General features: G+C 34.5%; 105 protein-coding genes, 1 other RNA gene, 1 pseudogene and 1 riboswitch (1 of these 108 running past the window's edge). Of the genes and pseudogenes, 49 read left to right on the forward strand and 58 right to left on the reverse strand.

All coding sequences use genetic code 11. From position 1 onward, the window contains the following. The 9 genes and pseudogenes from G8Y85_RS04360 to G8Y85_RS04405 all read left to right on the forward strand — a co-directional run. Positions 1 to 300, forward strand: a 300-nt coding sequence (locus G8Y85_RS04360; protein ID WP_198649302.1) for an IMP dehydrogenase, incomplete at its 5' end; no start/stop codon positions are given. Positions 301 to 314: 14 nt separating this feature from the next. Then, positions 315 to 1,328 carry a CAP domain-containing protein gene (locus G8Y85_RS04365; RefSeq protein WP_169925252.1) on the forward strand — a complete coding sequence of 338 codons (1,014 nt, stop codon included), beginning with the start codon at positions 315 to 317 and terminating at the stop codon, positions 1,326 to 1,328. Positions 1,329 to 1,746: 418 nt separating this feature from the next. Then, entirely contained in the window at positions 1,747 to 1,944 is a 198-nt protein-coding gene (locus G8Y85_RS04370) for a hypothetical protein (RefSeq protein WP_165805484.1), read from the forward strand. Between the two features lie 686 nt (positions 1,945 to 2,630). Continuing rightward, positions 2,631 to 3,281: a DUF443 family protein gene (locus G8Y85_RS04375; protein WP_165805485.1), complete on the forward strand. Its 651-nt coding sequence runs from the start codon at positions 2,631 to 2,633 to the stop codon at positions 3,279 to 3,281. Positions 3,282 to 3,435: 154 nt separating this feature from the next. Further along, a complete protein-coding gene (locus tag G8Y85_RS04380; RefSeq protein ID WP_165805486.1) occupies positions 3,436 to 4,101 on the forward strand; it encodes a DUF443 family protein in 666 nt (221 codons plus the stop codon). Positions 4,102 to 4,237: 136 nt separating this feature from the next. Continuing rightward, positions 4,238 to 4,885 carry a DUF443 family protein gene (locus G8Y85_RS04385; protein WP_103346497.1) on the forward strand — a complete coding sequence of 216 codons (648 nt, stop codon included), beginning with the start codon at positions 4,238 to 4,240 and terminating at the stop codon, positions 4,883 to 4,885. A gap of 71 nt (positions 4,886 to 4,956) precedes the next feature. After that, on the forward strand, positions 4,957 to 5,592 hold the full coding sequence (locus G8Y85_RS04390) for a DUF443 family protein (protein ID WP_165805487.1): 636 nt from the start codon (positions 4,957 to 4,959) through the stop codon (positions 5,590 to 5,592). A gap of 124 nt (positions 5,593 to 5,716) precedes the next feature. Then, a pseudogene (locus G8Y85_RS04400) lies at positions 5,717 to 6,364 on the forward strand (DUF443 family protein). A gap of 63 nt (positions 6,365 to 6,427) precedes the next feature. Further along, a complete protein-coding gene (locus G8Y85_RS04405; protein WP_103345770.1) occupies positions 6,428 to 6,739 on the forward strand; it encodes a DUF4176 domain-containing protein in 312 nt (103 codons plus the stop codon). A gap of 74 nt (positions 6,740 to 6,813) precedes the next feature. Here the strand turns inward: G8Y85_RS04405 and lexA are convergent, their stop codons facing one another. After that, positions 6,814 to 7,437 (reverse strand): transcriptional repressor LexA, encoded by a 624-nt coding sequence (gene lexA / locus G8Y85_RS04410; protein WP_037564495.1) that lies wholly within the window; start codon positions 7,435 to 7,437, stop codon positions 6,814 to 6,816. Positions 7,438 to 7,580: 143 nt separating this feature from the next. Here lexA and sosA point away from each other — a divergent pair, with 143 nt between their 5' ends. The 7 genes from sosA to sbcC all read left to right on the forward strand — a co-directional run bounded on the left by sosA (position 7,581) and on the right by sbcC (position 15,678). Further along, the gene (sosA, locus tag G8Y85_RS04415) at positions 7,581 to 7,805 is read left to right on the forward strand and encodes a DNA damage-induced cell division inhibitor SosA (RefSeq protein WP_165805488.1); all 225 of its coding nucleotides are present in this window, start codon (positions 7,581 to 7,583) and stop codon (positions 7,803 to 7,805) included. Between the two features lie 213 nt (positions 7,806 to 8,018). Continuing rightward, on the forward strand, positions 8,019 to 8,255 hold the full coding sequence (locus G8Y85_RS04420; protein ID WP_105996103.1) for a DUF896 domain-containing protein: 237 nt from the start codon (positions 8,019 to 8,021) through the stop codon (positions 8,253 to 8,255). A gap of 88 nt (positions 8,256 to 8,343) precedes the next feature. Beyond that, complete coding sequence (tkt, locus tag G8Y85_RS04425; protein WP_165805489.1) at positions 8,344 to 10,332, forward strand: transketolase; 1,989 nt, start codon at positions 8,344 to 8,346, stop codon at positions 10,330 to 10,332. Between the two features lie 186 nt (positions 10,333 to 10,518). Then, positions 10,519 to 10,758 (forward strand): YneF family protein, encoded by a 240-nt coding sequence (locus G8Y85_RS04430; RefSeq protein WP_037564485.1) that lies wholly within the window; start codon positions 10,519 to 10,521, stop codon positions 10,756 to 10,758. 162 nt (positions 10,759 to 10,920) lie between these two features. Beyond that, complete coding sequence (locus G8Y85_RS04435; RefSeq protein ID WP_037564483.1) at positions 10,921 to 11,394, forward strand: CcdC family protein; 474 nt, start codon at positions 10,921 to 10,923, stop codon at positions 11,392 to 11,394. A gap of 130 nt (positions 11,395 to 11,524) precedes the next feature. Next, the gene (gene sbcD / locus G8Y85_RS04440) at positions 11,525 to 12,643 is read left to right on the forward strand and encodes an exonuclease subunit SbcD (protein ID WP_165805490.1); all 1,119 of its coding nucleotides are present in this window, start codon (positions 11,525 to 11,527) and stop codon (positions 12,641 to 12,643) included. A gap of 2 nt (positions 12,644 to 12,645) precedes the next feature. Then, positions 12,646 to 15,678, forward strand: coding sequence for an exonuclease subunit SbcC (sbcC, locus tag G8Y85_RS04445; protein WP_165805491.1), 3,033 nt, complete (start codon positions 12,646 to 12,648; stop codon positions 15,676 to 15,678). Positions 15,679 to 15,752: 74 nt separating this feature from the next. On the opposite strand, the gene mscL is transcribed toward sbcC, so the two are convergent. Further along, entirely contained in the window at positions 15,753 to 16,118 is a 366-nt protein-coding gene (mscL, locus tag G8Y85_RS04450) for a large conductance mechanosensitive channel protein MscL (RefSeq protein ID WP_037564479.1), read from the reverse strand. A gap of 235 nt (positions 16,119 to 16,353) precedes the next feature. Here mscL and G8Y85_RS04455 point away from each other — a divergent pair, with 235 nt between their 5' ends. The 3 genes from G8Y85_RS04455 to menI all read left to right on the forward strand — a co-directional run bounded on the left by G8Y85_RS04455 (position 16,354) and on the right by menI (position 21,628). Next, the gene (locus tag G8Y85_RS04455; RefSeq protein ID WP_165805492.1) at positions 16,354 to 17,988 is read left to right on the forward strand and encodes a BCCT family transporter; all 1,635 of its coding nucleotides are present in this window, start codon (positions 16,354 to 16,356) and stop codon (positions 17,986 to 17,988) included. A 343-nt stretch (positions 17,989 to 18,331) separates the two neighbouring features. After that, positions 18,332 to 21,031, forward strand: coding sequence for an aconitate hydratase AcnA (acnA, locus tag G8Y85_RS04460; RefSeq protein ID WP_103345765.1), 2,700 nt, complete (start codon positions 18,332 to 18,334; stop codon positions 21,029 to 21,031). Positions 21,032 to 21,172: 141 nt separating this feature from the next. After that, complete coding sequence (gene menI, locus G8Y85_RS04465; protein ID WP_060550985.1) at positions 21,173 to 21,628, forward strand: 1,4-dihydroxy-2-naphthoyl-CoA hydrolase MenI; 456 nt, start codon at positions 21,173 to 21,175, stop codon at positions 21,626 to 21,628. Positions 21,629 to 21,960: 332 nt separating this feature from the next. On the opposite strand, the gene G8Y85_RS04470 is transcribed toward menI, so the two are convergent. Then, the gene (locus tag G8Y85_RS04470; protein WP_060550987.1) at positions 21,961 to 22,260 is read right to left on the reverse strand and encodes a HesB/YadR/YfhF family protein; all 300 of its coding nucleotides are present in this window, start codon (positions 22,258 to 22,260) and stop codon (positions 21,961 to 21,963) included. Positions 22,261 to 22,339: 79 nt separating this feature from the next. Next, entirely contained in the window at positions 22,340 to 22,921 is a 582-nt protein-coding gene (gene plsY, locus G8Y85_RS04475; RefSeq protein ID WP_037564464.1) for a glycerol-3-phosphate 1-O-acyltransferase PlsY, read from the reverse strand. A 212-nt stretch (positions 22,922 to 23,133) separates the two neighbouring features. Here plsY and parE point away from each other — a divergent pair, with 212 nt between their 5' ends. The 7 genes from parE to mprF all read left to right on the forward strand — a co-directional run bounded on the left by parE (position 23,134) and on the right by mprF (position 36,659). Beyond that, complete coding sequence (parE, locus tag G8Y85_RS04480; protein ID WP_037564461.1) at positions 23,134 to 25,128, forward strand: DNA topoisomerase IV subunit B; 1,995 nt, start codon at positions 23,134 to 23,136, stop codon at positions 25,126 to 25,128. After that, positions 25,128 to 27,539: a DNA topoisomerase IV subunit A gene (gene parC / locus G8Y85_RS04485; RefSeq protein ID WP_165805493.1), complete on the forward strand. Its 2,412-nt coding sequence runs from the start codon at positions 25,128 to 25,130 to the stop codon at positions 27,537 to 27,539. The genes parE and parC overlap by 1 nt, the downstream gene beginning before the upstream one ends. Positions 27,540 to 27,644: 105 nt before the next feature. Next, positions 27,645 to 29,114, forward strand: coding sequence for a glutamine transporter AlsT (gene alsT, locus G8Y85_RS04490; RefSeq protein ID WP_085622333.1), 1,470 nt, complete (start codon positions 27,645 to 27,647; stop codon positions 29,112 to 29,114). A 175-nt stretch (positions 29,115 to 29,289) separates the two neighbouring features. Further along, positions 29,290 to 30,141: a glucose PTS transporter transcription antiterminator GlcT gene (glcT, locus tag G8Y85_RS04495; RefSeq protein ID WP_037564454.1), complete on the forward strand. Its 852-nt coding sequence runs from the start codon at positions 29,290 to 29,292 to the stop codon at positions 30,139 to 30,141. Positions 30,142 to 30,249: 108 nt separating this feature from the next. Further along, positions 30,250 to 32,280 (forward strand): glucose-specific PTS transporter subunit IIBC, encoded by a 2,031-nt coding sequence (gene ptsG / locus G8Y85_RS04500; RefSeq protein WP_107371344.1) that lies wholly within the window; start codon positions 30,250 to 30,252, stop codon positions 32,278 to 32,280. A gap of 484 nt (positions 32,281 to 32,764) precedes the next feature. Continuing rightward, on the forward strand, positions 32,765 to 33,991 hold the full coding sequence (locus G8Y85_RS04505; protein WP_085622335.1) for an AI-2E family transporter: 1,227 nt from the start codon (positions 32,765 to 32,767) through the stop codon (positions 33,989 to 33,991). 148 nt (positions 33,992 to 34,139) lie between these two features. Further along, a complete protein-coding gene (gene mprF / locus G8Y85_RS04510; RefSeq protein ID WP_165805494.1) occupies positions 34,140 to 36,659 on the forward strand; it encodes a bifunctional lysylphosphatidylglycerol flippase/synthetase MprF in 2,520 nt (839 codons plus the stop codon). A 41-nt stretch (positions 36,660 to 36,700) separates the two neighbouring features. On the opposite strand, the gene msrA (G8Y85_RS04515) is transcribed toward mprF, so the two are convergent. Next, positions 36,701 to 37,213: a peptide-methionine (S)-S-oxide reductase MsrA gene (gene msrA / locus G8Y85_RS04515; protein ID WP_107371408.1), complete on the reverse strand. Its 513-nt coding sequence runs from the start codon at positions 37,211 to 37,213 to the stop codon at positions 36,701 to 36,703. A 143-nt stretch (positions 37,214 to 37,356) separates the two neighbouring features. On the opposite strand from msrA (G8Y85_RS04515), the gene G8Y85_RS04520 reads away from it, so the two are divergent. Further along, the gene (locus tag G8Y85_RS04520; RefSeq protein WP_037564445.1) at positions 37,357 to 38,328 is read left to right on the forward strand and encodes an LCP family protein; all 972 of its coding nucleotides are present in this window, start codon (positions 37,357 to 37,359) and stop codon (positions 38,326 to 38,328) included. A gap of 159 nt (positions 38,329 to 38,487) precedes the next feature. On the opposite strand, the gene G8Y85_RS04525 is transcribed toward G8Y85_RS04520, so the two are convergent. Then, positions 38,488 to 38,673 (reverse strand): 2-hydroxymuconate tautomerase, encoded by a 186-nt coding sequence (locus tag G8Y85_RS04525; RefSeq protein WP_037564442.1) that lies wholly within the window; start codon positions 38,671 to 38,673, stop codon positions 38,488 to 38,490. A gap of 148 nt (positions 38,674 to 38,821) precedes the next feature. Here G8Y85_RS04525 and G8Y85_RS04530 point away from each other — a divergent pair, with 148 nt between their 5' ends. Beyond that, positions 38,822 to 39,232, forward strand: a complete 411-nt coding sequence (locus G8Y85_RS04530) for a sporulation protein (protein WP_107401164.1) — start codon at positions 38,822 to 38,824, stop codon at positions 39,230 to 39,232. 153 nt (positions 39,233 to 39,385) lie between these two features. Next, complete coding sequence (locus G8Y85_RS04535; RefSeq protein ID WP_165805495.1) at positions 39,386 to 40,648, forward strand: Y-family DNA polymerase; 1,263 nt, start codon at positions 39,386 to 39,388, stop codon at positions 40,646 to 40,648. A gap of 130 nt (positions 40,649 to 40,778) precedes the next feature. On the opposite strand, the gene G8Y85_RS04540 is transcribed toward G8Y85_RS04535, so the two are convergent. Next, positions 40,779 to 41,873, reverse strand: a complete 1,095-nt coding sequence (locus G8Y85_RS04540; RefSeq protein WP_103346024.1) for a prephenate dehydrogenase — start codon at positions 41,871 to 41,873, stop codon at positions 40,779 to 40,781. Between the two features lie 139 nt (positions 41,874 to 42,012). Between G8Y85_RS04540 and G8Y85_RS04545 the strand changes: the two genes are divergently transcribed. The 3 genes from G8Y85_RS04545 to G8Y85_RS04555 all read left to right on the forward strand — a co-directional run bounded on the left by G8Y85_RS04545 (position 42,013) and on the right by G8Y85_RS04555 (position 45,951). Continuing rightward, positions 42,013 to 43,050: a M42 family metallopeptidase gene (locus G8Y85_RS04545; RefSeq protein ID WP_103346023.1), complete on the forward strand. Its 1,038-nt coding sequence runs from the start codon at positions 42,013 to 42,015 to the stop codon at positions 43,048 to 43,050. Between the two features lie 357 nt (positions 43,051 to 43,407). After that, entirely contained in the window at positions 43,408 to 44,667 is a 1,260-nt protein-coding gene (locus G8Y85_RS04550; RefSeq protein ID WP_107368666.1) for an aminoacyltransferase, read from the forward strand. A gap of 24 nt (positions 44,668 to 44,691) precedes the next feature. Next, positions 44,692 to 45,951: an aminoacyltransferase gene (locus tag G8Y85_RS04555; protein ID WP_060551012.1), complete on the forward strand. Its 1,260-nt coding sequence runs from the start codon at positions 44,692 to 44,694 to the stop codon at positions 45,949 to 45,951. 412 nt (positions 45,952 to 46,363) lie between these two features. Here G8Y85_RS04555 and G8Y85_RS04560 read toward each other — a convergent pair whose 3' ends face one another. Continuing rightward, entirely contained in the window at positions 46,364 to 46,687 is a 324-nt protein-coding gene (locus G8Y85_RS04560; protein ID WP_037564429.1) for a hypothetical protein, read from the reverse strand. A 130-nt stretch (positions 46,688 to 46,817) separates the two neighbouring features. Between G8Y85_RS04560 and pepF the strand changes: the two genes are divergently transcribed. Together pepF and G8Y85_RS04570 are read left to right on the forward strand one after the other, a co-directional pair. Then, positions 46,818 to 48,620: an oligoendopeptidase F gene (gene pepF / locus G8Y85_RS04565; protein ID WP_085622347.1), complete on the forward strand. Its 1,803-nt coding sequence runs from the start codon at positions 46,818 to 46,820 to the stop codon at positions 48,618 to 48,620. Positions 48,621 to 48,761: 141 nt separating this feature from the next. Then, positions 48,762 to 49,706, forward strand: a complete 945-nt coding sequence (locus G8Y85_RS04570; protein ID WP_165805496.1) for a hexose kinase — start codon at positions 48,762 to 48,764, stop codon at positions 49,704 to 49,706. A 95-nt stretch (positions 49,707 to 49,801) separates the two neighbouring features. On the opposite strand, the gene G8Y85_RS04575 is transcribed toward G8Y85_RS04570, so the two are convergent. Continuing rightward, positions 49,802 to 50,710 (reverse strand): CvfB family protein, encoded by a 909-nt coding sequence (locus G8Y85_RS04575; protein ID WP_107401167.1) that lies wholly within the window; start codon positions 50,708 to 50,710, stop codon positions 49,802 to 49,804. 156 nt (positions 50,711 to 50,866) lie between these two features. Here G8Y85_RS04575 and G8Y85_RS04580 point away from each other — a divergent pair, with 156 nt between their 5' ends. The 8 genes from G8Y85_RS04580 to lysA all read left to right on the forward strand — a co-directional run bounded on the left by G8Y85_RS04580 (position 50,867) and on the right by lysA (position 59,882). Then, entirely contained in the window at positions 50,867 to 52,474 is a 1,608-nt protein-coding gene (locus G8Y85_RS04580) for an ABC-F family ATP-binding cassette domain-containing protein (protein ID WP_060551017.1), read from the forward strand. 149 nt (positions 52,475 to 52,623) lie between these two features. After that, positions 52,624 to 52,801: riboswitch (Lysine riboswitch) on the forward strand. Between the two features lie 115 nt (positions 52,802 to 52,916). Then, complete coding sequence (locus tag G8Y85_RS04585; RefSeq protein ID WP_060551019.1) at positions 52,917 to 53,900, forward strand: aspartate-semialdehyde dehydrogenase; 984 nt, start codon at positions 52,917 to 52,919, stop codon at positions 53,898 to 53,900. A 23-nt stretch (positions 53,901 to 53,923) separates the two neighbouring features. Continuing rightward, a complete protein-coding gene (dapA, locus tag G8Y85_RS04590) occupies positions 53,924 to 54,802 on the forward strand; it encodes a 4-hydroxy-tetrahydrodipicolinate synthase (RefSeq protein WP_060551021.1) in 879 nt (292 codons plus the stop codon). Further along, positions 54,799 to 55,521, forward strand: coding sequence for a 4-hydroxy-tetrahydrodipicolinate reductase (gene dapB, locus G8Y85_RS04595; RefSeq protein WP_103346017.1), 723 nt, complete (start codon positions 54,799 to 54,801; stop codon positions 55,519 to 55,521). The genes dapA and dapB overlap by 4 nt, the downstream gene beginning before the upstream one ends. Before the next feature lie 16 nt (positions 55,522 to 55,537). Further along, the gene (gene dapD, locus G8Y85_RS04600; RefSeq protein WP_060551025.1) at positions 55,538 to 56,257 is read left to right on the forward strand and encodes a 2,3,4,5-tetrahydropyridine-2,6-dicarboxylate N-acetyltransferase; all 720 of its coding nucleotides are present in this window, start codon (positions 55,538 to 55,540) and stop codon (positions 56,255 to 56,257) included. Between the two features lie 138 nt (positions 56,258 to 56,395). Further along, positions 56,396 to 57,544 carry a M20 metallopeptidase family protein gene (locus G8Y85_RS04605; protein ID WP_060551028.1) on the forward strand — a complete coding sequence of 383 codons (1,149 nt, stop codon included), beginning with the start codon at positions 56,396 to 56,398 and terminating at the stop codon, positions 57,542 to 57,544. Between the two features lie 2 nt (positions 57,545 to 57,546). Continuing rightward, positions 57,547 to 58,620 (forward strand): alanine racemase, encoded by a 1,074-nt coding sequence (alr, locus tag G8Y85_RS04610; RefSeq protein WP_105988939.1) that lies wholly within the window; start codon positions 57,547 to 57,549, stop codon positions 58,618 to 58,620. Beyond that, positions 58,617 to 59,882: a diaminopimelate decarboxylase gene (gene lysA, locus G8Y85_RS04615; protein WP_103346014.1), complete on the forward strand. Its 1,266-nt coding sequence runs from the start codon at positions 58,617 to 58,619 to the stop codon at positions 59,880 to 59,882. The genes alr and lysA overlap by 4 nt, the downstream gene beginning before the upstream one ends. Before the next feature lie 224 nt (positions 59,883 to 60,106). Here lysA and cspA read toward each other — a convergent pair whose 3' ends face one another. Further along, positions 60,107 to 60,307: a cold shock protein CspA gene (cspA, locus tag G8Y85_RS04620; RefSeq protein WP_001831260.1), complete on the reverse strand. Its 201-nt coding sequence runs from the start codon at positions 60,305 to 60,307 to the stop codon at positions 60,107 to 60,109. A 178-nt stretch (positions 60,308 to 60,485) separates the two neighbouring features. After that, complete coding sequence (locus tag G8Y85_RS04625; RefSeq protein WP_037564408.1) at positions 60,486 to 60,794, reverse strand: DUF1033 family protein; 309 nt, start codon at positions 60,792 to 60,794, stop codon at positions 60,486 to 60,488. Between the two features lie 390 nt (positions 60,795 to 61,184). On the opposite strand from G8Y85_RS04625, the gene G8Y85_RS04630 reads away from it, so the two are divergent. From G8Y85_RS04630 to G8Y85_RS04640, 3 genes are read left to right on the forward strand one after another with little or no spacing between them, the layout of a single operon-like run. Then, entirely contained in the window at positions 61,185 to 61,454 is a 270-nt protein-coding gene (locus tag G8Y85_RS04630; RefSeq protein ID WP_103346013.1) for an acylphosphatase, read from the forward strand. 22 nt (positions 61,455 to 61,476) lie between these two features. Then, on the forward strand, positions 61,477 to 62,112 hold the full coding sequence (locus G8Y85_RS04635) for a 5-bromo-4-chloroindolyl phosphate hydrolysis family protein (RefSeq protein WP_037564403.1): 636 nt from the start codon (positions 61,477 to 61,479) through the stop codon (positions 62,110 to 62,112). An 11-nt stretch (positions 62,113 to 62,123) separates the two neighbouring features. Continuing rightward, on the forward strand, positions 62,124 to 63,302 hold the full coding sequence (locus G8Y85_RS04640) for a toxic anion resistance protein (protein ID WP_425338452.1): 1,179 nt from the start codon (positions 62,124 to 62,126) through the stop codon (positions 63,300 to 63,302). Positions 63,303 to 63,359: 57 nt separating this feature from the next. Here G8Y85_RS04640 and brnQ3 read toward each other — a convergent pair whose 3' ends face one another. The 23 genes from brnQ3 to G8Y85_RS04755 all read right to left on the reverse strand — a co-directional run bounded on the left by brnQ3 (position 63,360) and on the right by G8Y85_RS04755 (position 85,498). Next, on the reverse strand, positions 63,360 to 64,706 hold the full coding sequence (gene brnQ3, locus G8Y85_RS04645) for a branched-chain amino acid-like transporter carrier protein BrnQ3 (protein WP_037564398.1): 1,347 nt from the start codon (positions 64,704 to 64,706) through the stop codon (positions 63,360 to 63,362). A gap of 119 nt (positions 64,707 to 64,825) precedes the next feature. Further along, positions 64,826 to 66,715, reverse strand: a complete 1,890-nt coding sequence (locus G8Y85_RS04650; RefSeq protein WP_165805498.1) for a vWA domain-containing protein — start codon at positions 66,713 to 66,715, stop codon at positions 64,826 to 64,828. An 11-nt stretch (positions 66,716 to 66,726) separates the two neighbouring features. Continuing rightward, positions 66,727 to 67,521: an ATP-binding protein gene (locus tag G8Y85_RS04655; protein ID WP_103346010.1), complete on the reverse strand. Its 795-nt coding sequence runs from the start codon at positions 67,519 to 67,521 to the stop codon at positions 66,727 to 66,729. A gap of 74 nt (positions 67,522 to 67,595) precedes the next feature. Beyond that, entirely contained in the window at positions 67,596 to 67,799 is a 204-nt protein-coding gene (locus G8Y85_RS04660; RefSeq protein ID WP_037564389.1) for a DUF6501 family protein, read from the reverse strand. Between the two features lie 11 nt (positions 67,800 to 67,810). Continuing rightward, positions 67,811 to 68,626 (reverse strand): VOC family protein, encoded by an 816-nt coding sequence (locus tag G8Y85_RS04665; protein WP_107401171.1) that lies wholly within the window; start codon positions 68,624 to 68,626, stop codon positions 67,811 to 67,813. 310 nt (positions 68,627 to 68,936) lie between these two features. Further along, positions 68,937 to 70,178, reverse strand: coding sequence for a dihydrolipoyllysine-residue succinyltransferase (sucB, locus tag G8Y85_RS04670; protein WP_107368656.1), 1,242 nt, complete (start codon positions 70,176 to 70,178; stop codon positions 68,937 to 68,939). A 13-nt stretch (positions 70,179 to 70,191) separates the two neighbouring features. After that, positions 70,192 to 72,981, reverse strand: a complete 2,790-nt coding sequence (locus G8Y85_RS04675; protein ID WP_107370929.1) for a 2-oxoglutarate dehydrogenase E1 component — start codon at positions 72,979 to 72,981, stop codon at positions 70,192 to 70,194. Between the two features lie 91 nt (positions 72,982 to 73,072). After that, a complete protein-coding gene (locus G8Y85_RS04680; RefSeq protein ID WP_107401174.1) occupies positions 73,073 to 74,443 on the reverse strand; it encodes a HAMP domain-containing sensor histidine kinase in 1,371 nt (456 codons plus the stop codon). Continuing rightward, positions 74,440 to 75,117 (reverse strand): response regulator transcription factor, encoded by a 678-nt coding sequence (locus G8Y85_RS04685; protein WP_037564380.1) that lies wholly within the window; start codon positions 75,115 to 75,117, stop codon positions 74,440 to 74,442. The genes G8Y85_RS04680 and G8Y85_RS04685 overlap by 4 nt, the downstream gene beginning before the upstream one ends. A gap of 577 nt (positions 75,118 to 75,694) precedes the next feature. After that, positions 75,695 to 76,309: a phosphatase PAP2 family protein gene (locus G8Y85_RS04690; RefSeq protein WP_037564378.1), complete on the reverse strand. Its 615-nt coding sequence runs from the start codon at positions 76,307 to 76,309 to the stop codon at positions 75,695 to 75,697. Between the two features lie 11 nt (positions 76,310 to 76,320). Beyond that, entirely contained in the window at positions 76,321 to 77,394 is a 1,074-nt protein-coding gene (locus tag G8Y85_RS04695; RefSeq protein ID WP_103346005.1) for an undecaprenyldiphospho-muramoylpentapeptide beta-N-acetylglucosaminyltransferase, read from the reverse strand. Positions 77,395 to 77,403: 9 nt separating this feature from the next. Then, complete coding sequence (locus G8Y85_RS04700) at positions 77,404 to 77,913, reverse strand: GNAT family N-acetyltransferase (protein WP_103346004.1); 510 nt, start codon at positions 77,911 to 77,913, stop codon at positions 77,404 to 77,406. Continuing rightward, on the reverse strand, positions 77,910 to 79,352 hold the full coding sequence (locus G8Y85_RS04705) for a S41 family peptidase (RefSeq protein ID WP_241954770.1): 1,443 nt from the start codon (positions 79,350 to 79,352) through the stop codon (positions 77,910 to 77,912). The genes G8Y85_RS04700 and G8Y85_RS04705 overlap by 4 nt, the downstream gene beginning before the upstream one ends. A gap of 168 nt (positions 79,353 to 79,520) precedes the next feature. Then, positions 79,521 to 79,742, reverse strand: coding sequence for a YozE family protein (locus G8Y85_RS04710; protein ID WP_103346002.1), 222 nt, complete (start codon positions 79,740 to 79,742; stop codon positions 79,521 to 79,523). Beyond that, positions 79,742 to 80,242, reverse strand: a complete 501-nt coding sequence (locus tag G8Y85_RS04715; protein ID WP_103346001.1) for a PTS sugar transporter subunit IIA — start codon at positions 80,240 to 80,242, stop codon at positions 79,742 to 79,744. Before G8Y85_RS04715 ends, G8Y85_RS04710 begins: the two co-directional genes overlap by 1 nt. Before the next feature lie 13 nt (positions 80,243 to 80,255). Further along, the gene (msrB, locus tag G8Y85_RS04720) at positions 80,256 to 80,684 is read right to left on the reverse strand and encodes a peptide-methionine (R)-S-oxide reductase MsrB (RefSeq protein ID WP_037564364.1); all 429 of its coding nucleotides are present in this window, start codon (positions 80,682 to 80,684) and stop codon (positions 80,256 to 80,258) included. After that, a complete protein-coding gene (gene msrA / locus G8Y85_RS04725; RefSeq protein WP_165805499.1) occupies positions 80,677 to 81,204 on the reverse strand; it encodes a peptide-methionine (S)-S-oxide reductase MsrA in 528 nt (175 codons plus the stop codon). Before msrA (G8Y85_RS04725) ends, msrB begins: the two co-directional genes overlap by 8 nt. A gap of 14 nt (positions 81,205 to 81,218) precedes the next feature. Next, positions 81,219 to 82,067, reverse strand: a complete 849-nt coding sequence (locus G8Y85_RS04730; RefSeq protein ID WP_037564360.1) for a DegV family protein — start codon at positions 82,065 to 82,067, stop codon at positions 81,219 to 81,221. A gap of 17 nt (positions 82,068 to 82,084) precedes the next feature. After that, positions 82,085 to 82,561: a dihydrofolate reductase gene (locus tag G8Y85_RS04735; RefSeq protein WP_037564358.1), complete on the reverse strand. Its 477-nt coding sequence runs from the start codon at positions 82,559 to 82,561 to the stop codon at positions 82,085 to 82,087. 70 nt (positions 82,562 to 82,631) lie between these two features. Continuing rightward, positions 82,632 to 83,585, reverse strand: a complete 954-nt coding sequence (locus G8Y85_RS04740; RefSeq protein ID WP_107401632.1) for a thymidylate synthase — start codon at positions 83,583 to 83,585, stop codon at positions 82,632 to 82,634. A 141-nt stretch (positions 83,586 to 83,726) separates the two neighbouring features. Continuing rightward, positions 83,727 to 84,167 carry a bacilliredoxin BrxA gene (gene brxA, locus G8Y85_RS04745; protein ID WP_037564354.1) on the reverse strand — a complete coding sequence of 147 codons (441 nt, stop codon included), beginning with the start codon at positions 84,165 to 84,167 and terminating at the stop codon, positions 83,727 to 83,729. A gap of 12 nt (positions 84,168 to 84,179) precedes the next feature. Next, positions 84,180 to 85,295, reverse strand: a complete 1,116-nt coding sequence (locus G8Y85_RS04750; RefSeq protein ID WP_165805500.1) for a conserved virulence factor C family protein — start codon at positions 85,293 to 85,295, stop codon at positions 84,180 to 84,182. Between the two features lie 11 nt (positions 85,296 to 85,306). Then, complete coding sequence (locus G8Y85_RS04755; RefSeq protein ID WP_168429135.1) at positions 85,307 to 85,498, reverse strand: zinc-finger domain-containing protein; 192 nt, start codon at positions 85,496 to 85,498, stop codon at positions 85,307 to 85,309. 287 nt (positions 85,499 to 85,785) lie between these two features. Between G8Y85_RS04755 and G8Y85_RS04760 the strand changes: the two genes are divergently transcribed. Together G8Y85_RS04760 and G8Y85_RS04765 are read left to right on the forward strand one after the other, a co-directional pair. Continuing rightward, positions 85,786 to 86,490, forward strand: a complete 705-nt coding sequence (locus G8Y85_RS04760) for a queuosine precursor transporter (protein WP_107371406.1) — start codon at positions 85,786 to 85,788, stop codon at positions 86,488 to 86,490. An 87-nt stretch (positions 86,491 to 86,577) separates the two neighbouring features. Continuing rightward, positions 86,578 to 86,979 (forward strand): ribonuclease HI family protein, encoded by a 402-nt coding sequence (locus tag G8Y85_RS04765; protein WP_060551054.1) that lies wholly within the window; start codon positions 86,578 to 86,580, stop codon positions 86,977 to 86,979. Between the two features lie 186 nt (positions 86,980 to 87,165). Here G8Y85_RS04765 and G8Y85_RS04770 read toward each other — a convergent pair whose 3' ends face one another. From G8Y85_RS04770 to G8Y85_RS04805, 8 genes are all read right to left on the reverse strand, one after another. Continuing rightward, positions 87,166 to 88,050, reverse strand: coding sequence for a 5'-3' exonuclease (locus G8Y85_RS04770; protein WP_107401360.1), 885 nt, complete (start codon positions 88,048 to 88,050; stop codon positions 87,166 to 87,168). Further along, on the reverse strand, positions 88,043 to 91,504 hold the full coding sequence (locus G8Y85_RS04775) for a dynamin family protein (RefSeq protein WP_165805501.1): 3,462 nt from the start codon (positions 91,502 to 91,504) through the stop codon (positions 88,043 to 88,045). Before G8Y85_RS04775 ends, G8Y85_RS04770 begins: the two co-directional genes overlap by 8 nt. A gap of 364 nt (positions 91,505 to 91,868) precedes the next feature. Beyond that, positions 91,869 to 92,783, reverse strand: coding sequence for an EamA family transporter RarD (gene rarD / locus G8Y85_RS04780; protein WP_103345995.1), 915 nt, complete (start codon positions 92,781 to 92,783; stop codon positions 91,869 to 91,871). 143 nt (positions 92,784 to 92,926) lie between these two features. After that, positions 92,927 to 94,060: a THUMP domain-containing class I SAM-dependent RNA methyltransferase gene (locus G8Y85_RS04785; protein WP_060551058.1), complete on the reverse strand. Its 1,134-nt coding sequence runs from the start codon at positions 94,058 to 94,060 to the stop codon at positions 92,927 to 92,929. Between the two features lie 231 nt (positions 94,061 to 94,291). Beyond that, an RNA gene (gene rnpB, locus G8Y85_RS04790) (RNase P RNA component class B) lies at positions 94,292 to 94,671 on the reverse strand. 41 nt (positions 94,672 to 94,712) lie between these two features. After that, the gene (gpsB, locus tag G8Y85_RS04795) at positions 94,713 to 95,048 is read right to left on the reverse strand and encodes a cell division regulator GpsB (protein WP_037564338.1); all 336 of its coding nucleotides are present in this window, start codon (positions 95,046 to 95,048) and stop codon (positions 94,713 to 94,715) included. A gap of 21 nt (positions 95,049 to 95,069) precedes the next feature. Then, entirely contained in the window at positions 95,070 to 95,627 is a 558-nt protein-coding gene (locus G8Y85_RS04800; protein WP_107401363.1) for an SLOG family protein, read from the reverse strand. After that, entirely contained in the window at positions 95,620 to 95,955 is a 336-nt protein-coding gene (locus tag G8Y85_RS04805; protein WP_060551061.1) for a DUF1798 family protein, read from the reverse strand. The genes G8Y85_RS04800 and G8Y85_RS04805 overlap by 8 nt, the downstream gene beginning before the upstream one ends. Before the next feature lie 312 nt (positions 95,956 to 96,267). Here G8Y85_RS04805 and recU point away from each other — a divergent pair, with 312 nt between their 5' ends. Continuing rightward, positions 96,268 to 96,894, forward strand: a complete 627-nt coding sequence (gene recU, locus G8Y85_RS04810) for a Holliday junction resolvase RecU (RefSeq protein ID WP_165805502.1) — start codon at positions 96,268 to 96,270, stop codon at positions 96,892 to 96,894. After that, positions 96,891 to 99,110, forward strand: a complete 2,220-nt coding sequence (locus G8Y85_RS04815; RefSeq protein ID WP_165805503.1) for a transglycosylase domain-containing protein — start codon at positions 96,891 to 96,893, stop codon at positions 99,108 to 99,110. Before recU ends, G8Y85_RS04815 begins: the two co-directional genes overlap by 4 nt. A gap of 88 nt (positions 99,111 to 99,198) precedes the next feature. Here G8Y85_RS04815 and G8Y85_RS04820 read toward each other — a convergent pair whose 3' ends face one another. From G8Y85_RS04820 to aroC, 16 genes are all read right to left on the reverse strand, one after another. Continuing rightward, on the reverse strand, positions 99,199 to 99,531 hold the full coding sequence (locus G8Y85_RS04820; RefSeq protein WP_103345990.1) for a YpoC family protein: 333 nt from the start codon (positions 99,529 to 99,531) through the stop codon (positions 99,199 to 99,201). Further along, positions 99,528 to 100,199 (reverse strand): endonuclease III, encoded by a 672-nt coding sequence (gene nth, locus G8Y85_RS04825; RefSeq protein WP_165805504.1) that lies wholly within the window; start codon positions 100,197 to 100,199, stop codon positions 99,528 to 99,530. The genes G8Y85_RS04820 and nth overlap by 4 nt, the downstream gene beginning before the upstream one ends. Further along, positions 100,189 to 100,881, reverse strand: coding sequence for a DnaD domain-containing protein (locus G8Y85_RS04830; RefSeq protein ID WP_060551064.1), 693 nt, complete (start codon positions 100,879 to 100,881; stop codon positions 100,189 to 100,191). The genes nth and G8Y85_RS04830 overlap by 11 nt, the downstream gene beginning before the upstream one ends. An 80-nt stretch (positions 100,882 to 100,961) precedes the next feature. Beyond that, entirely contained in the window at positions 100,962 to 102,254 is a 1,293-nt protein-coding gene (gene asnS / locus G8Y85_RS04835; RefSeq protein WP_107401364.1) for an asparagine--tRNA ligase, read from the reverse strand. Between the two features lie 98 nt (positions 102,255 to 102,352). Next, complete coding sequence (locus G8Y85_RS04840) at positions 102,353 to 105,040, reverse strand: helicase C-terminal domain-containing protein (RefSeq protein ID WP_165805505.1); 2,688 nt, start codon at positions 105,038 to 105,040, stop codon at positions 102,353 to 102,355. A 22-nt stretch (positions 105,041 to 105,062) separates the two neighbouring features. Then, the gene (locus tag G8Y85_RS04845) at positions 105,063 to 106,034 is read right to left on the reverse strand and encodes a biotin--[acetyl-CoA-carboxylase] ligase (protein WP_107401366.1); all 972 of its coding nucleotides are present in this window, start codon (positions 106,032 to 106,034) and stop codon (positions 105,063 to 105,065) included. Then, a complete protein-coding gene (locus G8Y85_RS04850) occupies positions 106,021 to 107,223 on the reverse strand; it encodes a CCA tRNA nucleotidyltransferase (RefSeq protein ID WP_107401367.1) in 1,203 nt (400 codons plus the stop codon). The genes G8Y85_RS04845 and G8Y85_RS04850 overlap by 14 nt, the downstream gene beginning before the upstream one ends. Beyond that, the gene (gene bshA, locus G8Y85_RS04855; RefSeq protein WP_103345986.1) at positions 107,216 to 108,352 is read right to left on the reverse strand and encodes an N-acetyl-alpha-D-glucosaminyl L-malate synthase BshA; all 1,137 of its coding nucleotides are present in this window, start codon (positions 108,350 to 108,352) and stop codon (positions 107,216 to 107,218) included. Before bshA ends, G8Y85_RS04850 begins: the two co-directional genes overlap by 8 nt. A 14-nt stretch (positions 108,353 to 108,366) precedes the next feature. Next, on the reverse strand, positions 108,367 to 108,687 hold the full coding sequence (locus G8Y85_RS04860) for a nucleotide pyrophosphohydrolase (protein ID WP_165805506.1): 321 nt from the start codon (positions 108,685 to 108,687) through the stop codon (positions 108,367 to 108,369). 140 nt (positions 108,688 to 108,827) lie between these two features. Then, entirely contained in the window at positions 108,828 to 109,523 is a 696-nt protein-coding gene (locus tag G8Y85_RS04865; protein WP_060551071.1) for a zinc metallopeptidase, read from the reverse strand. A 36-nt stretch (positions 109,524 to 109,559) separates the two neighbouring features. Continuing rightward, the gene (locus G8Y85_RS04870; protein ID WP_103345985.1) at positions 109,560 to 110,162 is read right to left on the reverse strand and encodes a DUF1405 domain-containing protein; all 603 of its coding nucleotides are present in this window, start codon (positions 110,160 to 110,162) and stop codon (positions 109,560 to 109,562) included. Positions 110,163 to 110,192: 30 nt separating this feature from the next. Then, positions 110,193 to 110,726 carry a YpiB family protein gene (locus G8Y85_RS04875; RefSeq protein WP_103345984.1) on the reverse strand — a complete coding sequence of 178 codons (534 nt, stop codon included), beginning with the start codon at positions 110,724 to 110,726 and terminating at the stop codon, positions 110,193 to 110,195. Positions 110,727 to 110,735: 9 nt separating this feature from the next. After that, positions 110,736 to 111,977: a tetratricopeptide repeat protein gene (locus G8Y85_RS04880; protein ID WP_165805507.1), complete on the reverse strand. Its 1,242-nt coding sequence runs from the start codon at positions 111,975 to 111,977 to the stop codon at positions 110,736 to 110,738. A 1-nt stretch (position 111,978) separates the two neighbouring features. After that, complete coding sequence (gene aroA, locus G8Y85_RS04885) at positions 111,979 to 113,268, reverse strand: 3-phosphoshikimate 1-carboxyvinyltransferase (protein ID WP_165805508.1); 1,290 nt, start codon at positions 113,266 to 113,268, stop codon at positions 111,979 to 111,981. Further along, the gene (gene aroB, locus G8Y85_RS04890; protein WP_165805509.1) at positions 113,268 to 114,332 is read right to left on the reverse strand and encodes a 3-dehydroquinate synthase; all 1,065 of its coding nucleotides are present in this window, start codon (positions 114,330 to 114,332) and stop codon (positions 113,268 to 113,270) included. The genes aroA and aroB overlap by 1 nt, the downstream gene beginning before the upstream one ends. A gap of 11 nt (positions 114,333 to 114,343) precedes the next feature. Beyond that, on the reverse strand, positions 114,344 to 115,343 hold the 3' portion of the coding sequence (gene aroC / locus G8Y85_RS04895; protein ID WP_165805510.1) for a chorismate synthase. 167 nt of this gene lie beyond the right edge of the window; 1,000 of the gene's 1,167 nt are visible here — the last part of the coding sequence; its start codon lies beyond the right edge, outside the window; it ends in the stop codon at positions 114,344 to 114,346.

Consider the following 115,343-nt stretch of genomic DNA (forward strand, 5'->3'; position numbering starts at 1 on the left):
ATGATTGGCTCTTTATTTGCAGCTCATGATGAGTCTCCAGGTGAAACAGTAGAAGTTGATGGTAAAAAGTATAAAGAATATTTTGGAAGTGCATCAGAATATCAAAAAGGTGAACGTAAAAATGTGGAAGGCAAAAAGATGTTTGTAGAACATAAAGGTTCACTCAAAGATACCCTTACTGAGATGCAAGAGGACTTACAAAGTTCTATTTCTTATGCGGGTGGTAAAGATATCGGTGCACTACGAAAAGTAGATTATGTGATTGTAAGAAATTCGATTTTCAACGGTGATAGAGACTAAAAAAACAGGAGTGGATTTCTATTAAATCATTCATATCGTTTCTCATACTAGGTTTTGGCATTGTATTAACGATTCCGGTTCAACCTACAGATGCGACACAAAAATTGTCGCAACCTGTTACTACCAAAGTAGATCAACTTGTTGACAGTAATAAATCACATACAGCATTAAAGACCCCAGATCAACAAGCGTTTGCGATACGCAACATTCAGATTAACATGTCACAAAAAGATGTAGAGGCGAAATTCGGTAAAGCATCAGCTGTACTTGATAATGAATATGGTACAAAATGGCATGTATATCATAACAAGTTTAATGACTTTATCTTAGTAAGTTATATTAATGGTAAAGTTCATGGTTTATTTACGAATCAAAATATCATTACTTCTAAATCAGGTATTAAATACAACACACCACAAAATGTGGTACGTGAAAAATTAGGTAAACCTTTAGAAGGAATCAAAAAAGGGAATACACTATATCGTCAAAATAATGATGAATATGATGTATTTGAAAAAGATGGTATCTATACAACAGCATTTTATGATAAACATCGTAGTAATCAGTTAACTGCGCTTTTACAAGTAAGTAAAGAGATGGAAAACAGATTAAATGGTCAGTATGGTGCCCCTTCAAAAGGTTTAGCTCAAAGTTATGAAAAACTAGACTATTATTTAGTCAATGCAACACGTGTTCAAAACAATTTAAAAACATTAAATTACTCTGAAGCGTTAGCTGACACTGCACGTAAACATAGTCATGATATGGCAGTGAATCAGTACTTTGACCATACGAATTTAAAAGGTGAATCACCTTTTGATCGTATGAAAAAAGATGGACATCAGTATAGAACAGCAGCAGAAAATCTCGCTTATGGTCAACAAAGCGCAATTTTTGCGCACCAAGGGTTGATGAATTCTGCTGGTCATCGAAAAAACATCTTACATCCTAATGTATCTACACTTGGTGTAGGTGTTGACTTCAATAAAAACAAACAACCTTATTGGACTGAAAATTATACTGGATAATGTTTAACACAGTTTAATATTGGGAAAAAATCAATCAAATGAGGTTGATAGTATGAATACTTATAATATGAAAGTTCAAGATATGCCCAATATTGAACAACAAACTAAGGATATTCTAGAACGTGTTAAAGAAATATTAAATAAGAAATAATCTTATTGCACCCTTAAAGTATAGCTTTAAGGGTGTTTTTTAATTACGAAGTCATTTTGACTTATTGCGTAGTTGGATATGAATTATTATCTCAACCATATACTACTTTAGACGGATATATTTAATAGCCGACATTATGATGATATAATATTTAAATTATGAATCATTTTTGAAAAGTTATTATGTGTTTATAAATCAAAATAATGTTTATAAGTCAGATTGGTGTAACTTTCAATAATCTAATGGTTTGATAAAGGAGGATTTAACATGGGTAATTTAATGTTGCGTGAAGTTGCAATTTTATTAGATGGTATTATTGTTGCGATGCTAGCCATCATAGCTAATACACTATTTAATCGCAATAGTTTCCTTGCTAAAGTGATAAATAGTAGTATCTCTACATTTGTAATAACAGCAATTTCAGTTATTTTTTTCTATGTGAGAAGTAAATCTAAAGCGTCATAAATGTGGTAACTATAGAATGGTATTATAAATACCATTGACGATTTTCATATGCTGCGATGATTTAAGAACCCATGATTCAAAGAGTTCAGTTTGAATCGTGGGTTTTTGTATGTCACTAATACAACGATACACAAATGATCTAAATAAAAGTGAAATATTTACAGCGAATTTAAAACTAACACAAAATAAAATGGAATTAACGTATTGACAATGTAAGTATAATATATGATGATTTGATTATTAATGAAATTATTGAAGAGACGACAACATAATATTTATTAATGTAGAGTGTCCCTTAATCAGTTTTAATAAATGTACTTATATACCTAATCCTAAATTTTCTTTTAAAGATGAGCTACCTATCAACGCATTTATCACATAAGAAGAACCGTAAGCTGATATATAAAGTGTGTATAATGCATTTGGCTACTGTATATCATCTTTAACTTAGGAAGTGTGTTTTCAAAGGCTTTGATAATTGATTTGATCTTGTGAATGATTATGGCGTTTCGGTGTTCAAGTTAGGGTGTTCATACACCATATATAAGGATAAATGATATAACTACATAAAGGTGTTATAAATAAACACCTTGCTCAAATAACGTTTTGATTACAGTTAACTTTTTATAAAATGATTGGTTTGTCAAAAAAGAGGTAGCTAGAATGGAAATAGATTGGAGTAACAAATGAATAAGCAAAAAGTGAATGGCACGATAGAACACGTACATAAAAATTTTAGATATAAAATCTTTAATTCAGACCAAGGCATATTTCTAATTGATCTACACCAAAACATATGGTCGTACCTTTTTCCATTCTTAAATTGGTTACCGTTAAAAGCAGTTAAATTAACTGAAGAAGAATATCAACATTTTAAAGCTAGTAATGATTATAGAAAAGTTAATAAAAGAGATATTTTTAAAGTAGGAGGTTATACGGTTTTATTTTCATCGTTATTAAGGTACTTTAAGCAAACTGATACCGAGTCTATAAGTATTCTCGTATCTATCTTATCAGTAATAGTAATGTTAAGTGTCATTACATTATTTTATTGCATTATACGAAAAAAGCTTTATATTGATAACATGAATTTTTCAACACGTTGTTATCGATTAAGAATTAACCTACGACTTAAAATTAAAGTTTGTTATGTGTTAGCATATGTGTTCTTTTGGATAATTCTATCTTTATTGTTATATATCATTATAGGTGCTAAAGAGTTTAATATCTTTATGTATATATCATTAATCTTATATGCACTAGTAGTTAGTATGTTTAATTCGATAGCTTTATATATAGGTAAGGTTAAAGCAGTGGTTTATAAAAAAGTCGAATGAAATTGATAAAGATTGAGACTGTAATTTAAAAGTATTAAATCCATCATATTGTTGTAGTAATTAATACTATTAAAGACCAAACTATGAGTGGAAAATCTGTGGTGATTGGTAGATTTTATTGAAAATTGAATTACATAATAAAGTGGGTTGTTTTATGAGGAAACAAAAAATCGATGGTACTATAGAACTCATCTATAAAAATTTTAGATACAAAATATTTAAGTCAGATCAAGGCATATTTCTTATTGATTTACATCAAAATTTAGTGTCGTATGCAATTCCATTCTTAAATTGGTTACCGTTAAAAGCGGTTAAATTAACTGATGATGACTATTATAGTTTGAAAACAAGTATTCATCATAATAAGGTAAATAAAAATTTTATATATTCAATAGGAGGAATAAGTGTTTTACTCTCAACACTTTTAAGACCACTCAGTAATGAACCTGGATATCCTATCAGTTTTTTTACATCGATTTTATTCGTGTCTGTAATTATGCTTTTTCTCATAATTGTTCACTACTATTTTCGAAAAAGATTAGAAATTCAAGATATGAATTTTGAAATGACTCATTTTAAAATAAGAGTAATCCCATTATGGAAGTTTAAGGCGATTTATATTTTAGGGTATTTATTTTTCTGGCTTCTTTTTATAATGCCTTTAATATTAATAGTTTATGAAAATTTATTTAACTTAGTTCTTGCAATGATGTTTATCGTACTTTCTTTTTGTATAAGCTTAGCTAATTCAGCAGCATGCTCGATTAGTAAGGTCAAAGCAATACTTTATGCGAGAGGTTCTGATTTATTTGATGAGTAAAGTTGAAGAATAACATATAAATTTTCGGTAGAACATGTGTGATTTTAACAAATAAGATCATCAGTAGCATTTTAAAATTGATTAGTGGATATAAAGGGTTTTAATAACAGAATAAATCATTAAAGTGGGTTGTTTTATGAGGAAACAAAAAGTAAATGGTACGATAGAACACGTTCATAAAAATTATAGATATAAAATCTATAAAACAGATCAAGATACATATCTCATAGATTTCCAACAACATGTGCTTTCATCCATTTTACCGTTTTTAAATTGGTTTCCATTGAAAGTTTGTAAATTAAATGAAGATGAATATAAAGGTTTAAAAGTAATTACTAAGCATAGAAAACATAATAAAAATGATGTCTTGATGATGGGAGGGATTTCAGTATTATTATCATCGTTAATCCGTCCATTAATACATATTTCAACCCATTCATTTAATTTTAAAATGGCTATAGGTATAGTGAGTGTAGTGTTTTTGGCCGTCATTTTATTTTATGCGTATCTTCATTTTAAATTAAAGCTTGAAAACTATAATTTTAAGAGGAGTCAGCTCTATTTAAGACTCAGGCCCTCTTTTAAGTTTAAATTTACCTTTGTATTAGTCTCTTTATTTATATGTGCATTTATATATTCTTTTATAGTAGATATACTCACCACGAACCAATTTAATATGATTATATTTATAGTTTTTGTATCATTTCTGTTTATCATCGGTCTTTTGAATTCAGTTCCTTGTAATATCGGTAAGGTCATAGCAGTACTTTATGTGAAAGATTAAAATAGATGAGTGTACAGAAAAATGTTAATACAAGTGATTTGTTAATGAGTAAGACAGGATGGGATTAAAGTATGACAAAGTGTAAATTGACAGGACGAATTGATGATGTAAAGCATAATGTAAGATATAAATTACTACATGTTAATAATGAATTTTATTTGATAGATTTACAAAAAAACATACTCTCTTACATTTTTCCAATGATTAATTGGTTTCCAAAATCTTGTTATAAAATTGATTCTGAAGCATACGAAAAGTTATTAAATAAAGGCGTACATAAAAAAAGTAACACTAGTATGATCATGGGTTGCATCGTATTGTTTTCAGTGCTACTAAGGCCATTACTAAAATATGTCTATGCTCCCATTAGTGTGTTTGTAGGTATTTCTATGGTATTAGTTGCTTTAACATTAACAGTAATCTTGCAACTTTTTTTCAGAAAGAAAACTGAAATATTTAAATCAAACCTCCCTACAACATGTAAATTAACAATCATTCCAAAGCTCAAACACCTTATCTATTTCATTATTTTTTATGTCTATAGTATTTTATTTTTATCAATAGGGTATACTATGCTGTTTGTTTACAAAGAAATCAACTATATCATGTATTTGGCATGGTTTTTACAAATGATTATTTTTACGTTTATTAATATTGTTTCTTATAATAAAGAAATTGTAACGGTTAAATTATTAAAAAATGAATAATGAGAGATGTTTTGTTCATAGATACATTTAATAAAAATTACGAGTTAATATTAAATTAAAATATTTAAAGGGAATTTTGATAATCTATTGCAAACCATAATTCAATCATTGGAGTTGGAAAATTTTGAACAAGCATAGGCCTATTGGTCATTTTGAAAATTTAAATAAAAATTTGAGGTATAAATTATGGAAGTCTGATGAAGGTATATTTTTAGTTGATTTACAAAAAAATATTCTTCCTTATTTGTTCCCAATGATTAATTGGTTGCCGTTAAATGCGTATAAATTAAGTGAGGAAGAATATCATTAATATGTAATTAAGAAAATGAATACAGACAATCGCTCAGCACTCGCTTCTATCGGAGCAGGTCTGGCAGTATTTCTTTCATCAGTATTAAGGCCTATTGTTAATAAAACAATGGATACGATTCAACTTTCAACAGCGAAATTAATAGTCATACTGTCATTCATTTTAGTTGCCATAGTGCAAATGATAATTTGGAAAAGGTCCGAAATTTCATGGTTTAAATCAAGTGAAAAACAATACAAACTAAGAATTCTTAATACGTTAAAAACTAAACTGCTCATTATTAGTGGTTATTTAATGGGTCTATTCGCATTATCTATGACATTAACCATTATCTTACTATATAATGATTTTAATTTTATTATTGGTATTATACATCTAATTTTCCTTATATTTTTTAGCTTTTTAAGCTATGCTACTGTAAAAGTTGGAGTATCTGAAGCTATAATCTATAAAAAAAAATAACGTTCTATTTTAAATACATAATAAGCTAATGCTTTGATGTAACTAAAGGGATTGGAGATATTTATGAAAACAATTGGAAGTATTATATATTTAAAAGAAGGTTCACAAAAATTAATGATTATTAATCGTGGTCCTATTGTAGAAATAGATGATAAAAAATATATGTTTGATTATTCCGCGTGTAAATATCCTTTAGGGGTTGTTGAAGATCAAATTTATTATTTCAATGAAGAAAATATTGATAAGGTTGTCTTTGAAGGCTATGTAGATGAAGAAGAGACGAGATTTCAAGAATTATTTGTAGAAATGAAAAGTCAGTTGCCTTCTGAAATTAAACAAGGCGTTGTACCACAAGAACAATTCGGTTTAAATTAAAAAATATGATAAGAAAAACACCATCCGCAAATTAGGGATGGTGTTTTTATATAAGCAAAGGAGATCACATTGAATTACAGTTCTCTAAATAGGCCTACAACTTTACCTAGCACAGTGACGTGTTCTAAGTAGATAGGATCTAAACTACTATTTTCAGGTTGTAAACGATAACGATTTTTTTCTTTATAAAAACGTTTCACTGTGGCTTCATCATCTTCCGTCATCGCTACGATGATATCGCCATTTTCTGCGATTGATTGACTTCTTACGATTACTTTATCGCCATCTAAAATACCAGCTTCAATCATACTGTCTCCTACAACATTTAAAATAAAGATTTGGCCATTATGTGTAGAAGTAAAGTGTTCAGGCAGTGGGTAATATTCTTCAACATTTTCTACAGCAGTAATCGGCGTACCAGCGGTAACTTTACCGATAACGGGTACATAAATTGTTTCTTCCATATTTACTGGTTCACCCATGAGCTCACTTACGATTTCGATTGCTCGAGGTTTTGTAGGGTCACGACGGATGTAGCCTTTCTCTTCAAGGCGTGATAAGTGACCGTGAACAGTTGAACTTGAAGCTAATCCAACTGCTTCTCCTATTTCTCGAACACTTGGCGGGTATCCTTTTGTTTGAACAATATGCTTAATAAATTCAAATATTTCTTCTTGTCTTTTTGTCAGTTCTCTCATCTGATTGCACTCCTTTGCTTGATTTATGTACATTATAGCATAGTTATCCGAACAGAACAAACATTTGTTCGTTTTGGTATTGACATAGAACATTCGTTCTGTTAAATTAGTAACACAAACAAATGTTCTAGGAGATGTTGATAATGATTAAAGTTAAATTAAATGAAATATATCTGTATTTATCAGTATTTGTTGTTTCTATGATTATCTTTTTCGTGTTTTTTATTATGACTAGCCAAACTGCGCATACAGAACAAACGTACGAAATGACTGATCATCAAATTAATTCTAACCAAACAGAACACGTACAAAAATACGAACAAAAGTCTAAAGATCAACAAAGTGTGCTCGCTGTGACAGTTCGATAAATTTAAAACCGAACATTTGACATAAAGACATAGAAATGAGGCGCACGGTAATGAGACTATACACAATTCAATATAAAGGTTTTATAAGGACGATGTGAAATGATGAATGACGTTTCACATTGTCTTTTTTATTCAGCTTATAAGTCAGAGTGGTTGGTTTTATGCATCTTTTCTGTTATATTTTGTAGAGAATATTGACGGAGGTTTTCAATTATGCTTAGTCAAGAAAAATTACAACGTATTAATGCACTCGCTAAGAAAAAGAAAAGTGAAGGTTTGACTGAAGCTGAAGCAAAAGAACAATCACGCTTAAGAAGTGAATATCTTGCTTCATTTCGTAATAGTTTTAAAAATCAAATCGAACATACGAAGGTGATTGATCCTGAGGGTAACGACGTGACACCTAGCAAATTAAAAGAAATTCAAAAGCAAAATCATACACGTCATTAGTTCTCTATAAATACAAATGAAATTATAGGTTTTATCCGCGTATATAAGGTATAATAACCCTAGTAGCGAATAGAAAGGAAGTCATAATATGTTTGGACAAAAAGACACACATGCAGTAAATACCATCCGTGCGCTTAGCATTGATGCAATTGAGAAAGCAAATTCTGGTCACCCTGGTTTACCAATGGGTGCCGCGCCAATGGCTTACACACTTTGGACGCAACATTTAAATTTTAATCCTAATTCTAATACGTATTTCAACCGCGATCGTTTTGTTTTATCTGCGGGTCATGGTTCTGCACTTTTATATAGCTTGCTTCACGTTTCTGGTGGCTTAGAATTAGAAGAGTTAAAGCAATTTAGACAATGGGACTCTAAAACACCAGGACATCCTGAATACAACCATACAAAAGGTGTAGAAATTACAACAGGGCCATTAGGTCAAGGTTTTGCGATGTCAGTGGGTATGGCAATGGCTGAAAAACACTTAGCTGCCAAATTCAATCAAGACGATATTTCTGTTGTAGATCATTATACTTACGTATTAGCCTCTGATGGCGATTTAATGGAAGGGATTTCTCACGAAGCTGCATCTTTGGCGGGTCATTTAAAATTAGATAAACTTATCACGTTATATGACTCAAATGATATTTCCTTAGACGGTAAAACGAACAAATCATTCTCTGAAGATATTAAGAAGCGTTTTGAAGCGTATGGATGGAATCATATCATGGTTACTGATGGTAATGATATGGAAGCCATCAATAACGCTATTGTAGAAGCAAAATCTCAAGAAGGACCTACAATCATTGAAGTGAAAACAATTATTGGTTATGGTTCTCCTAATAAATCTAACAGTCACAGTTCTCATGGTGCACCACTAGGTGAAGAAGAACGTGAATTAACTTTCAAAAATTATGAATTAGACGCGACTCAAACATTCCAAGTGGATGATAGTGTGTATGAAATCTTTAATGAAACGATGATCAAACGTGCAGACGAACATGAAGCTGCATGGAAAAAAGATTTGGAAGCATATGCTGAAAAATATCCTGAACTTGCGAAAGAGTTTAAATTAGCCATTGCAGGAGAATTACCTGAAAACTATGACGAAGCGTTACCACGTTTTGAGTTAGGTCACAAAGCGGCTTCTCGTGCAGATTCTGGAGAAATCATTCAAGCCATCGGTAAATCCGTACCTTCATTCTTCGGTGGTTCAGCTGACTTAGCGTCATCAAATAAATCGAACGTTAAAGCTGAAGGCGACTTCTCTGCAGAAGATGGCACTGGTAAAAATGTCTGGTTTGGTGTGCGTGAGTTTGCGATGGCAGCTGCAGTGAATGGTATGGCAGCACACGGTGGTTTACATCCTTATGGCGCTACTTTCTTTGTATTTAGCGATTACCTAAAACCAGCACTACGTTTATCTTCAATTATGGGAGTACGTTCAACGTTCATTTTCACACATGATTCGATTGCAGTTGGTGAAGATGGTCCAACACACGAACCAATTGAACAATTAGCTGGTTTACGTGCAATTCCTAACTTAAACGTTATTCGTCCAGCTGATGGCAACGAAACACGTGTTGCATGGAAAGTTGCATTAGAATCTAATAACACGCCTACAGCGCTTGTATTAACACGTCAAGGCTTACCAGTGTTAGATGTTGAAGAATCAAAACTTGAAGAAGGTGTACGTAAAGGGGCTTATGTTGTGTATGAAACAGAAAAAGCACCAGAATACGTATTGTTAGCTTCAGGTTCTGAAGTGAGCTTAGTGGTTGAGGTTGCGAAAGATCTTGAACAACGTGGAAAAGGTGTACGTGTGGTATCAATGCCAAACTGGCACGCATTTGAACAACAACCAAAAGCTTATCAAGAAGAGGTATTACTTCCAGAAGTGTCTAAACGTGTTGCAGTAGAAATGGGCGCAACGCTTGGTTGGCACAAATATGTTGGTATGAAAGGCATTGTTGTTGGTATTGATCGTTATGGTGCAAGTGCGCCTGGTGACTTAGTAGTTGAAAAATATGGTTTCACTAAAGAAAATATTCTTTCACAAATCGAAGCACTTTAATCATTTTTAATTTTGTAAATGATGTCATTCATCACGTATGTTTAATCGGGACTTCCACCCACATTATAGATTATTTCGAAAGGATAGAGGGCGAGACGTTAATGTCCGCTCTCTATTTTCATGAAAGTATTGGAATGACCTTGAAAACTTGAATCAATTTTAGTAAAATGCAAAAGGATAGAGAAAGTGGGTGAAATAATGGCTACATGGTTGGCAATCGTATTAATTGTACTTGCACTTATCATTGGACTTGTAGGTGGCTTTTTCCTCGCACGTAAATATATGATGGATTATTTAAAGAAAAATCCTCCAATTAACGAAGAAATGTTACGTATGATGATGATGCAAATGGGTCAAAAACCATCACAGAAAAAAATTAATCAAATGATGACAATGATGAATAAAAACATGGACAAAAAGTTTTAATGTCCAACTTTTAAATGATGAAAAAGAGATTCGGATCTGAGATGATTTCCGAATCTCTTATTTTATTTATATGTGGTATGATATAGGGCAATTCAATAACGTATCGGTATTCAATATGATATAATACGCTTATTACTGGTGAGCTATAAAGGAGATTTACATATGACGTTTTTAGTATTTTCTATCCTCGTCGCATTTTTTATGAGCGCTGTCGTCATTTTTATTCGTGTAAAAGCGCAAAAATATCCTGTCAACACTAAAAAAATCATGTTACCACCATTATTTATGGCAACAGGCGCATTGATGTATGTGGTACCATATTTTAGACTAACGGGTTTAGAAATTTTAGAGTCGGTTATCGTAGGATTTATTTTTTCATCAATTTTAATCTTTACGTCACACTTTGAAGTAAAAGACCAACAAATATATTTAAAAAAATCTAAAGCATTCCCTATTATATTAGTATCATTACTAATTATGCGTACAATTTTAAAAGTTTATATCGGTAATTCAGTCCATCCTGGGGAGTTAGCAGGTATGTTTTTCTTATTAGCATTTAGTATGTTATTACCATGGCGCGTTGCCATGTTATTACGTTATAGAAGTATTAAACGTCAACTAGGAAATGCCTCTTAAATTTTATAAGTGATAAACCGGGCTTTTTAACACCTCATGAAGATGGTTGTGAAATAAAGCTCGGTTTTTACTTGCATGCAAGTCATGTATTCATTAAAATAAAATAGAACAAATGTTCTGGAGTGATATGATGAAAGTGATACATACAGCAGATTGGCACTTGGGAAAAGTGTTGAATGGACACACGTTTCTAGAGGATCAAGCCGATATCTTAGATAAACTAGTGGATAAAGTTGAACGTGAGCAACCCGATGTTTTGGTTATTGCAGGTGATATATTTGATACTGCCATGCCAAGTAAACGGGCCATCGAGTTTATGGAGCGTACGATAGCACGCTTAAACATCGATTTAAAGATACCAATGATTATTATAAGTGGGAACCATGATGGTAAAGAGCGCCTACGCTACGGTGCCCATTGGTTCAAACAGAATCAGCTCTATATTCGAACAGCATTAACAGACTTTGAGGAACCCATTATATTTGGAAATGTGTGTTTTTATACGTTACCATTTTTCACGTTAGCAGAAGCAAGAGCATTTTTAGGTACAGAAATAACTACATATGAAGAAGCTGTCACACAACTTGTTGAACGTATTAAACCGCAGATAGAAACTTCAAAGCAAAATGTATTGATTGGCCATTTTACTATATTCGGTGCACCAAAGAGTGATTCTGAAAGAGAACTCACCGTTGGGACGATTGAAAGTGTGCGTCCACATTGTGTGGCGTTATTTGATGCCGTGATGTTAGGACATATTCATCATCCTTTTGCTTTAAATCAGAGTCATATTTATTACAGTGGGTCTTTATTACAATATTCATTTTCTGAAGTCAATCAGCCAAAAGGTATCCGCTGTTTCACTTTTAATAAAGAGGATTACACTCAAAATTTTATACCGTTGTCACCACGTAGAAAGCTGCAATATGTTGAAACCACATATGATGATGCTGTGAATGGACGTTTTGCACATGACAATAAAGAAGATTATTTCCATTTCAGTTTATCTGAGCTTGAAATGGTCAAAGATCCCATGCAACAGCTTAAAAAAATGTTTCCGAATACCTTGGCACTGACACAACAAGTATATGTATCGACAACGCATGTCAATGCATCTCACAATATTAAAAAGATGAAACCTCTTGAAATTATAGACACATTTTATAAAGAACTGATGGATGAAACTCTAGATGACATTCAAACTAAAGAAGTTGAAACATTTTTAAATCAATATGGAGAGGAGGAATAAAGATGAAGCCCATTCGGTTAACTATAGAAAATTTTGGGCCGTTTTTGAAGGAAAATATTGATTTTACACAAATAGAAACCAATCAGCTTTTTTTAATTAGTGGTAAAACGGGCTCAGGTAAAACAATGATTTTTGATGCAATAGTCTATGCATTATATGGTAGAGCATCGACAACGGCACGTGAAGTAGCACAATTGCGCAGTCATTTTGCCCCTCCAGAAGAACCACTCAAAGTCATCTATGAATTTGACATGCATCATCAACGCTATAAAGTGATTCGTTCCGCATCATTTACAAAACCTAATAAAAAAAGCGAAACGCCCGGGATTTTAGAAGTTTATAAACTTGAGGATGACCATTTTGTCCTTCAAGAAAGTAAAATTAATGCAGGCAATGCATACTTGCAATCGTTAATGAACTTAAAGGTTGATCAATTTCGCCAATTATTTATACTACCTCAAGGTGAGTTTAAATCATTTCTTGTGTCTAAAAGTCAGGATAAGCAAACCATTTTGCGAACATTATTTAATACAGTCATGTATGAAGATTTAAAAAATACTTTGAAAGAAAAAACAAAATCTATTCAAGACGACATGGATAAAACGTATGATCGATTGCGGACCTGCTGGCAAGATATGTATGCACTTGATAATGAAACTTTAAAACATTATCTTGAGACGGATGTCTCTCAATATGCACAAATTGAAACATATTTATCTGAGTTTAACATGATTGGTCTCCAAGAAGTGTCACAGTTATCATCTGAAAAAGAAAAGATTGAACAACAAATGAAGCATGTTCAAACGCAAATCGATCAAGAAACTATGAGACAACAACTTTGTAGCGAATTAAAAGAAGTTGAGCATCAAAGATTGTCTTTAAAAGAACAAAGTGATGAAATCATGCAACTCGAACAGAAATTACATATATTAAAAGAAAGCCAATTGGCTATACATGCATTAACTGAACTAGAGCAGTTGCAACAAGATATGAATGATAATAAAGAGAAGCTTGCTGTCTTAGATAATCAAATGAAAGCGTACCAACAAGAGTTGAACACTTTTCATCAAAAAAGTGATCAACTTGCAACCAAACAAACAGATATGGATACTAAACTAGAAATACTAAAGACAACACATCATTATATTCAACATGAAAAAGACATTATTCAAGCATTTGAAGATGAAACGGCATTATTACAACAAAATGAAAACTTAAATCATACATTAGAAAAAGTGCGAGCACAACTCGAACAGATTAAAGCAGAATTAGACACTTTAGCTACAGATTTTTCAAAACTCGATGAATATAAAGAAACTCAGTTTTCGTTAAGAAGACAGTTAGATAAGATTGACGGTATTGAACAGCAATATAAACGTAAGTGTGAGCTTGATAAACAACGCCATGAATTAACAGCATCTTTGACAGCATCAGAGCAACATATTGAACAGTTAGCTTCACAAAAGCATGAGATTACTGAAAGCGCTCAATCAATGGCATCACATGATGACATGATTCAAACATTACGCGCTACGTTATCTATATCGGAGCCGTGCCCTGTATGTGGCCAAATTGTCCATGATACAAATGCCGGTGAAGACATGGAGCTAGTAAAAAAACAGTTAGAAGAAAACGAACAAATAGAGGCAAAGGTTCGTCAAATTGCAACATCTATGATTGAACAACAAACAACGCTAAAACATATTGATATTCAATTGAAGGAATTAGAGTCTATTGAGGATCCGGAACATCAAAAGCAAGCGTGTCTCAAACAAAAAGTGCACAATGCGTCACTTATCAAAGAGTTAACGGCAAAACAAAAACAAGTTGAAAACTTAAACGACAAGAAACAACGTTTAGAAGAAAATGCTCAACAATTAAAAAGTGATATCACTAAGAATAATTACGCGCATGACCATGCTAAACAAAAAGTAATGCAATTTAAGCAAACGACACAATTCGATGATTTTTATACCTTTAAAACAGCTTATGAAAAACTTGAAAAAGAAGTAAATGCGTTTCAAAAGGAACGTGATGAACTTAAAACGAACATTCAAACAGTAAATGAACAATTAATGATTATTAAAAATGATATAAAACATCAAGATGCACAACATCAATCTAATCAAAAACGGTATGCTAAGGTGGATGCTACTGTGCAAGAAGAAATGCGTAAATTAAACGTAGACTCGTTAGCACAATTACGTCAATTAACAACTGAAGCTGAGCATATAGAAGCATATCAAACACGTATTGAGACATTTCACAAAGATATGCAAAAATGGACGACACAAAGAGATACGCTGTCACAAAAATTAAAAGGCTTGCCTGAAAATAATCTTCAAGCACTTCAACTCGAAAGCGAGCATATACAAAATGCCTTGAATACTGTCACTAAGCAATACAATGAAACTGCATTTCAAGTTCAAGAAAATAAGAAGAAAATTCAAAAAATAGAAGAAATCATTCAATATATTCAGCAATCCTTAACACAACATCGCGCAATTTTTAATTTATCTGAAGTGATTTCTGGAAAAAACAATCTCAAGTTAACGTTAGAAAATTATGTTTTAATCTATTATTTGGAACATATTTTAGATGCTGCAAATAAACGACTTCGCCATATGACGGGACAACGTTATGAATTGGTACGTAAAATTGATAAGGGTCGTGGATACAGTGGTTTAGAAATTGAAGTGTTTGACTATTATTCTAATCAAGCGCGTCATATAACCTCGCTTTCAGGTGGTGAGACGTTTCAAGCATCTCTTGCTTTAGCATTAGGTTTAAGTGAAATTGTTCAAAATGAACAAGGGGGCATTTCGCTAGATGCGATGTTTATCGATGAAGGGTTTGGAACGTTAGACCAAGAAACGCTAGAGACGGCGCTAGACACTTTAATCCAATTACAGGCGACAGGGCGTCTCGTTGGCATTATTTCCCATGTCACAGAACTCAAAAATAGAATTCCAACTATATTAGAAGTCAATGCGAAAAATTATCAAAGTTCTACATCTTTAACTTTCAATGAATAACGGTACTATTAATTAAATAGAAAAAGCGGCGTTAAATTTTTGATTTAAGCGCCGCTTTTTCATGTTTCATATGATTAAGCTTTTTTATTTTGTTCGCGTAATAAATCGCGGATTTCAGTAAGTAATACTGTACTTTCTTCAATTTCTTCTTCGACTTCTTTAGGTTTAACAAGTGTATTTGCGATTTTGATAAAGATAAATAACGCAAAAGCAATGATAATAAAGTCAATAATTGATTGAATGAAGATACCATATTTTATACCGTAAATTGTCCAATTTTTAGCAAAATCAATTTCACCAAATAAAAGACCAATGAGCGGCATAATGACATTCTCAACAAGAGATGTCACGATCTTATTGAATGCAGCACCCATCACTACGGCTACGGCTAATTCAAGTACGTTACCTTTTAATGCAAATTCTTTAAATTCCTTTAACATGATGTTCTCCCCCTGAATGTGATTTCAAACACTTTAAGAATTATACATCATAGACATAATATTGCAAGACGCAATTTTGCTATATAAACTTATTTTTATATGCCACGTTGAATATGTTATTCTGTTTTGTTATTGTATATATGACGATTGCATTTTAAAGCTTATTTAAAACGTTTAATCAAAAAATGCACATATCTTTGAAAATTTAATATGGAGAAAGGGAGTAGGTATTGATATGAATACTTCAAATCCAAATGAAAATGGTAAGAAGTTTTCACCAGTATTTATCTTTAGTTCAATTATCATCTTTGCGATTGTTTTAATTGGGGTATTTATACCGAAACAATTCGGTGGATTTACATCTATGATTACAGCTTGGATTACGAATACATTAGGTTGGTATTATCTGATCTTAACAACAGTGATTGTGTTCTTTTGTATCTTTTTAATTTTTAGTCCGATTGGTAAATTGAAGCTTGGTAGACCAAATGATAAACCTGAATTTAATACAGTGTCATGGTTTGCGATGCTATTTAGTGCAGGTATGGGGATTGGTCTTGTGTTTTATGGTGCTGCAGAACCTTTAGCGCATTTTGCTTTACCACCGAATGCAGATCCGAAATCTACTCAAGCTTTTACTGAGTCATTACGTTCTACATTCTTCCACTGGGGCTTCCATGCATGGGCAGTCTATGGTGTTGTTGCACTTGCGCTTGCTTATGCACAATTTAGAAAAGGCGAGCCTGGTTTATTATCGAAAACATTACGACCGATCTTAGGCGACCGAGTGGATGGTCCAATAGGAACGTTCATTGATGTTTTAGCAGTTTTTGCCACAGTGGTCGGTGTCGCTGTATCCCTAGGTATGGGTGCGCTTCAAATCGCTGGTGGTTTACATTACTTGTTTGGTGTTCCAAATAATATTGTGACACAATCGATTATTATTGTAGTTGTTACAATCTTATTCATTATGAGCGCTTGGTCAGGACTCAGTAAGGGGATTCAATATTTAAGTAATTTAAATATCGGCTTAGGTACAGTTTTATTATTAGCTGCGTTATTTATTGGGCCGACAATTTTAATCTTAAATATGTTGACAAGTTCTACAGGTAGTTTATTAAATTCATTTTTATTTAACAGCTTTGATGCAGCTGCCACAAATCCTCAAAAACGTGAATGGATGGCAAGTTGGACGCTTTACTATTGGGGCTGGTGGTTAAGCTGGAGTCCATTCGTTGGTGTATTTATTGCACGTGTATCTAAAGGACGTTCGATTCGAGAATTTATTTCAGGGGTTTTACTTGTCCCAGTAATCGTAAGTTTTATTTGGTTCAGTGTATTTGGTGTTCTTGGTATCGAAACAGCTAAAAAACATAAAGAAATTTATGATATGTCTGTTGAAACACAATTATTTGGTGTTTTCCATCATTTACCAATGGGTATGGTGTTATCAATTATTGCACTTTTACTCATCGCATCATTCTTTATTACATCAGCGGATTCAGCAACATTCGTCCTTGGTATGCAAACAACATTTGGTTCACAAAACCCAAGTTCATTTGTCAAAGTAACATGGGGTGTTGCACAATCTCTTATCGCTTTCGTGCTTTTATTATCTGGTGGTGGAGATGGCGAAGCCGGGTTAACCGCACTTCAGAATGCAGCGATTATTAGTGCCTTGCCGTTCTCATTTGTTGTCATACTGATGATGGTCAGTTTCTATAAAGATGCCAATAAAGAACGTAAATTCCTCGGTTTAACATTAACGCCGAACAAACATCGTTTAAAAGAATATGTTGAAAATTCTAGAAACGATTATGAAGAAGAATTAATTTCTAAGCGTAAAGCGATACGTGATTCGGAAAGATAATAGAAAACGGTCTTATTGCTTAATGATGAGGTGATACCTTGTCATTAAGCTTTTTTATTTATACAGACTCAGGAAGTTGAAATCATTCAACTATCGTAGGAGTCAAAAATTCATTTTATCAAGGATTCTAATCAACGCGCTTAATACTTATAGAGCGCGCATTTGAAAAATAGCATAATATATACTTATTACACTATCTTAGATTGATAACTTTTATTTATAGTTACTGATTAGAAAGTCAAAACACTGAAATAAAGCTTTTCACGCGTATAGAGTTGTTTTCATAGAAGGATAATTATACAATTATATTAACGGCATATAAAAATATCAGGGGGGATATTCTATGGCTTCAAATTTAAAAGAGCAAGCTAAAAAGTCGTTTCAAGTGAATGGTAAAACACTAACTTACTACGACCTTAAATCACTCGAAGCACAAGGTTTAACAGAAATTAGTCGTTTACCATACTCAATTCGTGTACTTTTAGAATCTGTTTTACGTCAAGAAGATGGTTTTGTGATCACAGATGATCACATTAAGGCGTTATCAACATTTGGTAAAGAAAACGTAAAAGGTGAAGTACCTTTTAAACCATCACGTGTTATTTTACAAGACTTTACAGGTGTACCTGCAGTAGTAGATTTAGCATCATTACGTAAGGCAATGGATGATGTCGGCGGTGATTTATCTAAAATCAATCCTGAAGTACCTGTGGACTTAGTTATTGACCACTCGGTTCAAGTTGACAGCTACGCATCTCCAGACGCTCTTGAACGCAACATGAAATTAGAATTTGAACGCAACTATGAACGTTATCAATTTTTAAACTGGGCTACAAAAGCTTTTGAAAATTATAATGCAGTACCACCTGCAACGGGTATTGTTCACCAAGTGAACCTTGAATACTTAGCGAATGTTGTTCATGTTCGTGAAAACGATGGTGAACAAGTTGCTTTCCCAGATACATTAGTAGGTACCGATTCACATACTACGATGATCAATGGTCTAGGTGTATTAGGTTGGGGTGTTGGTGGTATTGAAGCTGAAGCAGGTATGCTGGGTCAACCATCCTACTTCCCAATTCCAGAAGTAATTGGTGTACGTTTAACTAAAGAACTTCCTCAAGGTGCAACTGCCACAGACCTCGCTTTACGTGTTACAGAATTACTACGTAAAAAAGGCGTAGTTGGAAAATTTGTTGAGTTCTTCGGTCCTGGTGTTGAAAAATTACCATTAGCTGACCGTGCAACAATTGCCAACATGGCACCTGAATATGGTGCAACATGTGGTTTCTTCCCAGTAGATGATGAAACACTCAAATATCTACGTTTAACAGGTCGTTCTGATGAGCAAATTGAAACAGTGGATAAATATTTAAAAGAAAACCATATGTTCTTTGATGCCTCTGCAGAACCGAACTACACAGATGTTGTTGATTTAGATTTATCTACTGTAGAAGCTTCATTATCAGGCCCTAAACGTCCTCAAGATTTAATTTTCTTAAGTGATATGAAAAAAGCATTCCAAAAATCTGTTACTGCACCTGCAGGTAACCAAGGTCACGGTTTAGATAAAAGTGAATTCGATAAAAAAGCGACGATTGAATTTAAAGATGGCCGTTCAACTGAAATGAAAACGGGAGACATTGCGATTGCGGCAATTACATCTTGTACAAACACTTCTAATCCATATGTAATGTTAGGTGCTGGGCTTTTAGCGAAAAAAGCTGTTGAAAAAGGTTTGAAAGTGCCAGATTATGTTAAAACATCACTTGCACCTGGTTCAAAAGTTGTAACAGGTTATTTGCGTGATGCCGGCTTACAAGACTATTTAGATCAATTAGGGTTTAACTTAGTTGGTTATGGTTGTACAACTTGTATCGGTAACTCTGGTCCGTTACTCGAAGAAATTGAACGTGCGGTGGCTAAAGAAGACTTATTAGTAACATCAGTCCTTTCTGGTAACCGTAACTTTGAAGGTCGTATCCATCCTTTAGTGAAAGCAAACTATTTAGCATCACCGCCACTCGTTGTCGCTTATGCTTTAGCGGGTACAGTTGATGTAGACTTACAAAATGAACCACTTGGCCAAGATGCGCAAGGTAATGACGTTTACTTAAAAGATATTTGGCCATCGATTCAAGAAGTTTCAGATACTGTAGATAGTGTCGTGACTCCAGAACTCTTTAAAGAAGAATATAAAAATGTATATGAAAATAACGAATTATGGAATGAAATCGATACTACAAATCAACCATTGTATGATTTTGATCCGTCATCAACATATATTCAAAATCCTACATTCTTCCAAGGCTTATCTAAAGAGCCTGGTCACATTCAACCATTAAGTGATTTACGTGTGATGGGTAAATTTGGTGATTCTGTTACGACAGACCATATTTCTCCAGCTGGTGCGATTGGTAAAGATACGCCAGCAGGTAAGTACTTAACTGACAATGGTGTTTCACCTCGTGACTTTAACTCATATGGTTCACGTCGTGGAAATCATGAAGTGATGGTACGTGGTACGTTTGCGAATATTCGTATTAAGAACCAATTAGCGCCAGGTACTGAGGGTGGTTATACGACATATTGGCCAACGAAAGAAGTGATGTCCATTTATGATGCAGCGATGAAATACAAAGAAGACGGTACAGGTCTTGTTGTATTAGCTGGTAATGACTATGGTATGGGTTCTTCTCGTGACTGGGCTGCGAAAGGTACGAACCTTTTAGGTGTGAAAACAGTCATTGCACAAAGTTATGAACGTATTCACCGCTCTAACTTAGTCATGATGGGTGTATTACCTTTACAATTTAAACCAGGTGAGTCAGCTGATAGCCTTGGTTTAGATGGTACAGAACACATTTCTGTAGACATTACAGAAGCCGTTCAGCCAGGACAAGATGTGACAGTTACTGCGAAAAAAGAAGACGGTCAAACGATTGAATTTAAAGCAGTGGCTCGTTTCGACTCTAAAGTTGAAATTGAATACTATCGTCACGGTGGTATTTTACAATTGGTATTACGTAAAAAATTAGCATAAAACATGCTTTTATCATCATAATAAAACGGGATGGAACGTAGTAGTTCTATCCCGTTTAATCTGTATGAAGTTTATTATCGTTATTTAAATACGATGTATGATACACTAAACAGTGACGAATGATAGAAAGAGGGACGGCGTATGTTATATGCTTTAACTGAGATAGAATCTAGATATCAAGAAACAGATCAAATGGGTGTGATTTACCATGGGAATTACGCAACATGGTTTGAAGTAGCGCGTACTGATTACATTCGTAAACTCGGTTTAGATTACAGTGAAATGGAACATGAAGGTGTCGTATCACCAGTGACTGAATTAAACATCACCTATAAAAAAAGCGTCACATATCCAGAAAAAGTGATTATCAAAACATGGGTTTCAAAATTTTCTAAATTACGCTCAAGATATCAATATGAGATATACAACGAAAAAGGTGACATTGTGACTACTGGTTACACAGATAATGTGATTATTACTAAAGATGAACGTAGACCGATACGTCTTGATAAACGTTTTCCGAATTGGTTTGAGGTTTATAGTAAAGTTGATGAACAAAATCAAGCAGGCGTTGAAAAAGAGCTTACGTTAAATTAATTCTATCAGTAATATTAAATCGCATAGAGATGCTGTTGCCATATTAAATAGCCTTCATCGCTCATATATGGGTGAAGATGAAGGCTATTTTCATAGTTTTTAAAGGCTAAGTATGTAAGCTGACAAAAGAAAAGGGAGACGCTTAGTAACGGTATTAACTTTTCCTCTTAATATTATGTCAGTTTAAACAAATTATCATGACCGTTTGTTTTAAGTGTAGACATTTTAATGGCATATAAAAAAGGTTGAGCATACTATATCTCAACCTTTTAATTTTATAAGGAACTTTATCTCGTCATCTTACGTTCCATGTATGTTATTGTAATCTCTTTTTATTTTGATTCAGCTTCATATGTGATTTCGTCATTTTTGACGTCGATTTTGAGGTGATCGTCTTCAAAATACCATACGTCTCTTTCAGCAACAACGACATATAAGCCATCTAGTGTTTGTTCGTATCCAATTTCGTCAATATCTTTTACATTTTCAATATTAAACGCAGGACTAAATCCTTGTTTTAATTGAAATTCGCCACCATAGCGAACAAAAAAGTGAAGTGCTTTGCCTTCTTGAGGTAATTCTAATTCTTTCTTAAACCATTCAATTGCTTCAGCTGTAAATTCTAATTGCATCTTTAAAACTCCTCTCATAAATAAGGCTAGGTATAAGCTTATTTTATCTTGAAACCTAAAAGAAATAAATAGAAAAAGGTTACATCCATTTAATTTTAGGCTCTGTGCCTTTAATGATACGTTTGATATTACTAATATGTCGTATCACGAGTAGAGAGGCTACTACGAAACTAATCAGTAGTAGTATTTTGTCATTAACTATAAACGAGCCTATGACACAGCAAATGCCGGCTATGATACTTGATAATGATACATATTTTGTTAAATAAAGAATTGCAAAAAAGATTGCGATTAAAATTAAGCATAAAATGGGGTTTACACCGAGTAACACTCCGGCACTTGTAGCAACCGCCTTACCACCACGGAATTTTAAATATACTGGAAATACATGACCTAAAATTGCAAATATACCAATTAAAATACCATGAATATCTACATGAAATAATGCAGGTAAAAACACTACAATAAATCCTTTGAAAATATCAAAAAAAGTAACAGCGAACCCAGCAGGTTTACCTAACACTCTAAAACTGTTTGTTGCACCTGTGTTTCCGCTACCATATTGACGAATATCCTTTTTAAAGAAAATTTTACCAATTATATAACCACTCGGAATTGCCCCAATAAGGTAACTCAAAACGATTACTAGGAAAATTGACATGTACATTCACATCCTTTTAGTACCTACTACCATTTTACCACAATTTTTGAACGCGTCATGTTTTTTTGTGTTACTAAAAAAGTAATTTCCCATTATTCAGGGGTGAAATTAACGAGCAATACCAATTGTGACTTGCATTTTAATGTGATTTATATAAGAATAACTATTGTATAGTTTGATGAACGAACGTATGTTTGTAGGAGGGGAATTGAGTGTCAGCAAAAACGAATCATAACTATTCTGATGATGCAATACAAGTACTCGAGGGTCTTGAGGCTGTTCGTAAAAGACCAGGTATGTACATTGGTTCGACAGATAAGCGTGGACTCCATCACTTGGTTTATGAAGTTGTGGACAATTCTGTCGACGAGATTTTAAATGGATATGGTGATGAGATTAATGTCACAATCAATCCAGACGAAAGTATTACAATTTCCGATAATGGTCGTGGTATGCCAACAGGAATGCATCAATCAGGGAAACCTACTGTTGAAGTTATTTTTACTGTACTTCACGCGGGTGGTAAATTTGGTCAAGGTGGTTATAAAACATCTGGCGGTCTCCACGGAGTAGGTGCATCTGTCGTCAATGCGTTAAGTGAATGGCTTACAGTTCAGATTCACCGTGACGGAAAAATTGTTGAACAACAGTTTAAACATGGTGGCGTTCCACAAACAAAACTGATATCTAAAGGTAAAACGAGACGTACAGGAACGACCGTAACATTTAAACCAGATCCCGAAATATTTAAAAATGCGACCTCTTTTAACTTTGATACGTTAAGTGAACGATTACAAGAATCTGCTTTTTTACTTCAAGGATTAAAAATTACTTTAGAAGATCGTCGCGCAGATAAAGCACGTACTGAAGTGTATCATTATGAAGAAGGAATTAAAGAATTTGTAAAATATGTCAATGAGGGTAAAGAAACGCTTCATGACGTTGCTTTATTCCAAGGTCAGTCCAATGAGATTGAGGTTGATGTATCGTTTCAATATAACGATCAGTATTCCGAGAGTATTATGAGTTTTGTTAATAATGTCCGTACGAAGGATGGCGGCACACATGAAGTCGGTTTTAAAACAGCGATGACACGTGTCTTTAATGATTATGCCCGCCGTATCGGCGACTTAAAAGCAAAAGATAAAAACCTTGAAGGTAATGATATACGTGAAGGACTCACTGCTATTATATCAGTACGAATTCCAGAACACTTACTCCAATTTGAAGGCCAAACAAAATCAAAACTTGGAACACCTGAAGCGAGAAGTGCTGTAGATGCTGTTGTAGCTGAAAAATTACCGTATTATTTAGAGGAAAAAGGTCAACTTTCTAAAGCGTTAGTAAAAAAAGCAATTAAAGCCCAACAAGCGAGAGAAGCAGCGAGAAAAGCGCGAGAAGATGCGCGTTCAGGTAAGAAAAATAAACGTAAAGATACGTTGCTATCTGGTAAACTGACACCAGCGCAAAGTAAAAACACGGATAAAAATGAACTCTATCTTGTCGAAGGTGATTCGGCGGGTGGATCTGCAAAACTTGGACGTGACCGCAAGTTCCAGGCCATTTTGCCATTACGTGGTAAAGTTATCAATACTGAAAAAGCAAAACTGGAAGATATATTTAAAAATGAAGAAATCAATACAATCATTCATACGATTGGTGCAGGTGTAGGAAATGACTTTAATATTGAAGATAGTAACTATAACCGTGTCATAATTATGACCGATGCGGATACAGATGGTGCACACATTCAAGTATTATTGCTTACATTTTTCTTTAAATATATGCGTCCTCTTGTAGCTGCTGGTCGCGTGTTTATCGCATTACCACCGCTTTATAAATTAGAAAAAGGTAAAAACAAAAATAAAAAAGTAGCCTATGCTTGGACAGATGAAGAGTTAGAATCATTACAAAAAGAATTTGGAAAAGGATTCATTTTACAACGGTACAAAGGTCTCGGTGAAATGAATCCTGATCAACTTTGGGAAACAACGATGAATCCCGAAACGCGAACATTGATTCGTGTTCAAATTGAAGATGAAGTACGTTCATCTAAGCGTGTGTCTACGCTCATGGGAGATAAAGTTGCACCACGAAGAGAATGGATTGAACGTCATGTACAATTTGGTATGCAAGAAGACCAAAGTATTTTAGAAAATGATGAAGTTCAAATTTTAAATGATGAATCGGAAGAGGAGAATGCATAATGGCTGAAATCATCCAAAGTTTACCATTAGAAGATGTCATTGGTGACCGTTTTGGGCGTTACAGTAAATATATCATTCAAGAACGTGCATTACCTGATGTACGCGACGGGTTAAAGCCTGTACAACGTCGTATTTTATATGCAATGTATTCAAGTGGAAATACGTACGATAAAAATTTCCGTAAAAGTGCGAAAACCGTCGGGGATGTTATTGGACAATTCCACCCACATGGCGATTCGTCGGTCTACGATGCAATGGTGCGTCTCAGTCAAGATTGGAAATTACGTCATGTGTTAGTTGAAATGCATGGTAATAACGGAAGTATTGACAATGATCCTCCAGCTGCAATGCGTTATACAGAGGCAAAATTAAGCTTACTGTCAGCGCAATTATTACGTGACATTCATAAAGAAACAGTCGACTTTGTACCGAACTATGATGATACTGAAATGGAACCTATGGTGTTGCCAGCACGTTTTCCAAATTTACTTGTAAATGGTTCTACAGGGATTTCTGCTGGTTATGCGACAGATATTCCGCCACACAACTTATCAGAAGTAATCACAGCGACGTTAAAATATATAGATAATCCTGACATCACGGTGAATCAACTTATGAAATCCATCAAAGGCCCAGATTTTCCAACGGGTGGTATTATTCAAGGTATTGATGGTATTAAAAAGGCCTACGAAACGGGTAAAGGCAAAATTATCGTTCGCTCTAAAACAGAGATTGAAACGTTGCGAAATGGCCGTTCACAAATCGTTGTGACAGAAATTCCATATGAAGTGAACAAAAGTAGTCTTGTGAAAAAAATTGATGAGTTACGTGCTGATAAAAAAGTAGATGGTATCGTTGAAGTACGTGATGAAACAGATAGAAGCGGTTTACGTGTTGCAGTGGAGTTGAAAAAAGACGTTAATGCAACAGCAATTTTAAATTATTTATTTAAAAATACCGATTTACAAGTAGCCTATAATTTCAATATGGTAGCAATCAGTGAAGGTCGACCTAAGTTAATGGGCATTAAACCGATGATTGACAGTTACTTAAATCATCAAATCGAAGTTGTCACACGTCGTACTCAATATGATTTAAGTCATGCTGAAGCGCGTATGCATATTGTTGAAGGTTTGATCAAAGCTTTATCTATTCTAGATGAAGTCATCGCAATTATTCGAAACTCTAAAAATAAAAGTGATGCAAAAAATAATCTTGTTGCTGAATTTGATTTTACACAAGAACAAGCTGAAGCGATTGTTATGTTACAGTTGTACCGCTTAACAAATACAGATATCGTTGCATTGCAAGATGAACATAAAGAACTAGAAGCTCTAATCGCTAAATTGAAACATATTCTGGATGACCACGGTGCGTTACTTGATGTGATTAAATCAGAATTGAATGAAATTAAAGCACAATTTAAATCACCACGTTTATCCGTGATTGAAGCTGAAATTGCTGAAATTAAAATTGATAAAGAAGTCATTGTACCAAGTGAGACGGTAGTGATGAGTTTAACTCAAGAAGGTTATATTAAACGCACTTCTTTACGTAGCTTTAATGCAAGTGGTAAAGACGAAATTGGTATTAAAGATAAGGACAGCGTGTTAACGATTCAAGAAGTCAATACACAAGATACAGCGCTTGTATTTACGTCAAAAGGACGCTACTTACTGATTGCTGTGCATAAATTGCCGGATATAAAATGGAAAGATTTAGGTCAACATGTATCTCAAATTGTACCTATTGATGAAGACGAAAAGATAATACAAGCGTATGTCGTTTCTAAATTTACTGATGATGAAGCGATTATTACCGCAACGCGTAACGGTATGATTAAGAAAAGTTTACTGTCAGGTTTCAAATCTTCGCGCTCAACGAAACCACTTGTTGCTGCAAAAGTAAAAGCAGGTGATGACGTTGTGGCTGTGATGAAAGTGCCATCCAAGAATGACCTACAGTTGATTACATTATTCACACACAAAGGGATGTCGCTTACTTATCCATTGTCTGAACTTCCTGATACAGGATTACGTGCTGCAGGTGTGAAAGCCATCAACCTTAAAGATGAAGATTACGTAGTACTGGCGGACACAATTGATAGTGAAGATTCCATTTTAATTGCCACTCAACGAGGCGCTTTAAAACGAATTAAAGCATCACTTTTACAATCGGCTAAACGTGCGCAACGGGGTATCACAGTATTAAAAGAATTGAAGAAAAATCCACATCGTGTTGTAGATGCCAAAGTATGTCGACCTGAGCATGAGCGCTTTACTTTGCATTCAGATCGTCATCAATTTGAAGGCAACATTAACGATATCCACTTATCTGAACAATATACGAATGGTAGTTTTGTAGTTGATGTGACACAGTTTGGTGACATCAAGCATCTTGAAATACAGTAGCTTTTAAAAAATTTATAGTCACTTGTCTTATTCAATGGTAGAATGAACCTAGTTGTTTTTAAAATTGAGTATATTTGAAAATTTGATAAGTAAAGAGGGATTAAAGTGAAAGATTTTGATAGTTTAATTCCGGGTTGGTTCAAAACATTAATAACTGAAGGTACAGACTTAATTTGGTCCCAATATTTAATTGGATTACTACTTACTGCTGGACTCTTTTTCTCAATCAGTTCAAAGTTCGTTCAAATTAGGTGGATACCTGAGATGTTCAGAGCCTTAACGGAAAAGCCAGAAACACTTGATTCTGGTGAAAAGGGGATTTCGCCATTCCAAGCGTTCGCAATAAGTGCAGGTTCTCGTGTAGGGACGGGAAATATTGCAGGGGTTGCGACAGCAATTGTATTAGGTGGTCCTGGTGCAGTATTTTGGATGTGGATTATTGCAATTATTGGTGCAGCGAGTGCCTTTGTTGAGGCGACTTTAGCTCAAGTATACAAAGTTCCAGATAAAGAAGGCGGCTTCCGAGGTGGTCCCGCATATTATATTACTAAAGGATTAAATCAAAAATGGTTAGGTATTGTATTTGCCATTTTAATTACAATTACCTTTGCCTTCGTTTTTAATACTGTACAATCGAATACTATTGCAGAGTCATTGCAAACACAATATAACATTGATCCTGTTTATACAGGGATTGTTTTAGCTCTGCTTACGGCTGTCATTATATTCGGTGGTGTAAGAAGTATTGCGACATTGTCGTCATATATCGTTCCGATTATGGCAATTGTGTATATCGTAATGGTATTGTTTATTTTAGTCACACATATTGATCAAATTGTACCGATGATTTTAACGATTATTAAAAGTGCATTTGGTATAGATCAAGCTGCAGGTGGGGCTTTAGGCTTTGCTGTTTTACAAGGTGTTAAACGTGGTCTATTCTCCAACGAAGCTGGTATGGGTTCTGCCCCTAACGCAGCAGCAACAGCAGCAGTTACACACCCTGTGAAACAAGGTTTAATTCAATCTTTAGGTGTATTTTTTGATACCTTACTTGTTTGTACTGCGACAGCAATTATGATTTTATTATATTCTGGTTTAGAATTTGGTGAAGGTGCTGCGCAAGGTGTTAAAGTGACGCAATCAGCACTTAATGAACATTTAGGAAGTGCTGGCGGTATCTTCTTATCAATCGCGATTACACTGTTTGCATTTTCATCTGTAGTAGGGAACTACTACTACGGTCAATCTAACATAGAGTTCTTATCTCAAAATAAAATTGTATTATTTATTTTCCGCTGTTTCGTTGTAGTATTAGTTTTTGTTGGTGCCGTTGTAAAAACACAAACAGTATGGAACACAGCAGATTTATTTATGGGCTTAATGGCCATTGTTAACTTGGTGGCAATTATCGGTTTATCTAATGTTGCATTTGCTGTCGCCAAGGATTACCAACGACAACGTAAAGAAGGTAAACGACCTATCTTCAGACCAGAAGAATTAGAAATTAATTTATTCGGTATTGAATGTTGGGGCGATGCACAAAAGCGTTTGAAACAATACGATAAATTTTAAGTCGACAGTTTCATCTATCATTAACATATCTTTAGCTTTCAAAGTTCATTTATTCATGAATTTTGAAAGCTTTTTTTACAAACGCACATTGGTGTCTATGATATAAAAAATGTCGCTTTATTTATTTTATCTTTCAATATATAATCATTATGAAGTGGTAGAGGAGATTAAAATTATGCCGTCATATTTAATAAAAAAAGTCCTCAACAATAACGTACTCATTTGTGAATATCATAATGAAGAAGTGATTATTATTGGAAAAGGGCTCGGCTTTAATCAAAAAGCGGGCAAACACATCCAACCAGATAAAGTTATTGAAAAGGTCTTTACATTACAAAATAAAGAAGAACAAGATCATTATAAAATGGTAATCGCGCATACTGATGAAGAAGTTCTAAAAGTAGTGATAGAGTCTGTGCAACTCATCATGTCACATTTTGATTTAAGTCAAAATGAGTCATTTATTGTATCTATTACCGATCATATTGTCTTTGCGTTAAAGCGTTATCAGCAACAACAATATATACAAAATCCATTTCTCAGTGAAACAAAATATAGCTACCCTGAAGCTTATACAATAGCTAAACGTGTTGTCGCTCGAATCAACTTGCAATTAAATGTCAATTTTCCTGAAGATGAAGTTGGTTTTATTGCGTTACACATTGCTTCTCAAACGAATCAAATTAATATAGAGGAAACAGAACAAGTACCGAAATTGATTAATACAGCGGTACGCATGATTGAACATGATTTACAAATTAAAATACCAATACAATCCATTCAATACCAACGCTTTGTGAGACATATTCATTTCTTACTTCAGCGTGTGCGCAAAGGAGAACGTGCACAAGTACAATTAGATTTTGAAACGCTATTGAAATCACAATATCCTTTATGCTACAATATAGCTGTTAAAATAGTAAAAATGATTCAAACACAAAGCAGTCTGGAAGTGTATCAAGCTGAAATTGCATATTTAACAATGCATATTCAACAACTTTCAACGACGACGCAATCGAATACGTAACGTGTTACTAAGTGAGATTAGGCATGAGTTAAAACCTATGGATATGCTATCCATGGCTTTTTACTCATGCTTTTTTGTGTGAGATTCATAAAAATTGGAGGTATTACAGTGGGAAAGAAACTATTTGGACAGTTGCAACGTATTGGTAAAGCCTTAATGTTACCTGTTGCGATTCTACCAGCTGCTGGTTTACTTTTAGCATTTGGTGTAGCTTTACAAGGGGAAGCACTACAACATTATGTGCCATTCATCCAAAACCAAGGCATTCAAAATGTCGCTGAAATGATGACAGGTGCAGGTAGTGTCATTTTTGATAACCTACCGATTATTTTTGCAATGGGGGTTGCGATCGGACTTGCCGGTGGTGACGGTGTTGCGGCAATTGCTGCTTTTGTAGGTTTTGTCATTTTAAATAAAACAATGGGTGCCTTTTTACACGTGACACCTGAAATGGCAGGCGAAGCTAACAAAGGTTTTGCAAGTGTTTTAGGGATTCCAACGCTTCAAACAGGTGTGTTTGGCGGGATTATCATTGGTGCATTAGCAGCATGGTGTTATAACAAATTTTATAACATTTCATTACCTACTTATTTAGGGTTCTTTGCAGGTAAACGATTTGTGCCAATTATGATGGCGACGTTATCATTTATTCTTGCATTCCCAATGGCGTTAATTTGGCCAACGATTCAAGACGGTTTAAATGCGTTCAGTAGCGGTTTATTAGATTCTAATACTGGACTTGCAGTATTCTTCTTTGGTTTTATTAAACGATTATTAATTCCATTTGGTTTGCACCATATTTTCCATGCGCCGTTCTGGTTTGAATTTGGTTCATATACTAATGGGGCAGGAGAAATTTTTAAAGGTGACCAACGTATTTTCTTAGAGCAAATTCGTGAAGGTGCACATTTAACAGCTGGTAAATTCATGCAAGGCGAATTCCCAGTGATGATGTTTGGTTTACCAGCGGCTGCCTTAGCAATTTATCATACCGCTAAACCAGAAAACAAAAAAGTGGTTGCTGGTTTAATGGCATCAGCAGCATTAACATCATTTTTAACAGGTATTACAGAACCATTAGAATTTTCATTCTTATTCGTAGCACCATTATTATTCTTTATCCATGCAGTACTTGATGGTTTATCATTCTTAATTTTATACTTACTCGATGTTCATTTAGGTTACACATTCTCTGGTGGATTCATCGATTATGTATTACTTGGTGTTTTACCTAACCAAACAGCTTGGTGGCTTGTATTTCCAGTTGGTATTGTGTATGCGGTGATTTACTACACAGTTTTCCGCTTCTTAATTCAGAAATTTAACTTTAAAACGCCAGGACGTGAAGATAAGCAATCTGAATCAGCATCAGTTGAAGCGAGTGAATTACCATATGCAGTACTTGAATCTATGGGTGGTAAAGAAAATATCAAACATTTAGATGCATGTATTACGCGTTTACGTGTAGAAGTTGCGGACAAGTCAAAAGTTGACGTTGGACGTTTGAAAGATTTAGGTGCATCTGGCGTACTAGAAGTGGGCAATAATATGCAAGCGATTTTCGGTCCGAAGTCAGATCAAATCAAACATGAAATGCAACATATCATGGATGGTAAAACAGTAAAACCTGTATCATTAGATGATCATGACGATGAACCTGTTGTTATTGACGAACACAAACAATCAACTTCAGATGCAACAATCATTGCCTCACCTTTAGAGGGTAAATTTGTGCCACTTTCTGACGTACCTGATCAAGTGTTTAGCGAGAAAATGATGGGTGACGGTATTGCAATTGCACCAACGAAAGGTGAAGTTCGCGCGCCATTTAATGGTAAAGTACAAATGTTCTTCCCTACTAAACATGCGATTGGTTTAGTTTCAGATGAAGGTACAGAGCTTTTAATCCACGTTGGCTTAGATACGGTTAAACTTAACGGTGAAGGCTTTACAATGCAAGTTGAAGAGGGTCAAACAATCCAAACAGGCGATGTATTACTTACATTTGATTTAGATTACATTCGAGAAAACGCGAAGAGTGATATTACGCCGATTATTTTAACGCAAGGAAATATTAATGAAATAACTGTGTCAGAAGATCAAACTGTGAACTTTGGAGATACATTATTTAAAGCATAAACACCATTGGGGTGGTCTATGATATCATAGGCCATCCTTTTTTGTGCCATATCATCTATGTGCATGATGTATCATTAGATCAACGAATATGGTGATATGTTAGATTGATCATTGCTTTCAACGTTTATTGTCTTATGCACGTTGAAAGCTTTTTGAGGAGGAATGTTTCATGATATAGATACGGTTTGTGCACGGTGCCGGAGTGGTATATTTAAGACAACATCACTATGTGTGATGAAGGGTATAGGCTGAAGTGACGTCTGCCAGTTAAGAAGTTTTAAAATAAAGGAATCATTAAATAAAAACTTTAAAAAATAGCAAGGCGTGTCGGATAAGGGTTTATTATCATGAAATAATAGTTATAAGTCATATAAGATGTCTAAATCTAAGGTAATTTTAAAGTTCTATTTATGGTTATAAGTTTTAATTTTTTTTAAAAAACGATACACTATAATTAATTTAAGTAAAGTAGGGTGAGAGTGTTATGTCTAATCAAAGAGAAAACCAAGGTGTAGAGCGCAAAAACCTTGATTTTCGAGAAAGTCGTTTTATGAAATTTTTCGGGGGTAAAGACTTACTTTTTGCTTTAATGATATTTATCCTATTAGGAATTGTCATTTTTATATTTGATAAAGTATCGTATGTCTTCCAACCATTTATTATCGTATTTAATACCATCGCTGCGCCTATCATTATCGGATTAATTCTATTCTATTTATTTAATCCTATTATCAATTTGATGGAGCGCTATAATATTAAACGTATTTGGGCGATTACGATTTTATTTGTTGCCATCGCTGGTATTATCACAATTATTGTGAATTTATTGATTCCACTTGTCTCTATTCAATTGGAACGTCTTATCTCGAATGCGCCTGCTTATATTCATAAAGTCACAGATTTTGTGAATCGTGTCATGCATTTTCCATTTTTAGAAAAATATTCTACACAAATTGAAAGTACGTTAACGACATTGCAAGAGCGTTTACCTAAGATGTCTGATAGTATTGCGCCGAGACTACGTACGTTTGCAGAAACACTTGTAAATGCGACAGTCGTGCTTATTACGGTGCCATTTGTGTTGTTTTTCATGTTGAAAGATGGACATAAATTTAAAGGGTTTATTAATCATGTAACACCGCCTAAATTCCGTAAAGATGTACATGATTTACTAGATAAGATGAGTCATCAAGTAGGGTCTTATATTCAAGGTCAAATTATTGTATCTTTTTGTATCGGTGTACTCTTGTTTATCGGCTACTCTATCATTGGTTTAGATTATGCATTAATCCTTGCGAGTATTGCTGCAGTAACGAGTGTAGTGCCTTATTTAGGACCTACAATTGCCATTTCACCGGCAATTATCATTTCAATTATTACATCACCTTTCATGCTTATTAAATTAATCATTGTGTGGACTGCTGTGCAATTTATTGAAGGGCATTTCATTTCACCAAACGTAATGGGTAAAACTTTAAAAATTCATCCATTAACGATTATATTTGTCTTATTAAGTGCAGGTAACTTACTAGGCATTGTCGGCGTTATTTTAGGTATTCCAGCATATGCGATTTTAAAAGTATTAGTATCGCATATCTTCCTACTATTTAAGCGTCGTTATAATAAATATTACGCTGAAGATGCAGGTTTATATGAAATGCCTGATGAGGAATACGCAAGAGCGCAAAGTGAGTCATCTTCCTCTAAATAAATTTAAGCGATTTTAAAATCAAGGGGCTTGCGTAATTGTGATTTCATCATGTATTATCACAGTTTCAGTCAGTTTTTATATGTATCAAGGGTGAGGTGAGCAATCCTCGCACCTTTATGCATGAATTCAGTCAGAAAGGTAGTGCCATATGTCTTTAAATAAAAATTTAGTGAAATATTTAAAAATTGTATTTGTTTTGGTATTAATTGTCATTGTGACGTCTGTGTTGTCAAAAGAACTGTCACATATTGATTTCAAAAAAACATTTATACTATTTAATCACATTAATCGTTTTGAATTAATTGGGTTATTTTTACTAGGTGCATTTGCACTCGGACTGTTGTCATTATTTGACTGGGTGCTAGCGGCACGCTTTAAATTACCGGTTTCTAAGTTCAAAGCACTCCGCGTAGGTTATATTATCAATGCCTTTAATAATATTATTGGTTTTGGTGGCTTTATCGGCGCAGGTGTCAGATTATGGTTTTATAGTAATTATTCGAATGAACGTAAGAAACTTGTGAAATTTATTTCATATATTTTAACGTCGATGCTCACAGGATTGAGTTTTTTATCGTTACTCATCGTTACACATATTCTAGATGTCAGTTTTTTAGATAATACATCAATATGGGTTAAAATATTACTTTATGTCGTTGCATTTTTGTTACCAGTATTTATCATTGTGTCATTAATTTCTCCGATTGATCAAAAAGCACGTTGGTTAGGGTCACTTTTTACAGTGATTTCAAGTGTTGAATGGATTTGTGCGAGTCTTGTACTTTACTTATCTTTACATATTGTCGGAGCGAATCCACCGTTTCCAGTTGTATTAAGTGTATTTATTGTAGCCGCAATATCTGGTTTAGCATCATTTATCCCTGGGGGATTTGGTGCATTTGATTTGATTATTTTATTAGGTTTAAAATATATCGGCATTCCTGAAGAAAAAATTGTCTTAGCGTTACTTGTGTATCGTTTTGCATACTACTTCTTTCCTTTATTCATTGCACTTGTGATGACGGTATTCGAATTCGGCCCACATGCGAAAAACTTTATATCTGATTCGAAATTCTTTGTGCCGGCGAGAGATGTCACAGGATTTATCTTTTCGTTTCAAAAAGATTTCGTAAATATTTTTCCATCTTTAATTTTAAGTGTTTTAGTAGGTATAACGAGTTTAATGTTTTTATTAATCAACGCTTTAATTATTGTTGATGCCGCCACATCTAAACATCATATCGTGTTTCTCATTTTGTATATATTTAATGTGAGTGCCTGCTTGATTTTAATTTTAAATTTACGTGGAATTATAGAACGGAGTCAGCGTGCGACGCTCTTTATCATTGTCGCAATGTGTATTTTGATTATAACTAATTTCTATGTATACGGTATCTCAATTGAAATACTAGTTGTTACTTTAATTTTAGCACCTTTAATATTTGCGTATCGTAAGTCGAATGTTTTAAAACGTGCGATTCGTTTTAAATCAATTATTTATATTGTTTTAGTGAGTGCGATATTCTTTTACCTAAACCAAGTGCTAGTAAGACAAACGTTAGCAATTGTCGATGTGAAAATGCCAAATGTAGATTATTTTGTTTTACGTTCCACTTTTTGGCTCTCAATTATTGGAATGTCATTAATTGTTGCGATTATCATCTACATTTTTGAACGTCATTACCGTATGCCACTTGAAAATGTAGATTTAGAAATTGGTCAAAAGATAATAGATCAATATGGAGGACATAATTTAAGTCACTTACTGTTCAGTGGTGATAAAAATATGTTTGTTAATGAACAACACGATGCGTTCATTATGTATCGTTTTTACCGTAATTCATTTATTGTTTTAGGAGATCCTGTAGGGAATGAAGAAAGCTTTGCGGCGCTTCTTGAAAAATTTTATGATCATGCGACCTATTTAGGTGCTGAAGTCATTTTCTATCAAGTCTCTGAAAAGCATTTATCGTTATATCATGACTTTGGTAATCAATTCTTTAAATTAGGTGAAGAAGCATTAATTGACGCTCAAGCGTTTACTACTTCAGGTAAAAAACGTCGTGGCTTCCGTGCAACGTTAAATAAAGTTGAGACAATGGGCTATACTTTTGAAATGTTATCCTCACCTATAGATGAAGCAACATTTAAGCAACTTAAAGAAGTAAGTGACGGTTGGCTTGGTCAAGATAAAGAATTTTATTTCTCAGTTGGGAATTTTTCACGTGAGTATCTTGATGCGGCACCTATCGCTGTATTGAGAAATGAAGAAGGACGTATTGATGCATTTTGTACACTGATGCCTGTTAAAGATAATGAGATTGTCTCTGTAGACTTAATCAGATGGAATAGATCGATTGATGTCCCATTTATGGATGCATTGTATTTACACATGCTACAGTGGTCTAAAGACAACGGATATGCTTACTTTAATATGGGGATGGCTACGTTATCTAATGTCGGTCAAATGCCATATGGTCACATGCGTGAGAAGTTTGCTGGACGTTTATATGAACATTTTAATGGTTTGTATAGTTTCCAAGGATTGCGTAAATATAAAAGTAAATTTAATCCGAATTGGGAATCACGCTTTTTAGTGTATCATCGACGTCAAAATGTTTGGGAAAGCTTAATTAAAGTAACCCGTGTCATTCGTAAAAATGCATAAATTAAAAAGGATGTAGCGACGTCGCTACATCCTTTTTGGTTTTATTGATGTTTGGATTGATACTTTGCACGATCTTCTTTTTCTTGTTGATAGCGCTCAGGATGCTTTTTATAAAAATCTTGATGATAGGCTTCTGCTTCGTAAAATGTGGAAGCGGGTAAAATTTTTGTGGCGATCGCTTTATCATGATCGAAGGTATTTTTTAAAGAGGCGATGTAAGCTTCTGCTACCTCTTTTTGATCTTGATTGGTATAAAATATAGCCGTCTGATATTGAGGTCCTCTATCTTGATATTGTCCTCCAGCATCTGTAGGGTCAATAACAGAAAAGAAAATCTCTAATAATTTTTGATATGAAAAGAGGGCGACATCATATTCAATGCGTACTGTTTCATAATGTCCAGTTTCCCCTGTCTTCACATCTTCATATGTTGGGTGTGCTAAATGTCCACCCATGTATCCTGAAGTCACGTTTTCAATGCCTTCATTAGTGTCAAAAGGTTGAACCATACACCAAAAACAACCTCCAGCAAAGTAAGCAACATTGATATTCATGTGGACACCCTTTCCCCTTTTATTTTAGACCTTAGTCCGATTTTTAAAGTTTTCACTTGATTTTTAAAATAATTTTATATAACGTTAATATGTATTAATTATAGTACAGACAATCCCAATTTTGAAGGTATAAGGTTGATAAGATGAGCGAAATTAAATATGAACATAGAAATCCCAAACCGCCAAAAGGGGGCATGAAACGACGCAAAAAACGTCGTATACGAAAACTCCCATTTATTATTTTGGCTATTATTATTATCTTAATTGCAACGACTGTTTTTACGATTTCGAGTTATCGTTCTGGTCTTGAAGTTGCCAAAGATCATAAACAAGCACCTAAGTTACATAAATTTAACGGTACATCTAAAAATGATGCGAAAGCAACGGTACTTATTTTAGGTTCTGACCGTGAAGATGGTGGTGTTTCACGAACGGATTCCATTATGATTGCTCAGTATGATTTTCTTCATAAAGATATGAAAATTGTATCTGTGATGCGTGATATTTACGCAGATATACCTGGATATAATCGTTATAAAATTAACACCGCTTATTCATTAGGTGGACCTGAATTATTGCGTAAAACACTTAAAGAGAATTTAGGTATTGAACCAGAATACTATGCAACGCTTGACTTTAAAGGATTTGAAGCCATGATTGATGAATTGAGTCCTGAAGGTGTTCCGATTAATGTTGAAAAAGATATGTCAGCTAAAATTGGTGTGTCATTGAAGAAAGGACAACACCGTCTAAATGGTAAAGAATTATTAGGTTATGCCCGTTTTCGACATGATGAAGAAGGCGATTTCGGTCGTGTTCGACGTCAACAACAAGTGATGAGTGCTCTAAAACAAGAACTTGTTCAACCGTCGACGGTATTTAAATTACCGAAACTTGCAGGGATTATGCGTGGCTATGTAGCAACAGATATGCCTGACTCTGCGATTTACCAAACAGGTATTGGCTTTATCGTTCGTGGTGATAAAAATATTAAAACATTGAGCGTACCAGTAAAAGGAACTTACGAAGATGTGACTACGAATGATGGCGGTAGTGCACTAGGTATTGATAAAGAAGCGAACAAAAAACAAATTCAAGAATTTTTAAATGACTAATGTTGACAGGTGGGCATTGTGCCTGCCTGTTTTTTTATGTGAACCTAACACACTTTTAAAGTGGGACACCACGTCGATGAACATTAAAATCCCTTCAGCATTCATCCTGAAATGAACGGTGAAGGGATTTAAAATAGATATACGATACAGATTTAGCTTCTACTGATCGATTTTACGTTTACCACCAACGCCATAATGTTGTGGTTTCATTTCTTCGATGACCACAGAAATGGCATCTCGGTTGGCTTTTGTTGTTTTTTCTACTGCATCTGTTACTTCTGAAACGAGGGCTTTTAATTGTTCGTCTGAACGACCTTCTAATAGTTGTACTGTTACGATTGGCATGTAAGTCGCCTCCTTTTCTTTTATTATAGCATTTTCTTTGGAAAAGACTGGCTCTTCTTAAGATTTTTTTAAATTTTAGGGTTTGATTTGCCAAATGAATTCCTTTATAGATATGATAGAGAAAACGTTTAAATCTCGGAGGTACAATATGGGTTTTGAAAACATTTTAACATCATTAGGAATTAACGGCATGCATGTGTATATTCGATTAGATCAGAATGAATATCGTGTGTCTGATGCTATCAGTGGATGTATTCATTTTAAAGCGGGAGACAGTGCTCAAACTGTGACACATACCGAAGTTAAACTCATTGAAAAATATGAAAACAATGATGAAACAAGTGAATTTTCACAGCTAGAAAATGAATTAGCTGCTTTTACACTTGAAGACAGTTTTACTGTTGATAAAGGTCATCCTTATAAAGCGACTTTCAATTTCAAACCAGAAAACCTCAATTTTCAATCTAAAGACAGTAAAGTTTATTTAAAGGCTCATGTTTATATTGATTTAGGTATAGACGAAGAAGTTGAAGAAATCATTCCATATGTAACGCATTAATATTTTTTGTTGAGACTAAAGCGCATACGTATCACGCTTTGGTCTCTTTTTTATGTTTTTTAACAAAGAAGCAACATGTTTCATCTTGAAAACAGAACGTATGTTCGTATATAATAAAACTATCCTTCAGTATGAAAAAAATGGGGTGGTTGGATGTATGATTATAATTTGTTAGAAAACCGAGATATTTTATGTATTGATCAAAAGAGTTTTTTTGCGAGTGTCTCATGTATTGAAAAAGGTTTAAATCCTTTAGACACCAAATTAGCTGTTGTTGCGGATACAAAACGTCAGGGGTCAGTTGTATTAGCAGCAACCCCAAAATTAAAAGCATTAGGGATAAAAACAGGGTCACGTTTATTTGAAATTCCGCACAGAAACGATATCTATATTATTAATCCGAGCATGCGAAAATATTTAGAAGTATCATTAAAAATTTCTCAAATTGCATTGCGGTATGTCCCAGCTGAAGATTTACACCAATATAGTATTGATGAATTTTTTATGGATGTTACTAAAAGTTATTATCGTTTTAGTACAACGCTTAAATCATTTTGCGAACGCTTAATTAAGGAAATTTTAGATGAAACACAAATTCAATGTGCGATTGGTATTGGCCCGAATATGTTGATGAGTAAAGTGGCATTGGATAATGAAGCAAAAAATAATGAGAACTACATTGCTGAATGGCGCTATGAAGATGTTCCGAGCAAACTGTGGAAAATTGAGCCTTTACGTGACTTTTGGGGGATTAGTAAACAAACAGAAAAAAAGTTAAATCAACGTGGGATTTTTAATATTGGGCAACTTGCACAATACCCATATCAATATTTAAAGCGTGATTTTGGCATTATAGGCGTAGACTTACATCTCCATGCAAATGGTATTGATCAAAGTCATATTAGTGATACGTATCAAGTGATTAATCCGTCTATATGTAAAAGTCAGATTTTAATGCGAGATTACACTTATGAAGAAACAAAAGTCGTGATGCAAGAGTTGATTGAAGATGTGGCCAGTCGTTTAAGATCGCGTAATCAATTTGCGAAGACGATTCATTTCTCATATGGCTATAGTGAAGGGGGTGGCATATCTAAGCAATACACATTACAAGATGCGACCAATTTAGATCGTGATATCATTCAAACGGTATTTCGATTAGCAGATGAGAAGTGTGACAAAACAGAATTATATCGCACACTGAGTGTGTCCTTGACACAATTTGTATCAGATACAGATCGACAGCTCAATTTATTTATAGATGAATATCTGCGACGTAGAGATGAAAAGTTAGCCAAAACCATTGATTATTTACATCAAAAATACGGACGAGGAAGTGTATCCAAGGCAGTGTCATTTACAGATGCAGGAACAAAACATAATCGACTTGGTCTAATGGCGGGTCATAAAATGTAGTTTGAAATGGTGCACAGCAAAATGATGTCAAAGGATTGCAATTATGTAGTAACCATATTTATATTATGTAAACCTTATAAGGTAAATTTAAAAAAGAAAACCGGGCAACTAGGGGGTGTTGCTCGGTTTTTTAATTTATATACGTGTCAAATTGATGGGAGAGGGCTTGTCTTCCTGCATCGCGATCAGAGGCTGATTTAAAGCTGATGCGTAAGGCACCATAAATATCTTCACGCACTTCTAAAATACGTAAGTTACTAATTGAAATACGACGCGTGCTTAAAATATCAAGTACTTGAGAAATCGTACCGGGTTTATCCGGGATGTCGACATATAAATCAAATGTACTATTCATCGCCCCTTTGTTACGCAATGGCAATTCATCGCGGTACATTTTGGCATGATTAAAAAATGCATACAATCCATTTGCATCTTGAGATTCAAGTAACGTAATGACATCATCGAATTGTGAACGTAATTGTTTCATAACAGTTAAAATATGTTGGGTATTTTCTAAAGAAATGTCACGCCACATTTCAGGATTACTACTAGCGATACGCGTAATATCACGAAATCCACCAGCTGCTAGATCTTTAACCCACTCAGAATCACGTGCATAAAGCGCATTTAAATGAACTAAACTTGATGCAACAAAGTGGGGAACATGACTCACAATACCTGTAATCTTATCATGTTCATCTGCAGTCATAGAGATGACCTTAGCGCGCGTATATTGAAGTAGAGATTGAATTTTCTCAGAGGCGTGATTATTTTCTGGCAAGTCATGAACAAGAACGTAATAGGCATTTTCAAATAAATGTTTTTTGGCGTTTAATACACCACTTTTATGACTCCCTGCCATAGGGTGTCCACCAATAAGATGTATATCATGTTTTAATAATGAACGCTCAAACGCTTGAATTGTAGATTTTGTACTACCAGTATCGGTAACTATAAGACCTGGGCGCGTTTCGTATTGAGACATTTCTTTAAGGTAAGCCGTCGTCGTTTGAACAGGTGTAGCAAAAATAACAATATCCGCTTGTGCTAATCCATGTGCATAATTTGTAGTAATTGTATCTACAATGCCCATTGACATCGCACGTTGTAACTGATGATGATTGGCATCATAAGCTGTGATGTGAATATCTTCATAAAAATATTTAAAATTACTGGCTAAACTCCCTCCAATTAAGCCTAAACCTACGAAAAAAATGTTAGTCATAGTGCACCGCCTATTGTAATAATATTCAGATATTTTAACATTTTAAAGCGTTTAATTGCAATAGAATACACGGTAATCTTGTGAAGAAATAAGAGAAGATAGGTATAATGAGGGAAAGATGAGTGAAGGGGAGAGAAACATGTATAATCAAGCATTAAATTATCTAAAAGATTTAACTGCGATACATAGCCCATCAGGTGATACAGCACTTGCAATTCAGTATGTGAAAACACAGCTCACTCAGATGGGCTATTCACCCGAAATGACACGAAAAGGTGGCTTATACGTAGAAGTAGAGGGGCAAAACAAGGCACAAAAACGTTGTATTACTGCTCATGTTGATACGTTAGGTGCAATGGTAAAAGAAATATTAGAGGACGGTCGCGTACGAATAGATTTAATTGGTGGCTTTAAATACAACGCTATTGAAGGAGAATATTGTACCATCCGGACTTCTGATGATAAGACGTATACGGGTACCATTCTCTTACATGAAACATCTCCGCACGTATATTTAAACAATCAGAAAATTGAACGTACACAAGAACATATGGAAGTACGCATTGACGCTAAAACAATGTCAAAACAAGAAACATTAGATCTTGGAATCAATGTAGGTGATTTTATCAGCTTTGACCCACGTACTGAAGTTACATCGACAGGCTTTATAAAATCACGACACTTAGATGATAAAGTCAGTGTTGCATTAATGCTAGCTTATTTAAAATCATTGCATATCGATAATATAGTATTACCGTATACAACCATTTTTTATTTTTCAAATAACGAAGAGATAGGGTATGGCGCAAACTCGAATATTGATACAGCAATTGAGGAATTTATTGCATTAGATATGGGGGCCATAGGAGATGGGCAAAATACTGATGAATATTCAGTCTCCATATGCGCAAAAGACGCCTCGGGTCCTTATCATAAGCAACTACGCCAACAACTGGTGAAATTATGTCAAAAAGAAAATATTCATTACAAAGTTGATATCTATCCATATTATGCATCTGACGCGACGGGGGCGTTACATGCAGGGGCAGATGTGAAACATGGTTTGTTTGGAGCAGGTATTGAATCATCACATGCAATGGAACGTACACATCAAACGTCTATAACAGCCACATATCAATTACTTAAAGCGTATTGTGAGTCCGACACAATGGTTTGATGGTGAAAGTGTTTTCATCCAGATGGCTGTAGATGAACGATAGAAATGCACTTTGAAGCACGACACATTTTGACAATAATGTATTAAAAAAAGTTTGTCTCTGACTATTCCAATATTGGCGTAATGTGGTTGAATACGTTAAAATAAAGTGAGACAAAAGTATCGATTATTACTAAAAGTAGTGATGAAATATCATCATGTATTCGAGCTATGAATTGGGTTTAAATGAAAAACGCGTTGCATCTTGGTCAAAACATCTTTCATCATATTGGATAAATGGAAACATCCATAGTATAAACATAAATGACCCTCTCCATTAATACTTACAAAATGTTTTAGAGAAATAGGAGTTATAAAATGAAATTTACAAATTTAACAACGGCTGAATTCGGTGCGTTTGCTGATTCAATGCCGTACAGCCATTTCACACAAATGGTAGGAAATTATGAATTGAAAGTGGCAGAAGGTGTTGAGACGCATCTTGTGGGAATAAAGGACAACCAAAATAATATCCTTGCAGCATGTTTATTAACTGCTACGCCTGTCATGAAGTTTTTTAAATATTTTTATAGTAATCGTGGTCCTATCATTGATTACGATAATAAAGAACTGGTTCATTTTTTCTTTAATGAACTCTCAAAATATGTAAAAAAATATAATGCGTTGTATTTACGTGTCGACCCTTATCTACCAATGTTGAAACGTAATCACGATGGAGAAGTCATTGAACGATTTAATAACGATTGGATTTTTGACAAAATGGCAGAATTGGGTTACGACCATGATGGCTTTACAGTTGGGTTTGACCCAATTAAACAAATACGTTTCCATTCGGTATTAGACTTAAAAGATAAAACGGCTAACGATGTCTTAAAAGATATGGATAGCTTAAGAAAACGTAACACTAAAAAAGTACAAAAAAACGGCGTGAAAGTGCGCTTTTTAAAAGAAGATGAACTTCATATTTTTAGAGGCTTTATGGAAGATACATCTGAAGCAAAAGATTTCTTAGATCGTGATGATGATTTCTACTATAATCGTTACAAACATTATAAAGAACGTGTACTTGTACCATTAGCTTATATTGATTTCAATGAATATATTGAAGAATTGAAAAATGAAGAGCGTGCACTTAATAAAGAAATAACAAAAGCTGAAAAAGACATTGAAAAGCGACCAGACAATAAAAAAGCGCTCAATAAAAAACAAAACCTTGAACAGCAACTCGAAGCGCAAAACGCTAAAATTGAAGAAGCTCAACGCCTTCAAGCTGAGCATGGCAATGAATTACCAATATCAGCAGCATATTATATTATTAATCCATTTGAAGTGGTTTATTATGCAGGAGGTACTGCGAATCAATTCCGTCATTTCGCAGGAAGTTATGCTATTCAATGGACGATGATTAATTACGCGATTGATCAAGGTATACCACGCTACAACTTCTATGGTGTGAGTGGCGATTTCTCAGAAGATGCCGAAGATGCAGGTGTAGTGAAATTTAAAAAAGGTTTTAACGCAGATGTGCTTGAATATGTTGGTGATTTTGTGAAACCAATCCACAAACCGGCGTATCAATTGTATACACAACTTAAGAAATTAAAAGATAGAAAGTAATGTAAAAGAAGGGGATTCATTGGTATGAAATTTACAGAACTCACAGTTGAAGAATATGACCAATTTGTACAAAATCCTGCTTTAGAAAGCCATTATTTCCAAGTTAAAGAAAATATTGGAACACGTGAAGCAGACGGGTTTCAAGTCGTTTTACTTGGAATTAAAGGTGAAAATAATCAAATTCTAGCAGCAAGTTTATTCTCAAAAATTCCTACAATGGGAAGTTATGTTTATTATTCTAATCGCGGTCCAGTTATGGACTATTCTGATTTAGGTTTAGTTGACTTTTACTTAAAAGAACTCGATGTTTATTTACAAAAAAACAAATGTTTATACGTCAAAATGGACCCATACTGGCTCTATCAAGTGTATGACAAAGATATCAAACCTATAACAGACAAGGATGCTAATGAAAAGCTAGTTCAACTATTTAAATCACATGGTTATGAACATCATGGATTTACGACAGCATATGATACATCAAGTCAAGTTCGTTGGATGGGTGTTTTGAATTTAAAAGGCCAATCACCTCAAACAATTAAAAAGCAATTTGATAGCCAACGGAAACGTAATGTAAATAAAGCAATCAATTACGGCATACGGGTCAAGTTTTTAAATGAAAATGAAGTGGATCAATTCCTAGAACTATATCGTGAAACTGAAGCACGTGCAGGATTCGTTTCAAAAACAGATGATTATTTCAAAAACTTTATTTCGAATTATGGTAGCAAAGCATTGATACCGCTCGCTTATATCGATTTAGATGAGTATATTACGTCGTTACAAGACAGCTTAAATGATAAAGAAACGCGTCGTGATCAAATGATGGCGAATGAAAATAAATCTGATAAACAATTGAAGAAAATTGCAGAATTAGATAAACAAATTGATCATGACAAAAATGAAATGTTAAAAGTGAGCGAATTACGTAAAACAGATGGTCAAATTTTAAATTTAGCGTCTGGTGTATATTTTGCAAACGGTTATGAAATTAACTATTTCTCAGGTGGCTCAAGTGAAAAATACAATCATTTTATGGGCCCATATGCTATGCACTGGTACATGATTAATTATTGTTTCGAGCATGGTTATGAGCGCTACAATTTCTACGGTTTATCTGGTGATTTTACTGAAAACAGTGAAGATTACGGTGTGTATCGATTTAAACGTGGGTTTAATGTTCAAATCGAAGAATTAATTGGAGACTTTTACAAACCTATTAATAAACCGAAATATTTCTTGTTTAATACGTTAAATAAAGTGCGTGCTAAAATTAAAAAATAAAAGTTAAAACACTCGTAATGATACAAGTTGCGAGTGTTTTCGTTTATAGTTTTTAGATGCCAGTGAAGTAAAAGGACATAATTTAACATATTTATGTTATGTAAACCCAAAAGGCTTTTAAGCCTATTTGAATTCCTTTGTAAGTATATGAAATTATCACAGTTAAAGTAAGAAGTTTGACATAATCAATGATGTGGATGGATAAAAAATGTGACTAATCCAAGTGACATACAAAGCTGTGCATTAGAAATTTATAAATACGAAAAAACATGTAAATGAACGTAGATATGATATAATGATTTTCGAACAGTTTTTAGTTTACATAATATATATTATAGGAAGTTAACTATAGCAAAGCATGGCACCTTCTTTCTATATACATTTAAACCCGTTAACAATATGCTAACGGGTTTTATGATCTATATTTTCGTTCTATGCGGGATAATTCTTTTTGATATTTTTTCTCTTGACGTTTCTTACGCCAATTACGTGTGAAATACCATAATATTAAACTTAATATAAGACTAAGTACAGATACGAATGCTGCAAAGCCTAATAAAGGTTCATACGTAATATGATAGAAATTTGGTAATATGAAAGCTAACACACCTAAAATAACAAAGCTTAAAATAGCAGTAAAAAACCATTTGTTTAACATTAACGTACAAAAGATTGTGAGTACAATCATTATAACTATTGAGATCCATAAATAATTAGGCATATCTAGTATTGTCATCGTGAACCCCCTTTATCATGTTGTCTTCATTATACATGACTTTAAAAGATATGTATGTACAATGAAATCGATTTCTTCTTTAAAAAATAATGTATAATAGATTTAACTATTTATAAAGGGAGGAACTTTTATGACGCAAAAACTAAAACAACGTAATGAAGTACCTGTATCAGAAACGTGGGATTTGAGAGATCTATTTGAAAATGATGCAGCATATGAAGATGCGATTATCGCTTTAGTTTCAAGGTCGGAAGCCTTTCACAAACAATATGCTACGGCTATTCGCGATGTATCTTCGATTGAGAGTGTATTGGATGCATTAAGTGAATTAACGATTGAAATTGATCGCGTTGCCAATTATTCCCATTTACAATTAAGTGTTGAGTCAACAGATCCTGAAAAACAACGGCTAAATGCGCTATTTAATCAAAACTACGGTAAAATAGCGAGTCAACTGACTTTTGTGGAATCTGAACTGCTGCAATTAGATACGAATGTGCTTCAGAATGCAATGCAAACATCAAAGTATGATTATTACTTAAAACGTTTGTTAAAACGACAACCACATCAGTTGCATCCGGAAGCAGAGAAAGTTTTAGCTGAAATGATTGCGGCATTAAATGTACCTTATGACTTATATGAAGTAACAAAAATGTTAGATATTGATTTTGGTCAATTTGAAGTTAACGGTAAACTTTATAATATGGATTACACAACGTTTGAAGGTATTTATGAAGATGATCCTGATACAGATTTAAGACGTCAAAGCTTTAAACATTTTAGTGATACACTACGTAAATATCAACATACGACTGCAGCGGTGTATCAAGCGCATGTACAAAATGAGAAATTAGAGGCAAATTTAAGAGGATATACGTCGGTAATCGATTTCTTATTAGAGGATCAAGATGTATCAGCAGATATGTATCATCGTCAAATTGATATCATTATGTCCGATTTAGCCCCTATTATGCGTAAATATGCGCGATTATTAAAAGAAGTGCATCAATTAGATACGATGAAATATGAAGATTTAAAAATTTCCATTGATCCTGATTATGAACCCAAAATTTCAATTCAAGATTCCGAGCAGTATATTTACAATGCGCTAAGTGTTTTAGGTGAAGATTATTTAAAAATGACTAAAAAAGCGTATAAAGAACGCTGGATTGATTTTCCTCAAAATAAAGGGAAAGAAACTGGTGCTTATTGCGCAAGTCCATACGCTTCTCATAGCTATATTTTCATATCATGGACTGGAAAAATGAATGAGGTTTTTGTTCTTGCCCATGAACTGGGTCATGCAGGTCATTTCAATTTAGCTCAAGCGCATCAAAACATTTTGCACTCAGAGTCTTCATTGTATTTTGTAGAAGCACCTTCTACTATGAATGAAATGTTGATGGCACAATATTTATTAGAGCAAAATAGTGATGACCCTCGCTTTAAACGATGGGTACTGAGTTCTTTAATATCTAGAACGTATTATCATAATATGGTTACGCACCTTCTTGAAGCCGCATTTCAACGAGAAGTTTATCGTTGTGTTGATAATGGTGAGCATTTAACGGCTGATAAACTTAATACGTTGAAACGTAATGTTATCGAAGCGTTTTGGGGTGATGAAGTAAACATATCATCAGGTGCAGAATTAACATGGATGCGTCAGCCGCACTATTATATGGGTTTATATCCTTATACATATTCTGCTGGCTTAACGATTGGAACATTAATGGCGCAACGTATTAAAGAGGAAGGTCAAGCCGCTGTAAAAGATTGGCTTGAAGTATTAAAGGCGGGCGGAAGTATGTCCCCTCTTGAGTTAACACAAATTGCAGGCTTGGATATGTCGACGGACAAACCTTTAAAAGATACAATACAATTTATTGGTTCTTTAGTAGATGAAATAGAAAACTTAACACATGAACTTTAGAAATAATCTAGGCGCTTATTCACTACATGGATAAGCGCTAATTTGTTTGACTTAAACATCCTTAAGTTATATATTTAACATATAAACAACATAAATAAACAAAATTGAACATATATTTCTCATATAGCAAGGATGATTTCAATGAAAAAAGTGTTAACCGTCACATTAAATGCGTCAATAGACATTAGTTATCATATGGATGAACTACGCCTCGACACAACAAATAGAGTGACACAAGTTTCAAAAACTGCTGGTGGTAAAGGGCTTAACGTTACGCGCGTAGGACATCAATTAGGATTAGACATAACAGCAAGTGGTATTGTGGGTGGCACGTCAGGCTTATTTATCAAACAACAATTGGATCGTTTACACATCCCCCATCAATTTTTGGATAGTGGTGTAGAATCGCGTTTTTGTATTGCTATGATAACACAAGATGCTCAAACCGAAGTTTTAGAAAGTGGTATTGCTTTAAATGAGACGGTTCAGGAACAATTTGTCACATTTTATGATACTTTGATAAAAGATTATGACATCATTGCTATTTCTGGCAGTATTCCTCCAGGATTATCTGTGACGATGTATCAAGATTTAATTGATATTGCGAAACGTCAAAATAAATTTGTTATTTTAGATGTGAATGGTGCAACGTTAGCAACAATTTTGAAGCAAGAGACTGTTTTTAAACCCGATTTGATTAAACCTAATGAAGAAGAAATTGCTGAACTTACGGGCAATCCGGGTCATTTGTCCATACAATCATTGCAAAATGCTTTAAATCAACCTATATTTAATCAATTGCCAAACGTCCTGGTTACACTTGGGAAAGATGGTGCATTATTGAAGCATCATTCTCAATTTTATCAAGTTAATATACCATCTATTAATGCTGTAAATGCTGTGGGTTCTGGAGATAGTTCTATTGCAGGATTTTGTTCTGGATTGGCGCAATCTGAAGATATTCACAATGCGACGAAGCGTGCTATGGCTGCGGGAATGGCAAATGCGATGCAACATGAGACTGGAAAAATTGATATGCATGATTTTGAAACACTATTGTCGCAAATAACTATACAGCCATTATAAAGTCTTTAATTTAATATTTATTTATAAAGAAAAACCTTCAAAGTTCAAATTGCTTTGAAGGTTTTAGTATATCTCAAATTTTTATGTTACAGACCTTAAGATTGACTGTCTTGAACGTGCGCCCGCCCTTTTTTTGTAAGCACGATTTTACCTGTCTCGATATTGATTAATCGTTTTTTATATAAGTGTCCGATTGCACGTTTAAATGCACCTTTACTCATTTGAAAAACTTCTTTAATGGCTTCAGGACTGGATTTATCCCAAAAAGGCAATTCACCTTCATACTCTACTAAAAGTTGAACGATTTTTTCACCATCGTCGTCTAGGCGTTCATGCGCTAATGGTAAAAATGATCCGTTTAACTCCCCTTTGTCATTAAATCCAATAATACGTACATCCATTGCTTGACCTAACCTTGGTTCTTCTTTTCTTTCAGATTCATGAACAAAAATTTTGTGTCCTTTTTCTGAAAGTAAAAAAGTACCGACTCTTAACAATCGATATGGTCGTGCAGTAATTGTTTGGTTTTGATACTGATCATCATGGATTGGGGTAAACATTTGTTGTACTGTCGTTTCTGAGGCTAAACGCGCAAACATTTGACGCTCACGATCGATACGTAATGTACAAAGTACTTCATCCCCTTTTTGTGGCCACAAAGATTTAATTTTTGGTAAATCTTCCCATGGAATAAGAACTTCACGTGGTAAACCAACGTCTACACGCGCACCGTCTCGATCCGTACTAATCACCTTTACAAAATCATAACGTCCCACTGTAATATCGGGCATATTTTGTGTAGCGAAAAGATCTCCTGATCTGTTTGGGAAAATAAAGAAACTATAGGATTCCCCTAATTCTAAGTCATCTTCATCATTGATTTCTGATGGATTTAACTTTACTTTTTCTTTGTTCGGACCTTCTAATATATATGTTGATCCTTCTAGCGCTTTTACTTCTAAAAAGTCTATAGTCCCAACGATTTCATTTTCTTTAAAAGACATAATTATCTCCTCGTAATTTTATTATTACCATTATATCATGAGTATTGCACAGAAGCATTAAGTGTTCATTTTTATAAACGATAAATCATGTCGAAACACTATTGAATATATGGTATAATGCACCCGTTAGTATTATTGTATAAAAGGAGAAAATGCATGTTACAAGTTACCGATGTTAGTTTACGTTTTGGTGATCGTAAATTATTCGAAGATGTAAATATAAAATTCACACCTGGGAACTGTTACGGTTTAATTGGTGCAAATGGTGCTGGGAAATCTACGTTTTTAAAAATTTTATCAGGAGAAATTGATTCACAAACAGGTCATGTGTCATTAGGTAAAGATGAGCGTTTAGCCGTGTTAAAACAAGATCATTTTGCATATGAAGATGAACGTGTATTAGATGTCGTCATTAAAGGTCATGAACGTTTATTTGAAGTGATGCAGGAAAAAGATGCGATTTACATGAAACCTGATTTTAGTGATGAAGATGGTATTCGTGCTGCAGAACTTGAAGGTGAATTTGCAGAAATGAATGGGTGGAATGCTGAATCAGATGCAGCTACCCTACTCTCTGGTTTAGGTATTGCCTCAGATTTACATGATAAAAAAATGGCTGAACTAGAAAATAATCAAAAAGTTAAAGTATTGCTTGCACAAAGTTTATTTGGTGAACCTGACGTACTCTTACTCGATGAGCCTACAAACGGACTTGATATTCAAGCGATTAGCTGGTTAGAAGACTTTTTAATTAATTTTGATAATACAGTTATTGTAGTATCTCACGACCGTCATTTCTTAAATAACGTTTGTACGCACATTGCTGATTTAGATTTTGGGAAAATTAAAATCTACGTAGGTAACTATGATTTCTGGTATCAATCTAGTCAATTAGCACAAAAAATGGCTCAAGAACAAAATAAGAAAAAAGAAGAAAAAATTAAAGAACTTCAAGACTTTATTGCACGCTTCTCTGCTAATGCTTCTAAATCTAAGCAAGCAACAAGTCGTAAAAAACAATTAGAAAAAATTGAATTAGATGATATCCAACCTTCATCACGTCGATATCCATTTGTAAAATTCACACCAGAGCGTGAGATTGGTAATGATTTGTTATTTGTACAGAACATTTCTAAAACTGTAGAAGGTGAAAAAGTATTAGATAACATTTCATTCACAATGAACCCTAATGATAAAGCGGTATTAATCGGACAAAGTGAAATTGCTAAAACAACACTTTTAAAAATATTAGCCGGTGAAATGGAACCAGATGAAGGTACGGTTAAATGGGGTGTAACAACATCTCAAAGTTATTTCCCTAAAGACAATTCGGAGTACTTCGATAACGTCAATATGGACTTAGTGGAATGGTTACGCCAATATGCGCCTGAAGATGAACAAACAGAAACATTTTTACGTGGTTTCTTAGGACGTATGTTATTTAGTGGTGAAGAAGTTAAGAAAAAGGCAAGCGTTTTATCGGGTGGAGAAAAAGTGCGTTGTATGTTGAGTAAAATGATGCTTTCAAGTGCGAATGTACTCTTGCTTGATGAACCAACCAACCACCTTGATTTAGAAAGTATTACATCAGTCAATGAAGGCTTAAAATCATTTAAAGGTTCTCTGATCTTCACATCACATGACTTTGAATTTATTAATACAATTGCCAATCGTGTAATTGATCTTGATGAAACGGGTAGTTTATCTAAAGAAATATCATATGAACGTTATTTAGAAGAAAAAGGACTATTAAAAAAGAAATAATGTGTGCAATGAAAAGCGTGGACGCGCATCTTTACGATGTTTCCGTCCACTCTTTTTTAACGTAAATTTTCAGTAAATTTTAAAAAATCGCCCTTTTCTGTTTACATGACAAGTAGTGCTATGTATAATGATAAACATAACAATTCAATCATTACTGATGAGGCGCATCAATCATGAGTAGATATATTAATCATTGCCTGCAAGCAAGATATATCCAAAGGGTGAGATGCCGAAATAAACAGGATTTGCAGAAACTGTTTGTTGGATTCTGTGGTTAAGAGCTAAGAGTCTGTCATTATTTACGGATAATGGAGTGCATCACTTGTATATTAATTTTAACAAGTTCGCACACCGAACTTGTTTTTTTTATTTATTGATGCCCCTTTCTTTAATTTAATGACATAAAGTAATGTCTAAATAAACATAATTGGAGTGAACAAACATGACAAAATTAGCAGTTGTAGGTGCAACAGGATTAGTAGGAACTAAAATTTTAGAAACAATTGAACGTAAGGGTATTCATTTTGATGAATTGGTATTATTTTCGTCTAAGCGTTCTGCAGGTCAAGAGGTAACGTTTAAAGGCCAAACCTACACTGTTCAAGAATTGACTGAGCCCGCAACAGACGGTCAATTTGATTATGTGTTAATGAGTGCTGGCGGTGGAACAAGTGAACAGTTCGCCCCACTTTTTGAACAACATGGTGCAATCGTCATTGATAACTCAAGTCAATGGCGTATGACAGATGACGTTGATTTAGTAGTACCTGAAGTTAATGCGCCTACGTTTCAACGTGGTATTATCGCTAATCCAAACTGTTCGACAATTCAATCTGTCGTACCTTTAAAGCCACTTCAAGATACATTTGGGCTTAAACGTGTCGCTTATACGACATATCAAGCTGTATCAGGATCTGGAATGCAAGGGAAAAAAGATTTAGAAGATGGTGCTCACGGAGCGCAGCCTAAAGCTTATCCTCACCCAATTTATAACAATGTTTTACCGCATATTGATGTCTTTTTAGACAATGACTACACAAAAGAAGAACAAAAAATGATAGATGAGACACGTAAGATTCTGAATTTACCAGATTTAAAAGTCACTGCAACATGTGTACGTGTTCCAGTTCAAGACAGCCATAGTGTGCACATTAATGTATCGCTTGAGAAACCGGCCTCAGTTGAATCCATACGTGCATTGTTTGAAAAAGATAACCGTGTAGTTTTAGTGGACGATCCAAAAAGCAATGCGTATCCTTTAGCCATTCATTCAACGGGTAAAGATGAGGTGTTTGTAGGACGTATTCGTCAAGATGACTCCTTAGAAAATACATTTCATATTTGGTGTACGTCTGACAACTTGCTTAAGGGTGCCGCATTAAATGCTGTACAGGTACTTGAACAAGTCTTAGCACTCAGAGCGTAAATTTATGAAGGGAGTCAGATATTATGACACATATTTTTGAAGGTACGGGTGTTGCACTTATCACCCCTTTTTCAAATAATCAAGTTGACTATCCAGCCATTCGTAAGCAAGTAAATTATTTAATAGACCAAGGCATTCAGTCTTTAGTGGTGAACGGAACAACAGCAGAAAATCCAACATTAACACAAGATGAAAAAGATAAAATTTTGAAAACGGTCATTGAAGAAAATGCCTCACGTGTGCCAATCATCGTAGGAACAGGAACGAATAATACAGCGTATTCAATTCAAGCCTCTTTACGAGCGAAAGCGCTCGGCGCAGATGCGATTATGTTAATTACGCCTTATTACCTTAAAACGAGTCAACGTGGCCTTATCGCTCATTTTGAAGCGATAGCCAATGCGGTTGAATTACCTGTTGTACTTTACAACGTTCCATCACGTACCAATTCTACAATTGAAGTTGACACACTCGTGCATTTAAGTAAAAACCCATATATTGTCGCATTAAAAGATGCCACAAATGATTTTGATTATTTTAAAGCAATTCAACAACACATCGATACAGACCAATTTGCACTGTATAGTGGTAATGATGATAATATCGTTGATTATTATAATCAAGGTGGGCATGGTGTGATATCAGTAGTTGCAAATGTGATTCCGAGAGCGTTTCAAGAAATTTATAGTCACTCTGAATCACGTGCACAATTATTTGAACCGATTTCACAGTTGCTAGAAGCAATGTCTATTGATGTTAACCCGGTCCCTATTAAATATTTAGCAGCGCTTGAAGGTTTTGGTCAATATGAAGTGCGTCTCCCTCTGGTCCCTTTAAATGAAGAAGAACAAGCGCAATTAAAAGCTGTTTATCAACAATTTAAGGAAGGTGTCGAAGCTTGAATATCGTATTAATAGGCTATGGTGCAATGAACCAACGTGTTGCACGATTAGCAGAAGAACAAGGTCATCACATTGTAGGTGTGATTGTAAATGATCAAAAACGCCCAATCCCCTACCCTTTATTTACAAAACTAAGTGACATTGAATCTGCAGATGTCGCTATCGATTTTTCACATCCTGACTTATTACTTCCATTATTAGAAGATTCATTTCACCTTCCATTAGTGGTTGCCACGACAGGTGAAAAGGAAAAAATAACATCAAAATTAAAAGATTTAAGCCAACACATGCCAATCTTTTTTAGCGCTAATATGAGTTATGGTGTGCATGTACTCACAAAACTATTGGAAGTGGCTGTACCACTGCTCAATGATTATGACATTGAGCTCACCGAAGCACATCATAACAAAAAAGTCGATGCGCCTAGTGGAACGCTAGTGAAGCTATATGATGTGATTAAAGATTTACGAGAACAAAGTTATCCGGTATATGATAGGCATGAAAAATCAAAGCCACGTGAGGCCGATGAAATTGGTGTTCATGCAATACGCGGTGGCACGATTGTTGGTGAACATGACGTTCTTTTTGCGGGTGTTGATGAAACCATTACATTAACACACCGAGCGCAATCTAAAGACATTTTTGCAAATGGTGCGTTAAATGCAGCGTCAAAATTAATTCATAAACAAAATGGGTATTATACATTTGATGATTTATAAGAGGAGGACGTGAACTATGGTACAAAATTTTACAGCTGAGGAAATTATTAACTACATTAGCGATGCAAAAAAATCTACACCCATAAAAGTGTATATTAATGGTGAATTTAGCGAAGTTCATTTTCCAGATACTTTTAATGTTTTTGGTGGAGAAAATTCAAAAATTATCTTTTGTGAAGCGGATGATTGGAAAACATTTTATGAAGAAAATCATATGTTGATTGAAGATCTAGAAATTGAAATGGATCGTAGAAATTCAGCAATTCCATTAAAAGATTTAACCAATACAAATGCGCGTATAGAACCAGGTGCATTTATAAGAGAACATGCGGTTATTGGCGACGGCGCTGTGGTAATGATGGGCGCTACAATCAATATAGGAGCAGTTGTCGGTGAAGGCACAATGATTGACATGAATGCGACATTGGGTGGCCGCGCAACTACTGGCAAAAATGTTCATGTAGGTGCAGGTGCAGTTTTAGCGGGTGTCATTGAACCACCAAGTGCTGCACCTGTCGTCATTGAAGATAACGTCCTTATCGGCGCCAATGCGGTAATTTTAGAAGGTGTACGTGTCGGCGAAGGTGCTATTGTTGCAGCAGGCGCCATTGTGACGCAAGATGTACCAGCAGGCGCTGTTGTAGCTGGAACGCCTGCCAAAGTGATAAAACAAACGCATGAAGTCGAAGATACGAAACGTGAAATTGTCTCTGCATTACGAAAATTAAATGATTAACGACTAAGCTATGTTGTCAGGTTTTATTAAAGTGTGACATTGATATAGTACGTTATAAAAGAACATGATATAAAGTTGAAAGGGTGAAGGGTGTTAAAATGCCACTCCCCTTTTTATACATAAGCTGAGGTGAATGAAATGGATGAACTTCAATTTGTAACGACGCATCGTCGATATTTACATCAACATCCAGAATTAAGTTTAGAGGAGTATGAAACTACAAATTATATAGAAACTTTTTTAAAGCAACTTGATATCCCCTATCAACGTCCTCTCGAAACGGGTATTATTGGTTACCTTGAAGGGAATAGTCATCATACATTGGCATTTCGTGCAGATATAGATGCGCTCCCTATTCATGAACAAAATAATGTGGATTATCGAAGCCAATTTGACAATAAAATGCATGCGTGTGGACATGACGGTCATACAACGGCGCTCATGTTGTTTGTAAAACGTTGTAAAGCACTTTATGATGCAAAAAAGTTACCACATAATGTAGTATTCATCTTTCAACCCGCTGAGGAATCAGGTGGTGGTGCCAATCTTTTGATTAAATCGAATGCCCTAGCACAATATCAAATTAATGCTATTTATGGTGTGCATATCATGCCTTTTGTTGATGAGGGTGCGGTTGCGATTCGAAATGATGAAATTACAGCAAGTGCAACAGAATATCGCTTTTACTTGGAAGGACAATCGAGTCATGTCGCTAATAAAGAACAAGGTCGATCAGCAGGAGAAGCATTACATCATGTGATAACGCAACTGGCTCAAATTCAACAATATCACCTTAATGGACTTCAACGTAATATTGTCCACATTGGTCATTTTAAAGCAGGAGAAGCAATAAATACTGTGCCTTCTCAAGGTTATTTAGAAGGTACCATTCGTACGTACAGTATGGAAGATCTAGCAATAATTAAAAATCAAATGCAAAAAATTGCTGAAAGTGCGCATCACCTATTTCAAGTGAAGTGTGACGTGACGTTTGCTGAAGGATATCCACCAACAATGAATGACCCTAGTTTAAAAAAATATGTCGTCGACAGTATCGAATATAATGGAAATACTGTTATCGAAAATGAAACACCCTACTTATTTGGGGAAGACTTCAGTTTTTATGGTCAAGTAGCACCAAGTTATTTTGTATTTGTTGGTACTAAAAATGAGTTGAAACAATTTGTTAGTGGGTTACATACCCCTCACTTAAACTTTGACGAGCATATTTTAATTCGCATTGCAGATTATTATGAACGTCTGTTATTTAATTATAATGAGGTGTAAGCATGACGGCATTATGGCAATTGAACACACAACTTTTTCGAGAAAATATTCGACGTGTGAAACAGCATTATCCCATTATGGCTGTAGTAAAAAACAATGCATATAACTATGGATTGGCATTTGCAATTAAAACGTTTATGGAAGAAGGTATTGACACATTTAGTACGACTTCTTTATCAGAAGCAATTCAAATCAGGCAGCTTGCACCTCGTGCCACAATATTTTTAATGAACCCGAGCCGAGAATTTGATGTACTACGCGAGAATGATATTCATGTTACATTGCCCTCTAAATCTTTTTATGATACGCATAAGCATGATTTGGTTGACATCCATGTACATATAGAATACGAAAATCTGTTACATCGTTCAGGCTTTCAAAACATTGATGACATTCGTGACGTTTTAGAAGATCATGCTCAAAATCAGAGTGATAAGATGATAGTCACTGGATTATGGACACACTTTGGTTATGCGGACGAGTTTGATGTAGAAGACTATCATATTGAAAAACACAAATGGCGCGCGCTTGTGGATGAACTTCATCAAGATGGCTATCAATTTGAATTAATTCATGCGCAAAACAGTGCAAGTTATTTTAGAGAAAATGGAATCTTCTCGAGGCATTCACATGTGCGTGTTGGAATCGCGTTATATGGTTCGCGTCCGTTTGCTAGTGTACCACGCCATACCATTAAACAAGCACTGACATTAAAAGCAAATGTTATTCAGGTGAGAACCGTTCATGAAGGAGAACATTGTGGCTATAGTTTTGCTTATACAGCCCAGAATGATCATACAAAATTGGCGGTCGTTGACATTGGCTATGGAGATGGGATTTTGAGAACACGGGCACAACATGATGTGTTAATCAACGACAAACGCTATCCTATTCGAGCATTAATGATGAGTCATATGTTTGTAGAAGTCGACGCAAATGTTAAAGCTGGAGATGAGGTTATCATCTATAATGACATATTACGCATCGATGATTATACATTTAAAGGTGTCGGAGCAAATTCTGAACAGTTAAGTGCTTTAAATTTAAATTCATTAATAAAGGAGTATCAATCATGACAGTCTCATACAATCAAAATGGTGTATTAACTTTAGGAAATACGAATTTAAAAACACTCGCACAAAGTTTCGGAACCCCTACCATTGTCTATGATGAAATGTACATACGGCAACAAATGAGACGTTATCATCAAGCGTTTCAAAAAATGGATGTTAATTATGTGTTGTCATATGCGTCGAAGGCATTTACGTGTATCCAAATGGTCAAGTTAGCAGATGAAGAGAACTTTGATTTAGATGTTGTGTCTATTGGTGAATTATATACAGCGATAGAAGCTGGGTTCGATCCTAAACGCATACATTTTCATGGTAACAATAAAACAAAGGACGAGATTCAATATGCTTTAAAGTGTGGGATTGGTTATTTTGTAGTAGATGCTCTTGATGAAATCGCACTCATTGACCAATACGCAACTGAGTCCATTGATGTTTTAATACGAGTCAATCCTGGTGTTGAAGCGCATACTCACGAATTTATACAAACGGGTCAAGAGAAAAGTAAATTTGGTTTATCTATCAAACATGGTTTAGCTCAGAAAGGTGTAGAGATGGTTCGTAATAGTGAACATCTTCACTTAAAGGGGATTCATTTTCACATAGGTTCACAAATTGAGGAAACAACAGGAATGAAAGAAACAGCTAAAATCGTTTTGAAGTGGCTTAAAACATCAAATATCAATATTGAAATGCTTAATATCGGTGGCGGTTTCGCTGTAAAGTATGTGGATGGAGATTCTTCATTTAACATTGAAGAAGGTATTCCGGAAATTGTGGAGAATATAAAATTCACTTGTCATGATTTGGACTATCCACTCCCTACATTGAGTATTGAACCAGGTCGCTCTATTGTCGCAGAAGCGGGTGTGACATTATATGAAGTCGGTTCAATTAAAGAGATACCCAATGTTAATAAATATGTATCAGTAGATGGTGGTATGAGTGACCATATTCGCACTGCACTTTATGATGCGAAATATGATGTTAAACTTGTGAATCGCAATGAACCAAGTGAGGATACAGTAACGATTGCGGGTAAATTGTGTGAATCTGGCGATATATTAATTCATGAGGCTAAATTACCTAGCAGTGTACAACGCGGAGATTATCTAGCAGTATTATCCACAGGAGCATATCATTACAGTATGGCATCGAATTATAACCAAATACAAAAGCCAGCAGTATTTTTCATATCAGATGGTAAAGCGAGAGAAGTTATAAAAAGGCAGTCATTACGTCAACTCATCATCAATGACGTTAAATAAATGATACGTTTGATTAATTAATGAGACTGTTATATTGGGGGACTACAAATGATAGTTCCCCTTTTGTATTATCAAAATGTTTCATCTATGTATAAGTGTAACCTACCTTCTCAAGAGAGTGTTAAGTGAAGTTTTGAGATGATTATGGAGAAGCACTTATACAAAATAAAAAAACAGTGAAGCATTCCTCACTGTTTTGTATTAGTCAATATTGCATCTATTTATTATAGTTTAACAACGTTTGCAGCTTGTGGACCGCGGTCGCCTTCAACTACTTCAAATTCAACTGATTGACCTTCTTCTAATGATTTGTAACCTTCTTGGTTAATAGCTGAGAAGTGTACGAATACGTCGTTTTCACCTTCAACTTCGATAAAACCAAAACCTTTTTCAGCGTTAAACCATTTTACTGTACCTTGTTTCATAATCTGTGAAACCTCCAAGACTAAAATTCAATATGCGTTATTCGCATATTACAAAAAATACTATTTCGACAATATAAAGCATTAAAATATTCTTTGCAATATGGAATAATGCCATTGCTTAAAAACTATTATACGTGAACACTACTGTATTTGCAATATCGAAATGAAAATTTTTAAATTAGTCAATTAAAGGTAGATTATAATAAATTTTTTCATTGTTTAATATGATAAAGCTATCAAATATTTGAAGATCTTCATCGCAATGTTCACAATAATTCATATCGCAATTATTATAAAAAGCATACATGTGGTGTTTACCTACGATACAATTATCATAAGATGCTTGTGCTTCTTTAATTAAATGTGTGTATGTATTGATAAACGATGCATAAGTTTCAAAGTAGTAAGTTTCGATAGAATAGTCTCTCCAATCGTCAAAAAGCCACCACCCTTCATAATCGGTGCGTATTTTTACAACTTCCCACATTGACTTAGCCCCCTATTCTTACAAATCGTAATATCTATCAAAATAAGTGTTTTTGCATTGAATTGCAAGTAATAATAGAGTAATGCAACTCATAGTATATATGTAAGCGTTCAAACAATCTAACATTAAAGAACGTGTCATAATAATCATAAGCTGATGATTGATACGCATTCAATGTTAATGATGATAGAACCTATATACAGATTAAACGAAGTGACGATGTTATTGCACAAAAAATGCTTCATTGCATGTACAGTACTCCCCTAGTTTAACATTCTTATAATGTTAAAAGCTCATCATTTCATGTGACGCAATTATATAGCATTTCGTTGGCAAATTATTAGTCTTTATAATCTAAAATCCGTATAATTAACATAAGAGGTGGTAGTTATGAAACATAATTTCATACGCGTTTATGGACGTGTTCAAGGTGTGGGCTTTCGTTATTTTACACAAAGGCTTGCATTGAAATATGACATTGTAGGTTATGTTAAAAATGTGCAAGATTTTGTTGAAGTAGACGCACAAGGATCTGAAGAAAACTTAAAGACATTTACTGAAGCCGTAATTAAAGGTGCCTCACCTGCTTCTGATGTGAGCGATTATACAATTGAATCAAAAGATATAGATACGACGTTAACTGATTTTAAAACAGAATGATGATATATGAAGGAAGATGACTATGAGATATCAAATTTCAAGGCTTTTTGGAGGACTTGTAGGAATTCCAGTAGCAATTGGTGCATTTATAACAAGTATTTTCACACTAGATATTATGTTAATATATGATATTTTAATTGGTTCTGCTGGATTTATATTAGGGTACATTCCTACTCAAAGATTAACATCAAGAAGTTACTTGAAGGAATTAAATCTATCGCGTAAAGACTATCGTTATATTACGCATCAAATTCATACGGCTCAAAATAAAATCAAACGTATTTTTAAAACGTTTATCAATGTGCGGTCCATAAATGATTTTAAACTAGTGAATGATATTTACCGTATTTCTAGAACGGTAAATACGACCGTTCGTCAAAGACCGGATCTATTCTATAACATTGAAAGTTTTTATTATACACATATTGATAATGCATTAAATTTAATAGAAAGCTATACACGACTTGCAAAAATGCCTGCTAAGTCAGCTGAAGAACGTCAAATGCTGCAACAAACTCGAATAACACTTGAAGAAGTCAGACGCACTTTAGTCGCTGATTTAAAAGAAGTTAATGCACAGGACTATAATCAATTAGATACTGAAATGAGACTTAATAAAATGTATCAAAAACGAAAAGAAATGGAGCATGAAAAATGAGAGATAATGATATGTCAAAAGTTGATCAAGGTCATCCATTAGATCACTATTTTAGTTCATTTGATAATAATGATCAAAAAAAGACCCCATCAGACCAAATGCATTTAGAAGAGACCAATGAAAAACAACCGCAATTTTCTAAGCAAGATCAAGAAAAAATTAAAAGTCTATCACAACAAATTAAGCCTTTAGACCATGACAGTTTGTTACACTTTGGCTCAAATGCGCAATCTCATTTATCTCAATTTTCACATCAAATGTTAAGTGAAATTCAGTCCAAAGACGTTGGTCCAATTGGTGATACTTTAGAAAGCTTAATGAAAAAATTAAAAGAAGTAAATCCTGAAGAATTATCACAAAAAAATGATGGTATGTTAAAGAAATGGTTTAAGCGTTCAAAAAATTCAATGCAACAGCTTTTTTCTCGCATGCAATCGGTGAGTGCTCAAGTTGATCGTATTTCGGTAGAACTTGATAAAAATAAATCATTACTTGTTAAAGATATCAAACTATTAGATCAACTTTATACTCAAAATAAAGATTATTATGATGTTTTAAATTTATATATTGCAGCAGCTGAAGAGAAAAAGCATGAAATTGTTACCCATGTGTTACCTGAAATGCGTACGAAGGTACAACAAAGTGATAACCAAATGGCTGTACAAGATGTTGCAGATATGGAACAGTTTGTAGATCGCTTAGAAAAGCGTATGTATGATTTACAATTGTCGCGTCAAATTACGTTACAATCTGCACCACAAATTCGAATGATTCAAAATATTAATCAAGCATTGGCTGAAAAAATACAAAGTTCTATTTTAACAAGTATCCCATTATGGAAAAATCAAATGGCCATTGCCCTTACGTTACAACGTCAAAATAAAGCAGCAGTTGCTCAAAAACAAGTGACGGATACAACGAATGAAATACTCCTTAGAAATTCTGAAATGTTAAAACAAAATGCACGTATTACAGCTGAAGAAAATGAACGTGGTATTGTTGATATTGAAACGTTAAAAACAACACAAGATAACATTATACAAACGATTGAAGAAACGCTTCAAATTCAAGCTGAAGGTAGACAAAAACGTATGCAAGCTGAAAAAGATTTACAACAATTAGAGGCTAATTTACGTCAACGATTAGGTGACGCTGAAAAGCACCGTAATCAAACAAAATTATATCAATAGTTATAAGAAAACGCCCACAATCATGCATATGCGTGATTGTGGGCGTTGTATGTTGATTTATTCTTTTTCGTATACGATAATATTAGACTTTTTGACGAATGCACCAATGACGTATGCAATAATGAGTGTCACAACCATAATTGGGAACCACTCTAAAGCGAATTGATGTAAAGGCAATTTACTTATAAAGCTAAAGTTTGCCCATCCATTTGCATGTATTACGCTAAGGATAGATTCTAAAGTGATCACAGCAACGGTAATCTGTTGCGTAATGCGACGTGTTGGTATAAAACGTGCGATTAAAATGAGTAAAACAGTTGTAATCGCGATTGGATAAATGATGGATAAAACTGGTACAGATAGTTTGATCACAGCATTTAATCCTAAATTTGATAAGAATAAACTGATAAAAGTAAAAAAGATAACAAAAATTTTGTATGATACTTTAGGAAATAATCCATGGAAGTATTCACTAACTGCTACGACTAAACCACACGCAGTTGTTAAACAAGCTAAAGCGACAATGATTCCAAGAAGGTATTTACCAAATGCACCATAGCCTGTATTTGCCATTGTGACTAGTAAATGGGCACCAATATTACGATCTTGAGCCACAAGCTGTTGCATTGTAGTTTCAGATAATACGATATGATTTCCGATAAATCCTAATGAAATATAAATAACAGCCAGTGCAAATGCTGCAATTAAACCTGCTAAAGCTGTTTGTTTAAAAATTTGATTCGCATGTTTAACCCCTGTCGCTTTAATTGCGTTGATAACAATCATGGAAAAGGCAATAGCTGCAATGGCGTCCATTGTTAAATAACCATCAGTAAAACCTTTAGAAAAACCGGCTAAATTAGAGGTATACACTTCAGGGTCTGCCTGGTTATTCGGTTTACCACCAAAATCGATGAACCCTTTAACAATCATTGCAACAATCGTAATAAGTAGTAAAGGTGTTAAAATGGCACCAATACGATCTACGATTTTTCCAGGATTCAAACATAAATATAATACAATCGCAAAATAGATGATTGTAAAAATTAATAACGCGATCGGATTACTTGTTCCGATAATTGGCGTGATTGTCATTTCGAAAGACGTCGATGCTGTACGTGGTATCGCAAATAACGGTCCAATTGTTAAATAAATCGCAACTAAAAATATAATTGAAAATCCTGGATGGATTTTATTAATAGCCCCAACATAACCTTGTTTATCAAGTGCGCCTACCACTATCCCCAATAATGGAAGACCAATACCTGTTAAAACAAAGGCTAAAATAGATGGCCAAAAATATTGGCCACTAGAAAGGCCTAAAGATGGTGGGAAAATCAAGTTACCTGCGCCGAAAAATATCGCAAATAACATAAACCCAATAACAAGTGTATTTTTGTTCATATTGCTACTCCTTCAATCAACTTTTAAAATTTATGTCTCATTCTATCACATATAGATGAAAGCGTCTATAAAATTTCAGAAAATTTGAAAATATTTTCCCCATTTTGAGCTTTAATGCGTTAAAATGATTTCAACAATAGTTTTTTCAGTAAAGGTGATAATAAACTCGGCAAGTTTTCTACCCCTTCCACAAAGATGGCATATGCACCATAAATATTGTGAATGGTTTGTTCAGTTGATTCGGTTATTGGATTTTGACTTAAAAATACATTGAAAATTTCAATACCAAGTTTGCGGCTCTGTTCGACTGCTTCATACGTATCTAAAATACCATCCTGACTATAATTAAAAGCGGATGGTTCACCATCTGAAAAAACAATTAAAAACTTTTGATTTTCAGCACGTGTGAGCAAACGCTGACTTGCAATACGTATGGCAACGCCGTCTCGATTATCATCTTGTGGCGTCAAACTCATGATTCTAGGTGCTTCGCTATGATAGATGGATTGATGATATTGAATGATTTCATCGATGATATTAGGTTGATATGTTTCATCAGCATCAAATGCATCTTCATTAAATGCTAGAATTTCATGACGAACATTTAACGTGTTAAGTGTTTCATGAAATAAGACTACACCTTTAATGGTTTCATCCATTTTGTCATGCATACTTGCTGAGGCATCTATTAGTAATGTAAATGTAGCATCAAATGATTGGCTCATATCTGCTTTTTTAAAAAACACTTTATACTGATCATCAACAAACCAGTTGATTAAATTTTTTTGTAAGCGGCCTTTAGTTAAATCATTACGTTGATCTTGATATTCGCGGTCAATCGTTTTTTTAATAATTTGTATTAAATCACGTGTTTCATATTGTACAGACTGTTGCACTTTAGCGTAGGCTATCATATGTTCAGGTTGTATTTCCGGTCTATTCCATTTAATATCTACATATTGATTGATACCAGATAAAGCTAAAAGCGGATGACGTCCGTGTAACTCCCCGCCTTCTTCATCATCAATGCTATCTTTTGAGCCATGCCCTTTTTTAGCTTCCATATTTGTCATATCATCTGTGCTGTCGCCTTCTCTAGCTGTATCACTTTCATTCAAAACATCGCTATTTTGTCCTTCATGAAGTTCCATTTCGAGATACGCACCACCTGCTGTTTCACTATCAGATGATTTCATTTCAATTGATTCAGTATCAACACAGTCAGATTCTTGCGTTTGGCCATCCGTTTGTGATGCATCCATACGTCTAATATCATCTAATGATAAATGACCAATAGATTCATATACTCTTCGAGGAATATGATAATATTCATTTAACATATCCTCTGTCAACCAATCATCAATTTGAAACATAATGCGTTGCGTTAACAATAAGCTATCTTCACTTGTTTGTAGGTTGAAAAAGTCAGGTAAATAGTGATACATGTGCTGTAAAATACTCGTTAAATCATCATGAATATAAGGAATATCATAAAAGTTTTCTGTTAAAAATGCATATTCTAAATTTAAAAACAATAAATCCGAATATAACGTTTTTGTACGATAAACTTTAATTTGAGTTTGGCAATATTGTTGGCGAATTTGTCGACGCACTTGAATCATTTTTGATGCACTGGGACGTTCATTTTCGATGAGGTGAAGCATACGCATTTCTTCAATCAGTTTAAATAACTGTCTATAAAATTTTGGATGTTGAAAAGCTTCGTCATTTTGAAGTACTGCATTCACGATGTGAGGCGCCATATTAAAATAACTGTAAGTTGCGAGTAATACATCTGTTTTTAAGCCTGTCTTCTCAATATGTTCAGGTCGATGCGCCCAAAATGAACTACATATAACAGTGTTATCAATTGCATCATAATATGGGAATTTATGAATTTTCACTTGTGTTTCAGGGTTTTTTAACAATAAACGTGATAAATCTTGAAGCATCATCACTTTCATGGCGTCTAATTGTTCATCGTTAAAGAGTATAAAACGATCGCTCATTGTGTCACCTTCTAAAAGTTTAGTTCTACAGCATTTTGTACAGCTTGTCGTTCTCTTTCATCTTCTAATTTATCAATAATTGTACGTTGTATCGCACGTTCGACAGGCATTGCTGTAGCTAAATCACTTAAGTCTATAAGTGCTCGAATACTTGCTGCTTCTTCTGAAAGTTGCCCTTGTTTTGTCATAGTACGCAAGTCTTCGTTAAATTTAATAATTTGCTTTATACGTGCCGAATCTTGTAGTAGACTTTGTGCCTTAATAACATCGTGAAGTGTGTCACCATCTATATAATCTACATTAATCACCACAAAACGGTTTTTTAATGCTTCATTCATAGGTAACGTTCCAACGTATCCTTCATTGATTGCAGCAATAACTTTAAATCCTTTAGCGGCTTTAATCACTTCACCCGTAAATGGATTAGTGAGTTGACGTCTATAATCAAGAACGCCATTTAATATTGGTAATGTTTCCGGTTTTGCCATGTTGATTTCATCAATGTACAAAATATGTCCTTTTTTCATCGCTTGAATGACAGGACCATCTATAAAAATAATTTCTTGTTGGCCATTGTCATTCGTTTTTATAGTTTTAAATCCTAATAAGCTTTCAGTATCAAGGTCTACTGAACAGTTCACTTGATGCATAGGTATATTGAGTGTTTGACTCAAAGTTTCCGCAAGTTTCGTTTTTCCTGAACCTGTAGGCCCTTTAAGTAATATATTTTTATTTAATTGAAATAGCTTGACCGCATCTCCAAATACATTTTCATCAGCGTTTATATATCCCTTAGTTTGTGTCACTTTATTCACCCTTCTTAACAAGAAAAAAGACGTGAGTACAAGTGTACCCCCGTTTTTTTCATCATTTTTTAATTTTAAACTTCTTCAAAATATGTTTTATAGTAGCCGCCTACAAGGCCTGAATTATCAATAATTTGATAGTATTCTTCAGTTTCATTAACGACATCGTAAACTTTGCCTATCGTTAACATATGACTAACTTTGAATTTTTTGGCATCCACATGGACGACCTTTACTTGTTTGATTGGCGTTTTTTCTTTCCACGTTTCATGTAACATAATATCACCTTTTATGATTCATCTAGAGTTAATATAAACGACATGCCACTCACATCATTGATACGAATTGCACGTGTCTTATCTTGTTCATTTTTAAGTTGTTGATAAGGAAGTTCATTTAATTCAAGTTGTTTAATTGCAGTATTTAAATGTTGTTCGTCGCGTGCAGTAAACTCTATTTGTTCAACAATACCTACCTCAGGAAATTTTATAGGCGAAGATGGTGTGTATAAATGAACTTCTGTTCCTAAACCACCCTCATCTAAATGTAAAACAACCACCTTATTATCATCATGATCTTTAGTATACTCACCCAATGGCGTAAAACCAAAGACTTGTGTGAGCATAGAAAATGTAACCATTAATTCATTGGTTTTAATCACGATGGGACCTAGTCCTTGTATTTGATGCAATGGATTAACGCTACTATCTTCATACGGCATGCCAAGACCTACCCCTGAATTATGCTCATTTGAAAAAATTGAAAATGTTTGTTGAGTATCATCTGTAAATTCAAAATATGCGTGGCCATTCAGTAAACTTGGTTCAGAAAATGAAATGTCCGCACCATTTAAAATATCAGCATAATGCTCCAATCCTTCATTTGAAGGTGTTCTTAAACCAATAGAATCAAAATGACGGTATGGTTCAGATAAGCCTTGAGGTATTTCAACAAATTGAATACGTGTACCTGGCGATATATTTCCGTCACCGAATTGAATCGCACCATGATGTTTTTTATAATTCAGTCCAAGTGTGTGATGAAATAATTCAATCGTTTGATTTAAATTATCTGTAGCTAATGTAACGCTTCGAATACCACTCATGATACAACCTCCACTATAATCAACACTTAATATATGCTTAAGTGTATCATAAAGCGATAATTTTGTAGAGATTACAGTTTGAAACTTACTTTATAAAATTAAATGTGGTTGAGGCATAAAAGTCCGATTTATATAGTTCACTAAGCCTCGCATTTATAGTGGTATGACAGAAACATCATTGTTGTAGTAGTGTGCTGAGATATATATGAAGGTGTTAGAAAAAAAGAGTTGTGCACATTGTTTAGTGTCAATGATTTTAAAGAAACCCACCTCACAACAATGCTAGGTGGGTTAGTATTATTTACGCTTCTTACGATTCTAATAATAAATCTTCAGGATTTTCAATTAAATCTTTAATTGTTTTTAAGAATCCTACTGCTTCTTTACCATCAATAATGCGATGATCATAACTTAATGCTAAATACATCATAGGACGGTTTTCAATTTTGTCTCCATCAACAGCAATTGGACGTGTAATAATAGAATGCATACCTAAAATCGCAGCTTGGTTCCCATTAATAATTGGTGTAGACATCATTGAACCGAAAATACCACCATTAGTAATAGTAAATGAACCGTTCATCATATCGTCGAGAGAAAGTTTATTATCACGCGCTTTGGCAGCTAAGTTCGCGATTTCTTCTTCAATTTCAGCAAAGTTCTTTTTATCACAATCACGGACGTTTGGTACTAACAAACCACCAGGTGTTGATACCGCAACACCAATATCGTAGAATTGTTTCGTTACCATATAATCTCCATCGATTTCTGCATTCACTTCTGGATATTTTTTCAAAGCAGCGACTGCAGCTTTAGTAAAGAACGACATGAAGCCAAGCTTTGTACCGTTATGATCTTCCATAAATTTTTCTTTTTTACGTTTACGTAGATTCATTACATTTGTCATATCTACTTCATTGAAAGTAGTTAACATTGCTGTTTGGTTACTCACTTCAAGTAACTTTTTAGCAGCTGTTTGTTTTCTACGTGTCATTTTTTCTCGAATGACTGGTTTTGACGGCGTAGAAGGTTTTTGTGGTTTTGCTTCTGTTTGGGATGCTTTTTCTTGCGTTGTAGAAGCTTGAGATGTTGAACCTCGTTCTACATCTTCTTTTCGTACGATGCTTTGCACCTCATTTAAGCTAATACCTTTTTCACGTGCTGCACGACGCGCTGATGGTGTGGCATTAATTCTCTCATTGGATGTGGACGCTTGTTTTTCAGAATCTGTTGCTTGAGATGATTTCTGATTTGAAGTATCTTCGTTAGTTTTATTCGATTTTTCTTCAGTTGGTGTTGCACTTGATGCATTGCCACCACCTTCACCAACGACTGCAATAGCTTGTCCTACTTCTACAGTATCACCTTCATTGGCAAGTAATTCTTGAAGTGTCCCAGCTTCTTCAGAGACGACTTCCACATTGACTTTGTCTGTTTCTAATTCGAGGATGGCTTCACCTTTTTCAACTGTGTCACCAACTTGTTTTAACCATTCTGCAATGGTACCTTCTGTGATAGATTCTGCTAATTCTGGAACTTTTACCTCTGCCATTTTCAAATGCCCCCTAGATATTTAAACTTTTTTCAATAATGATATTTTGAACCAGTTTGTGAATTTCTCCGTCACCTTCTGATGGTGCTGCACGGTGTTTACGACCTTCATATTGAAGCGCAATGTCTTTATCAAGAATGCGTGAGAGTATAGGATATACATAATGCCAAGCCCCTTGGTTTTGAGGTTCTTCTTGAACCCATGTCACTGTATTGATACCCTCAAGTGACGATAATAATTGTGCCACTTCTTCTTCAGGGAAAGGATATAAGCGCTCAATTGCGACTAATAGAATTTCTGGATTAGGTTCTTTTTGAAGACGCTCTTTAAGGTCTATAAACATTTTACCTGTAGCTAAAATGACTTTTTTAACTTTTGAGGCATCGTAATCTTCAATTAATATTGGCTCAAAGCCACCTTGAGTAAATTCCGCAATTGGTTTTGCGACTGTTTTATTTCGTAATAATCCTTTTGGTGACATGATGACTAACGGTCGCATTGCATCCGTATTTAAGCTTGCTGCTTGTGCACGCAACAGGTGGAAGTAATTACTTGAACTTGACAAGTTACATACGGTCATATTATTTTCTGCAGCGAGTTGTAAGAACCGCTCTAAACGTGCTGATGAATGCTCTGGTCCTTGACCTTCAAACGCATGTGGTAAGAAGAAAGTGAGACCTGAGCGCTCTCCCCATTTGGCATTTCCTGAGAAAATAAAGTTATCGAAATACATTTGAGCCATATTAGAGAAATCACCAAATTGAGCTTCCCAAATATTAAAGGAAGATGGGTTTTCAACATTGTATCCATATTCGAAACCTACAACAGCAGCTTCTGATAATGGTGAATTGTGAATATCGAATGTTGCTTTTTGATTCGGCACATTTTGAAGTGGAACGAAAACATCACCATTTTCTTGGTCGTGTAATACAGCGTGACGATGACTAAATGTACCACGCTCACTATCTTGACCAGTCATTCGAATTGGTGTGCCTTCTTGCATTACTGTGGCAAAAGCAAGTTGTTCCGCATGCGCCCAGTCTACGAGTCCTGTTTCGCTATCAAATGCTTGACGTCGTTGTTCTAAAATACGATTCAATTTTTTAAACACATTGAAGCCTTCAGGGTAAGTTAACATTGCATCATTAATTTCTTTTAATCGATCAAACGAAAGCGCACTGTCATTACTCTCCAATGGTTTAGAAATGCCTTCTGGAATGTTCATATCGGTATTATTATTTTTATCATTTTTATCGATAGCATCGTGTGCTTCACGCATTTCTTTTTGAACACTTGAAATGACATTGTCCATATCTTCTTTAGTAATAATGCCCTCATCAATAAGCTTTTTACCGTAAATGATATCTACCGTGTCGTGTTTTCGAATGTTTTTATATGGTAACGGATTAGTAAGTGAAGGTTCATCCATTTCATTATGTCCGTAACGACGATATCCGACTAAATCGATGACAACATCTTTATTAAATGTTTTACGGAATTCCATAGCGATATCAATGGCTTCAATTGTTGCTTCTACATCATCTGCATTGACATGCATGATAGGAACATCATATCCTTTTGCAACGTCTGTCGCATAAGTCGTAGAGCGACCATCTATAGGATCCGTTGTGAATCCAATACGGTTATTTGTAATAATATGCAATGTCCCACCTGTAGAATAACCATGTAAACTGCCCAGGTTCATCGTTTCAAAGTTGACCCCTTGTCCTGGATAAGCAGCATCACCATGAATGATTATCGGCATACCTTGATTAAAGTTTGTTTCAATTTGGCCCGAACGATTAGTGTTATCTTGTGAAGCACGTGTGCGTCCAGTTACCACTGGTGCGACAACCTCTAAATGACTCGGATTATTTGCTAAAACAATGCGCTGTTCATGCCCGTGGTCATGAATGGTTTTTACACCACCTAAATGATACTTCACATCACTCGTCCAACCGGATGTTAAATTTAAGCTGCCATCTTCTGGTAAAAATTTCATCGCATCAGTATGCATAAATTCAGAAAGCATCATACTGTATGGTTTTTTAAGAATATGTGTCAACACATTTAAACGACCACGATGTGCCATACCAATTTGAATATTAGTAATATTTTCTTCAGAAGCACGTTTAATTGTGCGTGATAACATCGGTACTAATGCGTCCACACCTTCAATAGAGAAACGTTTTGCACCCACAAAGTTTTTGTGTAAGTATCTTTCGAATCCTTCTACATGAGCAAGTTGTTTAAATAAAGCTTTTTTCTCTTCAGTATTAAGATTTGCTTTATACGGCGTTTCAATACGACGTTTTAACCATACACGTTCCTTATTATTATTGATGTGTGTATACTCAAACGCGATTGGGCCTTTGTAGCGTTGCTCCATTCTTAATATTGCTTCATATGCATTATCATAAATATCTTTAAAGTGTTCTGATACGATGTCGGCAGATATACCTTCGAGCGTTTGTTTATCTAAATCAAAATCTTCTATTGTTAATTTAGGTAAATGTTTACGTTCAGGCTTATTTACAGGATAAATATCTGCTTGTAAATGCCCATATTGTCTAATGTTATCAATCAACCTCATAACACGTTTAATGGTGCTATCCCCTGAGCTTGTTTGATTTGACTTTTGTGATACAGTTGCTTCGCCATCTTTGATTGTGCTAAAGAGCACTTGTAAATCTTCAGTGACTGAACTTGGATCTTCTAAAAACTGATCATAGAGTTCTAACATTAATCCTAGATTCGCTCCGAAGTTTACAGGTGCCTCAGTCACCTGTTTATCGTTCTTCATAATCCACCCTCCACAGTATAAATAAAAACGCTTACAGGACAATCATAGCATTAATTTGTGAACATTTAAAGGCAAAAAAACCGTGCAATTTCTAGTTTTGACCGGCATTGAAATGAATTGTAAAAGTTGTAAATTTACCCACTTCACTTTGAACTGAAATGCGTCCATGATATTGCTTTACTAGCTTTTCAGCTATAGATAAACCTAATCCATTTCCACCTTGATGACGCGATCTAGACTTATCAACTCGATAAAAACGATCAAAGATATAATTAATATCCTCTTGAGGGATGCCCGTACCATGGTCAGTAATATCAATTAATACTTGATTGTTAATGAATCGTGTCGATATGTCTATTTGTTTATTAACTGTGTCATATTTAATAGCATTGTCAAAGAAAATAAGTAAAATTTGTTCAAAGTGAAAGGCATTGATGTTTAGATAAATGAAATCTTGATTCGTATTAAATGTAAACGTATAAGCATCATGTATTTTACGAATAGCTCGAATACGTGTTTTTATTTCTTCATTAATATCTACTTTTTCAATATGATGCTCTGCGTTCCCCATATCATTTTTAGTTAGTAATAATAATTCTTCCACCAATTTCGAAATGCGATTCATTTCCTCAATTGAGATAGACAAGGATTCCTCTAAAATATCCGGATCTTTCTTTCCCCATCGTTTAATCAAACTTAAATGACCTTGAATAATCTGTAATGGTGTTCTTAATTCGTGAGACGCATCTTCAACAAATTGGCGTTGTTGATTAAATGAATCTTCTAGTTTGATCATCATACTGTTAAAGGTGTCAATGAGTGCATCCGTTTCTTCGTAATTCGTTGGAACGGCTAATTTTTCTTGGAAGCCATCTCGGCGAATTTGAGTCATTTTCTCTGTAATAATATTAATAGGTTTTGTAATTTGTGATGAGAAAATGTAACTAATAATGGCTGTTACAAAAAGTGCGATTAACCCAAATATGAATGCTAAATACGCAATGAAGGTTAATAAATCATCATACACTTCTAGTGAGTGTACAACAGTCACATACCCTTTAAAATAAGGTGTATCAACAGGCGTGTTAATGATGATAAATGACCCTTCGTCGTTTTTTGTGATATTGATATTTCTATAACTAACAGGATGAAATTCTGGTGAAAATTTAATAGATGATGTGCTTGAATTTTCAAAAATTTTACGTTGATAGTGGTCATGCAAGATGACCTTTTGATAACTATTGGTCACTGCATTAAATTCCACTGTTGTAATACGTTGTATGGGTTTGGTTTCTAATAAATTGTAAATGTCATCGACACTACGTTCAGCTTTTTCAAGTTCATTTTGTTTCAATAAACTGCTAATAGCATAAATGATAAGTAAGCAAAATATAAAAATAATTAAGAAAGTAATAATTGTCGTTACAAGTGTCCATTTTGTTTTCAATGTGGATTGTTTCATTTTCTTATCACGTATCCTACGCCTCTAACCGTTTCGATTAATTTTTGCTTACCGATAGGCTTTAATTTGTTTCTTAAATAACGAATATATACATCTACAACATTCGTCTCAACGGCCGACTCATAGCCCCAAACATGATCTAAAATTTGCTCCCGATGTAAAACGTGGTTTTGGTTTTCTGCTAATACGAGTAATAAATCAAATTCTGTTTTAGTGAGTTCAATATTTTGTGACTCATATGTCACGCTAAATCCATGCTTATCGATAATTAAGCCATCGATGTTAATAATGTCAGGGTTGGACTGATGGTCTTCCGAATATCGTCTCACCAATGCGCGCATTCGAGCTAATAATTCCTCGATTTCAAAAGGTTTAACAATATAATCATCTGCACCAATATCTAAACCTGTTACTTTATCATAAATTTCACCTTTAGCTGTTATCATAATGACCGGTGTATCTTTTTGAGCTCTTAGACGTTTGCAGACTTCGAGACCATCCATTTCTGGAAGCATTAAATCTAGGAGAATCAAATCGTAATTTTGTTGTAATGCTTTATTAAGGCCTGATAAGCCATCATTTGTGATGTCTACATCATAATTTTCGTGTTTTAATTCTAATTCTATAAAACGTGCTAAATTTTGTTCGTCTTCTATTATAAGTACCTTTTTCATTATGCCACCTCACCTCTATCATATTTCAAAATGAGGACAGATAAAAGTTTTTTCAAAAATTTCAAAGGTTTTAATTGACAATCATTCTCAATAAGGTATAATGTAATTGAAAATGATTCTCAATCGCAACGACCCCCCACTACAATTCGTTCTTTTGATTGAGGCATTTTCAAGTACTATCCCCTTTTATATGCCCGTATAAAAAAATAGTCGTTTTGATTAAACGTTAAATTTAAGCTGTTACACCGATGTGTAGCAGCTTTTTTGTATGCGAAAATTAGCCCTTAAATGATACATAAAGCGAAACTTTAATCATTCTCTATATTTTCTGCCTTAAACGATTTATAACGCAGTTTTAGCGTCTAATTGATACTGTTTTTTATAAATATGAGGCATCAAATTTTTAATTCACAATCATCAAATACACTTTGTGTCTACCCAAATTGAGCATGACTATATACCAAAATGAATCCAATTTAAATAGCCAACAAAGTTCATATAACAAATGAATTTGTTGGCTTTGATTGAAGCTAGAGCGCTGTTTCAATGCGTCTAAACAATTGATATTTAATTCGTCTTATATTTTAAGTGGTTTTCGTAGTATCAGTTGTGTTAAAACGATACAGAATAAGCCCCCAATAATACCAGCAATGATGTCAGTTGGATAGTGAACACCTAAATATACGCGAGACGTAGAGATTAATAATATCATGAGTGCACATAAAGCGATAACCACCATCTGTGATTTACCTTTTAAAATTCGGCGACAAATATAAATGAGGCTACCAAAAAATGCTGTCGATCCCATTGCGTGACCACTTGGAAAGCTAAAGCCTGTAATGTCGATTAATCTTAAAATAGTTGGTCTTTCTCTATCAAAGATATTTTTTAAAATTGGGTTTGTAGCTCCTGATATCATCATCGTTAACGCGAAGAATAAAGCTTCAATTTTATATTTGTAAAACATTAACAATGCAATCATCATTAAAGATAAACACATCATTGCCCATACTTCTCCCACTTGAGTCGCACCAAAGAAAATAGAAGTAGAAATGAAGCTTTCTGAAGAATATATAAACTCATAGACTTCATTATCAATCCATTTACCTAGTCTTGATTCATGGAACATTGCAATCACTGCAAATATGAGTGTAAAAACAATCAGTAATGAAATTCTTTTCCAATGATTCATGATAGGCCTCCTTATGATGATGTTGCATCATTAATAATTTTATTAAGTAAAGCATCTTTCGTTAAACTTTCAGTGAATGTGCCCATATTTTGAATAATTTGATGGCGTGTATTTTCTATTTTTTCAAGTTCAGGACATAACGTTTCAATTGAGAGTTCAGATTCATCTAACATAGATGCGTATCCTTGTTTTTCAAAATATTTCGCATTATCAATCTGGTCGCCACGTGATTGATCAAGACCGAGCGGAATTAAAAGCATCGGAATTTTTAACGTTAAAAATTCATATATCGCATTTGATCCTGCTCTTGAAATGACGGTATCAGTGATTGCTAAGATGTCCGTAAGTTCATCTTTTAAAAATTCATATTGAATATAGCCTTCTTTGTTAATAGATTCGTCTTTAAGATTTTTACCGGTAAGGTGCACAATTTGATAAGTTTTAAGCAATGTAGGAAGTTGACGACGAATCGCTTCATTAATTTTCAAACTACCCATGCTTCCACCCATTACAAGCAGGACTTTTTTCTCGTCATTGAAGCCTGTTCGTTCATAGCCTCGTTTGGGGTTCCCGTGTTTTAAATCTTCACGGATTGTTGCGCCTACAAAATCTGCTTTATCACGTGGTACATATTTTAAAGTTTCTTCAAATGTAACATATAATTTTTTAGCAAATTTCATACTGATTTTGTTGGCTAATCCAGGAGTTAAATCGGATTCATGGATAATTGTAGGGATATTTAATGTTTTTGCAGCTAGTACGACTGGAACTGAGACAAATCCACCTTTAGAAAATAAAATGTCTGGTTTTTCTTTTTTTAGAATACGTCGTGCATCCCATATCCCTTTCATCACTTTAAAGATGTCTTTCGCATTTTCAAAAGATATATAGCGTCTTAATTTACCACTTGATATCGCAAAATAAGGTGTATGTGGGAGTTGCGACGTTATCATTTCACGTTCGATACCCTGATGAGATCCAATATACATTGTTTCGTGTCCATGTTGTTGTGCAGTCGGAATTAAACTTAAATTAACTGAGACATGACCGACTGTACCGCCTCCAGTAAATGCTATTTTAACCATATTAACCCTCTATTCATTCAAATTTTTGTAGTATGCGTAAAACGGTTCGCCTTTATCAAATGGAAATTCATTACTTGTCATTTCTCCCGTTTTTATAAAGCCATTCTTTTCAAATAAACGTTGTGCACGCGCATTTAGAGAGAAAGTATCTGTAAGTATTACGCCTACTTGATGCGAATGTGCAATGTCAAATGCAAAATCAAATAATTGTTGTGCCACACCTTTGTATTGAGCGGAAGCTACGAGACGATGAATGACATACGCATTTGAAATAGAGATGGGCCAATCAATGTCATTGTACCAATCTGGTACTTTTTGATCGATAACGATAAAGCCTTTTATAATGCCATCTTCCTCTAAGACATACATATTATCGGATTGGATATCTGTTTCGAAGTGTGTTTTTAATGGATAACGGTGATCCCATTGTGGATTACCATCTTGGTCCATAAGTATTTTAGCATCTTCGGTTAAATTGACAATTGTGTCAATATCATCGAATGTAGCATGTCTAATCATTTCAATTGCTCCTTAATTTGTTTTATCGTTTTATCTAAGACAGGATCTTCTTTAGCTGCTTTTTCAACAAGTAATTGTGTGAACTTTTGATTTGATTGTTTATCAAATTCTCCTGTGACTTTTAAATTATTTGCTTTCTGGAATTGAATGACCGCAGCTTTTAGGGAAGCATCGTATTGGTTATCATTTGACGCTATTTTGTATCCTAATGCGTCTAATCCCACTTTAATAGATGTAACATGTTTATTATTGTCACCTTCTTTAAAAGTTTGATCAGATGGAATCACTGTTAATTTTTCAAAAGCTGCCCCTTTAATGTCTACATCAGGGTGAATCCCTTTTCCGTGTATAAATGTTTTATGTGGTGTGAGCCACTTCATTTCAGTGAATTTTAAAATAGAACCATCGTCAAATTCTCTTGTTGTTTGAACAATCCCTTTTCCAAATGTTTTACTGCCATATATTTTAGCGATTTTATAATCTTTCATTGCTCCTGTAAAAATCTCTGAAGCACTTGCAGACCCTTCGTTGACTAAGATTGAAATATTCAAGTCAGAAACATGTTCTAAAGGGTTACCTGATGTTTTAACAGCCTCTTGTTGTTTACCTTTTTCTAAATAAAGTACGGTTTTACCTTTATCTAAGAAAATATTAGACATTTTGACAGCTTCGTCTAAAAGGCCTCCTGGATTATTTCTTAAATCAATAACGATATTTTTAGCGCCAGATTTTTGAGATTTTTGAATCGCTGATTTTAATTCACCAGCAGTTCCTTCTTGGAACTTATTTACTTTGAACACAGTCACTTGCCCTTTTGTTTCAACTTCTACACTTTTAACGTGAATGGTATCTCTTTTTACAGTAAAATCTTTAGATTCGTTGCCTCTTTTAATCGTTAAAGTCACTTGAGTGCCTTTTTCTCCTCGAATCTTAGGAATAATGTCATTTAAACTTTTTCCTTTAATGGATTTTCCATCAACTGCTTTTAATACATCTTTTGGTTTTAAACCTGCTTTTTCGGCTGGAGAGCCTTTCATTGGACTTGTAATCATGATTTGATTACCTTTTTGTTGCATCTCAGCACCAATACCGACAAAGTCTCCAGTAACATCTTCGTTAAATGCTTTGGATTTATCTTTAGGGATAAATTCTGTATATGGGTCATTTAACCCTTTTGTCATCCCGTTAATCGCATTTTGCAATAATTTATCTTTATTTGGGGATTTATAGTAGTCTTTCGCTAGTGTTTCATAAACTTTTGTTAATTTATCACTATTTTCAGCGACCTGCTGATTTTGTGTGTTAAGATGCCACAAGTAAATACTGCCTAAAACGATAATTGTTGTTAATATAATAGTGAAAATAATCCCGATAATAAAGTGGGATAAAGACACATATTTTTTATTTTTTTCAGTATGATGTTTTTTACGAGGCAACATTGTAACACCCTTTCCTTTTATATGTAAAATAAAAAGAGTGAGCATGAAATCAAATGTTTATAGATTTGATTTCTTCGTCTCACTCCTCGAATATAGAACCATTGTCATCATAAATGTATACGTGGTTAATGCTGCAAAACATACATTAAATGCGAATAGAGGAAGACGTTAAAAACGGCGCCATTCTTGGAATTCTTCATATAATGTATCAAATACAGACATAGAAAGTGTGTAATTCCCTTCCGTCTCGACATAGTTAGATAGTTTATCAAAGTCAGACTCTTGTTTAGGGAAATCGAAATCATCGTACACCATTTCTGCAAAAGCCCCTTCCTCGTTGGGACGACCTCTCACCGTGAGGAGGAAATGATAAAAAGACGCATCTTTCATTATTTCACCGTAACTTCAATGACTTTTGATTCACCTTTAGTTAAAGTGGTTTGATCTTTAATCGAAATGTGATCTGTTTGGTCTGTATTTGTAATAATTACGGGTGAAATCGTTGATTTGGCATTTTGATCAATATAATCGATATCAAATTCTACTAATTTATCGCCAACTTTGACATGATCGCCACTTTCAACGAATGTTTTAAATCCTTCACCATTTAATTGGACAGTGTCTAACCCGATATGCACTAAGACTTCTAAACCATTGTCAGCTTTAAGTCCAATGGCATGCTTTGTTGGAAAGACATTATCTACAACACCTGAAATCGGTGATACAACAATACCTTCTGTCGGTTTAACACCAAATCCTTCACCCATCATTTTTTGTGCGAAGACTGGATCAGGAATATCATCAATTTTAACAAATTCCCCTGTAATTGGCGTATAAATTTCAATATCTTTACGCGCTTCATTTCCTTTACTAAATAATTTTTTAAACATCATAATCGCTCCTTTATTGTTCAAAATGTTGAATTAAATCTCCGTATCCAAGTTCCTCTAATTTATGATAAGGAATAAATTGTATCGCTGCAGAGTTGATACAATATCGTAAGCCACCAAGCTCACGCGGTCCATCATTGAAAACATGACCTAAATGACTATTGCTGTCTTCTGAGCGGACTTCTGTACGAATCATACCAAAAGATTTATCAACAAGTTCAATGATATCTTCATTGTTAATCGCTTTAGAAAAACTTGGCCAACCACAATTTGATTCAAATTTATCATTTGATGTAAATAACGGTTTTCCAGAAATTTTATCTACATAAATACCTTTTTCATAGTGATTCCAATATTCATTGTCAAACGGAGGTTCAGTACCATCTTGTTGTGTCACTAAATATTCTAAGTCGGTTAAATCTTTTTTATCTTTCTTAATCATGATGATCACTCCAATGTCGTTCTATAAATGCTTTGCGACCTGAACCGAGTTGATATTGTGCATAATGCAACGGGTTTTTCTGATAATAATTTTGATGATAGGCCTCTGCAGGATAAAAGTTTTTATACGGTTCTACAGGTGTAATCACAGGCTTATCAAAAATTTTAGCATCATTTAATGCTTTAATTTTAGACAAGGCTAATGCTTTTTGCTCCTCATTATGATAAAAAATGACTGGGCGGTAATGTTCGCCTCTATCAAAAAACTGGCCTTTATTATCAGTTGGGTCAAATGTTTTGAAGTAAATATCCAACATTTGCGTATAGCTGATTTGTTTCGGGTCATATTCTATTTGTACTGCCTCAACGTGACCTGTTGTGTCAGAGCATACGGCTTCATAAGTGGGGGTTTCAACGTGACCACCACTATACCCTGAAATGACGGATTCAACACCATCGTAAGAATCAAATGGTTTTACAAGACACCAGAAGCATCCTCCTGCAAAAGTAGCTAATGCCATAATATCACGCCCTTTTAAGAATTATGTTCTTTTAAAACGACGACACCAATTGCACCCGTTCCCGTATGCGTAGATATGATAGGTGTAGTAAAATTTGTGTCAAAATTTGAAAAATCAAACGTTTCTTCAATTTTATCTTTCACTTTTTCTAAGAAATCATTCGCATTGGCATGCACAATGGCTGCGGATTTAATTTTACCGTCACCTAAAAATTGAGCTAAATCTTTCGCTAAATACTTCGCACATGCCCCTTGTGTTCGTGAGCTATGAACAATTTCTAGATTGCCATCAATCAGTACACCGACAGGCTTAATTTTCATTAAGTTACCAAGCATACCTTTCGCTTTACTAATACGACCACCTTTGATTAAGCGATCTAATTTACCAATTACAACATACAGTTTAATATTGTTTTGTAATTGATGAACTTTTTCAACAATAGTTTCAGTAGGTAGACCTTCTTCAATCCACTGAACGATATGCTGAATTTGATATCCTAATCCATAAGTGATAGATTTTGAATCAATAACAGTCACTTTACCATCTACCATTTCACTGGCTTGAACAGCGGTTTGATACGTGCCGCTAAGGCCAGAAGATAAATGAATACTAATGACTTCTGCACCCTCTTGAGTTAAAGCTTCGTATGTTTCAACAAATCTTCCTAATGGGGGTTGGCTTGTTTTTAAATCATTGTTGTCGTCTTCTAAATATTGTGTGTATGTTTCTGAAGAAATTTCCTCTTGGTCAACATAAGATTTACCATTAACCGTCACACTTAATGGCACGATGTGAACGTTATGTTGTTCTAAAAAACTAGGATCTAAATCTGATGTTGAATCTGTTACTAATATACGTTGCATTGATTAAACCTCCGTGATTACTTCCTAACTAAATGCAGAAAAGTATGTGGGTATTTATTTTTTTCATCAATTTCGCCCTCAATTGCTGATTCTACTTCCCAATCTTCAAACGAATAGGGTGGGAAATAAGTGTCAGCTTGAAACGTGTCATCGATAACTGTAATATACATATCATCCACTTTATCCATAAACATTTCAAATAATGATTGACCACCAAAAATGAAAACATGGCCTTCTAACTGTTCGATGTCTTTAATATCATGAATCACCTCAACACCATCAGCTTTAAAATCTTTATTACGTGTTAAAACAACATTTTTTCGATTTGGTAAAGCTTTTCCAATAGAATCAAAGGTTGCACGTCCCATTACTAAAGTATTACCAGTTGATAATTTTTTCACGTGTTTTAAGTCATTCGGGAGATGCCATGGTAATTGATTATTAAAACCAATGCCTCTATTTTTATCATGAGCAACTAAAATGGATAATGTCATTTGACTCACTCCTAGTTATGCTAAATTTAAAATCTCAAATCAATCCATTAACAAATACACGTTGAGTTAATTATACCGCAATTGGTGCTTTTATGATGGGATGAGATTCATAATTTACTATTTCCAAATCTTCGTATTCTAAATCAAATATAGATTTATCTGTATTAATTTTTAGTGTTGGCGGTGCAAAACTTGATCGTGCTAATTGTGTTTCGACAGCGTCAATATGGTTGCTGTATATATGAGCGTCGCCAAATGTGTGAATGAATTCACTGACCTCAAGATCACATTCTTTTGCGATTAAATGAGTCAATAAGCTATAACTTGCTATGTTAAAAGGTACCCCTAGAAAAATATCAGCACTTCTTTGATATAACTGACAACTCAATTTTCCATCTTGGACATAAAATTGAAATAAGGTATGACAAGGTGGTAGTGCCATAGACTCAATTTCTGCAGGGTTCCATGCACTAATAATATGACGTCTAGAATTAGGGTTATGTTTAATGTTATCAATTAATTGCGCCAATTGGTCAATATGTTGACCATTAGGTCCAACCCAGTCTCTCCATTGTTTCCCATATACATTACCTAAATCCCCGTGCTTTCGCATAAAATCATCATCATTTAAAATGCGAGTTTTAAACTGAGACATTTCGTCTTGATACACTTTATTAAATTCCGAATCTTGCAAAGCACGATGTCCAAAGTTTGTCATATCTGGGCCTGTATAATCATCAGATTGAACATATTTTTCAAAGGCCCATTCATTCCAAATATTATTATTATATTGCAATAAATATCTTAAATTTGTATCTCCACGTATAAACCAAATCAATTCGGTTGCGATCAGCTTGAATGATACTTTTTTAGTTGTTAGTAAAGGGAAACCTTTATTTAAGTCAAAGCGTAATTGATGACCAAATTTTGAAATTGTTCCAGTACGAGTACGGTCATCTTTTGTTGCTCCAACATTTAATACTTCTTGACATAGTTGATGATATGCTTGATCAAAAGGATTCATGTGCGCCACCTCTTTCTCTTTATTACTATAATAAATTATTTGATACTTATTATAAATTAAAAAGGGAGATATGGCTCATATTTTGAATGCCACATCTCTCTTTTTTACTTACAATATGACTCATTAAATTGAACGCTAGGTTTATGAATGACAATGTGTGTCAAAAGCATCTTTGATATCCATAGCTATATCATTAATATCTCGGCCTTCAATGTGTTCACGGGGAATAAAGTGAACAAGTTGCGTGCCTTTAAATAATGCATAGGATGGACTGGATGGTACTTGTTGAATATAGTCACGCATTTTTGCTGTAGCAGCCTTATCCTGTCCCGCAAAAACGGTTACTTTATGTGTCGGTTTATTTTCATTTTGCTCCGCTACAGCTACAGCTGCAGGTCGAGCTAAACCAGCTGCACAGCCGCATGTAGAATTGATTACAACAAATGTCGTTGCATTCTCTGACACTTGATTCATATAGTTTTCGACATCTTCTTCACTTTCTAGACTTTCAAAGCCATTTTGTGTTAATTCAGCGCGCATTTGTGCGGCAAGTTCTTTCATATATGCATCATAAGCATTCATGTTAACATCTCCCTATTGATTTCGATTTGCGATTTGTTTCCAAACAGAACCTAAGGCGGCTTCACCATTTTCAATTCGCGCAATAGCCATTTCTATTTGTAACTTCACTTCGTATGCGTCATCATTTTGATGAGCTTTAAGCGTTTTTAATTGGTCTTGTCCACCTTCATCGAACAAAAACATTGCTGCACGCCAGCGAACAATTTTTTGTGGATCTGACAGTGCTTTTTCCATTTCCGGCAATGCTTCTTTGTATCCAAGGTCACTTAATCCATCACCAGCAGTTCGACGTACAGCAGGATTTTTATCACGCAACCCCTTATATAAATATGGTAATGTTGCTTTATTTTCTATCATACTCAATAATACTACTGCTTCTCGTCTTAACGGTACTTTATCTTCCTTTAAAGCAGCATCTAATAATGGATAGTCTTCAACTGTAGGCTTTGGAAAAGATTTTAACATACGTAAACGTTCGTTCCAGCCTGATGTTTGTTGGTATGTCTCTAGTGTAACATGTTTATAAAGTTTTTGAGGTACATGTATATCACTTTCTTGTGCATCTTTCACGAGTGTATGAAGTGTATCTTTTGGGTATAGTGCGCTAATTTCAGTCTCCACATGTGACATGACTTCATCCATTTCACCGTATCTAATACCCAATAGCTCCCATTTACGCATGAAAACAACATTATCACCCGCTTTTTGTGCAGAAGTCATGGCCTCGACAAAATGATCTGGTAATTGATGTCGCAATTCCTCATTACCTGATGTTAACTTAATTTGGTATGGGATATTTTTAAACTTCAAAATTTCCACTGTGACTTCACCAAAATGCGTATCTGGCTCAACTGAGTGTGTTGACGCAATACTTCCATGAGTTAATGATTCTGTGATTTGAGGTAACACGCTTTCCCATTCAGCTTTCGGTGTTTTGTCAACAGCAATAAAGTCGAGTACGTGAAAAATTGATTTGACATCTTGAATGGCAAGCAACGCATTAATAAATTCTGGTTGTTCTTTTTTGATTTCAGTATACGTATTAGATTGATTGTCCGCCCTTTTTTGAGACAAAATAATCTTCATTGTATTTGGACTTGGAGTAGGTTCAACTTTTACAATTTCCATAAAATGTCCCCCTATTGTAATTCATTGCCTAATTGTTGAATTTGTTTTCCAACTGAACACTCTTTTATGCAAAAATGATGTGCTTTCGTCTTATTCTGAGATTGTCTGATATGTGTTTTGATCATACATTGCTCACAATATTGGTTCATTAATTGGTCAATTTTTGAAACAGCACGTTTTTTTGTTTCTGTAAACACAATCATCACTCCTTAAATTAGCACACACAATAAACATTATGGTAACATGTATTCCCTTTTCAATGAAATATTTAAATTTCAAGCATACGTTTTTCTCATAGACATGCAAAACTTTTGTTACATCTATTGATATTTATATTTATTTTAATTATTATAATTAAGTTGAGATTGATTTAATTATTGTGGCAATTCAAGTCGGATTATTATCAAGTCCTTAAATTCAATGTAGGCAATTTTAGAAGTATAGAAGCGGTTTCTAAACACCCGCTTAATCAAAATTTAGGAGGAATTTCATGTTTAATGAATGGTTAGGTTTAGTTGCTTTTTTAATGACTTTTATTTTATTGGTTTTAATGTTTCGGTTATTTGGTCCCCAAGGTTTAATGGTTTGGGTCGCTATAGGAACGATGATAGCCAATATACAAGTGATAAAAACAGTAGATATTTTTACGATATCTGCGACGTTAGGTAATGTTATGTTTGCATCAATATATTTAGCAACTGATATACTTAATGATATATATGGACGTAAAGTCGCAAAGCGAGCGGTATGGATGGGTTTTTTTTCGACATTAATCATGATTATTTTGATGCAAATTTCATTGAGTTTTCAACCAAGTACAGCTGATATCGCACAAAGCGCTTTGGATACAATTTTTGGGTTGGTGCCCCGTATTGCTTTAGCTTCAATTATTGCTTATATTATAGGTCAATATATCGATGTCTTTATCTTTAGCTGTATTAAGCGGATTTTTAGTTCAGACCGTACATTTTTTATACGAGCATATGGAAGCACAATGTTAAGTTCAATTATCGATACAGGTATTTTTGTAATCATAGCATTTTTAGGTGGACCTTTACCTAATGATGTAGTGTTTGAAATTTTTGTTACGACGTACGTTCTTAAGTTAATCGCTACAATTTTCAATGTGCCTTTTGGATATTGGGCTAAATGGCTGTATCGTAAAGGGAAAATTAAACCTTTTCAAATTGATTAAATATAGGATAAAACTAAGGAGAGTGAACAATAGACGTTCATTCTCTTTTTTTATCGCTTCGTGTTACTATTATTTAGAGGTGTTGATATGGCAAAAATATATTTTGATGCTGCATCACAAGGCAATCCAGGTTTAAGTACTTATGGTGTGGTAATTGTAGAAAATCATCAGCGTTATGTATTTGCTGATGTAATTGGAGAAAAAGAGAATCATGAGGCAGAATGGGAAGCGTTGTTAATTGCATTAAAACAAGCGCAAAATTTGAACGTCTCTAATGCCCTCATACATACAGATTCAAAATTAATAGAAGATGCAGTGAATCGTGAGTTTGTTAAAAATGCTAAGTATAAACACTATTTGACATCATATTTAGCTCTATCCAATGCTTTTGACCTGTGTTTTGTCAAATGGATTCCTAGAGAACAAAATAAAGAGGCGAATATGTTGGCGCAATCAAAGCTGTATCAATATACAAAAAAACGAAGTTAAAAGTGGAACACCGAAGTTTGAATTAAGCGTTATTTTAATGAACAGTTAAACATAATACGTTTAACGCTAAAAATGTATTGACATAGCCTTCAACATTCATTGATGAGTGCTGAAGGCTATGTCATTTGTTATATTCGATGCTTAATTTGATTATGAAATCTTCTCAATAATGTTTCATACATTGTTTTAAAAGAGTGATCTCAAGTAGCGATGGGAAACTCGTAATTCATGTGCCTCACATATTCGAAGCGCATGCATAATATTGTGCTCATAGAGTAGGTATTGTTCTAAATTTTTAAAGTTGATAGGTACATTGTCTTCAATACGTGCTAATCGCTTCGATAGTTTTAAATCATCAAGATGTGTTTGGATTTTCTTTTGTTGTCCTGGTGTAAGATGATGCATATTTTCAAGCACACCCTCTACTGAGTGGTATGCTTGAATAAGTTTAATGGCTGTTTTTTCACCTATCCCCTTAACACCTGGGTACCCATCCGCACTATCTCCCATAAATGCTTTAATATCTATTAATTGTTTAGGCTGTAATGCGTACTGTGATATAAATGCTTGTTCGTCGACTTTTACATATTCAGTGAATCCTTTTTTAATTAACCAAATTTCTACGTTTTTAGAAGCACATTGGAGTAAATCACGGTCGCCTGTAACAATGACAACTTGAGCGTCTTCTACATCATTATAATGACTTGCAATCGTTCCAATAACGTCATCTGCTTCATAATGAGATACACCTATATTATGAAATCCTAATGCTTCAGAGATGTGCTTAACATGATCAAATTGTGGTAATAATGCTTCTGGCGGCTCCGTCCTATTTTGCTTATATCCTTCGAAAATTTCGTTTCTAAAAGTTGCTTTTCCCATATCCCAACATACAGCTACATGTGTTGGATCAGATTGTTTAATCGCAGTATAGATGTGACGAATAAAACCTTGTGTGCCATTTGTGGGTAATCCTTTGGAAGTGAACATGTACTGCTTATTCACGCTTGTCGCATAAAAATGTCTAAACAATAATGCCATACCATCAATTAATAATATTTTTTTACTCATGTGAATCCTCAATTTCTAAAGTATTTTGTAATTTAGGTAATATTTGTTTGATTTGTGCCACTAATTGATTATCAATACGATATGAAATGACTTGGTCTATTTCGCTTTGAGCAACTTGCTCTAATTCATTTAGAAGTGACTTTCCTTGTTGAATCAATAATTGATTACGCTCAAGTAATGCTTTTTTTAGATGCTCTATAGGTGTTTGTAAATGTTGGAGCGTCTTCTCTTTGATTGCTTCTTGGATTTCTTTTTGTCCTTGTGCTTGAATAATTTTCTTTTTCGTTAAAGATTTAGGCAACGAAGCTACAAAAGTGTCTAAATCAAGTTTTAAATAAGGTGTCTCAAGTTGGTCTAATTGAAAAGTTAATTTTGGTTGTACCAATACATGTAGTTCGTGCAATGCTTTTAATGTAGGGATGCATTGATGTTCAAAGTGATCTATGAAACAGCGTTTTAATCGTTCAACGATTAAAGTTTGTTCTAAGTATAGTTTTTGATGAACATGATCTAAATAACGTTTAGAAGCTGCTAGTTTTTCTTGTTTAAAATCATCTGTATTTGTCATTTGGCCGTTAAATACTGCTTTGATATCATCTAACAATTGTATTTTTAAACGTTCATGAAGATGATAAAGTTGATCAGAAATTTCATTTTCAGCCTGTTGGGCAGTTGTTGATAAAATTTGAGCATCAAATACGTGAGGTGATCGTATTGTTTTTAAACGTTCATGTTGGTGTGTTCGTTTCGTGCTATCTTTCTCAAAATCAAGCACCATTACGTTTAAAGCATCGTATATGTAAAGAAGTTGATGATTCAATTGTGACTCTAATACTTCTTTTGATTCTACTTGTGCAAAATCATCTACACGCGCTTTAAGTTTCTCTAGACCAGCATCACCATGTATTAAGGCATTTCGACTAGATACTCCAAACACTTCAGGTGTCATTCCCACTTCATTTAATGCACTTTGTACATAGTTCATTACAGCGTAACGGTCTTCATCTGTTTCTGCAAGGTCTGTCGCATTGACAACCATTTTAAACGCTTGGTTTTCCATCAATTGATTCATTTCTTTCATATGTTGAATAAACGCTTTGTCATTATCTGTAAATGAATGGTTAAAGTAACTCACGTAAATAATTAAATCTGAAGTTGTTAAAATCTTTTCAGTTTCATTAGTGTGACGTTGATTATTCGAATGCAATCCTAACGAATCAATAATAATTTTATCTTTTAGCCATTCCAATGGTAATTGAAGATGTACAGTTTTTACAAATGTTGCATATTGATCTTCTGCACTCCACTTTTTAATGTCATCTTGTGCAATCGCCATCGTTAAACTGTCTTTAGTTAAGCGTGAATATAGATCATAATTTTGTTCTACAGCGTGAATAAAGGCTAAACGATTCTTATCAATATTAGCTTTAAGTTTTGTTTTATCCTCTTTTAAAAATGCTTCGATAGAAGAAAATGTGTACCCTGCAACTTCCGTGACATCATTGATCTCTGAAAGTAAGGTAGATTTAGATTTAAATGTAATCGCATTGTTATGACCATATGATATTTCGGTCGTCGCTGCAGTCGTTGGGTTAGGTGAGCTTACTAAATATTGATCTCCTAATAATGCGTTGATTAAACTGCTCTTCCCAGCGCTAAACGTTCCGAAGACACCGATTTTGATGATATGTTGATCCATGCGTTTTAGCGTGTCATCAATATTATTTTTTGTCGTTTGGAATAAAGGTAACTCTTGTAGCGTTTCTAACGAAGACTTAATTTTTTCTATTTGCGATACGTGATGTTTTTGATCCTTTGAAGCTTGCGATATATCTACTTGAGCGTTTTGGTTTATAGTTTGTGGTTCATAGTTTATCGGTGTACGATCTATCAGTTTATCCAATGAATCATCTAAATGAATATAATAATGTTGATAATTTTTCGTATCTAAAGATGCTTTTAACGCACGAAGTTCTACATATTGCGAATATAGGTTAGCGTCTTCATTATTGGTATTTGTTTCTTCAATAATATCAATGGATGATACGATGCGGGTATCTAATGGTTCACTTGATTTCAAGACGTACTGTCGTATTTGTTTCATTAAGTTTTCAGAAAATGTCAATACATATTGATTGCTAATTTGTATTTGGGTCTGATACAAATCTGTGATTAAGTCAACTGGAATGTCAAAGTTTTGATTGACAATTTGATGATTTAAACCTTGATCATGTATAAAGCGTGTCAAATAAGACATATCTTCACGCATGGGCTTTGCTATTTCTTGCGTGACTTTATTTTGAAGGGCGTCCATCAACGTATTTAAGCGTGACTGACGTATTTCCTCTAATTTTTTTTGTTTATTAAACCAACCACCCACTTTAAAATCTTTTGCATTACTTTCTAAATAATGACGTATATGTTCACGCATATCATGTGTCATGACGTAAGCATTATCTAAAATGTGTTTTCGATTGTTATATAAATCTGTTTTTAAAGTAGATTTGTTGCTTAATCGTGCGGATTCCTCTTGAACAGCTTGATTTTGTTTAAAAGTGTCATAGGCATGGTCAAATTGGTCAACTTCAATATTTAACTGAGACAATATATCATTCATTTTTTGTTCCAAATAATCTGATTGATGTTGAGTGATAAAATCGACCATTCGATTAACATAATCTTTAACGGGTTCTCTATTTTCATCTTGCTGACGTATAAAGGATTTAAGTGCTTCAAATTCATTTGCTTCATGTGAAAACTTAGTTATGTAGAACGTGGCTTCTAGTTGTATATCCCATTCTTTAAGCGACGCCTCCACACGGGATTTAAACGTTTCAAATGGAATTTCTGAATCCACATGTTTATCAATTTGATTGATCACAAATACCACAGGAATATTGGCATGATTTAAACGTTTCATAAATTGAAAATTTAAAGCTGATTGCACATGATTATAATCAACTGTGTAAAATACCATATTACTAGTGTATAGAAAGCTTTCTGTACTTGCGCTATGTGATTGAACATTTGAGTCCACACCAGGTGTATCTTGAAACGTAAAGCCTTGACGAAATTCATGAGACTTAAAGTGAATATCTATCGATTCTACATTATAGTTTTCTCGATTCATTTGTTTCACATCATCGTATGAATCTAAAATAGTATAGCTTTGACCTTCTATATTTGCTGTAATGCCTGAAGTTTCAGAAACAGTTACTAGAGCTGTGTTACTTGTTGTAGGAACAGGTGAGCTCGGTAAAATATCCTGACCGATTAACCGATTTATAACCGTAGATTTACCAGCAGAAAAATGACCGACAAATGTCATCGTATAATGATCTAAATAAACTTTTTTAATCATTTGATTGATTGTATGTACAAAAGACGTGTGATTGGACTTCTCCACTTCTTTTTTTAATTTATATAAAATATCCAATTGTGCTTGGTTATGCATAGTGTACTCCCCTTGTTTAAATGGTTCTTTACTATTGTATTATAGGTGACGCCATTAAAAAAACCAACAACACGATTCAAGAATAAAAGTGAACAATAAAGATGTCACATTGAATGAATAACTAATGTTGGATTTAATGCAATTCCTTTAAGCTATATCAAACTCATTAATGTTGTAAAAAATGCCTCTTTTATCATTCATCTGGTCAAATTTTTAATAGACAAACGAGATAGCATTTCAGCAACAACAAAATAGAAAAAGCTTCCAAAATTCACATACATGAATTTTGAAAGCTTGCAATGAAAACAACTATAATATCATTTTTTGAGTTATCATACACAATTTTATAAGCATATTGAGTGCGTTAATTTTGATATTTTAAAGGTGTAGGTCTTTTATATATTTTGATAATTTGCGATAAAACATAAATTAAAATACCTGACCATATAAAACAAAATGTAATAAATTGGTCCATGTTAAACGGTTCCTTAAATACAAAAATACCTAATATGAAAATAAGTGTTGGCCCAACATATTGGATAAACCCCATTAAGGATAGTGGAATCCTAATGGCGCCAGCAGAAAATGAGAGTAAAGGGATGGCCGTGACAGCGCCTGAAAACAGGAGCCAAAATGATGACATATTAAATCCAATACTTAAATGATGTTGGAACGTCATATATAAGATATAAATGAGTGCCATCGGTGTGGTCACTATCGTTTCAATAGTTATACTACTCATCGCATTTAAAGGGACTAATTTTTTTAATAAACCATAAATTCCAAATGAAAATGCTAACAATAAAGAGATGAAAGGAAATTCACCTATTTTAACGGTCATATAAAGCACGCCAGTTAAAGCAACGACTATAGCTAACCACTCTAAACGATTAAAGCGTTCTTTAAAGAATATCATTGCTAATAATATACTTACTAATGGATTGATATAATATCCCAAACTTGTTTGTAATACATAACCAGCTTCAATAGCATAAATAAATGTTCCCCAATTCAATGTCACCACATAACCAGCAATAATAATAATGATGATTTTCTTAGGTGACGCAATGAGTTGTTGTAAATCGTTTTTAAATGTTGTCCATTGTTTCATTAGTGGCAACAACAATAACATAAAAATAAGGGACAAAATTATGCGTATCATTAAGGTTTCAATCGCATTAATCCCCGTGATTAATGCCCAGTAAAGCGGTAATGTTCCCCAAAGTATATATGCGATTAATGAGAACATAATCCCCTTTTTAAAACTTGTATCTTGCATCGACATAGCCCCCTTTATCTTCATAAATGATTATCTCACTATTGACACAATCATTTACATTCTTGAACAGCAATGTATGTCACGAAAATCATTATAATTATGAGAAGCGGAATGCAACTAAGAATACTATACAAGTTTGCACTTTACGCATCAGCTTTTTTAGGTGCCCAGTATTGATAATACGTTGTTTCAATATAGCCATTAAAGAGTTTTCGACGTTTTGTAGCTTTGCGATTGGCTAAATATTCAAAGTCTTTATGACTTGTCATAATATAAAGCGAAAGTTGGTCATGTTTATGAAGTAATGTGCCTAAATAACGATACATTTCTTCAACTTCGTTACGTTCACCGATACGTTCGCCATAAGGTGGGTTTCCAATAATACCAATTGGTCCCTCATGTGTAAGTGTTAAAGTATTCACATCTTTGACACTAAATTGAATAATATCACCCATGCCAACTTCATCAGCGTTGGCTTTTGCTATTTCTACCATATGAGGGTCAATATCAGAAGCATATATTTCAATTTCTTTATCATAATCTGCAGCTTCATCTGCTTCAGCGCGCAATGAATCAAATAGCTGATCTGGCATGATATCCCACTGCTCGGATACAAAAGAGCGATTGAAACCTGGCGCAATATTTTGAGCAATCATGCAAGCTTCAATAGCAATAGTTCCCGATCCACAAAATGGGTCGATAAGCGGTGTATCCCCTGTCCAGTTAGCTAATTTAACTAAAGCAGCAGCTAGTGTTTCTTTAATCGGTGCTTCCCCTTGTTTTAAACGATATCCACGACGATTTAAACCAGAACCAGATGTATCAATCGTTAGTAAAACTTTATCTTTTAAAATGTTAACTTCGACCGGATAATTGGCCCCAGATTCTTCTAACCATCCAGGGATTTTATAAGCGTGTTTGAGACGTTCAACGATAGCTTTTTTAGTAATCGCTTGAACGTCAGGTACACTAAATAACTTTGATTTTAAACTACGACCTTGCACAGGAAATTTTCCATCTTTACTAATGATTGCTTCCCAAGGCAAAGCCTTTGTTTTTTCAAATAATTCATCAAAAGTTACTGCTTCAAATTGACCGACAATGAGTTTGACACGATCAGCAGTTCTTAACCATAAATTGGCTTTAACAATAGCGCTTTCGTCCCCTTCGAAATAAATGCGCCCGTTCTCAATACGTGTCTCATATCCTAACTCTTGAACTTCTTTAGCTACAATAGATTCAAGCCCCATAGGACATACTGCTAGTAATTGGTACATGATTTTCCTCCTAAAATAATTTGATATAGGTTGCTATGTATAAATTAAATAAATTGTATCATACTTATGTTATTCATAATGAACATATGGCATTTAGTAATCATGTTCATCGATGAGGGTAATGATGATGTGTGATGTCATTGGATAGCGGTTTAAAGGGGTACACATTTATAGTGAAATAAATGATGGGGCTGGAACATTGATGTCCCAGCCCCGAACTAGTAGTGATATTTTTATAAGCCATGTTCTGTCCCGTAGTACTCATGATGTGCACTAGTTACACTGGTACGCCGGTCGTAATCATCTGTCTGAAAAGCATATAACTTTTCCTCATCTATACGTTCATTTCCGTTAGACAAGTGCTCCTACCAAATTTGGATTGCTCACTCGAGGGGTTTACCGCGTTCCACCTTCGTTATTTCTAACTGAAGCTACGTCACTGTGGCACTTTCAAACTATTGTAACCGTATCAAAAGACTTAGGTTAGGTCGTTGCCGTCAATATAGCTATTGCCTTGACTTATGGTTTCATCAAGCACGAACACTACAATCATCTCAGATTGTGTGAGCATGGACTTTCCTCTATATTCACTATAGCGATTACGCAAAATATCACTCAAAAATTATATCATTTTGATTCATAAAAGCAATGATTATTTACCAAATACAGCCTTTTCAAGGTTAGAGATACGTTTAAGAATGTCTACATTGCTATTTTGATTCGTACTTTGGTTAGCAAAACTTTTATTATCGTGTGAACGACCTGATGCGACACGAATACGTAAATCTTCAATTTCTTTTTTTAATTTATTGTTTTGCTCAGTTAATTTAATGACCTCACTATTTAAGTCAGCCATTTTTTGATAGTCCGCAATGATATCATCTAAAAAAGCATCTACTTCCTCAGGACGGTAACCGCGTACCATTGTTTTTTCAAAATCTTTCTCGTAAATATCTTTTGCAGATAACTTTAAAGAAACATCTGACATGATTTCTCCACCTCATTTGATTCAATTTTCTTCAGACCATTGTAAATCATTGATAAAGCTCGTAATTTCGTCAAACGCCACAATATCACAAGTATAGTTTGTTTTTTCTGTAAAATCAACTAACTTACGCTTGAAAAACTTAGGGCTCGCTTCTTGTTCTTCATCATAAATCAAAAGCGTAATATCTGTATGATCTAACATAAATTGATCTGCAGCTTGAAATTGATGTGGCCCTTCATAAGGGCGTTCAAAAACACTACGCACAAAGTCAGCATGCGCTATAATGTGCTGATAACGCAATTGATTAGTATCATTCCACTTCTCTGTATGATTTTCAAATGGCGTAATGATACCTAATTTTAAATCAGGATAATCTGACTTTAAATCAATGACACATTCTGCTGTCCATAATTCAATACCCAACTGGCCTTGAATTAACACCCATTCAAGCCCCTCTTCGATATAACCTATCAATTTATGCGTTATAAATTGCTTTAAGTACTGCACTTCTTTAACGGACTCATTAAAAATATTGAGTTCATAAGATTTGTATCCTGTAACATACATCGTTTTAAACATGGTTTTGTTCACTCATTTGTTTTAGATAATTTAAATCATGTGTGACAACTTTAATTTTATCATTAAATATTTTAGTACTTGTTCTTTTATAATGACATTCTACAGAAACTTCTTCAATAATTTGAATGAGACGATGAAATTTTTGGTCATTAAAATATGGGAACGTAAGCATAGAATGATAATTTTTTTTAAACGACAACAAAGATGCGTCTACGTCACTAACAAACGGTTTGATATCTTTTTCAAAATCGTATTGATGACCTTGTTTAGCTAATTTAAAGCGCTTTTGTATTGCTTTATTTATTTCTATCAATTCTTGGACATTCATATTAACCTCCAAATGTGTATATCTCGTATTACATGCTTATTACAACTGGATTAAGGGTAACGCATCTATAGCATTTGTGATACAATAATATCAGTTTATGATAACTTTAATTGCATCGTATTATATACGAACATAATATTGATTTGCAAAGTGTTTTGTATCGTAATGTCATTGGAATTAAAGGATATCATACGAGTTAAGTAATGTGTTAAGCGCCCTATTTACTTAATTATTAAATGATATGTACCTTAAAACATTACTAATGTAGTAAAGAACAGTCGTTCTAACTTAATTCAGAATTTAGGTGGCAAAATGAATTATCCTAATGGTAAGCCTTTTAAGCCAAATCAGACTAGAGGCGGAATCACGAATATGTCACAGCATAGTAAAATTGAATATGGTGGACGTGGGATGTCATTAGAAAAAGACATTGAACGTTCAAATCAATTTTATATGAAACACCGACGTGCAGTGATTAATAAGAAGCCTACCCCAGTTCAAGTGGTACATGTAGATTATCCTAAACGTAGTCAGGCTGTTATTAAAGAGGCTTATTTTAGAACGCCTTCTACAACCGATTATAATGGTATTTATCAGGGTTATCACATCGACTTTGAAGCGAAAGAAACTAAAAATAAAACGTCTTTTCCGTTACAAAACATTCATGAACATCAAGTGCGACATATGTCTCATGTGTCAGAACAAGGTGGCATAGTGTTTTTACTCATTCGATTTAAAGTGCTTGACGATGTGTACCTACTCCCTTTTAAAAACTTTCTTCCTTTTTGGGAACGGTGTCAACAAGGAGGAAAAAAATCTATTTCGGTTGAAGAAATTCAAGAAAATAGTTACTATATTCCTTATCAATATCAACCAAGATTAGATTACCTCAATGCAGTTGATAAGTTGATATTAGATGAAAGTGAGGACCGCGTATGACGGAAAAGAAAAGGACTTCTAATAGTTCATCTCAGAAGTCCGGTCAAAAAAAGAATAGAAACATCAAACGTACCATCATCAAAGTGCTGAGTTTTATGGTGCTTGCCGGAGTTATTTTAGGCTTACTAGCAATCTTACTTTTTGCATATTATGCCTGGAAAGCACCCGCCTTTAATGAAGCGAAATTACAAGATCCCGCACCAGCAGAAATTTATGACAAAAATGGACAACTTGTTAAAAAGCTTGATAACGGTGCAAGACGTGAACACGTTGACTTAAAAGATGTCCCGCCACAGATGAAAAATGCTGTTTTAGCGACTGAGGATAATCGTTTTTATGATCATGGTGCCCTCGACTACAAACGTCTTTTTGGAGCTGTTTTAAAAAATGTCTCTGGAGGCTTTGGTGCTCAAGGTGCGTCAACACTTACGCAACAAGTTGTTAAACGTACATTCTTAACTGATCAAAAGTCAATTGAACGTAAAGCGCAAGAAGCATACTTATCATATCGTTTGGAACAGGAATATTCTAAAGATGAAATATTCCAAATGTACTTAAACAAAATTTATTATTCTGATGGTGTATATGGTATTAAAGCTGCTGCTAAGTATTACTTCAACAAAGATTTAAAAGACTTAAATCTTGCTGAATCAGCGTATTTAGCTGGTCTACCACAAGTACCTAATACGTATAATATTTACGATCATCCTGAACAAGCAGAACAACGTAAAGATACTGTATTATACTTAATGGCTTACCATAATCGCATCTCTGAAAAAGAGAAAAAAGAGGCTCAAAATACACCTATTACAGAGAATCTAGTACAACGTACTTCAACAGAGCGTCAAATTAAACCTGATGATAGTACAAAACAATATGATTCATATGTTAACTTCATTAAGCAAGAATTAATGGCACATCCAGACTTTAAAGGTGAAAACTTATCTGACCTTCTAAACAGTGGTATTAAAATTTACACTAACATGGATAAAAATGTTCAAGATACATTACAAGAACGTGTAAATAATGGTGGTTATTATAAGAATGAAGACCAACAAGTTGGTGCAACGATAGTTGACAGTAAAACAGGTGGTCTTGTAGCGATTTCGGGTGGACGTAATTACGAAGATGTCGTAGAAAGAAACCAAGCGACAGACCTACACCCTACCGGCTCTACATTAAAACCTTTCTTAGCATACGCACCTGCCATTGAAAATCTCCAATGGGCGACGAATCACGCATTACAAGATGAATCTGCGTATAACGTAGACGGTGATACGTTTAGAAACTATGACCAAAAGAGTCATGGAACGGTTGCACTGTATGATGCCTTACGTCAAAGTTTTAATATTCCTGCCCTTAAAACTTGGCAACAAGTTAAAGAACAAGCAGGCAGTAATGCACCGACTGATTTTGCTAAAAAAGTTGGTTTAGAATATGAAAACACTAATATCGGACCTTCCGAAGTATTAGGTGGTTCATCTTCTGAATTTTCACCAACACAATTAGCGTCAGCCTATGCGTCTTTTGCCAATGGCGGTGAATATAACAAAGCGCACGCGATAAAACGTGTTGAAGAAGCCAATGGCAATACGATTGAGTTTGATCATACGAGTCATAAAGCAATGGAAGATTACACTGCTTATATGATTACTGATGTATTAAAAGGTACATTTAAAGCATATGGTTCTGCTTATGGTAACAATCCAGGATTTAATGTTGCAGCAAAAACAGGTACAGGTACTTACGGTTCTGAAGTGTATCAACAGTACAATTTACCAGATTCAGCTGCCAAAGATGTATGGATTGCAGGTTACTCCCCTAGATATACGATGTCTATCTGGATGGGCTTTAACAACGTAAAACCATATGGTACAAACTCATTTGTAGGTAGTAGCGAACAAAAGTTACCTCAAGAACTATTTAGAGAAGTAATGTCAGGCATTCACCCTCCAGGATATAGCGAAGACTTCAAACGTCCAGATTCTGTAGGAGGCAGTGATAAGAGCCTATATGTTGCAAAATCACCAGACCATAATACTACAAGTAACTTTACTGAAAATAGTGGTGGTACAAATGCCGGTGGTTCTAGTAATACTACGAATCGCCCAACAGCAAACTCTCAAAGTGGCGTAACGGGTAATAGTGGAACGACAAATCAAAGAAATTCTACTGGTGGCCCAAGTGGTACAATTCGTAACTTCTTTGGATTTTAACGCAAACAAACTCCTAGACAACGATGTTGTTTAGGAGTTTGTTTTTTTATATTACAAATATGCAAGTGCTACCGACACGTCAATACTTTTAAAGATCTTCTTCATGACGGACGCGATAGGCTGCGTGCATTTTTATAAGTTCTGTTTTTAATGTTTTCATTTGTTGATATCCCATATAATGATGTTTACGTTGTTGAATATACGCCAATCGTTCTGTTAAATTAAATGGTTTAATCATTAACTGTGTTTCATCAAGTGGCTCAATAGAAGAGATATGATTGATATCTTTAAAATAAGATATGAGTAATTCGTAATAAGCATCTAATAAGTCAAATGAAGGTGGTTTTCCAATTAAACGTTTTTTGGCAAGTGCATCTAATTCGAGTTCAAGGTTATGAAAATGAGTGTAGCGATTCATCATGAGACGCCACCTACTGCTCTTAATGACGCTTTATAACGTTTTTGTCCCTCACGACAATCATTAAATAAAGGACATTCTCCGCATTTCGGTTTGCGTGCTAAACAATGATATCTTCCAAAAAAGATTAATTGATGATGACTTTTAGTCCATCGATCTTTAGGGATAATAGATGTGAGCTTACATTCTACTTCTAAGACACTATCTTTCCAACGACATATCCCTAATCTTTTTGAAACGCGCTCTACATGCGTATCGACGGCTAAAGCAGGCGCTCCAAAAGCCACACTCATGACCACGTTAGCTGTTTTTCGCCCCACGCCAGCTAAACTTTCAAGTTCTTGATGTGTGTTTGGAACCTCCCCATCAAACTTATCAATTAATGATTTAGATAATTTTTGAATATTTTTTGCTTTATTCCGATATAATCCGATACGTCGAATATCATTTTCGAGTTCTGAAAGTTCAACATTTAAATAATCTTCAGGTGTATGGTATTTTTGGAATAAGTCTTGTGTTACTTTATTAACGGTGTTATCTGTACATTGTGCAGATAATAAAACCGCAATTGTGAGTTCAAAAGGATTGCTATGTTTTAATTCGCATTCTGCATCTGGAAACATTTGATCAATTGTATCTATCATTTCTAAAGCTTTTTTCTTACTTACCATTTGGTGACTCCCCATTTAACCAATCAAACTTAGGGAAATTTTCAATTTTTTTTGCTCCCTCTTGTGATTGTTTTTTAAATTTTGCCCGTATAGGTTTTGAATCTTCCACAGTAGTGACATTATTCTTTTGCCAATTCAACAATATTCGATCAATATACTTTAAATTTAATTTATTATGACTTAAAGCTTCGTCAATTGCAGCATCGATTAATTGGTGTGGATAGTGATCGACGTCTAACCATTGTGAAATCGTTTCTATTTCTAATGGTGATAATGCCCTACCAAAATTGGTCTCAATTTTAGAAAATAAACGTTTAAAATGTGCTGTGTCATTTTCAAGCTCTAATTTTTGCTTTTCTTGCTCTAGCACTTTTGCGAACTGATTAAAGAAGCCGTCCATATTTATGAATTCTGAGAATTTACCGTCATGATCTTTTTCAACTTTCATTGATAATAAATCTAAACGAATAAGTTTTTGGATAATCATAGTGACTTCTGTTTCTTGCATCGTCGTACCTTGTTTAAGAACATCTATTGAAGGTTGTAAATTAGACACTTCATAGGCGTGTAAAATTTTAATTAGTATGATTAAGTCTGCTTCGTTCAAACCGAGTGCTTGATAATAATTTAGCAATTCGTATCGAATGACCACAGGACGAATTTGTAGTTCTCTTGCATTCATGTCGTCACCTCGTTTCGTTTTGATATAAAAAGACCAAGCTCAAAAATTAGTCATGAGACTTGGTCTACAGTCATTAAATACTATGGATATAAACGATTTAATAAACGTGGGAATGGAGATGTTTCACGTACATGTTCAACACCCGAAATCCATGCTACAGTGCGCTCAAGTCCTAGACCAAAGCCACTGTGGGGAACCGAACCATATTTACGTAAGTCTAAATAATATTGATAACTTTCCGTATCTAATTGATGCTCGTCAATACGTTGTTCGAGTAATTCAATATCATTGATACGTTCTGAACCACCGATAATTTCCCCATAGCCTTCAGGTGCAATTAAATCGGCACATAAAACCGTTTTTTCATTGGCTGGATTTGGTTGCATGTAGAACGGTTTAATTTGAGTTGGATAATTAACGATAAATACAGGTAAATCATAATGGTTTGCAATAGCAGTTTCGTGTGGCGCGCCAAAATCATCGCCCCATTCAATGTCATCAAATCCCTCTTTATGCAAGAATTCAATAGCATCATCGTATGAGATGCGAGGGAATGGTGCTTTTACTTTAGCTAATTTAGATGTGTCACGCTCTAATATTTTAAGTTCAATTTCACAATTTTTGAGAACAGATTGAACGATAAACGATACATATTGTTCTTGAACTTCTAAACTTTCATCATGTGTAGTAAAGGCCATTTCAGGTTCAATCATCCAAAACTCAATTAAATGACGACGCGTTTTGGATTTTTCTGCACGGAAAGTTGGACCAAATGAGAACACTTTACCATACGCCATCGCAGCAGCTTCCATATACAGTTGACCACTTTGAGATAAAAAGGCATCTTCATCGAAATATTTTGTATGGAATAATTCACTTGTGCCTTCTGGTGCACTAGCTGTAAGAATTGGTGGATCGATTTTTGTGAAACCATTATTGTTAAAGAATTCATAGGTCGCACGAATAATTTCATTACGAATTTTCATCACTGCATGTTGTTTTTTTGAACGTAACCATAAATGACGATGATCCATCAAAAATTCTGTACCATGATTTTTAGGTGTGATTGGATAGTCATGAGCATCATGAATCACTTCGATGGATTTGACTTGCATTTCATATCCTAAATCTGAGCGATTATCTTCTGTGATTTCACCCGTAATATATAAAGAGGTTTCTTGTGTAATGGACTTCGCTTGTTTAAAAGTGTCTTCATCTACAGCTGCTTTAACGACAACACCTTGCATAAAGCCAGTTCCATCACGCAATTGTAAGAACGCGATTTTACCGCTTGATCGCTTATTTGCGAGCCAAGCACCGATTGTAACCTCTTGACCTATAAAATTCTTAGCTTCTTTTATCGTTGTTTTCATAACCAGTCTCCTATTACATTTTTACTCTTTCTTATTTTATCAAAACTCACTTATAAGTTCTACAATCGCAATAAGTTCAAACAAAATATCATTTCATGTTACTTTTTTGACTGTAATTGAATTAATAATTTATCAAAATCGTTCATTGTTCCGTAATGTTTAGCAAATGGTTCAAGTGCTTCATTGAAAAAATGTTTATAATGTTGCTCTTTTAAACGATTGTCGAATGAAACCACTATACCTTGATCATGTTCATTTCGTAGTAAGCGCCCTAAACCTTGTTTAAATCTTGAAACAGCTTCAGGAAGGACATAATCTTTAAAGATATTATCGAATTCATCCTTTAGAAGTATTGGTTTAGCATGATACTGACTCATAAATGGTAATTTGGTAATCATAACACATTTTATGCCATTGGCTTGATAATCAAACCCTTCAAAGAACATCGTAGTGCCTAATAAAATCGCTTTATCAAAGTGGTTAAACTGCTGAACGATTTTAAAATTTTGACTAGGTTGTTGGGATAAAATGACATAATCTTCAAGTGCTTCTAAGTCTTGTAAATAATTCATAACTTCATATAACATTTTATAACTTGTGAATAAAACCAAACACTTACCTTGGACGATTTCAGCATACTCAATAATGTATGAAACTATGGATTGAATATAATCATCATGGTGATGGTAATCAAAGCGTTCGATATCGGATGGTATAAATAAATGTCCCTTTGTATTTAACGGTACTTTTGGCTTGATGGTAAAAGTTTTAAATGCTTCGTTATTAAACCATTTTTTATAAGCATCAAATGAGCCGTTAAATGTTAACGTCCCTGAAACAAACGTAATGGAATCAAATTTATTAAGAACTTTATTCGTTAAAATCGTTTTAATTTTATTTTCTTTAATATGCACCTTTAAAGTGGACTTTTGATGCGTATTTTTGAGTGATAGATAAAACGGTTGGTGTTGCTGAATCGCCTTTTCAAAATATTTCATCATATCTCGTATATACAATAAATGTTTGCGAATCGCTTTAATAGTAGCATGTTTCATGCTATTAAAATTCTCAAGTGTTAAATTAATTTGTTGGATGAGACGACTCAAAGGCTTTGAAATTTGTTCAGAATCTAAATTATAAATATAAAATGTTTTGGCACTTTCGTCTTCATAAATTTTTGACTGATGTGCACATTCAAACAACACGTTAAAAAGGTGCTCATTTTCTTCATGAATACGATCAATGTCTTCTTTAATTTGAAATACATCGATAGGTGGTATGTCTAATTTTTCATCTATGCGCTGTTGTTCTAAAACATCTAATTGACGTAATAATTTTTCATTTTCTGTTTTACCAATTAACCCGAGTTGGTATTTTATGTCAGCATAACCTACTACTTTAATCGCCCTATCAAAAGCATAATCAGGTAACCGATGTGCTTCATCTATAATACAATGATTAAATAATTGGTATATGGAATTGTCTGGAGAAGAATACATTAAGTGGGCGTGATTTGTTACACCAATTTGTATACGTTGCGCATTTTGCTTAATATGATGGTAATAATGTACATCGTTTTTTATTGGAATATATGTTTCGACTTTTTGTGTAAAGTACATTTTTTGCCCGCCACGCAAATGAAGTTCTTGTATATCCCCTGTTTCTGTTTGTAGAATCCAGATTAAAAGCTGCATCTTTAAAACATTCACTTCATAATTTGGTGTAGATTCCTCGAGGATTTGACGTACAAGGCCTAATGAGATGTAGTCGTGTTTGCTTTTAATCATACGCGCGTGTAAACGTATATTCAGTGCACGATTAATCATAGGAATGTCATGTTGCAACAATTGATTCTGTAACAACTTTGTATTTGTCGAAATCATAACATGTTCCCCGGTTTCAATATGAAACATCAATGCAGCAATAAGATATGCAAGCGATTTACCGCTTCCTGTGTCTGCCTCTATCAAGGTCTTTTCACTATGCATGATTTGATTATATATCGTTTCAGCCATATACAACTGTGTTTCACGATATTGATACCCTGCTTTGTCAATGATCGTTTGATACAGTGTTTGAATGTCTCCTTCAAACTGTATACGGGTTTCTTTTAAATCTAGAATAGGTTTGTAATATAGGCCATTAAAATGGCGATATGTAGTGACATGTTCATTGTTTTTATGTTGTCGAACCAGCTCGAAGAAATAATGATCCAATTGATACTTTAAATGTTTACTTAAAAAGTAAAGTTGTTTCATCGTTTCTACCGGAAGTTGTTCTAATTGCTTAAAAGCCATAATCATCAGTTGTGCCGTTGTACGTGCATCTTCATCGGCACGATGCGCTTGTTCTAAAACGATACCTTTCGCATCAGCTAATTCACTTAATTGATAACTTTTTTCCATTGGGAAAGCAATTTTAAATAATTCTAGTGTATCTATAATTTGTGGAGGTTCATAATCGATGTGCGCACTTTTAAAGGCGAATTGAAGAAAGTTCAAATCGAAATTGACGTTATGTGCCACGAATATACAATTCTCTAGTTTATGATATATCTGGCGCGCAATATCTTTGAAATAAGGCGCTTGATCAAGCATGTCCGCTTCTATTGAGGTTAAAGCTTGAATAAACGTCGGTATTTCTAAGTCTGTTTTAACCATAGAATGATATTGATCTACAATTGAATGATTTTCAACAAAGGATATTCCAATTTGAATAATTTCATCATAGCCCACTTGATTTCCTGTCGTTTCTAAATCGACAATCGCGTAGCGCGTATTTGACATATCACCCCTCCTTTCTTTTTATCTATAGTTCAATATCTGCACTCATTAGACGATGAATCGTTCCTGTTGTATCTACAACATGTAAAAAACCCTCATCATCAATTTCTATTACTTTGCCGTAAAACTGACGTTTGCCTTCAGTAAAACGTAATTGTCGATGCCATATGTTGGAAGCAGCAACGTATTCCTCTTTAATTGATTTGAATGAAGATGTTAGGAATTGATGGTATCGTTTAGCGATATGTGAAATGAGTGTCTCTAAAAACGTATAACGTTCAATGGACTGACCACTCTCAATTTTAATACTTGTTGCAATTTGACGTATTTCATCGTCCCAGTCAGAAGCAGTTTGGTTGATATTTATGCCTATACCACAGATGACCGCTTCAATACCATCTGCATTTGCTACCATTTCAGTTAAAAAGCCACATATTTTCTTTTCGCCAATATAGATATCGTTAGGCCATTTAATTTTAACGTCTTCATCTACATAAGCTTGAATCGCATCACGAATCGCTAACGACATGAATAAATTAAATGTTGTTAACATGGCATAAGAAATTTGAGGTCTTAAGACGAGTGACATCCACAGCCCTTTTCCCTTAGAAGATTGCCAAGGTCTTTTAAATCTCCCACGACCTTCAGTTTGGGTATCACTAATAATAAGCATTGGTTCATCATGGTCAACCAATAGATGTTTAGCTTCAAGCTGTGTAGATGCTACTGAGTCATAGCAGTGTATGATATCAAATAAAGGTTGATGCGTTAATACAGATTGTACGATACTTGTATGCCAAGTATTAGGGAAAGTATTGAGGCGATGCCCTTTATTATGTACAGAGTCAATAGAAATACCTTCAGCTTTAAGTTGATCAATGACTTTTTTTACCGTCATTCTAGAAATATTCAGTTTTTCTGCGATGGTTTGACCAGAAATGTAATTCGGTCGCTCATCCGTAATTAATTTTAATATGGGGTCTCTATACTTCGACATTTAATTTCACCCATTCTATAATATCAGATTGTGTATTGAGTGTTTCTTGAGTTATAACCGCGCATTCAATTTTTCTTAATGCTTGTTTTAACCAAGGGCCACTAGGTTGTTGTAATACTTCCATTAGTACTTTACCATCAATTGGTATTTCTTTACGAGACCGAATTGGCAGTTGTTCGTAAAGTGAATGAACGCTTGTCGCATTAAAAAATAAAGGTGATGGCAACATAATGCCATGATTTTGAAACAACGGACGCAAATCAAGAATCGTTTGAGCAAGTGTAATACCGTAATCATATAACCAAATTTGAAGGTCACGTTTTGATTGAATGGATTGTAATTCTGATACAGCGGAATATAAAACATCAGCTTCCTTAAGTGTTTGGTTACTTAATTTTAAAGTTTTTATATGTGCTTTCTTTCCCTCTAATAAATACAACAACGCAAGGAATTGCACAAGTGTCAACGGTTCAGATAAAGAGAGCGTTTGCCATTGATATTGATTGAAATAAGGCACATGCGCCAAGAGATTAATGCTTTGAATTGCTGAAAAAGCCTTTTCGATTCCTGAACCTTTAAGCAACTTATCTAGCTCCGCTATAATACGTTCGATGGATAAATATGCAATATCACAAGCGGCATTCCGCATCGCTTCAAACGTATTAGGATCGATTTCAAAATTAAGTTGAGATTGGAATCGTAATCCTCGAATGATGCGTAAAGCGTCTTCAGCAAAACGTAAGTTGGGATCGCCCACTGTACGAATCAGACCTGCTGTTAAATCATGTCGCCCTTCAAAATAATCATAAAGTTTAAATGATGTATCCATTGCCATCGCATTAATTGTAAAATCTCGACGTGCGACGTCTTCATATAATGAGCGCACAAATTGTACATCATTTGGGCGACGATGATCATCATAGTCACCTTCAGTGCGGAAGGTCGTAATTTCATAATTGTCCCCTTCAAAGACAACATTAATCGTACCATGTTCTTTGCCAACTGGAATCGTGTGCTCAAAAATAGCTTCGATTTCATCTGGTGTAGCACTTGTAGCGATGTCGATATCATGAATATCACGTTGCAAGTAATAATCTCGTACAGCGCCACCGACAAAGTAAGCTTTAAAACCATGTTTTGAAATGTGCTCCATTACAGGTATCGCATCATAAAAGGCATTTTTAGTCATGTGTGTACGCGTCTCCTAACATTTTTTCATAATAATGCTCATATTGATCTGCAATTTTAGAGGAATGAAAACGTTGTTGAATATCTGCTAACATAGCCGCCTGCATACGTTGATATTGTTTTGAATCTTGTAAAATAGAAACAGCATAGTCTGCCGCTACATGTGCGTCTCCAATATTCACTAAAAAGCCTGTTTCTTCATGTTTAATGACTTCTTTAATACCACCTGCACTTGTGCCTATAGGTATGACACCTGAGTTCATCGCTTCTAAAAGGGTTAAACCAAAACTCTCTTTTTCACTCATCAATAAAACAAGATCAGAAATTTGATAAAAATTACTCATACAGTCTTGTTTTCCAAGAAATAAGACATCATCTGTTAAGTTTAACGCTTTTACAAGTTGTCGCATATCTAACAATTCAGGTCCATCGCCAATTAAAAGTAATTTTGCTTTAATGTTTTTACGGATATGTGCAAAAGTTTCGATAATCGTATCGATGCGTTTAACTTTACGGAAATTAGACACATGAATGATGACTTTCTCATCTTGTGAAATGCCGTAACTCGCACGTAGTTCGGGTTGGCGTCCTACTGGAAACTCGTGCTCTCTCACAAAATTATAAATTGGAACGATTTCTTTGTCAGGTTCTATAATTTGATACGTTTCATCTTTCAGTGATTGACTCACACTTGTGACAATATCACTTTTTTCAATTCCAAATTTGATGGCATTTCGTAATGCATGATCGTAACCTAAAACAGTGATATCTGTCCCGTGTAATGTTGTCATAATTTTAATATCTTTGCCTGACATTTGGCGTGCCAGTATGCCACAAATGGCATGCGGTATCGCATAGTGCATATGAAGTACATCTAAATCATGTTCATTAATGACGTTAGCGATTTTTGTACTTAAGGAAATATCATAAGGTGGATATTGAAATACCGCATATTGATTAATATCTACTTGGTGAAACGTAATGTTCGGTACGGGTTTGTTAAGTCGAAATGGCATATTTGAGGTGATAAAATGAACTTCATGCCCGCGTTCTGCCATTAAGATACCTAATTCTGTGGCAATGATGCCTGATCCGCCAACCGAAGGATAACACGTAATTCCTATTTTCACATTGGCACACTCCTTTATTTACGTTCAAAACGATGACTATCACGTTGATTAAATTTTTCCATCGTTTGATTAAAACTTTCTGTCATATCAATATTTAATGAATTTGCTAAACATAACAATACAAATAAATTATCTCCGAGTTCAGCTTCAATAGTATTAGCCGCTTCTGAAGCTTTTTTTGGTTTCTCACCGTGATAGTGATTAATTTCACGTGCAAGTTCTCCTACTTCTTCAGTTAAACGCGCTAAATTTGCAAGTGGTGAGAAGTACCCTACTTTAAATTGAGATATATAATCATCCACTTCTTGTTGCATCATTTTCATTGATTTATTCATTTAACGCACCCTTTCAATGTCTTAATCTTTATCTTACATGATAATCTAGGGTATCGGCAATTTTGGGACATTGGACATTGAAAAGAGACAAAATAAAACATCCATTCTGGTATATCAGAATGGATGTTTTATACGTATTATTATTCTTCAGAACGTGCGATAAGAATTAATCTTACTAACTCAGCAACGGCTACTGCTGTAGCGGCAACATAAGTCATTGCAGCTGCACGTAACACACGGCCAGCATGTTTATATTCTTTTTCATTTACAATATTCAAACGTTGAATTTGCTTCATTGCACGTTTACTTGCATCAAATTCTACTGGCAATGTAATGATTGAGAACAACACAGCAAAAGCCATAAAGAAAATCCCAATCCATAATAGCGTAGAACCGAATGCAATATGCAACATTGTCAAAATGAATCCAGCAGTAATAAGTAAGTATGATAACGAACTACCTAAATTTGCTACTGGTACTAATGCAGAACGGAAACGTAAGAAGAAATACCCCTCATAATGTTGAATCGCATGACCAACTTCATGGGCTGCGATCGCTGTACCCGCAACGCTTGGTCGATTATAGTTAGAAGGTGATAAAACGACTACTTTTTTACTTGGATCATAATGATCAGTTAAAAAGCCCTCGCCTTCTTTCACATCTACGTCATAAATGCCATTAGCATGTAGAATTTCTAAAGCAACTTCTCGTCCCGTCTTGCCACTTGTAGATCTAACTTGTGAATATTTTTCATAGTTAGATTTAACTTTATGTTGAGCATACATTGGGAGGATCATAAGTATTACAAAATAAATAATTAAATTAATAAAAGACATTATGTTCACTCCTTTAATACTATTGTAAGTGGTTGATTAATAATGGTCAAACTTTTTAACCTTTCGTTGATGACAGACATAAATTGATATTAACAATGGTAGAACACTTAACCAAAATGCGACGTAACCAATGATAGATTCGTATGGTGTTAATGAACCATATTTTGGAAATTGATGAAAGACATAATCTATCACATCATTGTGAAACACCCAAACCATAGCAAAGGAAATGCTCAGACATGTGATTTTGAACCGAGGTAAAAATAAAAATGCTTGAATCACCATGATGGCATGAGTTACTAACAAGATTACCCCTAATAAATAAATAGTTTGGTCGTGGATACTTAAAAATATAATCATGAAAATGGCCCATACACCGTATTTAATCAAGGTGATAAATGCGAGGGTATCAATGATTGCATTGCGGTGATTGAAAAGCATTAACCCAATACTCACAGTTAAACAGAGCGTTGCATTAGGACTGTCAGGTATAAACAACCAATATTTCCAATGAGAAAGAGATAATCTGTGCGCATACCATACATAACCGAAAATCGTACCCATTAAATTACATAGAAATAAAAATGTTAATATGGCGCGATTGTATATTAAAATCGGATGCAGTGAAGACCAGTTCATAGCATAACTCCTTAAAACAACACGCTTATCTTATTTAACTACACGTAATAACGCCGTATAGTAATAAAAAGTGTGTTGATCTTTCATTTGTAAACTCAAATCAATTTGAGATTCAATGATATGCATCAAATGTTGGCGCATATCATTGCTCAAATGAATGTTAGCTACGTCATTAAAATAACATGTGTTATGATGAGACGTTAATAATTGATGTAAAATAATATGATCAAGTCGTAAATCTCTATATTTGGCATGAGAAAAGTGGATTTTTAAATCTATCGGTGCCGTATCGTTAATGATGCGAGTAAAGATTTCATTTGTATTCACATATGTCATTCCATCCATCGTCAAACGTATAGCTGGGTATTCACTATTTTCAACTGAAATTTCTAACGTAAGATGTCCAGGTATCATTTGATCAACGAAATTAATCCGACTTAAAAAATCATCATCTGATTTAAAATAATTTAACAACCACACAGATATTCGTGATTTAAACTGATATTGAAACAATAAATAATCAATCAAATGTTGTTTGTCTTGATTGATGGGCACCTCAAACATCGTATCCTCCTAGCTCAAACGTGCATACTCATCATGCCATCTTTCTTCATGAGGCTCCTTTTGAAGCAGCGCGTTTAAAATAGATTTGGCTTGAGCAATGTGACCGACTTCTATTAAATACGCATAGTAATCTTTTAAGAAATCCGTATTATCTTCTAGTGCTACAAAAGCTAAATCGTAAAAATGTTGCGCTTCCTTATCGCGTTCTTCTTGGCCAAGTGCATAAGCTAATTGCCATGTAAATACAGGATCCATGTCTTCTTCATTAGCATATTGTACTAATTCAATTAATGCTTCATAGTCTTCTTGATGGCGGTAAAAATCAGCAAGCATTAATAACGGTTCTTGATAACTTGGGTCGACTTCGAGTGCTTGTTTTAATAAAGCAACCGCTTCATTTTGATCACCATGTTCGATTTTTAAAGCGCCTGTACTGTACATAAGCTCTTTATAATATTGATTTAAACGTAAACCTTCGTCACCGATATCAATGGCGTCAGCGAACATTTTTTCATTTTCATATAACTGCTGTAAATAAAAATAAGCTTGGATGAAGTCAGGATCTATATTCAATAAAGATTTAGTGATTTTTATTGCTTCTTGTGTTCGATCGTTTTTCTCAAATGCGACGGCTTTCTTTAAGTAATCCTCAGGAACCATTTCTTGTTCATTCATTTCATCATACCATTTCAAGGCATCTAGGTAATTGCCGCTTTGAAGACTACTATCTGCAAGGCGTGAAAATAAATTCACACCATTCACTTCGTATTCTCCGCTTTCTAACACCGTATCATACTCACGTGATGCCCTTAAATACTGGCCATCAAAATAGAGGAGTTCAGCAAGCGCAAAATGTATGACAGGATCATTTGGTTGTAATTCAAGTGCTTCTGTCAATTTATCAGTGGCAACTTCAAGCATATTAATTTGTTGATATAAATCTGCTTCTAGTAATAATTTTTCTGGGGAGACAGGGACTTCATTCAAATATTCCAACGCTTCATCTATTTGATTTTCGGTTACAAGGCCTTCTATAAAATAGATAAGCACTTCCCCTTCATCAGGATATTTGTGGTATAACGTGCGAAACACCTCAAGACCTTGAGGTGTTAACCCGTATTGATATAATGTTTCTCCGAGTGCAAATAACCCTTCATCGTCATCTGACTGAAGTACTTCTTGTACACGTGAATCGAGGTTGTCTAAATTTTGTAAATTGATATCATCTATAATTTTATAGATATCTTCCATGTTATCCCTCATTCTCAAATTGTTTTAGTATCGGTAAGAATCCAGGAAAAGAAACATTTACACTATCAAACTGTTTAATATGAATAGATTCTGAGTGAAGTAACGACGCAACTGCAAGCATCATTCCGATTCTATGATCGGTATGACTATCAACTTCACAAGGTGTTTGCAATTGAGATGAGTGTATGATCATTCCATCATCAGTGGGTTCTAAATGAAAACCAAGTCGATTTAATTCACTTGCAGTAGTATCTATTCTGTTTGTTTCTTTAACCTTTAATTCTTCGGCATCTTTTATAATACTTGAACCTTTAGCTTGTGTACAGAGTAAAGCAATGACTGGTAGTTCATCTATACAGCGTGGAATAATATTTCCACTTATTTCAATAGGTTTCAAATGAGGGGTATATCGAACGTGTAACGTTGCGGTTGGTTCAGGTGTGTTGGTTTGATTTAAAATTTCAAGATTGCCACCCATTTGTTGAACCACTTCGATGATGCCATCCCGTGTTGGATTCATGCCCACGTGATGTAAATAGATATCGCTTCCTGGTGTAATAAGTGCTGCTACTATAAAGAAAGCAGCTGATGAAATATCTCCAGGTACATCAAAATCAGTGGCTTTAATGTGATGGATACTGTTGCCTGGCAATACTATACGATGTGATGACACATTGATAGGAATCCCGTAATGTGCGAACATTGTTTCAGTATGATTTCTAGACATATCTAATTCTTCTATTACCGATTCATTGTTGGCAAAAAGACTGGCAAACAAAATTGCACTTTTAACCTGAGCGCTTGCTACAGGCATTTTATAATGAATACCCTGTATAAGCCCTTTTTCTATTACTAGTGGCGTATAGTTATTCTCTATGCCTCGTATTTTAACGCCCATTTGTTGAAGCGGCTCTATCACACGATTCATTGGTCGCTTTCCTATTGAATTATCACCCGACAATACACTCTCAATCCCTAAGCCACCTAATAACCCTGCCATAAGACGGGTTGTAGTTCCTGAATTACCTGTGTATAGCGCTTGGTGTGGCGTTTTAAAATGTTTGAAACCTGGAGATGTAATCTGTAGTTGCTCTTCTTTAAATTGCATTGAAACGCCAAGTGATTGGAAAATTTCTGCGGTTCTAAGACAATCTTCACCTAACAATGGTTTATTGATGATAGATGTCCCTTGGGCTAACGATGCTAACATGATAGCACGATGTGTCATCGATTTATCACCAGGTATTGTTACATGACCTTTTAAAGGTCCTTGTATAGAAATGGTTTCCATTAGTGCACCTCCTGATGATATTGAAGCATTTGATCAAATGCTTCTTTTAAAATGTGTTTCGGTATATGTTCGACTGTTGCTTGACCTATACGTTGAAGTAAAACCATTTGCACACCAGTCGCGGTATTTTTCTTATCTGATAACATGAGTGTATATAATGATTCGAAATCAAATGTATCGAGTAATGATAAAGGGTACTCAAGTTGTTTTAAATAATGATAAAAATGATCTGTAGCAAATTGTGTCTGTAAAATGATATTTGCGACATAAAATTGATATAAAATACCAATCATCACAGCGTGTCCATGCGACATGTGATGTGCATATTCAATAGCATGTCCAAACGTGTGACCTAAGTTTAGAAATTTTCGGTTTCCTTTTTCGTTTTCATCTTCAATGACAATGTCTAGCTTAGTCTCGATGCCTTGAACTATATGTTGTTCAATATGGTCAAGATGTTTTAAGGACTGTAATGTAGCAAAGTGTTGTTCTAATGTGTCTACAGCCTCATGATTTGAAAGTAATGCATGCTTATAAATTTCAGCATAGCCACTTTGTATTTCAGTTGTCGGTAAAGATGTTAAAAAATTCAAATCATAAATCACTGCTTTTGGTCGATGGAAGGCACCGATTAAATTTTTACCATAGGATGCATTAATGCCTACTTTACCGCCAACACTAGAGTCATGTGCAAGCAGCGTTGTTGGCACTTGGATAAAATCAACACCTCTTAATAATGTTGCAGCTATGAAACCAGCGAAATCTCCTGTGGCACCCCCACCAATCGCCACGACACAGGACTGACGTGTAGGATGATGTTCAAGAAGTTGATTCATATATTGATCATAATATTGAATGTATTTCACTTGTTCTCCAGAGGGGATTTCAATCATGATATATGATTGGAAGCGTTTTTTAATCGATGGCCATAGTTGAGCAACATTCTGATCGATTAAAATGAATACATGCTGGTAATCTGCAATATAGTCATCTAGTTTATCAATGGCATTTTTTTCAATAATAATGGGATAATTGTTAGATTCATAACGTGTGAACAATTTCATAGTCTATCCCCTTAATACGTTTTATTTCGCATTCTACGTGCGTCAACTTGTGAAAGTAATGTTTCAAAATCATTGGATTCAAATTCTTCTAATATGGCTTTTGTAATTTCAAAAGCAACCGCATGCTCACATACTACACTTGCCGCAGGAACCGCACAGCTATCGGAACGTTCTATCGTCGCTTTAAAAGGCGCTTTCGTTTTGATATCGACAGAGGCTAAAGGTTTATATAAGGTAGGTATAGGTTTCATAACAGCATTCACAACAATTGGCATTCCATTTGACATACCGCCTTCAAGGCCACCTAAATGATTCGTTTCACGGTAGTATCCTTTTTCATCATCATATAAAATAGGATCTTGAACTTGTGAGCCTAAAAGTGATCCTGCTTTAAAGCCTACGCCAAAACTCACGCCTTTAAATGCATTAATGCCAACAACACTTTGAGCGATTCGACCGTCTAATTTACGATCATAGTGAACATAGCTTCCAATCCCTACTGGCATTTGATCAACGATAACTTGAACGACGCCACCAATAGAGTCGCCTTCTTGTTTCGCATGATCGATTTTGTCGCGAATCTTTTGTGCAATACCTTCATCAATGACACGTACATCATTACGATCTACATGCGTTTTTAAAGTAGCTAGGTCATAATCGCCCTCATCTTTAATGCCTCCAATTTCAACAACACGACTGTATAGATGAATATCCAATTGAGCAAGTAAACTTTTACAAATGGCTCCCACTGCCACTCGCGCTGCCGTTTCTCGCGCAGATGAACGCTCTAGCACATTTCTTAAATCTTGATGATGATACTTCATTCCACCCACTAAATCGGCATGGCCTGGACGAGGCTTAGTAATGACACGTTTCATATTTTCTTGCTGTTCAGCTGTGATTGGGTCAGCCCCCATAATATTTTTCCAATGTGTAAAATCATCGTTTTTAATTACTACGGTTACAGGACTGCCTAGCGTGTAACCATGGCGTACACCAGATACAATGGCT

The organism is Staphylococcus sp. 11007852, from assembly GCF_011394325.1.
GTDB lineage: Bacteria > Bacillota > Bacilli > Staphylococcales > Staphylococcaceae > Staphylococcus > Staphylococcus agnetis.

What these genes read in the sequence shown, in the direction of transcription:
- G8Y85_RS04370 (WP_165805484.1), top strand. Translation starts at nt 1,747, where the DNA reads ATGGGTAATTTAATGTTGCGTGAAGTTGCAATTTTATTAGATGGTATT.
- G8Y85_RS04375 (WP_165805485.1), top strand. Translation starts at nt 2,631, where the DNA reads ATGAATAAGCAAAAAGTGAATGGCACGATAGAACACGTACATAAAAAT.
- G8Y85_RS04380 (WP_165805486.1), top strand. Translation starts at nt 3,436, where the DNA reads ATGAGGAAACAAAAAATCGATGGTACTATAGAACTCATCTATAAAAAT.
- G8Y85_RS04385 (WP_103346497.1), top strand. Translation starts at nt 4,238, where the DNA reads ATGAGGAAACAAAAAGTAAATGGTACGATAGAACACGTTCATAAAAAT.
- G8Y85_RS04390 (WP_165805487.1), top strand. Translation starts at nt 4,957, where the DNA reads ATGACAAAGTGTAAATTGACAGGACGAATTGATGATGTAAAGCATAAT.
- G8Y85_RS04405 (WP_103345770.1), top strand. Translation starts at nt 6,428, where the DNA reads ATGAAAACAATTGGAAGTATTATATATTTAAAAGAAGGTTCACAAAAA.
- lexA (WP_037564495.1), bottom strand. Translation starts at nt 7,437, where the DNA reads ATGAGAGAACTGACAAAAAGACAAGAAGAAATATTTGAATTTATTAAG.
- sosA (WP_165805488.1), top strand. Translation starts at nt 7,581, where the DNA reads ATGATTAAAGTTAAATTAAATGAAATATATCTGTATTTATCAGTATTT.
- G8Y85_RS04420 (WP_105996103.1), top strand. Translation starts at nt 8,019, where the DNA reads ATGCTTAGTCAAGAAAAATTACAACGTATTAATGCACTCGCTAAGAAA.
- tkt (WP_165805489.1), top strand. Translation starts at nt 8,344, where the DNA reads ATGTTTGGACAAAAAGACACACATGCAGTAAATACCATCCGTGCGCTT.
- G8Y85_RS04435 (WP_037564483.1), top strand. Translation starts at nt 10,921, where the DNA reads ATGACGTTTTTAGTATTTTCTATCCTCGTCGCATTTTTTATGAGCGCT.
- sbcD (WP_165805490.1), top strand. Translation starts at nt 11,525, where the DNA reads ATGAAAGTGATACATACAGCAGATTGGCACTTGGGAAAAGTGTTGAAT.
- sbcC (WP_165805491.1), top strand. Translation starts at nt 12,646, where the DNA reads ATGAAGCCCATTCGGTTAACTATAGAAAATTTTGGGCCGTTTTTGAAG.
- mscL (WP_037564479.1), bottom strand. Translation starts at nt 16,118, where the DNA reads ATGTTAAAGGAATTTAAAGAATTTGCATTAAAAGGTAACGTACTTGAA.
- G8Y85_RS04455 (WP_165805492.1), top strand. Translation starts at nt 16,354, where the DNA reads ATGAATACTTCAAATCCAAATGAAAATGGTAAGAAGTTTTCACCAGTA.
- acnA (WP_103345765.1), top strand. Translation starts at nt 18,332, where the DNA reads ATGGCTTCAAATTTAAAAGAGCAAGCTAAAAAGTCGTTTCAAGTGAAT.
- menI (WP_060550985.1), top strand. Translation starts at nt 21,173, where the DNA reads ATGTTATATGCTTTAACTGAGATAGAATCTAGATATCAAGAAACAGAT.
- G8Y85_RS04470 (WP_060550987.1), bottom strand. Translation starts at nt 22,260, where the DNA reads ATGCAATTAGAATTTACAGCTGAAGCAATTGAATGGTTTAAGAAAGAA.
- plsY (WP_037564464.1), bottom strand. Translation starts at nt 22,921, where the DNA reads ATGTCAATTTTCCTAGTAATCGTTTTGAGTTACCTTATTGGGGCAATT.
- parC (WP_165805493.1), top strand. Translation starts at nt 25,128, where the DNA reads ATGGCTGAAATCATCCAAAGTTTACCATTAGAAGATGTCATTGGTGAC.
- glcT (WP_037564454.1), top strand. Translation starts at nt 29,290, where the DNA reads ATGCCGTCATATTTAATAAAAAAAGTCCTCAACAATAACGTACTCATT.
- G8Y85_RS04505 (WP_085622335.1), top strand. Translation starts at nt 32,765, where the DNA reads ATGTCTAATCAAAGAGAAAACCAAGGTGTAGAGCGCAAAAACCTTGAT.
- mprF (WP_165805494.1), top strand. Translation starts at nt 34,140, where the DNA reads ATGTCTTTAAATAAAAATTTAGTGAAATATTTAAAAATTGTATTTGTT.
- msrA (WP_107371408.1), bottom strand. Translation starts at nt 37,213, where the DNA reads ATGAATATCAATGTTGCTTACTTTGCTGGAGGTTGTTTTTGGTGTATG.
- G8Y85_RS04520 (WP_037564445.1), top strand. Translation starts at nt 37,357, where the DNA reads ATGAGCGAAATTAAATATGAACATAGAAATCCCAAACCGCCAAAAGGG.
- G8Y85_RS04525 (WP_037564442.1), bottom strand. Translation starts at nt 38,673, where the DNA reads ATGCCAATCGTAACAGTACAACTATTAGAAGGTCGTTCAGACGAACAA.
- G8Y85_RS04530 (WP_107401164.1), top strand. Translation starts at nt 38,822, where the DNA reads ATGGGTTTTGAAAACATTTTAACATCATTAGGAATTAACGGCATGCAT.
- G8Y85_RS04535 (WP_165805495.1), top strand. Translation starts at nt 39,386, where the DNA reads ATGTATGATTATAATTTGTTAGAAAACCGAGATATTTTATGTATTGAT.
- G8Y85_RS04540 (WP_103346024.1), bottom strand. Translation starts at nt 41,873, where the DNA reads ATGACTAACATTTTTTTCGTAGGTTTAGGCTTAATTGGAGGGAGTTTA.
- G8Y85_RS04545 (WP_103346023.1), top strand. Translation starts at nt 42,013, where the DNA reads ATGTATAATCAAGCATTAAATTATCTAAAAGATTTAACTGCGATACAT.
- G8Y85_RS04550 (WP_107368666.1), top strand. Translation starts at nt 43,408, where the DNA reads ATGAAATTTACAAATTTAACAACGGCTGAATTCGGTGCGTTTGCTGAT.
- G8Y85_RS04555 (WP_060551012.1), top strand. Translation starts at nt 44,692, where the DNA reads ATGAAATTTACAGAACTCACAGTTGAAGAATATGACCAATTTGTACAA.
- G8Y85_RS04560 (WP_037564429.1), bottom strand. Translation starts at nt 46,687, where the DNA reads ATGACAATACTAGATATGCCTAATTATTTATGGATCTCAATAGTTATA.
- pepF (WP_085622347.1), top strand. Translation starts at nt 46,818, where the DNA reads ATGACGCAAAAACTAAAACAACGTAATGAAGTACCTGTATCAGAAACG.
- G8Y85_RS04570 (WP_165805496.1), top strand. Translation starts at nt 48,762, where the DNA reads ATGAAAAAAGTGTTAACCGTCACATTAAATGCGTCAATAGACATTAGT.
- G8Y85_RS04575 (WP_107401167.1), bottom strand. Translation starts at nt 50,710, where the DNA reads ATGTCTTTTAAAGAAAATGAAATCGTTGGGACTATAGACTTTTTAGAA.
- G8Y85_RS04580 (WP_060551017.1), top strand. Translation starts at nt 50,867, where the DNA reads ATGTTACAAGTTACCGATGTTAGTTTACGTTTTGGTGATCGTAAATTA.
- G8Y85_RS04585 (WP_060551019.1), top strand. Translation starts at nt 52,917, where the DNA reads ATGACAAAATTAGCAGTTGTAGGTGCAACAGGATTAGTAGGAACTAAA.
- dapA (WP_060551021.1), top strand. Translation starts at nt 53,924, where the DNA reads ATGACACATATTTTTGAAGGTACGGGTGTTGCACTTATCACCCCTTTT.
- dapD (WP_060551025.1), top strand. Translation starts at nt 55,538, where the DNA reads ATGGTACAAAATTTTACAGCTGAGGAAATTATTAACTACATTAGCGAT.
- G8Y85_RS04605 (WP_060551028.1), top strand. Translation starts at nt 56,396, where the DNA reads ATGGATGAACTTCAATTTGTAACGACGCATCGTCGATATTTACATCAA.
- alr (WP_105988939.1), top strand. Translation starts at nt 57,547, where the DNA reads ATGACGGCATTATGGCAATTGAACACACAACTTTTTCGAGAAAATATT.
- lysA (WP_103346014.1), top strand. Translation starts at nt 58,617, where the DNA reads ATGACAGTCTCATACAATCAAAATGGTGTATTAACTTTAGGAAATACG.
- cspA (WP_001831260.1), bottom strand. Translation starts at nt 60,307, where the DNA reads ATGAAACAAGGTACAGTAAAATGGTTTAACGCTGAAAAAGGTTTTGGT.
- G8Y85_RS04625 (WP_037564408.1), bottom strand. Translation starts at nt 60,794, where the DNA reads ATGTGGGAAGTTGTAAAAATACGCACCGATTATGAAGGGTGGTGGCTT.
- G8Y85_RS04630 (WP_103346013.1), top strand. Translation starts at nt 61,185, where the DNA reads ATGAAACATAATTTCATACGCGTTTATGGACGTGTTCAAGGTGTGGGC.
- G8Y85_RS04635 (WP_037564403.1), top strand. Translation starts at nt 61,477, where the DNA reads ATGAGATATCAAATTTCAAGGCTTTTTGGAGGACTTGTAGGAATTCCA.
- G8Y85_RS04640 (WP_425338452.1), top strand. Translation starts at nt 62,124, where the DNA reads ATGTCAAAAGTTGATCAAGGTCATCCATTAGATCACTATTTTAGTTCA.
- brnQ3 (WP_037564398.1), bottom strand. Translation starts at nt 64,706, where the DNA reads ATGAACAAAAATACACTTGTTATTGGGTTTATGTTATTTGCGATATTT.
- G8Y85_RS04650 (WP_165805498.1), bottom strand. Translation starts at nt 66,715, where the DNA reads ATGAGCGATCGTTTTATACTCTTTAACGATGAACAATTAGACGCCATG.
- G8Y85_RS04660 (WP_037564389.1), bottom strand. Translation starts at nt 67,799, where the DNA reads ATGTTACATGAAACGTGGAAAGAAAAAACGCCAATCAAACAAGTAAAG.
- G8Y85_RS04665 (WP_107401171.1), bottom strand. Translation starts at nt 68,626, where the DNA reads ATGAGTGGTATTCGAAGCGTTACATTAGCTACAGATAATTTAAATCAA.
- sucB (WP_107368656.1), bottom strand. Translation starts at nt 70,178, where the DNA reads ATGGCAGAGGTAAAAGTTCCAGAATTAGCAGAATCTATCACAGAAGGT.
- G8Y85_RS04675 (WP_107370929.1), bottom strand. Translation starts at nt 72,981, where the DNA reads ATGAAGAACGATAAACAGGTGACTGAGGCACCTGTAAACTTCGGAGCG.
- G8Y85_RS04680 (WP_107401174.1), bottom strand. Translation starts at nt 74,443, where the DNA reads ATGAAACAATCCACATTGAAAACAAAATGGACACTTGTAACGACAATT.
- G8Y85_RS04685 (WP_037564380.1), bottom strand. Translation starts at nt 75,117, where the DNA reads ATGAAAAAGGTACTTATAATAGAAGACGAACAAAATTTAGCACGTTTT.
- G8Y85_RS04690 (WP_037564378.1), bottom strand. Translation starts at nt 76,309, where the DNA reads ATGAATCATTGGAAAAGAATTTCATTACTGATTGTTTTTACACTCATA.
- G8Y85_RS04695 (WP_103346005.1), bottom strand. Translation starts at nt 77,394, where the DNA reads ATGGTTAAAATAGCATTTACTGGAGGCGGTACAGTCGGTCATGTCTCA.
- G8Y85_RS04700 (WP_103346004.1), bottom strand. Translation starts at nt 77,913, where the DNA reads ATGATTAGACATGCTACATTCGATGATATTGACACAATTGTCAATTTA.
- G8Y85_RS04705 (WP_241954770.1), bottom strand. Translation starts at nt 79,352, where the DNA reads ATGTTGCCTCGTAAAAAACATCATACTGAAAAAAATAAAAAATATGTG.
- G8Y85_RS04710 (WP_103346002.1), bottom strand. Translation starts at nt 79,742, where the DNA reads ATGAAAGATGCGTCTTTTTATCATTTCCTCCTCACGGTGAGAGGTCGT.
- G8Y85_RS04715 (WP_103346001.1), bottom strand. Translation starts at nt 80,242, where the DNA reads ATGTTTAAAAAATTATTTAGTAAAGGAAATGAAGCGCGTAAAGATATT.
- msrB (WP_037564364.1), bottom strand. Translation starts at nt 80,684, where the DNA reads ATGATTAAGAAAGATAAAAAAGATTTAACCGACTTAGAATATTTAGTG.
- msrA (WP_165805499.1), bottom strand. Translation starts at nt 81,204, where the DNA reads ATGGCATTAGCTACTTTTGCAGGAGGATGCTTCTGGTGTCTTGTAAAA.
- G8Y85_RS04730 (WP_037564360.1), bottom strand. Translation starts at nt 82,067, where the DNA reads ATGCAACGTATATTAGTAACAGATTCAACATCAGATTTAGATCCTAGT.
- G8Y85_RS04735 (WP_037564358.1), bottom strand. Translation starts at nt 82,561, where the DNA reads ATGACATTATCCATTTTAGTTGCTCATGATAAAAATAGAGGCATTGGT.
- G8Y85_RS04740 (WP_107401632.1), bottom strand. Translation starts at nt 83,585, where the DNA reads ATGAATCCTTTTGATCAAGCATATCATCAACTATGTCAAGAAGTATTA.
- brxA (WP_037564354.1), bottom strand. Translation starts at nt 84,167, where the DNA reads ATGAATGCTTATGATGCATATATGAAAGAACTTGCCGCACAAATGCGC.
- G8Y85_RS04750 (WP_165805500.1), bottom strand. Translation starts at nt 85,295, where the DNA reads ATGGAAATTGTAAAAGTTGAACCTACTCCAAGTCCAAATACAATGAAG.
- G8Y85_RS04755 (WP_168429135.1), bottom strand. Translation starts at nt 85,498, where the DNA reads ATGATTGTGTTTACAGAAACAAAAAAACGTGCTGTTTCAAAAATTGAC.
- G8Y85_RS04760 (WP_107371406.1), top strand. Translation starts at nt 85,786, where the DNA reads ATGTTTAATGAATGGTTAGGTTTAGTTGCTTTTTTAATGACTTTTATT.
- G8Y85_RS04765 (WP_060551054.1), top strand. Translation starts at nt 86,578, where the DNA reads ATGGCAAAAATATATTTTGATGCTGCATCACAAGGCAATCCAGGTTTA.
- G8Y85_RS04770 (WP_107401360.1), bottom strand. Translation starts at nt 88,050, where the DNA reads ATGAGTAAAAAAATATTATTAATTGATGGTATGGCATTATTGTTTAGA.
- G8Y85_RS04775 (WP_165805501.1), bottom strand. Translation starts at nt 91,504, where the DNA reads ATGCATAACCAAGCACAATTGGATATTTTATATAAATTAAAAAAAGAA.
- rarD (WP_103345995.1), bottom strand. Translation starts at nt 92,783, where the DNA reads ATGCAAGATACAAGTTTTAAAAAGGGGATTATGTTCTCATTAATCGCA.
- G8Y85_RS04785 (WP_060551058.1), bottom strand. Translation starts at nt 94,060, where the DNA reads ATGTACCAATTACTAGCAGTATGTCCTATGGGGCTTGAATCTATTGTA.
- gpsB (WP_037564338.1), bottom strand. Translation starts at nt 95,048, where the DNA reads ATGTCAGATGTTTCTTTAAAGTTATCTGCAAAAGATATTTACGAGAAA.
- G8Y85_RS04800 (WP_107401363.1), bottom strand. Translation starts at nt 95,627, where the DNA reads ATGTTTAAAACGATGTATGTTACAGGATACAAATCTTATGAACTCAAT.
- G8Y85_RS04805 (WP_060551061.1), bottom strand. Translation starts at nt 95,955, where the DNA reads ATGAATGTCCAAGAATTGATAGAAATAAATAAAGCAATACAAAAGCGC.
- recU (WP_165805502.1), top strand. Translation starts at nt 96,268, where the DNA reads ATGAATTATCCTAATGGTAAGCCTTTTAAGCCAAATCAGACTAGAGGC.
- G8Y85_RS04815 (WP_165805503.1), top strand. Translation starts at nt 96,891, where the DNA reads ATGACGGAAAAGAAAAGGACTTCTAATAGTTCATCTCAGAAGTCCGGT.
- G8Y85_RS04820 (WP_103345990.1), bottom strand. Translation starts at nt 99,531, where the DNA reads ATGATGAATCGCTACACTCATTTTCATAACCTTGAACTCGAATTAGAT.
- nth (WP_165805504.1), bottom strand. Translation starts at nt 100,199, where the DNA reads ATGGTAAGTAAGAAAAAAGCTTTAGAAATGATAGATACAATTGATCAA.
- G8Y85_RS04830 (WP_060551064.1), bottom strand. Translation starts at nt 100,881, where the DNA reads ATGAATGCAAGAGAACTACAAATTCGTCCTGTGGTCATTCGATACGAA.
- asnS (WP_107401364.1), bottom strand. Translation starts at nt 102,254, where the DNA reads ATGAAAACAACGATAAAAGAAGCTAAGAATTTTATAGGTCAAGAGGTT.
- G8Y85_RS04840 (WP_165805505.1), bottom strand. Translation starts at nt 105,040, where the DNA reads ATGTCAAATACGCGCTACGCGATTGTCGATTTAGAAACGACAGGAAAT.
- G8Y85_RS04845 (WP_107401366.1), bottom strand. Translation starts at nt 106,034, where the DNA reads ATGTCGAAGTATAGAGACCCCATATTAAAATTAATTACGGATGAGCGA.
- G8Y85_RS04850 (WP_107401367.1), bottom strand. Translation starts at nt 107,223, where the DNA reads ATGACTAAAAATGCCTTTTATGATGCGATACCTGTAATGGAGCACATT.
- G8Y85_RS04860 (WP_165805506.1), bottom strand. Translation starts at nt 108,687, where the DNA reads ATGAATAAATCAATGAAAATGATGCAACAAGAAGTGGATGATTATATA.
- G8Y85_RS04865 (WP_060551071.1), bottom strand. Translation starts at nt 109,523, where the DNA reads ATGTCTTTTATTAATTTAATTATTTATTTTGTAATACTTATGATCCTC.
- G8Y85_RS04870 (WP_103345985.1), bottom strand. Translation starts at nt 110,162, where the DNA reads ATGAACTGGTCTTCACTGCATCCGATTTTAATATACAATCGCGCCATA.
- G8Y85_RS04875 (WP_103345984.1), bottom strand. Translation starts at nt 110,726, where the DNA reads ATGTTTGAGGTGCCCATCAATCAAGACAAACAACATTTGATTGATTAT.
- G8Y85_RS04880 (WP_165805507.1), bottom strand. Translation starts at nt 111,977, where the DNA reads ATGGAAGATATCTATAAAATTATAGATGATATCAATTTACAAAATTTA.
- aroA (WP_165805508.1), bottom strand. Translation starts at nt 113,268, where the DNA reads ATGGAAACCATTTCTATACAAGGACCTTTAAAAGGTCATGTAACAATA.
- aroB (WP_165805509.1), bottom strand. Translation starts at nt 114,332, where the DNA reads ATGAAATTGTTCACACGTTATGAATCTAACAATTATCCCATTATTATT.